The organism is Streptomyces sp. NBC_00704 (assembly GCF_036226605.1).
Classification (GTDB): Bacteria; Actinomycetota; Actinomycetes; order Streptomycetales; family Streptomycetaceae; genus Streptomyces.
This window is the reverse complement of record NZ_CP109000.1, coordinates 6615969-6730958: the sequence shown is the minus strand read 5'-3', so window position 1 is coordinate 6730958 and position 114990 is coordinate 6615969. Positions and strand designations below refer to the sequence as shown.

The 114990-nt window shown below is 73.2% G+C and carries 95 protein-coding genes and 2 pseudogenes (1 of these 97 cut by a window edge); 37 read left to right on the top strand and 60 right to left on the bottom strand.

What is annotated here, in order from left to right; genetic code table 11:
- Nucleotides 1-578 carry the 5' portion of a bile acid:sodium symporter family protein gene (locus OG802_RS29190; protein ID WP_329415223.1) on the bottom strand. It extends 442 nt beyond the left edge of the window, so only the first 578 of its 1020 coding nucleotides appear in the window; it begins with the start codon at nt 576-578; the stop codon falls past the left edge of the window.
- Nucleotides 579-719: 141 nt separating this feature from the next.
- On the opposite strand from OG802_RS29190, the gene OG802_RS29185 reads away from it, so the two are divergent.
- The 4 genes from OG802_RS29185 to OG802_RS29170 all read left to right on the top strand — a co-directional run bounded on the left by OG802_RS29185 (nt 720) and on the right by OG802_RS29170 (nt 5082).
- The gene (locus OG802_RS29185; RefSeq protein WP_329415221.1) at nt 720-1625 is read left to right on the top strand and encodes a LysR substrate-binding domain-containing protein; all 906 of its coding nucleotides are present in this window, start codon (nt 720-722) and stop codon (nt 1623-1625) included.
- Between the two features lie 102 nt (nt 1626-1727).
- The gene (locus tag OG802_RS29180; protein WP_329415220.1) at nt 1728-1877 is read left to right on the top strand and encodes a hypothetical protein; all 150 of its coding nucleotides are present in this window, start codon (nt 1728-1730) and stop codon (nt 1875-1877) included.
- A 382-nt stretch (nt 1878-2259) separates the two neighbouring features.
- Entirely contained in the window at nt 2260-4086 is a 1827-nt protein-coding gene (locus OG802_RS29175; protein WP_329415218.1) for an AMP-dependent synthetase/ligase, read from the top strand.
- A 159-nt stretch (nt 4087-4245) separates the two neighbouring features.
- Nucleotides 4246-5082: an aldo/keto reductase gene (locus tag OG802_RS29170; RefSeq protein ID WP_329415216.1), complete on the top strand. Its 837-nt coding sequence runs from the start codon at nt 4246-4248 to the stop codon at nt 5080-5082.
- Between the two features lie 118 nt (nt 5083-5200).
- On the opposite strand, the gene OG802_RS29165 is transcribed toward OG802_RS29170, so the two are convergent.
- Nucleotides 5201-5983 carry an SDR family oxidoreductase gene (locus OG802_RS29165; protein ID WP_329415213.1) on the bottom strand — a complete coding sequence of 261 codons (783 nt, stop codon included), beginning with the start codon at nt 5981-5983 and terminating at the stop codon, nt 5201-5203.
- A gap of 126 nt (nt 5984-6109) precedes the next feature.
- Nucleotides 6110-7066, bottom strand: coding sequence for a class I SAM-dependent methyltransferase (locus OG802_RS29160; RefSeq protein WP_329415211.1), 957 nt, complete (start codon nt 7064-7066; stop codon nt 6110-6112).
- Between the two features lie 124 nt (nt 7067-7190).
- On the opposite strand from OG802_RS29160, the gene OG802_RS29155 reads away from it, so the two are divergent.
- Nucleotides 7191-7961, top strand: coding sequence for a phytanoyl-CoA dioxygenase family protein (locus tag OG802_RS29155; RefSeq protein WP_329415210.1), 771 nt, complete (start codon nt 7191-7193; stop codon nt 7959-7961).
- 130 nt (nt 7962-8091) lie between these two features.
- Here the strand turns inward: OG802_RS29155 and OG802_RS29150 are convergent, their stop codons facing one another.
- Complete coding sequence (locus OG802_RS29150; protein ID WP_329415208.1) at nt 8092-9825, bottom strand: glycoside hydrolase family 6 protein; 1734 nt, start codon at nt 9823-9825, stop codon at nt 8092-8094.
- Between the two features lie 219 nt (nt 9826-10044).
- The gene (locus tag OG802_RS29145) at nt 10045-11592 is read right to left on the bottom strand and encodes a cellulase family glycosylhydrolase (protein ID WP_329415207.1); all 1548 of its coding nucleotides are present in this window, start codon (nt 11590-11592) and stop codon (nt 10045-10047) included.
- A gap of 261 nt (nt 11593-11853) precedes the next feature.
- Here OG802_RS29145 and OG802_RS29140 point away from each other — a divergent pair, with 261 nt between their 5' ends.
- Nucleotides 11854-14769 carry a glycoside hydrolase family 48 protein gene (locus tag OG802_RS29140; RefSeq protein WP_329415205.1) on the top strand — a complete coding sequence of 972 codons (2916 nt, stop codon included), beginning with the start codon at nt 11854-11856 and terminating at the stop codon, nt 14767-14769.
- 327 nt (nt 14770-15096) lie between these two features.
- The gene (locus OG802_RS29135; protein ID WP_329415203.1) at nt 15097-17772 is read left to right on the top strand and encodes a cellulose binding domain-containing protein; all 2676 of its coding nucleotides are present in this window, start codon (nt 15097-15099) and stop codon (nt 17770-17772) included.
- 85 nt (nt 17773-17857) lie between these two features.
- Here the strand turns inward: OG802_RS29135 and OG802_RS29130 are convergent, their stop codons facing one another.
- Both OG802_RS29130 and OG802_RS29125 read right to left on the bottom strand, forming a co-directional pair.
- A complete protein-coding gene (locus tag OG802_RS29130) occupies nt 17858-18634 on the bottom strand; it encodes a class I SAM-dependent methyltransferase (protein WP_329415202.1) in 777 nt (258 codons plus the stop codon).
- Nucleotides 18635-18722: 88 nt separating this feature from the next.
- Nucleotides 18723-19028, bottom strand: a complete 306-nt coding sequence (locus tag OG802_RS29125) for a 4a-hydroxytetrahydrobiopterin dehydratase (protein WP_329415199.1) — start codon at nt 19026-19028, stop codon at nt 18723-18725.
- Between the two features lie 463 nt (nt 19029-19491).
- Here OG802_RS29125 and OG802_RS29120 point away from each other — a divergent pair, with 463 nt between their 5' ends.
- The 3 genes from OG802_RS29120 (at nt 19492) to OG802_RS29110 (ending at nt 22611) form a co-directional block, all read left to right on the top strand.
- A complete protein-coding gene (locus OG802_RS29120; protein ID WP_329415197.1) occupies nt 19492-20355 on the top strand; it encodes a helix-turn-helix domain-containing protein in 864 nt (287 codons plus the stop codon).
- An 82-nt stretch (nt 20356-20437) separates the two neighbouring features.
- The gene (locus OG802_RS29115) at nt 20438-22207 is read left to right on the top strand and encodes a right-handed parallel beta-helix repeat-containing protein (RefSeq protein ID WP_329415195.1); all 1770 of its coding nucleotides are present in this window, start codon (nt 20438-20440) and stop codon (nt 22205-22207) included.
- The gene (locus OG802_RS29110) at nt 22204-22611 is read left to right on the top strand and encodes a hypothetical protein (RefSeq protein ID WP_329415194.1); all 408 of its coding nucleotides are present in this window, start codon (nt 22204-22206) and stop codon (nt 22609-22611) included. The genes OG802_RS29115 and OG802_RS29110 overlap by 4 nt, the downstream gene beginning before the upstream one ends.
- A gap of 125 nt (nt 22612-22736) precedes the next feature.
- Here the strand turns inward: OG802_RS29110 and OG802_RS29105 are convergent, their stop codons facing one another.
- The 3 genes from OG802_RS29105 to OG802_RS29095 all read right to left on the bottom strand — a co-directional run bounded on the left by OG802_RS29105 (nt 22737) and on the right by OG802_RS29095 (nt 26134).
- Complete coding sequence (locus OG802_RS29105) at nt 22737-23165, bottom strand: OsmC family protein (protein ID WP_329415193.1); 429 nt, start codon at nt 23163-23165, stop codon at nt 22737-22739.
- Nucleotides 23166-23470: 305 nt separating this feature from the next.
- A complete protein-coding gene (locus OG802_RS29100; protein WP_443055395.1) occupies nt 23471-25693 on the bottom strand; it encodes a phage holin family protein in 2223 nt (740 codons plus the stop codon).
- Nucleotides 25694-25723: 30 nt separating this feature from the next.
- On the bottom strand, nt 25724-26134 hold the full coding sequence (locus tag OG802_RS29095; protein ID WP_329415190.1) for a hypothetical protein: 411 nt from the start codon (nt 26132-26134) through the stop codon (nt 25724-25726).
- 83 nt (nt 26135-26217) lie between these two features.
- Here OG802_RS29095 and OG802_RS29090 point away from each other — a divergent pair, with 83 nt between their 5' ends.
- A complete protein-coding gene (locus OG802_RS29090) occupies nt 26218-26991 on the top strand; it encodes an MBL fold metallo-hydrolase (protein WP_329415188.1) in 774 nt (257 codons plus the stop codon).
- Between the two features lie 2 nt (nt 26992-26993).
- A complete protein-coding gene (locus OG802_RS29085) occupies nt 26994-27614 on the top strand; it encodes a DedA family protein (RefSeq protein ID WP_329417497.1) in 621 nt (206 codons plus the stop codon).
- A gap of 136 nt (nt 27615-27750) precedes the next feature.
- On the opposite strand, the gene OG802_RS29080 is transcribed toward OG802_RS29085, so the two are convergent.
- The 3 genes from OG802_RS29080 to OG802_RS29070 form a co-directional block, all read right to left on the bottom strand.
- Entirely contained in the window at nt 27751-28812 is a 1062-nt protein-coding gene (locus tag OG802_RS29080; protein WP_329417495.1) for an MBL fold metallo-hydrolase, read from the bottom strand.
- 185 nt (nt 28813-28997) lie between these two features.
- Nucleotides 28998-30173 carry an aminotransferase class I/II-fold pyridoxal phosphate-dependent enzyme gene (locus OG802_RS29075; protein ID WP_329415187.1) on the bottom strand — a complete coding sequence of 392 codons (1176 nt, stop codon included), beginning with the start codon at nt 30171-30173 and terminating at the stop codon, nt 28998-29000.
- A 798-nt stretch (nt 30174-30971) separates the two neighbouring features.
- Nucleotides 30972-31745: a hypothetical protein gene (locus OG802_RS29070; RefSeq protein ID WP_329415185.1), complete on the bottom strand. Its 774-nt coding sequence runs from the start codon at nt 31743-31745 to the stop codon at nt 30972-30974.
- Between the two features lie 262 nt (nt 31746-32007).
- Here OG802_RS29070 and OG802_RS29065 point away from each other — a divergent pair, with 262 nt between their 5' ends.
- The 3 genes from OG802_RS29065 to OG802_RS29055 all read left to right on the top strand — a co-directional run bounded on the left by OG802_RS29065 (nt 32008) and on the right by OG802_RS29055 (nt 35073).
- Nucleotides 32008-33915, top strand: coding sequence for a thiamine pyrophosphate-binding protein (locus tag OG802_RS29065; protein ID WP_329415183.1), 1908 nt, complete (start codon nt 32008-32010; stop codon nt 33913-33915).
- Nucleotides 33916-34068: 153 nt separating this feature from the next.
- Nucleotides 34069-34449: a DUF2795 domain-containing protein gene (locus tag OG802_RS29060; protein WP_329415182.1), complete on the top strand. Its 381-nt coding sequence runs from the start codon at nt 34069-34071 to the stop codon at nt 34447-34449.
- An 81-nt stretch (nt 34450-34530) separates the two neighbouring features.
- Nucleotides 34531-35073, top strand: a complete 543-nt coding sequence (locus OG802_RS29055; protein ID WP_329415179.1) for a type 1 glutamine amidotransferase domain-containing protein — start codon at nt 34531-34533, stop codon at nt 35071-35073.
- A 127-nt stretch (nt 35074-35200) separates the two neighbouring features.
- On the opposite strand, the gene OG802_RS29050 is transcribed toward OG802_RS29055, so the two are convergent.
- The 3 genes from OG802_RS29050 to OG802_RS29040 all read right to left on the bottom strand — a co-directional run bounded on the left by OG802_RS29050 (nt 35201) and on the right by OG802_RS29040 (nt 38307).
- Nucleotides 35201-35533, bottom strand: a complete 333-nt coding sequence (locus tag OG802_RS29050) for a DUF6158 family protein (protein WP_329415177.1) — start codon at nt 35531-35533, stop codon at nt 35201-35203.
- A gap of 414 nt (nt 35534-35947) precedes the next feature.
- Nucleotides 35948-37567: an ABC-F family ATP-binding cassette domain-containing protein gene (locus OG802_RS29045; protein WP_329415174.1), complete on the bottom strand. Its 1620-nt coding sequence runs from the start codon at nt 37565-37567 to the stop codon at nt 35948-35950.
- 80 nt (nt 37568-37647) lie between these two features.
- Complete coding sequence (locus OG802_RS29040; protein ID WP_329415173.1) at nt 37648-38307, bottom strand: histidine phosphatase family protein; 660 nt, start codon at nt 38305-38307, stop codon at nt 37648-37650.
- Nucleotides 38308-38563: 256 nt separating this feature from the next.
- Between OG802_RS29040 and OG802_RS29035 the strand changes: the two are divergent.
- A pseudogene (locus OG802_RS29035) lies at nt 38564-39376 on the top strand (class I SAM-dependent methyltransferase); the annotation flags it as partial.
- A 193-nt stretch (nt 39377-39569) separates the two neighbouring features.
- On the opposite strand, the gene OG802_RS29030 reads toward OG802_RS29035, so the two are convergent.
- The 14 genes from OG802_RS29030 to OG802_RS28965 all read right to left on the bottom strand — a co-directional run bounded on the left by OG802_RS29030 (nt 39570) and on the right by OG802_RS28965 (nt 50074).
- Nucleotides 39570-39857 (bottom strand): gas vesicle protein K, encoded by a 288-nt coding sequence (locus OG802_RS29030; RefSeq protein WP_329415171.1) that lies wholly within the window; start codon nt 39855-39857, stop codon nt 39570-39572.
- Nucleotides 39854-40042 carry a gas vesicle protein gene (locus OG802_RS29025; protein WP_329415169.1) on the bottom strand — a complete coding sequence of 63 codons (189 nt, stop codon included), beginning with the start codon at nt 40040-40042 and terminating at the stop codon, nt 39854-39856. The genes OG802_RS29030 and OG802_RS29025 overlap by 4 nt, the downstream gene beginning before the upstream one ends.
- Complete coding sequence (locus OG802_RS29020; protein WP_329415167.1) at nt 40039-40872, bottom strand: GvpL/GvpF family gas vesicle protein; 834 nt, start codon at nt 40870-40872, stop codon at nt 40039-40041. Before OG802_RS29020 ends, OG802_RS29025 begins: the two co-directional genes overlap by 4 nt.
- Nucleotides 40869-41237, bottom strand: coding sequence for a gas vesicle protein (locus OG802_RS29015; protein ID WP_329415166.1), 369 nt, complete (start codon nt 41235-41237; stop codon nt 40869-40871). Before OG802_RS29015 ends, OG802_RS29020 begins: the two co-directional genes overlap by 4 nt.
- Nucleotides 41234-42424, bottom strand: coding sequence for an SRPBCC family protein (locus OG802_RS29010; protein WP_329415165.1), 1191 nt, complete (start codon nt 42422-42424; stop codon nt 41234-41236). Before OG802_RS29010 ends, OG802_RS29015 begins: the two co-directional genes overlap by 4 nt.
- Nucleotides 42421-43149 carry a DNA primase gene (locus OG802_RS29005; protein ID WP_329415163.1) on the bottom strand — a complete coding sequence of 243 codons (729 nt, stop codon included), beginning with the start codon at nt 43147-43149 and terminating at the stop codon, nt 42421-42423. Before OG802_RS29005 ends, OG802_RS29010 begins: the two co-directional genes overlap by 4 nt.
- The gene (locus OG802_RS29000; RefSeq protein WP_329415162.1) at nt 43146-43409 is read right to left on the bottom strand and encodes a gas vesicle protein GvpG; all 264 of its coding nucleotides are present in this window, start codon (nt 43407-43409) and stop codon (nt 43146-43148) included. The genes OG802_RS29005 and OG802_RS29000 overlap by 4 nt, the downstream gene beginning before the upstream one ends.
- Nucleotides 43410-43416: 7 nt before the next feature.
- Complete coding sequence (locus OG802_RS28995) at nt 43417-44172, bottom strand: GvpL/GvpF family gas vesicle protein (protein WP_329415160.1); 756 nt, start codon at nt 44170-44172, stop codon at nt 43417-43419.
- A complete protein-coding gene (locus OG802_RS28990) occupies nt 44169-44600 on the bottom strand; it encodes a gas vesicle structural protein GvpA (RefSeq protein WP_329415158.1) in 432 nt (143 codons plus the stop codon). Before OG802_RS28990 ends, OG802_RS28995 begins: the two co-directional genes overlap by 4 nt.
- Before the next feature lie 102 nt (nt 44601-44702).
- On the bottom strand, nt 44703-45008 hold the full coding sequence (locus OG802_RS28985) for a gas vesicle protein GvpO (RefSeq protein ID WP_329417493.1): 306 nt from the start codon (nt 45006-45008) through the stop codon (nt 44703-44705).
- 489 nt (nt 45009-45497) lie between these two features.
- Nucleotides 45498-46451: a non-homologous end-joining DNA ligase gene (gene ligD / locus OG802_RS28980; protein WP_329415156.1), complete on the bottom strand. Its 954-nt coding sequence runs from the start codon at nt 46449-46451 to the stop codon at nt 45498-45500.
- Entirely contained in the window at nt 46448-48295 is a 1848-nt protein-coding gene (locus tag OG802_RS28975; protein ID WP_329415154.1) for a transketolase, read from the bottom strand. Before OG802_RS28975 ends, ligD begins: the two co-directional genes overlap by 4 nt.
- 4 nt (nt 48296-48299) lie before the next feature.
- A complete protein-coding gene (locus OG802_RS28970) occupies nt 48300-48671 on the bottom strand; it encodes a hypothetical protein (protein WP_329415151.1) in 372 nt (123 codons plus the stop codon).
- Nucleotides 48672-48676: 5 nt separating this feature from the next.
- Entirely contained in the window at nt 48677-50074 is a 1398-nt protein-coding gene (locus tag OG802_RS28965) for an NAD(P)/FAD-dependent oxidoreductase (protein ID WP_329415150.1), read from the bottom strand.
- A gap of 165 nt (nt 50075-50239) precedes the next feature.
- On the opposite strand from OG802_RS28965, the gene OG802_RS28960 reads away from it, so the two are divergent.
- Complete coding sequence (locus OG802_RS28960) at nt 50240-51193, top strand: LLM class F420-dependent oxidoreductase (RefSeq protein ID WP_329417491.1); 954 nt, start codon at nt 50240-50242, stop codon at nt 51191-51193.
- A 97-nt stretch (nt 51194-51290) separates the two neighbouring features.
- On the opposite strand, the gene OG802_RS28955 is transcribed toward OG802_RS28960, so the two are convergent.
- Nucleotides 51291-51770, bottom strand: a complete 480-nt coding sequence (locus OG802_RS28955; RefSeq protein ID WP_329415148.1) for a phage holin family protein — start codon at nt 51768-51770, stop codon at nt 51291-51293.
- 121 nt (nt 51771-51891) lie between these two features.
- Between OG802_RS28955 and OG802_RS28950 the strand changes: the two genes are divergently transcribed.
- A complete protein-coding gene (locus tag OG802_RS28950) occupies nt 51892-52242 on the top strand; it encodes a VOC family protein (protein WP_329415146.1) in 351 nt (116 codons plus the stop codon).
- Between the two features lie 89 nt (nt 52243-52331).
- A complete protein-coding gene (locus OG802_RS28945) occupies nt 52332-52679 on the top strand; it encodes a DUF6204 family protein (protein WP_329415144.1) in 348 nt (115 codons plus the stop codon).
- Here the strand turns inward: OG802_RS28945 and OG802_RS28940 are convergent.
- The 9 genes and pseudogenes from OG802_RS28940 to OG802_RS28900 all read right to left on the bottom strand — a co-directional run bounded on the left by OG802_RS28940 (nt 52651) and on the right by OG802_RS28900 (nt 64172).
- Nucleotides 52651-53202 carry a GNAT family N-acetyltransferase gene (locus OG802_RS28940; protein WP_329415143.1) on the bottom strand — a complete coding sequence of 184 codons (552 nt, stop codon included), beginning with the start codon at nt 53200-53202 and terminating at the stop codon, nt 52651-52653. The genes OG802_RS28945 and OG802_RS28940 overlap by 29 nt on opposite strands.
- Before the next feature lie 590 nt (nt 53203-53792).
- Complete coding sequence (locus tag OG802_RS28935; protein WP_329415142.1) at nt 53793-54716, bottom strand: S66 peptidase family protein; 924 nt, start codon at nt 54714-54716, stop codon at nt 53793-53795.
- Nucleotides 54713-56653: a S9 family peptidase gene (locus OG802_RS28930; RefSeq protein ID WP_329415140.1), complete on the bottom strand. Its 1941-nt coding sequence runs from the start codon at nt 56651-56653 to the stop codon at nt 54713-54715. Before OG802_RS28930 ends, OG802_RS28935 begins: the two co-directional genes overlap by 4 nt.
- Before the next feature lie 16 nt (nt 56654-56669).
- Nucleotides 56670-57974, bottom strand: a complete 1305-nt coding sequence (locus OG802_RS28925) for a M20/M25/M40 family metallo-hydrolase (RefSeq protein ID WP_329415138.1) — start codon at nt 57972-57974, stop codon at nt 56670-56672.
- Between the two features lie 65 nt (nt 57975-58039).
- Entirely contained in the window at nt 58040-58873 is an 834-nt protein-coding gene (locus tag OG802_RS28920) for a M55 family metallopeptidase (protein WP_329415135.1), read from the bottom strand.
- 240 nt (nt 58874-59113) lie between these two features.
- Complete coding sequence (locus tag OG802_RS28915) at nt 59114-59839, bottom strand: class I SAM-dependent methyltransferase (RefSeq protein ID WP_329415133.1); 726 nt, start codon at nt 59837-59839, stop codon at nt 59114-59116.
- A gap of 230 nt (nt 59840-60069) precedes the next feature.
- Nucleotides 60070-62619 (bottom strand): SpoIIE family protein phosphatase, encoded by a 2550-nt coding sequence (locus OG802_RS28910; RefSeq protein WP_329415132.1) that lies wholly within the window; start codon nt 62617-62619, stop codon nt 60070-60072.
- A gap of 152 nt (nt 62620-62771) precedes the next feature.
- Nucleotides 62772-63518, bottom strand: a pseudogene (locus OG802_RS28905) (MSCRAMM family protein); the annotation flags it as partial.
- 210 nt (nt 63519-63728) lie between these two features.
- The gene (locus OG802_RS28900; protein WP_329415130.1) at nt 63729-64172 is read right to left on the bottom strand and encodes an SRPBCC family protein; all 444 of its coding nucleotides are present in this window, start codon (nt 64170-64172) and stop codon (nt 63729-63731) included.
- A 222-nt stretch (nt 64173-64394) separates the two neighbouring features.
- On the opposite strand from OG802_RS28900, the gene OG802_RS28895 reads away from it, so the two are divergent.
- From OG802_RS28895 to OG802_RS28880, 4 genes are all read left to right on the top strand, one after another.
- A complete protein-coding gene (locus OG802_RS28895; protein WP_329415127.1) occupies nt 64395-65438 on the top strand; it encodes an Rv2578c family radical SAM protein in 1044 nt (347 codons plus the stop codon).
- A 143-nt stretch (nt 65439-65581) separates the two neighbouring features.
- A complete protein-coding gene (locus tag OG802_RS28890) occupies nt 65582-67183 on the top strand; it encodes an alpha/beta hydrolase (protein ID WP_329415125.1) in 1602 nt (533 codons plus the stop codon).
- Nucleotides 67184-67287: 104 nt separating this feature from the next.
- Nucleotides 67288-67479: a hypothetical protein gene (locus OG802_RS28885; RefSeq protein WP_329415124.1), complete on the top strand. Its 192-nt coding sequence runs from the start codon at nt 67288-67290 to the stop codon at nt 67477-67479.
- Nucleotides 67476-68033 carry a GNAT family N-acetyltransferase gene (locus OG802_RS28880; protein WP_329415122.1) on the top strand — a complete coding sequence of 186 codons (558 nt, stop codon included), beginning with the start codon at nt 67476-67478 and terminating at the stop codon, nt 68031-68033. The genes OG802_RS28885 and OG802_RS28880 overlap by 4 nt, the downstream gene beginning before the upstream one ends.
- Before the next feature lie 7 nt (nt 68034-68040).
- Here OG802_RS28880 and OG802_RS28875 read toward each other — a convergent pair whose 3' ends face one another.
- Both OG802_RS28875 and OG802_RS28870 read right to left on the bottom strand, forming a co-directional pair.
- Entirely contained in the window at nt 68041-68616 is a 576-nt protein-coding gene (locus OG802_RS28875) for an adenylosuccinate lyase (protein ID WP_329415120.1), read from the bottom strand.
- Nucleotides 68617-68790: 174 nt separating this feature from the next.
- Complete coding sequence (locus OG802_RS28870) at nt 68791-69003, bottom strand: hypothetical protein (RefSeq protein ID WP_329415118.1); 213 nt, start codon at nt 69001-69003, stop codon at nt 68791-68793.
- Between the two features lie 464 nt (nt 69004-69467).
- On the opposite strand from OG802_RS28870, the gene OG802_RS28865 reads away from it, so the two are divergent.
- From OG802_RS28865 to pssA, 9 genes are all read left to right on the top strand, one after another.
- On the top strand, nt 69468-71273 hold the full coding sequence (locus tag OG802_RS28865; RefSeq protein ID WP_329415117.1) for a 3-hydroxyacyl-CoA dehydrogenase family protein: 1806 nt from the start codon (nt 69468-69470) through the stop codon (nt 71271-71273).
- A gap of 136 nt (nt 71274-71409) precedes the next feature.
- Nucleotides 71410-72225, top strand: a complete 816-nt coding sequence (locus OG802_RS28860; protein WP_329415115.1) for a TetR family transcriptional regulator — start codon at nt 71410-71412, stop codon at nt 72223-72225.
- Nucleotides 72226-72663: 438 nt separating this feature from the next.
- Nucleotides 72664-74001, top strand: a complete 1338-nt coding sequence (ccrA, locus tag OG802_RS28855; protein ID WP_329417489.1) for a crotonyl-CoA carboxylase/reductase — start codon at nt 72664-72666, stop codon at nt 73999-74001.
- Nucleotides 74002-74018: 17 nt separating this feature from the next.
- Nucleotides 74019-76067 (top strand): protein meaA, encoded by a 2049-nt coding sequence (locus tag OG802_RS28850; protein ID WP_329415114.1) that lies wholly within the window; start codon nt 74019-74021, stop codon nt 76065-76067.
- Nucleotides 76064-77023, top strand: coding sequence for an HpcH/HpaI aldolase/citrate lyase family protein (locus OG802_RS28845; RefSeq protein WP_329415111.1), 960 nt, complete (start codon nt 76064-76066; stop codon nt 77021-77023). The genes OG802_RS28850 and OG802_RS28845 overlap by 4 nt, the downstream gene beginning before the upstream one ends.
- Before the next feature lie 15 nt (nt 77024-77038).
- On the top strand, nt 77039-77545 hold the full coding sequence (locus tag OG802_RS28840; RefSeq protein ID WP_329415109.1) for a MaoC family dehydratase: 507 nt from the start codon (nt 77039-77041) through the stop codon (nt 77543-77545).
- A gap of 3 nt (nt 77546-77548) precedes the next feature.
- A complete protein-coding gene (locus OG802_RS28835) occupies nt 77549-78754 on the top strand; it encodes an acyl-CoA dehydrogenase family protein (RefSeq protein WP_329415107.1) in 1206 nt (401 codons plus the stop codon).
- A gap of 170 nt (nt 78755-78924) precedes the next feature.
- Entirely contained in the window at nt 78925-79581 is a 657-nt protein-coding gene (locus OG802_RS28830) for a phosphatidylserine decarboxylase (protein ID WP_329415105.1), read from the top strand.
- Between the two features lie 22 nt (nt 79582-79603).
- The gene (gene pssA, locus OG802_RS28825) at nt 79604-80422 is read left to right on the top strand and encodes a CDP-diacylglycerol--serine O-phosphatidyltransferase (protein ID WP_329417487.1); all 819 of its coding nucleotides are present in this window, start codon (nt 79604-79606) and stop codon (nt 80420-80422) included.
- Nucleotides 80423-80564: 142 nt separating this feature from the next.
- Here pssA and OG802_RS28820 read toward each other — a convergent pair whose 3' ends face one another.
- The gene (locus tag OG802_RS28820) at nt 80565-81683 is read right to left on the bottom strand and encodes a glycerate kinase (RefSeq protein WP_329417475.1); all 1119 of its coding nucleotides are present in this window, start codon (nt 81681-81683) and stop codon (nt 80565-80567) included.
- A 231-nt stretch (nt 81684-81914) separates the two neighbouring features.
- Between OG802_RS28820 and OG802_RS28815 the strand changes: the two genes are divergently transcribed.
- Genes OG802_RS28815 through OG802_RS28805 form a run of 3 tightly spaced genes read left to right on the top strand, consistent with a single transcriptional unit; the run spans nt 81915 to nt 84342 of the window.
- Entirely contained in the window at nt 81915-83048 is a 1134-nt protein-coding gene (locus tag OG802_RS28815; protein ID WP_329415103.1) for an ADP-ribosylglycohydrolase family protein, read from the top strand.
- The gene (locus tag OG802_RS28810; RefSeq protein WP_329415101.1) at nt 83048-83545 is read left to right on the top strand and encodes an NUDIX hydrolase; all 498 of its coding nucleotides are present in this window, start codon (nt 83048-83050) and stop codon (nt 83543-83545) included. Before OG802_RS28815 ends, OG802_RS28810 begins: the two co-directional genes overlap by 1 nt.
- Nucleotides 83546-83604: 59 nt before the next feature.
- A complete protein-coding gene (locus OG802_RS28805; protein WP_329415099.1) occupies nt 83605-84342 on the top strand; it encodes an SIR2 family NAD-dependent protein deacylase in 738 nt (245 codons plus the stop codon).
- An 87-nt stretch (nt 84343-84429) separates the two neighbouring features.
- Here OG802_RS28805 and OG802_RS28800 read toward each other — a convergent pair whose 3' ends face one another.
- The 6 genes from OG802_RS28800 to OG802_RS28775 form a co-directional block, all read right to left on the bottom strand.
- Nucleotides 84430-84924, bottom strand: coding sequence for a methylated-DNA--[protein]-cysteine S-methyltransferase (locus tag OG802_RS28800; RefSeq protein WP_329415097.1), 495 nt, complete (start codon nt 84922-84924; stop codon nt 84430-84432).
- A gap of 9 nt (nt 84925-84933) precedes the next feature.
- Nucleotides 84934-86424 (bottom strand): AlkA N-terminal domain-containing protein, encoded by a 1491-nt coding sequence (locus OG802_RS28795; protein WP_329415096.1) that lies wholly within the window; start codon nt 86422-86424, stop codon nt 84934-84936.
- Between the two features lie 86 nt (nt 86425-86510).
- Nucleotides 86511-87020 carry a DUF7144 family membrane protein gene (locus OG802_RS28790; RefSeq protein ID WP_329415094.1) on the bottom strand — a complete coding sequence of 170 codons (510 nt, stop codon included), beginning with the start codon at nt 87018-87020 and terminating at the stop codon, nt 86511-86513.
- 121 nt (nt 87021-87141) lie between these two features.
- A complete protein-coding gene (lpdA, locus tag OG802_RS28785) occupies nt 87142-88554 on the bottom strand; it encodes a dihydrolipoyl dehydrogenase (RefSeq protein WP_329415092.1) in 1413 nt (470 codons plus the stop codon).
- Nucleotides 88555-88729: 175 nt separating this feature from the next.
- Nucleotides 88730-92635 carry a glycoside hydrolase family 2 TIM barrel-domain containing protein gene (locus tag OG802_RS28780; RefSeq protein ID WP_329417473.1) on the bottom strand — a complete coding sequence of 1302 codons (3906 nt, stop codon included), beginning with the start codon at nt 92633-92635 and terminating at the stop codon, nt 88730-88732.
- Nucleotides 92636-92839: 204 nt separating this feature from the next.
- Nucleotides 92840-97090 (bottom strand): molybdopterin-dependent oxidoreductase, encoded by a 4251-nt coding sequence (locus OG802_RS28775; protein WP_443055465.1) that lies wholly within the window; start codon nt 97088-97090, stop codon nt 92840-92842.
- Nucleotides 97091-97588: 498 nt separating this feature from the next.
- Between OG802_RS28775 and OG802_RS28770 the strand changes: the two genes are divergently transcribed.
- A complete protein-coding gene (locus tag OG802_RS28770; RefSeq protein WP_329415090.1) occupies nt 97589-99505 on the top strand; it encodes a M1 family metallopeptidase in 1917 nt (638 codons plus the stop codon).
- A 9-nt stretch (nt 99506-99514) separates the two neighbouring features.
- Here OG802_RS28770 and OG802_RS28765 read toward each other — a convergent pair whose 3' ends face one another.
- The 4 genes from OG802_RS28765 to OG802_RS28750 all read right to left on the bottom strand — a co-directional run bounded on the left by OG802_RS28765 (nt 99515) and on the right by OG802_RS28750 (nt 104537).
- Nucleotides 99515-100024: an O-acetyl-ADP-ribose deacetylase gene (locus OG802_RS28765; RefSeq protein WP_329415088.1), complete on the bottom strand. Its 510-nt coding sequence runs from the start codon at nt 100022-100024 to the stop codon at nt 99515-99517.
- A 37-nt stretch (nt 100025-100061) separates the two neighbouring features.
- Complete coding sequence (locus tag OG802_RS28760; protein ID WP_329415086.1) at nt 100062-101471, bottom strand: phytoene desaturase family protein; 1410 nt, start codon at nt 101469-101471, stop codon at nt 100062-100064.
- 255 nt (nt 101472-101726) lie between these two features.
- Entirely contained in the window at nt 101727-102590 is an 864-nt protein-coding gene (locus tag OG802_RS28755) for an inositol monophosphatase family protein (protein ID WP_329415085.1), read from the bottom strand.
- Nucleotides 102591-102707: 117 nt separating this feature from the next.
- A complete protein-coding gene (locus OG802_RS28750) occupies nt 102708-104537 on the bottom strand; it encodes a gamma-glutamyltransferase family protein (protein ID WP_329415083.1) in 1830 nt (609 codons plus the stop codon).
- Nucleotides 104538-104822: 285 nt separating this feature from the next.
- Here OG802_RS28750 and OG802_RS28745 point away from each other — a divergent pair, with 285 nt between their 5' ends.
- The gene (locus tag OG802_RS28745) at nt 104823-105491 is read left to right on the top strand and encodes a hypothetical protein (protein WP_329415082.1); all 669 of its coding nucleotides are present in this window, start codon (nt 104823-104825) and stop codon (nt 105489-105491) included.
- An 85-nt stretch (nt 105492-105576) separates the two neighbouring features.
- Here the strand turns inward: OG802_RS28745 and OG802_RS28740 are convergent, their stop codons facing one another.
- From OG802_RS28740 to OG802_RS28710, 7 genes are all read right to left on the bottom strand, one after another.
- Complete coding sequence (locus OG802_RS28740; RefSeq protein ID WP_329415081.1) at nt 105577-107106, bottom strand: NCS1 family nucleobase:cation symporter-1; 1530 nt, start codon at nt 107104-107106, stop codon at nt 105577-105579.
- A 153-nt stretch (nt 107107-107259) separates the two neighbouring features.
- Nucleotides 107260-108279 carry a TIGR03842 family LLM class F420-dependent oxidoreductase gene (locus OG802_RS28735; RefSeq protein ID WP_329415080.1) on the bottom strand — a complete coding sequence of 340 codons (1020 nt, stop codon included), beginning with the start codon at nt 108277-108279 and terminating at the stop codon, nt 107260-107262.
- An 11-nt stretch (nt 108280-108290) separates the two neighbouring features.
- Complete coding sequence (hydA, locus tag OG802_RS28730) at nt 108291-109694, bottom strand: dihydropyrimidinase (protein WP_329415078.1); 1404 nt, start codon at nt 109692-109694, stop codon at nt 108291-108293.
- 94 nt (nt 109695-109788) lie between these two features.
- Nucleotides 109789-110631, bottom strand: a complete 843-nt coding sequence (locus OG802_RS28725; RefSeq protein WP_329415074.1) for a nitrilase-related carbon-nitrogen hydrolase — start codon at nt 110629-110631, stop codon at nt 109789-109791.
- Between the two features lie 191 nt (nt 110632-110822).
- Nucleotides 110823-112406, bottom strand: coding sequence for a PucR family transcriptional regulator (locus tag OG802_RS28720; protein ID WP_329415070.1), 1584 nt, complete (start codon nt 112404-112406; stop codon nt 110823-110825).
- A 31-nt stretch (nt 112407-112437) separates the two neighbouring features.
- A complete protein-coding gene (locus OG802_RS28715) occupies nt 112438-113721 on the bottom strand; it encodes an aspartate aminotransferase family protein (protein WP_329415067.1) in 1284 nt (427 codons plus the stop codon).
- Nucleotides 113718-114560, bottom strand: a complete 843-nt coding sequence (locus OG802_RS28710; RefSeq protein ID WP_329415066.1) for a nitrilase-related carbon-nitrogen hydrolase — start codon at nt 114558-114560, stop codon at nt 113718-113720. The genes OG802_RS28715 and OG802_RS28710 overlap by 4 nt, the downstream gene beginning before the upstream one ends.
- Nucleotides 114561-114990: the final 430 nt, after the last annotated feature.

Below are 114990 nucleotides of genomic sequence, written 5' to 3'. Positions count from 1 at the left end.
AAGCCGCCGATCCACCGGCGCAGCAACTGCCCCGCGACGAACGGCACGAGCAGTTGCAGCACGATCTCCACCAGCGAGTCCGTGGAGAAACCGCCGCCGCTGCCGCCGAGCACGGCGGCGGCCAGCAGCGGGGTGACGACGATGCCGGCCAGCGAGGAGAAGGACCCCGCGCAGATCGCGGCGGGCACGTTGCCGCGCGCGATGGAGGTGAAGGCGATCGACGACTGGATCGTCGACGGGACGAGGGTGAGGAAGAGCAGCCCCTGGTAGAGCGGGTCGGTGAGAAGGACCGGGACGAGGCCGCGCGCGGCGAGACCGAGCAACGGGAAGATCACGAACGTGCAGACCAGGACGGTCACGTGCAGGCGCCAGTGCCTCAGCCCGTCCATCGCCTCACGGGTGGACAGCCGGGCCCCGTAGAGGAAGAAGAGGAAGGCGATCGCGGCCGTGGAGGCGCCGGAGGCCACGTCGGCGGCGGCGCCGCGCGCCGGGAACAGCGCCGCGATCCCGACGGTGGCGAGCAGCAGCAGGATGTAGGGGTCGACCGGCATCCGACTCGGCCAGTGCAGGCGTTTCACGGGGCTCCACATGCGATTCGACGGGCGTGCGCCGGGCCCGGAGGCCCCCTCCATGGTCCCCCGCGGCCCCGTGATCGGGAATCCGGCACACCGCTCTCACTGTCATCACGCACCGCGATGACGGCGGGTACCGTTGCCGGTGTGTACGACCCCTCCCAGCTGCGGACCTTCCTCGCCGTGGCGCAGACGCTGAGCTTCACCCAGGCCGCGCGGCGGCTGGGGCTGCGCCAGTCCACCGTCAGCCAGCACGTGCGCCGGCTGGAGGACGCGACCGGGCGGACCCTGTTCACCCGGGACACGCACTCCGTGGAGCTGACGGAGGACGGCGAGGCGATGCTCGGCTTCGCGCGCCGGATCCTGGACGTCCACGAGCAGGCGACGGCGTTCTTCACCGGCACCCGGTTGCGGGGGCGGCTGCGCTTCGGCGCGTCGGAGGACTTCGTGCTCACCCGGCTGCCGGAGATCCTGGAAGGCTTCCGCTCCGACCATCCCGAGGTCGACCTGGAGCTGACGGTGGAGCTGTCGGGCACCCTGCACGAGCAACTGGCCGCGGGGAGACTGGATCTCGTGCTGGCCAAGCGGCGCCCGGAGGACCCGCACGGCGAGCTGGTGTGGCACGACGACCTGGTGTGGATCGGCGCCGAGCGGTTCCGTCTGGACGCCGACCGGCCGGTGCCGCTGATCGTCTTCCCCCCGCCCGGCATCACCCGTGCCCGGGCCCTGGAGGCGCTGGAGCGGCAGGGGCGGCCCTGGCGGATCGTGTGCACCAGCGGCAGCCTGAACGGGCTCATCGCCGCGGCTCGGGCGGGGCTCGGCGTGATGGCCCACTCGCGTGGTCTGATTCCGCCCGGCCTGGTGCGGCTCCCGGACCGGGCGGGGCTGCCGGAGCTGGGGCGCGTCGACTTCGTGCTGGCGCACGGCCGTCGGCGGCCCTCCGCCCAGGACGCGGCCGACGCGCTGGCGGCGGCGGTCCTCGCCGGCGGCGACCGCCTGCACCGCCGCCCGACGACGGCCCGCCGCCCCGGGCCGCGCCCTGCTGACGACTGACGGCTGCCGACTGCCGGGTGCCGGCTGCTGGCTGCCGGCTGACGGCTGACGAGTCGCGGCTGACGACCGGACCTGGGTGACCGGTGGCTGGACGCGGCGCCGGTGGTCGTGCGCTGCACGGGCGTGGTCGCCGCCGCGCTCGTCCTCGCCCTCGCCCTCGTCCTCGTCCTGGCCAGGGGGCCGCGCGCCACCGCCCCGCGGACCGGGGAGCAGGCGGCCGTGCCGCACGCTGCCGGGCCGCCGCAACAGTAGGCCGCCCCCGGACCCGAGCCGGCCGGGGCCGGGCCGCACCCCGGCCCCGACGCGGGCGTGGGCGCGTGCGTGCCCCCTTCGGAGGGCAGGGGGCGGGGTTCCGCGCGGCGGAGCGGTCCCGGTGGCAGCGCGGAGGTGTGCGGCGGGGGCCGGGGCGGAGGGCGTGGGGTGCGTAAGCGGTGCGGGCAGATTCCGTGGAGATTACGGAACCGAAACTTACTCAGCGGTCAGCTTTGTGTCCGACCCCTACCCATGTGCGCCCATTTTCCGCCACCGACCGGCGCAGACGAGAGCATCGTTCGCTTTTTGCCCCTCTCCCGCCCTGTCGCCGCGTGAGGTAGCTTTCACGGCGCTGCGGGGCCATGAGAGAAGCGGGGTGCGTTTGCGCGAGTTCACCAACCCTCCGTTGGCGCTGGCGCCGCCGGTGGGCGGTCTGGCCGACGTCGTCTTCCGGCACGCCCAGGAGGACCCGCAGTACATCGCCCTCGGCCGCAAGGACGAGCAGGGCGAATGGCGCGACGTCACCAGCGGTGAGTTCCGCGACGAGGTCCTCGCGCTGGCCAAGGGCCTGCTCGCCCGGGGCATCCGGTTCGGCGACCGCGTCGCCGTCATGGCCCGCACCCGCTACGAGTGGACGCTGTTCGACTTCGCCCTGTGGACCGTCGGCGCGCAGGTGGTGCCGATCTACCCGACGTCCTCCGCCGAGCAGTGCTACTGGATGCTCTACGACGCCGAGTGCACGGCCGCGGTGGTCGAGCACGAGGACCACGCGATGACGATCGCCACCGTCATAGACCGCCTGCCTCAGCTGCGACAGCTGTGGCAGCTGGACTCGGGCTGTGTGCAGGAGCTGTACGACGCCGGGGCCGCCATCGAGGACGAGGTGGTGCACCGGCACCGCGAGGCGGTCACGCCCGACTCGACCGCGACGATCATCTACACCTCGGGCACCACGGGCCGCCCCAAGGGCTGCGTCATCTCGCACGGCAACTTCATGTTCGAGGCGGACACCGTCATCGAGCGCTGGGAGCCGGTGTTCCACTCCAGGAAGGGCGACGAGGCGGCGACCCTGCTGTTCCTGCCGCTCGCGCACGTCTTCGGCCGGATGGTGCAGATCGCCGCGATCCGCGGCAAGGTCCGCTTCGGCCACCAGCCCCAGCTGCACGCGGCGGCCCTCCTGCCGGACCTGGCCGCGTTCAAACCGACGTTCTTCCTGGCCGTGCCGTACATCTTCGAGAAGGTCTTCAACGCGGCCCGCCGCAAGGCGGAGCGCGAGGGCAGGGCCGGGCCGTTCGAGAAGGCCGTCGAGGTGGCCGTGAACTACGCCGAGGCCCTGGAGGCGAAGGCGTGGGGCATCGGCCCCGGCCCGTCGGCCGGGCTGCGCATGCAGCACCAGCTGTTCGACAAGCTCGTCTACTCCAAGGTGCGCGCCGCGATGGGCGGCCGCGTGCGGCACGCCATGTCGGGCGGCTCGGCCATGGACCGCCGGCTCGGCCTGTTCTTCGCGGGCGCGGGCGTGCTGATCTACGAGGGCTACGGCCTCACCGAGACGACGGCCGCGGCGACCGCCAACCCGCCCGGCCGCACCCGCTACGGCACCGTGGGCCAGGCGATCCCCGGCATGACCGTGCACATCGCGGACGACGGCGAGATCTGGCTGCGCGGCGACAACGTCTTCCAGGGGTACCTCAACAACCCCAAGGCCACCGACGAGGCCCTGCACGACGGCTGGCTGGCCACCGGCGACCTGGGCTCCCTCGACGAGGACGGCTTCCTCACCATCACCGGCCGCAAGAAGGAGATCCTGGTCACGTCCGGCGGCAAGAGCGTCTCGCCGGGGCTGCTGGAGGAGCGGGTGCGCGACCATCCGCTGATCAACCAGTGCATCGTCGTCGGCAACGACCGGCCGTTCGTGGCCGCGCTGATCACCCTCGACCAGGAGGCCGTCGAGCACTGGCTGCAGATGCGCGCGAAACCGCAGCTGACGCCCGTCGAGCTGGTGCGCGACCCCGACCTGGAGGCGGAGGTGCGCCGGGCCGTCGTCGCGGCGAACACGCTCGTGTCGCAGGCCGAGGCGATCCGCACCTTCCGCATCCTCGCCCAGCCCTTCACGGAGGAGCACGGTCTGCTCACCCCGTCGCTGAAGCTGAAGCGCAAGGCGATCGAGGGCGCCTACGCGCAGGAAGTCGACGCCCTGTACCGCGCATGATCCGGCGCAGGGAGGTGAAACGGTCATCCGGTGGGCAGGAGACGGGTCTGCGGCAGACTCCCGCGGGAAACCGATCGGCGAGGGCAGGAATGCGACGCCCACCGTGATCGTTGACGATGGGAGTACCACTTTGACGGACAACCGAAGGATCAAGAGCTCGTGAGCAGCAAGGTCCCCCAGATCACCCTCAACAACGGCGTGGAGATGCCCCAGCTGGGCTTCGGTGTCTGGCAGGTGCCGGACGACGAGGCGGAGCAGGCGGTCTCCACCGCGCTGGAGGCCGGGTACCGCAGCATCGACACAGCGGCGATCTACGGCAACGAGGAGGGCACCGGCAAGGCCATCGCCTCCTCCGGCGTGCCCCGCAAGGACATCTTCGTCACCACCAAGCTCTGGAACGGCGACCAGGGGTACGACTCGACGCTCCGCGCGTTCGACGCCTCCCTGGCCAAGCTCGGCCTGGACTACGTCGACCTGTATCTCATTCACTGGCCGCTCCCGGCCCGTGACCGTTACGTCGACACGTACAAGGCGTTCGAGAAGCTCCTCGCGGACGGCCGCGTGCGGGCCGTCGGCGTGTCCAACTTCCTGCCGGAGCATCTGGAGCGGCTGACCGGCGAGACCTCGGTGGTGCCGGCGGTCAACCAGATCGAGCTGCACCCGCACCTCCAGCAGCAGGCGTCCCGCGAGTTCCACGCGGCGCGCGGCATCGCCACCGAGGCCTGGTCTCCGCTGGGCCAGGGCAAGGGCCTCCTGGAGGTTCCGGCGATCGTCGCCATCGCCCGCAAGCACGAGCGCACCGCCGCCCAGGTCGTGCTGCGCTGGCACCTCCAGCTGGGCAACGTCGTGATCCCCAAGTCCGTGACGCCGTCGCGGATCCAGGAGAACATCGACGTGTTCGACTTCAGCCTGGACGACGAGGACCTCGCGGCCATCAGCGCCCTGAACGAGGACCGGCGCATCGGACCCGACCCGGCGACGTTCGACGTCGCCTGAGCCGCGACGGGGGTGAACTCCCCCGCGAACGGTGTCGAGGGCGCCCCCCTTTCCCGGGGGGCGCCCTCGACTCGTCGCGCGGGCAGTTCGTCCGTCGGCGGTTGTCAGTCGCCAGTTGTCAGTTGGGCTGTCCGACCGGCCGGACGACGACGGTGTTGACGTCGACCCCGGCCGGCTGCCGGATCGCCCACACGACGGAGTCGGCGATCTGGTCGGCGGTCAGCAGGGGCCCCAGCGGCAGGCTGCCGTTGCCGTCCCAGAACGGGGTCTCGACCCGGCCGGGCGCGATGAGCGTCACGCCGACGCCCCACTCGGTGACCTGGCGGCGGGTGTTCTCCGCCAGCCCCGTCACCGCCCACTTGGTCGCACCGTAGAGGTTGCCCGGCGTGTGCACGAAGCCGGCGACGCTGCCGACCAGGACGATCCGCCCCTTCGTCCGCCTGAGGGCGTCGATCGACGCGCGGATGAGCAGGGCCGGTCCGAGCACGTTGGTCAGCACCATGTCGGTCCAGCCGGCCGGGTCGCCCTCCGCGACCGAGTCGTGCGTGGCGGTCCCCGCGTTGGCGACGACCGTGTCCAGCCGTCCGAACGTGTCGAGTGCCCGGTCGACCGCCGAGCGTACGCAGTCGTAGTCGGCGGCGTTCCCGGTGACCGTCAACAGCCCTTCGGGCTCGCCCAGTTCCTCGGCGAAGGCGCGCAGCCGCTTCTCCCCGCGGCCGGTGACGACGACCCGGTGCCCCGCCTCCAGCAGCCGGCGGGCGACGGCGGCGCCGATGCCGCTGCCGCCGCCGGTGATCAGCGCGACCGGCGCGTCCGACGCTTCCGGCGTTTCGTGAACCTGCGAAGTGCCCGATGCCTCCGGAGTGGCCGGAGTGCCCGGAGTTGCGGATGTGTTGCTCATGACATACCCCCATGGTGGCGCCCGCACGGTCCGCGGTGCGCTGCGCAGTCCACCACTTGGAGCACTCTCCAAGTCAAGCCCCGACGGAGGGACTTGACCACCCGGGCCGACCTCGGGGTCGGCCCGCTACACCGGCTTCACCGCGGTGTGCACCGTGTGCGCGGCGAGCACGAAGACGTCCGCCCTGCGGTGCACGCCCGCCTCGTCGGCCGGGTCGAGCAGCCGGTCCAGCGTGGCGCGGTCGTCGGGGTCGAGGGAGTCGCCGAAGCCGTCCCGCAGCCGGGCGAGGGTCTCGGCGATGTAGGAGCGGGCCCGCTCGGAGGCGGGTGCGGGCAGGTCGAGCAGGAAGCTGCGGCTGCGGGCGTGGTGCAGACCGGCCGCGCCGAGCAGGGACGCCCAGTCCTCGGTCTCGTGCACGGAACCGGGCAGGTCGGCCCGCATCCGCGCGAACCACTCCTCCTGGAGGGCGTCCAGCCGGGCTTCCAGTCCGGGCCGCCCGAAGCCGAGGTCGCGCGGCAGGAACCGGGACGGCAGACCGCCCTCCATGATCGCCAGTGTGCCGCCGGGAGCGAGCCGCTCCGCGAAGGCGGTCAGGGCGGCGCGCTGGTCGCCGAGGTGATGCAGGCTGCGGCCCGCCCACAGGAGGTCGGCCGGGTAGTCCAACTGCTGGAGCACGCCCGGCAGTTCACCGGCCAGGGTGCCGAAGCGGTCGCCGTGGCCGAGGCGTTCGGCGCGCTGCCGTGCGCGCTCCAGCAGCGGGGCGGAGCCGTCGACGGCCATGACCCGCGCGCCGGGGAACGTCTCGGCGAACAGGGTGGAGACGACGCCCGGACCGCTGCCCGCGTCCACGATCAGCCCTGGTTCCGTCACCTCCTTCCCGAGCCAGGACAGGGCCCGCTCGTACAGCGGGGTGAACAGCTCGGCCTGCGCTTCGAGGTGCGGGGCCATGTCGGCCCAGTCGATCTCGGTGTCGTGACCGTGACCGTGGGCGTGGCCGGGGGCGTGGCCCTGGCCATGGCCCGTGGGGTGGCCGTCGTCGGGGGTGTGCGGGTCGCCGTGGGATGCGTGCGGGGGGTGCGCCATGGTGGTCAGCCTCTCGTCCGTGGTGCCGCCAGGGTGCGCCGACGCACCGGGGCGAGGCCACTCCTGTTGCCGAGCCGGCAAAAAACGGGATGCGGACGGCAAGCCGGTTCACCAGGATGGCCCGATGGACGATGCACAGATCGAGCGGTTCCTGCGGGACGGATTCGTGCGGCTCGGGGGCGCCGTCCCCCGGCGGGTCGCCCAGGACTGCGCACGGCTGCTGTGGCGGGAGACGGGGTACGACGCGGACGACCCCGGCACCTGGAAGGAGCCGGTGATCCGTGTCGGCGACATGGCGCAGGGCCCGTTCGCGGCCGCGGCCAACGCCACGGCGCTGCACGAGGCGTTCGACCTGCTGGTGGGCGAGGGCCGCTGGGCGCCGCGCTACTCGCTGGGCACGTTCCCGCTGAGGTTCCCGCACGAGGCGGAGCCCGACGACGCGGGCTGGCACATCGAGGGCAGCTACCTCCCGGACGGCGCGACCTGGCCCTGGGCGAATGTGCGCTCGCGGGACCGCGCGCTGCTGATGCTGTTCCTGTTCAGCGAGGTGGGCGAGGACGACGCCCCGACGCGGATCCGGGTGGGCTCGCATCTGGACGTGCCCCCGCTGCTCGAACCGTACGGCGAGCAGGGCGTCTCGATCCTGGAGATCGCGCCGCGGCTCGACCGGGCCACGGCGCACCGTCCGGTCGCGTACGCCACCGGTCGCCCCGGGGACGTCTATCTCTGCCACCCGTTCCTGGTGCACGCGGCGCAGCCGCACCACGGGAAGCGTCCCCGTTTCATGGCGCAACCGCCGCTGAGTCCGGCCGCCCCCTTGGAACTGGAGCGGCCGGACGGCGACTACTGCGCGGTCGAGTTCGCGATCCGCCGGGGGCTGGCCCGGGAGGGCTGAGCACCCCGGCGGATCACCGTCGCCGCCCCTCGGACGCGGCCGCTTCGGACGCGGTCGCCTGCGTGGGCCCGGCAGGGCCCCCGGAAGCGGACGGTCGTCGGCGCACCGCGGCCGGGGCCGGCGCGGCGGCCTACAGCGGCGGGTAGGCGTTCTGCATCAGCTGCTGGAACTGGGCGGAGAACCAGTGTCCGGACAGCGGGGCGTTCGGCAGGGCGCCGGACAGGCTGTTGCCGTTGCGCGGGTTGCCGGTGTAGGTCGGGTCGCACATCCGGTCGAAGCCCTTGCCCTCGTCGTTGGCGACGGCGGAGCTGGCGCCGTCCGACTCACCCGGCGGCTTCATCCACACGTAGGCGTCGATCCCGGCGGCCGGCGCCGCCTTGGGACGCTCGCCGAGGCCCGCGCCGGACTGGTTGCACCAGTTGCCGACGTGGATCCGGCGGTCGTAGCGGCCGCCGTCGACATAGGTGTCCACGCTGGTCGAGGCGCCCGGGCCGGCGGGACGGGCGGTGCCGCCCCAGCCGTTGCGGGAGGTGTCGATCAGCATGCCGATGTTGGACCTGAAGCCGGTGGTCACCAGCTGGTTGCGGAAGCCCTGGGCGTACGACAGCTCGTCGACGTAGCGGTTCCAGTCCACCCACTTGGACTCACGGACCGACTTGCCGCCCACCGAGTCGTTGATGGTGAAGTTGTTCTCCTTCAGGGCGCTGTAGTTCGCCGTGTTGGTGATGAAGCCGTGCACGTCGTCGACGGTCGCGCCCTCGGAGGTGGCGGCCTGGTACATGATCTGGGCGGACGGCACGAAGTTGTCGTCCCAGCCGAGCCAGCCGTGGTGTCCGGCGTCGATGTAGTTGTAGACGTTGGGGATCGCGCCGAGCTTCTTCAGTGCGTAGCCCACGCCCTTCACGTAGTTGCCGTTGGCCTTCATGGTGTCGCAGGCCGGGGTGGCGGTGGCCTTGCCGCCGGTGTTGGTGACGAGGTTCGGCAGGGAGTCGATCTCGACGGCGGTGACGATCCGCAGGCCCGCGTACTTGCTGTCCGCGAGGATGGCCGCGATGGGGTCGATGAACTGCGTCTTGTACTTGTCGATCTCCGTCGGGCCCAGCTCGCCATTGGAGGCGAGGGCCGAGCAGTCACGTCCGGGAAGGTCGTAGACCACCAGCTGGACGACTTCCTCGCCGCTGCCCTTCTGGGCGAGGGCCGCGTCCAGGTGGGCGCGCAGACCCATGTGGCCGTTCGCGCCGTTGATGGCGGCGATGCGGTCCAGCCAGATGCCGGTGGGCTGGTTGGAGACCCGGCTGCCGCCCGGCTCCGCGGCGGCCAGCGCCGACCATTCCGGGTTCACGTACACCTTGGCGCCGGCGTAGGGGTTGTCGACCTTGGTGCCCGGGGTGCCGGGGTCGGTCGGGCCGGGGTCGGTCGGGCCGGGATCCGTGGGACCCGTGCCGCCGTCGACGTTGCAGGTCACGCCGTCGAGGGTGAACGTGGCCGGGACGGCGTTGGCGCCGCTGTAGGTGCCCTGGAACCCGAAGCTGACCGAACCGCCGGTCGCCAGCGTCCCGTTGTAGTTCTCGTTGGCTGCGGTGACGCCCGTCCCGGACTGGGTGACCTTGGCGTTCCACGCGTTGGTGACCTTCTGGCTGCCGGCGTACGTCCACTTCACCGCCCAACTCGACTTGGCGGCCGAGTTGTTGGTGACGGTGACGGCTGCGGTGAATCCGGAGCCCCAGTCGTTCTGCACCTTGTAGTCGACGCTGCACGGGATGGCGGCGATGCCCGAGTCGCCGGGGACGACCGCGAGCGCCGTCCCGGAGGCGCCGGCGACCAGTGCCAGCGCGGCGAGTACCGCTGTTCTGCTACGGCTCATGAGTGCGGGTTTCCTTCTTGGTTGCGGGATGCTGTCCGTTTCCTCGGTGGTTCCGTTCGGCGTCGCCGGTCGACGATCCCGGCCGGCGTCTCCGACCCGTGTTCCTGTGCGGTGTTCCTGTGCGGTGTTCACGCGCGGTGATCTTGTTCGGTGCGTGTTCGGTGCGCGTGTCCGGTGTCGCTGCCGGCGCCCCTTGTCCGCGGGTCCGGCCGGTGGCGCCTATCCCTGGAGTTGTCCCTGGAGTGCGCGCAGATGGTCGCGCAGCCCGGTGCCGTACGCCGTGGGCGTACCGTCGTACCCCTTGATCAGGGACGGCCCGGAAGAGCAGTCCCAGGTGTTCCACGTCCAGCCCAGATAGGACAGGCCGTGGTCGTCGAACCACTTCATGACCTGGTCGACGAAACCGTGCGAGCAGGTGTTCTCCCCGATCTCCCCCGCGACGAGCGGCACGCGGGCGGCCACGGGCGCGAGCGTCGAGTTCCAGCAGCCGGCGTCGGCGCAGCTGTTGAAGTTGTAGACGTGGTACGCGGCCCCGAGATTGCCGGCCGGGTCGTCGGGCCGGTGGGCGAGCCACTGGGTGAGGTCGTTGGAGTAGGCGAGGCCGCCGGCCAGGATCACGTTCCGGGCGCCGGTCGCCCGTACCGAGTCGACGAGGTCCTGCATGCCGGCGACCTGGTATCCGATGCCGGGGCAGGCGCCGCCGTCGCGCCAGCACGTCCACGCCTGGGCGGCCGTGGCGGTGGCGCGGTCCGGGTAGGGCTCGTTGAACAGGTCGAACACGACGGCCGCGTCGTTCTTGAAGGTGTTCGCCACCGACGTCCAGAACGACGGTGTGTACTGCATGTCGGGCATCGGCTTCTGGCAGGTGGCGTGCACGTCGGAGCAGCCGGCCGAGTTGCCCGTGTACCGGCCGTAGGTCCAGTGCAGTTCGACGACGGGCGTCATGCCGTGCGCCTCGACGCGGGCCACGAGCTGCTTGACCGCGTCGACGTAGTTCGCTCCGCCGTAGGCGGGGTCGATGTTCGACAGGCCCAGCCAGCACTCCTCGTTGAGGGGAATGCGGACGGTGTTCACCTGCCAGTCCGCGATCGCCGCGACGGCCGCGTCGTCGACCGGACCGTCCCAGATGCCGCGTCCCTGGACGCACATGAACTCGCCGCCGGAGCGGTTCACTCCGAGCAGCCGGCGGTTCCCGCCGCCGGCGTCCACGAGCCTGTTCCCCGAGACGTGCAGCGCGGGCGGACCGTCACCGGGGCCCGGCGGATCGGTCGGGGGAGGAGCGGTGGGCGTGGGGGTGGAGGTGGGTGTCGGTGAGGATGGAGGGGTGGGCGTAGGGGTGGGTGTAGGGGTGGAACCGACGTTGCAGGTCGTTCCGTTGAGCCTGAACGTCGTCGGTACGGGGTTCGCCCCCGACCTGGAGGCGACGAAACCCGCGCTGACACTCGCGCCGGAGCCGAGGGAGCCGTTCCAGCTCTCGTTCGCGGCGGTGACCGTCGTGCCGGACTGGGACCACTCGGCGCTCCAGCCCTGAGTGACCTTCTGTCCGTTCGCGAAGTCGAAGGCGAGGCTCCAACCGCTCACGGCCGCAGCGTTGTTGGTGATCTTCACGGCGCCCTGGAAGCCGGCGTCCCACTGCCCGGTGACGGAGTACTCCACCGTGCAGGCGGGCGCGGCTCCCTGCGCCGTGACGACCGGCAGCAGGGCGCCCGCGACGAGGGCGGCCGTGCCGGCGACGGCTGAAAGTACTGAACGCGGGGGGTGTCGCATGAGCGAGTCCTTGCAGCTCAGCGCGCCGTGACTGGCGCGTCGACTGATGGAATCGCTCCCACTGGTGTTTCGAAGCTAGCGCCAAGTGCTGGCAAAGAACAGAGGTTCAGCTGACTTTCCATCAACTTGACGCGTCGAATCTTTTCGACTCTTCAAGCGTCTTGACCGCGTTCACCCCCATCCCCACTATGGGAGCGCTCCCACTGGTTCAAGGCTTGTTGCTCCTCCCCCACTTCTCCGAGCCGCAAGGAGGACCAGCACATGGATCCCTCACGCAGACGCCGCCGGGCGCGGCGCCTGTGGACCGCCGTCGCGGCGGCCCTCGCGCTCCCCTTCGCCATGCTGAGCACGAGCACGACTCCCGCACAGGCGGCGGGAGTCCAGTGCAACGTGGACTACAAGACCAACGACTGGGGCTCCGGCTTCACCGCGGACCTGACGCTCACCAACCGCGGTACGGACGCCATCAACGGCTGGACGCTCACGTATTCCTATGCGGGCAACCAGAAGCTGTCGAACGGCTGGAACGGCAGCTGGGCGCAGTCCGGTCAGCGGATCACGGTGACCAACGCCTCGTACAACGGGACCATCGCCGCGGGCGCGGCGGTCAGCACGGGCGCGCAGTTCACCTACAGCGGCGCCAACGCCGCTCCCGCCTCGTTCTCGGTCAACGGCACCGCCTGCGTCGGCGCGCACCAGCCGCCGGTCACGGTGCTGACCAGCCCGACCGCGGGCGCCGTCTACACCCAGGGGGACGCGGTGCCGCTCGCGGCGACCGCCGCGGCCGCCGACAACGCGACCATCACCAAGATCGAGTTCTACGACGACACGACCCTGCTGGGCACGGACACGAGCGCGCCGTACGCGCTGTCCGCCTCCGGCTTGTCCGTGGGCAGTCATTCACTGGTGGCGAAGGCCTACGACAGCCTGGGCGCGTCCGCGTCGTCGACCCCGGTCGGCGTCACGGTGGCCTCGGGGCCGGCCGTGGTCGCCTCCTCGAACCAGCTGGCCGTGCAGCAGGGCAAGACGGGCACTTACTCGCTGAAGCTGTCGACCCAGCCGTCGGCGAACGTGACCGTCACGACCGCCCGGACCACGGGCAACACCGGTCTCACGGTGACGGGCGGGGCGAGCCTCACGTTCACGCCGTCGAACTGGAACACGGCCCAGAACGTGACCATCACCGCCAACGCCTCGGGCACGGGCGCGGCGACCTTCGAGTCGACGGCCGCCGGGCACGCCAAGGCGTCGGTCACGGCCACGGAGATCCCGGGCGCCAAGACGTACGACGCCCGGTTCCTGGACCTCTACGGCAAGATCACCAACCCGGCGAACGGCTACTTCTCCCCCGAGGGCATCCCGTACCACTCGGTGGAGACGCTGATCGTCGAGGCCCCGGACCAGGGCCACGAGACGACCTCGGAGGCCTACAGCTACCTGCTGTGGCTCCAGGCGATGTACGGCAAGATCACCGGCGACTGGACCAAGTTCAACGGCGCCTGGGACATCATGGAGAAGTACATGATCCCCACCCACGCCGACCAGCCGACCAACTCGTTCTACAACGCGTCCAAGCCGGCCACCTACGCGCCCGAAATGGACACGCCGAACGAGTACCCCGCGAAACTGGACTCCGGCGTCTCCGTGGGCACGGACCCCATCGCCGGTGAGCTGAAGAGCGCCTACGGCACGGACGACGTCTACGGCATGCACTGGCTCCAGGACGTCGACAACACCTACGGGTACGGCAACGCGCCCGGCAAGTGCGAGGCCGGCCCCGCGGACACCGGGCCGTCCTACATCAACACCTTCCAGCGCGGTGCGCAGGAGTCGGTGTGGGAGACGGTGCCGCAGCCGACCTGCGACGCCTTCAAGTACGGCGGCAGGAACGGCTACCTGGACCTGTTCACCGGCGACTCCTCCTACGCCAAGCAGTGGAAGTTCACCGACGCCCCCGACGCCGACGCGCGCGCCGTGCAGGCCGCCTACTGGGCGGACCTGTGGGCCAAGCAGCAGGGCAAGGGCGGCGAGGTCTCCACGACGGTCGGCAAGGCCGCCAAGATGGGCGACTACCTGCGCTACGCGATGTACGACAAGTACTTCAAGAAGGTCGGCAACTGCACCGGGCCGAGCTCCTGCCCGGCCGGGACCGGCAAGGACGCCTCGCACTACCTGCTCTCCTGGTACTACGCCTGGGGCGGCGCCACCGACACCAGCGCGGGCTGGGCCTGGCGCATCGGCTCCAGCCACACCCACGGCGGCTACCAGAACCCCCTGGCCGCCTACGCCCTGAGCAACAGCGCCGACCTCAAGCCCAAGTCGGCGAACGGGCAGGCCGACTGGGCCAAGTCGCTGGGCCGGCAGCTGGAGTTCTACCGCTGGCTCCAGTCCAGCGAGGGCGCCATCGCGGGCGGGGCCACCAACAGCTGGGCGGGCCGCTACGCGACTCCCCCGGCCGGCACGTCGACCTTCTACGGCATGTACTACGACCAGCAGCCCGTCTACCACGACCCGCCGTCCAACCAGTGGTTCGGCTTCCAGGCGTGGTCGATGGAACGCGTCGCCGAGTACTACCAGCAGACGGGGAACGCGAGCGCCAAGGCGGTCCTCGACAAGTGGGTCGACTGGGCGCTGTCCAAGACCACGATCAACCCGGACGGCACCTTCCGGATCCCCTCCACCCTCCAGTGGTCGGGCCAGCCCGACACCTGGAACGCCTCGAGCCCCGGCGCCAACACGGGACTCCACGTCACCGTCGCCGACTACACCGACGACGTCGGAGTGGCCGCCGCGTACGCCAAGACCCTGTCGTACTACGCCGCCAAGTCCGGTGACACGGAGGCGAAGACGACCGCCAAGGCGCTGCTGGACGGGATGTGGGCCAACAACCAGGACGCCCTCGGCATCGCGGTCCCGGAGACCCGCACCGACTACAACCGCTTCAACGACAGCGTGTACGTCCCGAGCGGCTTCAGCGGCACGATGCCCAACGGCGACGCGGTCAACTCGTCCTCGACCTTCGCCTCGTTGCGCTCCTTCTACAAGAACGACCCCGCCTGGTCGAAGATCCAGGCCTATCTCGCGGGCGGCGCCGCCCCCGTGTTCACGTACCACCGCTTCTGGGCCCAGGCGGACATCGCCCTGGCCATGGGCTCGTACGCGGAGCTTCTCGAATAGCCCCCGCCGAGCACTCCGCGGTGCGGGCGGTGTTCGTCCGCGGACCGGCCCCGGCCGGCCGTCCGGCACCCCGCGCCCCCGGCCCGCCCCGCGGGACCCGGGAGCACGGGGAGACGCCGCCCCACGGCGGAGTCGCTCGAAGGCTCCGCGTACGTGGCTCCGTCACCTGACGACGGGGCCCCAGGCCGGGCGGCCCCCACCCGCACAGGGGGCCGCCCGGCCATCGCACGTCCCGCACCCGCTCCTCCCCCCAGCCGATCTCTCCCCGCACCGATCTCCCCGCATCGATCTCCTCCCCCCATGCGTTCCGCGAGGAAGGACCCCACCGTGCGAAGAACCCGCATCCTCACGGCCGTGCTGGCGCTCGCCGCCGGCCTGATCGCGGGCAGCCCGCCCGCGCTCGCCTCGGACGGCCCCCGGACGACGCTCTCCGCCGAGTCGTACACCTGGAAGAACGCCCGCATCGACGGCGGCGGCTTCGTGCCCGGCATCGTCTTCAACCGCAAGGAGAAGAACCTCGCCTACGCCCGCACCGACATCGGCGGCGCCTACCGCTGGCAGGAGTCGAGCAAGAGCTGGACGCCGCTGCTCGACTCGGTCGGCTGGACGGACTGGGGACACACCGGCGTGGTGAGCCTGGCCTCGGACTCCGCCGACCCGAACAAGGTGTACGCCGCGGTCGGCACGTACACCAACAGCTGGGACCCGGGGAACGGGGCCGTGCTGCGCTCCGCCGACCGGGGCGCCAGCTGGCGGAAGACGGACCTGCCCTTCAAGCTCGGCGGCAACATGCCCGGCCGGGGCATGGGCGAGCGGCTCGCGGTCGACCCGAACAAGAACAGCGTGCTGTACCTGGGCGCCCCCAGCGGCAAGGGCCTGTGGCGGTCGACCGACTCCGGCGTCACCTGGTCGCAGGTGACCGCGTTCCCCAACCCCGGCAACTACCAGCAGGATCCGTCCGACACGAGCGGGTACGCCTCCGACAACCAGGGCGTCGTCTGGGTCACCTTCGACGAGTCCACGGGCACGGCCGGCACCGCCACGAAGACGGTCTACGTCGGCGTGGCGGACAAGGACAACGCCGTGTACCGCTCGACGGACGCGGGCGCGACCTGGACCCGGCTGGCCGGGCAGCCGACGGGATACCTGGCGCACAAGGGCGTGCTGGACGCCGTCAACGGCTACCTGTACCTCGCCTACAGCGACAAGGGCGGCCCCTACGACGGCGGCAAGGGCCGGCTGTGGCGGTACGCGACGGCCACCGGGACGTGGACGGACATCAGCCCGGTGGCGGAGGCCGACACGTACTACGGCTTCAGCGGGCTGACGATCGACCGGCAGAAGCCTGGCACCGTCATGGCCACCGCCTACAGTTCCTGGTGGCCGGACACGCAGATCTTCCGGTCGACCGACAGCGGCGGCACCTGGACGAAGGCGTGGGACTACACGTCGTACCCCGACCGGGCGAACCGCTACACCATGGACGTCTCCGCGACGCCCTGGCTGACCTGGGGAGCGAACCCGGCCCCGCCGGAGCAGACGCCCAAACTGGGCTGGATGACCGAGGCGCTGGAGATCGACCCGTTCGACTCCGGCCGCATGATGTACGGCACGGGCGCGACGATCTACGGCACGGAGAACCTCGGTCAGTGGGACAGCGGGGGCAAGTTCACCCTCAAGCCGATGGTGCGGGGGCTGGAGGAGACCGCCGTCAACGACCTGGCGTCTCCCCCGACCGGCGCCCCGCTGCTCAGCGCGCTCGGCGACATCGGCGGCTTCCGCCACACGGACCTCACGAAGACGCCGTCGATGATGTTCACCTCCCCGAACTTCACGACGACGACGAGTCTGGACTTCGCCGAGAAGAACCCCGCCACGGTGGTGAGGGTCGGCGACCTCGACTCGGGCCCGCACGTGGCGTTCTCGACGGACAACGGCGCCAACTGGTTCGCCGGGACCGACCCGTCGGGCGTCAGCGGCGGCGGAACGGTCGCCGCGGCGGCCGACGGCAGCCGGTTCGTGTGGAGCCCGGCGGGCGCGCCCGTGCAGTACACCACCGGCTTCGGCACCTCGTGGCAGGCCGCGAGCGGCATCCCCGCGGGCGCGGTCGTCGAGTCGGACCGGGTCGACCCCAAGGTGTTCTACGGCTTCAAGTCGGGTCGTTTCTATATGAGTTCGGACGGCGGCGCGACGTTCACCGCGTCCGCGGCGACGGGACTGCCGAGCGGCGACAGCGTGCGCTTCAAGGCACTGCCCGGCGGGCGGGGCGACGTCTGGCTGGCGGGCGGGGCGAGCGACGGCGCCTACGGGCTGTGGCACTCGACCGACGCCGGCGCGACCTTCGCCAAGCTGTCCAACGTCGAGCAGGCGGACACGATCGGGTTCGGCAAGGCGGCGACGGGCGCGTCGTACCAGACCCTCTACACCAGCGCGAAGATCGCCGGAGTCCGGGGCATCTTCCGCTCGACGGACAAGGGGGCGACCTGGACCCGCATCAACGACGACGCCCACCAGTGGGGCTGGACGGGCGGGGCCATCACGGGCGACCCGAGGGTCTACGGGCGCGTCTACGTCTCGACGAACGGCCGGGGCGTGATCTACGGCGACACGTCCGACACCGGCGGCGGGGACGGCGGAGGCGGGGGCACGGACCCCACCGACCCCACCGACCCCACTCCGACGGGGGCCTGCGCGGTGACGTACACGATCACCAACCAGTGGTCGGGCGGCTTCCAGGCGGACGTGAAGCTCACCAACACCGGCACGAGCGCGTGGTCCGGCTGGAGCCTCAACTGGACGTTCCCCGACGGGCAGACGGTCTCCCAGCTGTGGAACGCCGACCACACCCAGTCGGGCGCGGCGGTCACGGCAAGGAACATCGCCTGGAACGGCAATGTGGCGGCCGGTTCGTCGGTCGGCTTCGGCTTCACCGGTAACTGGTCGGGCTCGAACACGAAACCGACCGCGTTCAAACTCGGCGACCGGAGCTGCACGGTGGGCTGACCCGGGGAAGGATTCTCCGCCGGACGGCACACGCCGGACGGTCCTGCCCGGCCCGGCCCGGCCCGGTCGGGTCGGGTCGGGGACGTCAGCCGGCCCGGCGCGCGTCCGGAAGCGGGCCGGGAAGCGGTTTGCGGAACGCCCTGAGCGTGAAGACGGGGTCCGGGCGGGGCCGGTCCTGGTCGGGCAGGGCCGCGAGGCGGGCGGCGAAGCCGTCGGCGAGCGGGTGTCCGGGCGGGAGGGTGACGAACCACCCGCGCCGCAGGTCCGCGATGGCCTGGCGGGGGCTGCGGCCCTGCCCCCGGCCGGGGAAGCGGGCCTCCCCGGCCGGGACCAGGCCGCATTCCCGGGCGTACGACTCCACCACCTCGGGGGCGTCCGGGGCCGGCCGGTACGGACGGGCCGCCAGGACGACATCGATGTCGCTGCCCACGTTGTGCGAGGCGCCCTTGTCGACCGTGGTGACATGGACGCCGCCGGGCCGCAGCACCCGCGCGCACTCGGCGACGATCCGCCGCGCATGCGCGGGGTCCTCGACGAGATGGAGCAGCCACACACTGCTCACGGCGTCGAACCCCTCGTCCCGGAAGGGGAGTCGGCGGGCGTCCGCGAGGACGACGGCGCCGGGCAGCCGGGCGGCCGCGTGTTCGGCCATGGCGGTGACGCGATCCACGCCCGTCACCCGCAGCCCCTCCCGGCCGGACGCGAGCCGCCGGGTCACGCTGCCCGTGCCGCAGGCGACGTCCAGCAGACTGCGCGCCCCGGCCGGCAGGAGGCTCAGCACACCCTCCGCTGCGGCCGCCGCGCGGGGTTCGCCGCCGCGCGAGACGTCGTACCGTTCGGCTTCCTCGTCGTAGTCCAGCATGCCGGTTCCCCGTTCCCCGTTCCGTCGCCGCCGCCGTCCGCCCCGCCGTGCCCCGCCGTGCCGCCCGGCTCCTGCCCCGCCCGCCCGCTCAGCGCGCGCCGTGCGCGGAGGCCGCCGCCTCCACCCGGCGGGCCAGCTCCACGTCCAGGCGGGTGACGGCGCCTCCCGCGCTGTGGGTCTGCACCGCGAGGGACACCGTGTGATAGCCCAGGGTCAGGTCGGAGTGGTGGTCGAGCTCCTCCTGGATCCGTGCGACGTGCACCACCAGGGCCGTCGCGGCGAAGTGGGAGTCCAGCCGGTACGAGCGGGTGAGGCGGTCGCCGTCCAGGGACCAGCCGGGCAGCTCGGACAGCCGCTCCTCGATCTCTTTCCGCGACAGCGGTTCGACGGCCATGTCCCGGCTCCCTTCGTGGATGTCGCGTACCTGTCCAGCGTGCCACAGGAACGCCGCCCCGGCCCTGGTCAGAGCCGCCGCCCGTGGCCGGCGCACCGCGTCCCCGGCGCCGCGCCGCCTCAGCCGCGCACCGCGCCGCCCTCCCGGAAACGGTCGTGACCATGACGACCGCCGCGACCGGTACGAACACCGTCCCCGCCGACCGTGGTGTCGGGCCGCTGCCGCGGGCCTGGCGGGAGCGCCGTCCGTCTCCACCTTCAACACCCCCATGGACGTGACGGTCGCCGGACTCGCCGTCGAGACGTTCCTGTCGACCGACCTTCGTGAAATGCCCGCACATGACGGTCAGTTGACGGTCGATCATATCGACGGGGCAAGGAATGTTCGACTCCGTTCCCGTCGGCCCGCGGCCCGGAACGTGACACACTGGCCGGTGTGCCCGAACGCGTAGGGGAGACGTGGCGTGAGTGAACGGCGGCCCGCGCCCACGGTCGGGCAGGTGGTGCTCGGCAGGCGGCTCCAGGAGCTGCGCGAGGCGGCCGGCCTCAGCCGCGAGGAGGCGGCCCGCTCCCTGCGCGTCGCTCCGGCGACGGTGCGCCGGATGGAGACGGCCGACGTCGCCCTGAAGGTCCCGTACGTGCAGGTGCTGCTGGAGGCGTACGGCGTCCCCGAGGCGGAGACTCAGGCGTTCGTCTCGCTCACCGAGGAGGCCAACCGGCCCGGCTGGTGGCAGCGTTACCACGACGTGCTGCCGGAGTGGTTCAGCCTGTACGTCAGCCTGGAGGGCGCGGCCCGGCTGATCCGCTCGTACGAGCCGCACTTCGTCCCCGGGCTGTTGCAGACGGAGGACTACGCGCGGGCGGTGCTGGAGGCGGGCACGGTCGGGCGGACCACCCCGCGGTCCATCGAGCGTCACGTGTCGCTGCGCATGGCGCGCCAGCGCCTGCTGGAGAGCGCGGACCCGCCCCACCTGTGGGTGGTGATGGACGAGACGGTGCTGCGCCGCCCGGTCGGCGACGACCCCGCCGTGATGACCGGACAGCTCGACAAACTGGTGGAGTTCGCCGAACGCGACCGGATCACCCTCCAGATCTCCGAGTTCGCGACGGGACCGCATCCGGGGACGTCCGCGCCGTTCTCGCTGTTCCGCTTCGCCGAGCCCGAACTGCCCGACCTGGTCGTCGCCGAGTACCTGACCGGCGCCCTGTACCTCGACGACCGCAAGGAGGTCTCCGCCCACCTGGAGGTCCTCGACCACATGACGACGCACGCCGCGTCCGCGCCGCGCACCAAGGAGATCCTGCGCGAGGCCCGCGCCGCCCTCTGAACGCGGCCCGCCCGCCCGGCCGTCGGGGTGTGTGAAGGCCTCGTGCGGCCCGGCCGTGACCGGGCCGGCCCCGGTAGCATCGGTGACCGCGAGTCGACGGCGGTTCACGATCGGTGCGGCGGGGGCAGCGGGCATGGTCAAGAAGTACGTCGTGTCGCCGCACGGGGGACGCGGCGGACACCGGGACATCGGGTCCGCGCTGCGCGCCGCCGCGGCGCGCGGGCGGCCGGCGCGCGTGGAGATCGCGCCCGGCCACTACGAGGAACACCTCGCCGTCCGCGGGGAGACCGAGCTGGTCGCGCTCGGCGAGCCGGGCTCCGTGGTGGTGAGCGGCCCCCGGGGCACCGTGCTCGACGTCCTCGGCCAGGTCGTGGTGCGCGGGCTCGTCCTGGTGGGGCGGGACGCCGCCGCCGGCGTCGTCGACTGCCAGGGCGGCGCCCTCGTGCTGGACCACGTGGAGGTACGGGCCCACGACGGGGTGTGCGTGCAGGTGCGACCGCGCGCCGCGGCCACCCTGACCGACTGCCGGTTCCGGTTCGGCCGGGTCGTGTTCGACGGCTCCGCCGGGCACGTCGAACGGTGCGGTTTCTCGGACTGCGCCGACAACGCGCTCGCCGTGGTCCAGAACGCCCGGGTCACGGTGCGGGCCGCTCGCGTCGACGGCGCCCGCATCCACGGCGTACGGGTCAGCGACGCGTGGGCGCACCTCGCCGGGTGCGAGGTCACCGGGACCGAGAAGGCGGCCCTCATGGCGGACACCCGCGCCGAGATGATCGTGGAGGACTGCCGGGTCGACGCCGTGCACATGGCGGCGCTCGCGTACGTCGAGCAGTCCCGCGGGTCGGTGCGCGGCACCCGTGTCGCCGACGCCGAGAACGGGGTCCTGGTGGCGAGCGGCGCCGACCCCTCGGTGCACGGCTGCGTGTTCGCCGACTGCCGTGACACCGGCGTGCACGTCCAGGAGGCCGGCCGGGGCACCTTCGAGGACTGCGAGATCCTCGGCGCGGGCAACGTCGGGATCCTGTCCACCAGCGGCGGCGCCCCCCGCGTGAGCGGGTGCCGCGTCACGGGCGGCAACGTCGGCATCGCCGTCACCGACAAGGCCCGCGGCCGCTTCACCGGCACCGCCGTCTCGGACCTGACCGGCGTCGCTCTGCGGGTCTGGGACGAGAGCAAGGCCGTCTTCGAGCAGATGCGCGTCGAGCGCTGTCCGTTCGGCCTGGAGACCCGCGGCAACGGCGGGACCGCGGCCGAGCTGACCGACGCGGTGATCCAGGACTTCGACATGGCGGCCGTGGCCGCCGTCGGCCAGTCCCGCACCGTCGTGAGGAAGGTCCGCGCGGAGCGCGGGCTGGTGGGCTTCAGCGTCGGTGAGGAGGCGCAACTGCACGTGCACGACTGCGAGGTGACGGCGATGACCACCGGCGGGGCGCTCGCGCACGGCTCGTCGCGGCTGGTCGCCGTGAACCTCGGCGTCACCGACGCCCAGTCGTTCGGGCTGTGCGCGACGGACTCGGCGTACGTGGACGTCGCGCACAGCCGTTTCGACGGCTGCGGGGCCACCGGCATGCGCTTCGACGGCTCCGGCGGCGGCCGGCTCGTGGAGTGCTCGGTGACGGGCACGGGGGTCACCGCCGTCCAGCACAACGACCGCGTCGACCTGACGACGCTGCGCACCACCCTGCCGGTCGTGCGGATCGCCGAACCCGCCCCGGCGCCGGTGTCCGTCGTCAACAACTACTACGGTCCGGTGTTCCACCAGGCGGTCCACCACGCCCAACTGGCGTGGAACAACAGCACCGTCGTCCAGCGGCAGACCAACCACAGCGACGAGGACGGAGTCGGCGGATGAGCGACCCCCAGCAGGTGAACAACTACGACGGGCCGGTGTTCCACTGCGCCGTGTCGGGCTCCCAGTTCGCCTGGAACAACGAGACGGTCACCCAGAACCAGCAGCTCAACGGCCCCGTGGCACCGGGCCACGAGGCGCTCGCGGCGCTGGTGGGCGAGCTGCTGCGGCAGCTTCCCGGGGCGGGCCTCCCCGACCGCGAGCGTGAGGACGCCGAGGCCGCCGCACAGGACGTGCTGGCGGAGGTCACCACGGGGCAGGATCCCGAGCCGGGCCGGCTGCGCCGTGCCCTGAACGGTCTCAGGGGAGCCCTGGCCCCGGTGGCGACCGGGATCGCGGCGGGCACGGCGGTGGGGGCGCAGGAGTGGGCGCAGGAGGCGATCCGGGGCCTCAGCGGCCTGGTCTGACCCCGGCTCTGACCCCGGCTCGGCCGATCCCCCGCCGCGCTGCCGTCCCGCTTCCCCGATCCGGCCCCGGCCGCCTCCGCTCGGCGTCGGCGGACGCGTCCGGGGCCGGGAGGCTCCGGGGCCGCTCAGGCGAGCTTGGCCGAGAGGGTGATCGGGACGGCCTTGAGGGCCTGGCTGACGGGGCAGCCGACCTTGGCCTGCTCGGCGGCGGCGACGAACGCCTCCTCGTCGAGACCGGGGACCGAGCCCTCGACGGTCAGGTGGATGCCCGTGATGCCCTCGCCCGGCTGGAAGGTGACGTCGGCCGAGGTCGTCAGCCTGGCCGGCGGGGTGCCCGCGCCGGCGAGGGCGTGCGAGAACGCCATGGAGAAGCAGCTGGAGTGGGCGGCCGCGATCAGCTCCTCGGGGCTGGTCTTGCCGTTCGCCTCCTGGGTGCGGGCGGCCCACGTCACGGGCTGCTGGTCGATGGCGCCCGAGGAGTCGAAGGTCACGACCCCGTTGCCCTCGATCAGGTTGCCTTCCCAGACGGTGTGTGCGGAGCGCGTGGTGGCCACGGTTGTTCCTTTCGCGTGGGTGTCCCGTCGGGGGACGGGTTTTCCGTACCCCCATCCGATCACACTCTCGCGCACCGCACCCGGAACACGGACCCCCGTGCCGTGAACGGCAGCCGCCGGCCCAGTGCGGCGGGCCGGCTCCGGGCTGACGGACCGTGCGGGCGGGGCGGGCGTACGTCCGCAGCGGCTCGGGGCGGGGCAGGAACTCGCCGAACGGGTGGGCCGGTTGCGCGTCCCAGGGCAGCGGCGGGCGGGTGAGCGCGCGGATCTCCTCCGGCGGCGCGGCCCGATCCAGGGCAATACGCCTAGGCGACGTGCTCCTCCGGCGCCGCCTCGGACGCCGGCTCCGTGTCCGTCGCCGGTTCGCTCGTGGTTCGCGGCAGCGGCTCCGGGCCGCGCTTGTGCCGCGGCTCCAGGGGCACCTCGGGGCCGTCGGACTCGCGCAGCCAGCGCCGCAGGATCCGGTGGACGTCCTCCGCTCCCGCCGGCTGCGCGCCGTCCTCGCCGGGCGCGGACAGGGCCAGCGGGGAGAGCAGGAAGGGCCTGGCCTGCGCGCCGCCGAGGCCGCCGTGGGAGCCGATCTGCTCCTCGAAGGCGAGGACCTCGCCGTCGGCCGGGTCGTGGAAGGAGTTGACCATGATGTCGGCGGTGTGCGGGAAGGAGTGGGTGCGGCGCACGGCGTCGGCCGCGCCCGGCCCGAACACGGCCAGCGGACCGGGGTCCTCGTCGAGCCGGTCCAGGGGGATCTCCGCGCCGTACGCGCCGAGGACGACCCCGCCGTGCCGCTCGCTGCGCACGAGGAGGAAGCCGATGCCGGGATGGTTGGCCAGCGTGGACAGCAGCGCGGGGTGACGGGCGTCGATCTCCTCCTTGCTCATCCGGTGCGGCACGTCGGGGAACGAGACGAGCCCGAGGTTGCCCGAGGCGAGCACGATCGGCTCGGAACCGCGGCCCGCCGGGCTCCGCCGCCCGCCGCCCTCCTCGACCGGCCGGCGCAGCGCCGCGCGGACGGCCGCGCGGGCCTCCGCACCGCTGTGGGTGCGCTGGGCCCGGCGCGGGACGGGCAGCCCGCAGCCCGCCCGGACCAGGTCGCCGAGGGTGAGGCCGTAGCGGGCGTGGAACGTCTCGCCGGGGCTCTGGCCGTGGTCGGACAGGACGACGATCCGGTAGGGGCGGGGGGCGTGTTCGGCGACGCCCTCGACCAGCGCGAGCGCCCGGTCGAGCCGCCCGAGCACCTGCTCGGTGTCCCGGCCGAGCGGGCCGGAGTGGTGCGCGACCTCGTCGTAGGCCACCAGGTCGGCGTAGACGGCGGTGCGTCCGGCGAGCATGTCGCCGGTGACGGCGGCCACCACGACGTCCCGTTCGACGACGGTCGCGAAGGCGCGGACGAGGGGGTAGAGGCCGCCGCGTGCCACCCGCGGGCGCTCCTTGCGCAGCCGGGCCCGGGTGGACTGGGCGATCTCGCGGACCACCTCGGCGACGAACGACAGGGCCGTGCGCACCGCGTTGGCCGGGTCGGAGAAGTAGGCGAAGTAGCCGGCCCGCGACCGGGTCTCCCGGCTGCGCCGGCGCACGGCGATGGACAGCACGAGCGCCTGCTCGTCGGCGCCGCCGCTGAAGAGGTTGCCGCGGCTCGCGCCGTCGGCGGACAGCAGCCCGCCGTCACCGGTGCGTTCGACCGCCCGGCGCTGGAGTTCGGCGGCGCTGGTGGGGCGGTTGCTGACCATCACCTCCCCGCTGTCCTTCTCGTACCAGCGGAAGGCGGGCACGTCGTGGTTGCTGCCGTGCAGGATGCCCAGTTGGCTCGCGCCGGTCTGGCTCGACCAGTCGGTGCGCCAGGGGGTGAGCCGGTGCGTGGCGGCGCCGTCGGCGTCGGGCGTGCGGCCCAGCCACCTGGCCACGGTCGGCATCAGCCCCTTGCGCACGGCCGCTTCGAGGACGTCGTGGCCGACGCCGTCGAGCTGGAGGAAGACGGTGCCGGGCGTGCCGGGACAGGCGGGGCCGCCTCGTCGACGGCGGTCGGCGAGCCGGTACAGGCGGCGGCGGTAGGCGTCGTCGTCGCGTACCGCGAGGGCGCCGCCGGTGGCGGAGGCCACGGCGGACATCACGGCGGCGACGATGACGGCGGTCTCGGGCGCCGCCTCGCTCTGCCCGGACGGGTTCAGCCGCAGGGCGAGCAGCAGCAGCGAGCCGTTGAGGAAGAACACCAGCAGGCCGAGGACCAGGGCCGGCACCAGCAGCAGCAGGCGCACCAGCAGCGGCCACACCAGGGCGGACAGCACGCCGAACACCCCGGCGCCGACGGCCGCGGTCACGGCGATGGTGGTGGAGCTGTCGCCGTCGGCGGACTGCAGCCGGAAGTCCGGCAGGATCCCGGCCAGCACCAGCATCGTCAGCGTGGAGACGCCCCACACCGCGATGCTGCGCCCGGCCTGGCTGACGGCCCGCCGCCATCGCACCCCACGCACGCCCCGTACACCTCGCGTTCCGGCCCCGACGCCCGTGGAGGCCGCCCTCCACCCTGCCATACGGTCGTACCGGTCAGCTCGGGGCGGCGGCTACCGTCCGTCGTAGCCGGCGGTCGGCATGGACAGCCTGCGGTGCACCCGGGCCTTCATCTGCGCGTCGTAGGCCGGCTCGGCGCTGCCGACGGTCTCCACCCGCACCCCGCGGCGCGCGCACTCCGCGGAGAACTCCTCGACGGACGACAGCGCGCTCTCCAGTACCCGGCGGCTCGGCGCGACGAACAGGTCGTAGCCGGGCCGGACGCCGTCCCACAGCACGCAGTGGTCGGCGCGCACCCCGCGCACCAGCAGTTCCCGGCCGACGACGTAACCGCGTTCCGCGGCCCACCGCGCGCACATCGCGTGCTGGCTGCGGGAATCCACCAGGAAGGGATCGGCGTCCAGTTCCTCGAGCGGCGTCAGACTCGCGATCGCCGTGACCCGCATGACCCGCGACGGTCCCATGGCGTCCCCCTCACCTCCGGGTTTCGCCGCCGACCCTACTCCTGCCCGTAGGCTTCGGGGAGTCGCGCGAAGGAGGCAAAGAGGTGCCGGTGGAGATCACGTGGTGGGGTCACGCCACCTGCACGGTCGAGGATTCGAACGTGCGCGTGCTGACCGACCCCCTGTTCGCCCGGCGGCTCGCCCATCTGCGCCGCCGCCGGGGCGCGCTGCCTCCGCCCGAGGCCTGGCAGGCGGACGTGGCGCTCGTCTCCCATCTGCACGCCGACCATCTGCATCCGCCCTCGCTGGCGCGCCTCGCGCCGGGCACGCGCCTGCTGGTGCCCCGGGGTGCTCCGCGCGCCGTGCCCGCGCTGCGCCGGCTGCGTCATCTGCGGTTGAGCGAGGTGGCGCCGGGTGACGAGACGACCGTCGGCGACCTGCGGGTACGGGTCGTGTCCGCGCGGCACGACGGGCGCCGGCTGCCGGTCGGCAGGCACCGCTCCCCCGCGCTCGGCTATGTGATCGAGGGCCGGGCGCGGACGTACTTCGCCGGGGACACCGGCCTGTTCGAGGAGATGGCCGAGGAAGTCGGGCCGGTTGACGCGGCGTTGCTGCCGGTGGGCGGCTGGGGGCCGTATCTCGGCGAGGGGCACCTGGACGCGGGGCGCGCGGCCGAGGCCGTGCGCCGGCTGGCGCCGGACAGCGCCGTGCCGGTCCACTACGGGACGTACTGGCCGATCGGGATGGACGCCGTGCGCCCCCATGAGTTCCATGCGCCGGGCGAGGAGTTCGTGCGCCTGGCGGCGGAGCGTGCGCCGGGGGTCGCGGTGCACCGGCTCGGGCACGGGGAGAGCGTGCGCCTGAAGGCCGACCGGTGACCGTGTCCGCCGTGGCCGCGGCGGTCATACCCACGCAGGCCACTCAGCAGGCGCTCGGCTGTCCGTCGCTGTTCCTGCTGGTGCTGATCGGGGCGCTGGTGCCGGTGGTGCCGACGGGGGCCCTGGTGAGCACGGCGGCCGTGGTCGCGTTCCACCAGAAGGCGCCGTTCGCGCTGGCGTTGGTGTTCGTGACGGCGTCGCTGGCGGCGTTCTGCGGGGACGCGGCGCTGTACTGGCTGGGGCGGCGCGGGATGCGGTCCAGGAACGGCTCGCGCTGGCTGGAGGCGATCCGCTCGCGTGCGCCCGAGGAACGGCTGGCGCAGGCCCAGGAGAAGCTCGCCGACCACAACGTGGCCGTCCTGGTGCTGTCGCGGCTGGTGCCGGCGGGCCGGATACCGGTGATGCTGGCCTGTCTGATGGCGAAGTGGCCGCTGCGCCGCTTCGTACGGGGCAATCTGCCCGCCTGTCTGGCCTGGGCGGTGACCTACCAGCTGATCGGGATCCTGGGCGGCTCGCTGTTCCCCGAGCCCTGGGAGGGCGTCGTCGCCGCCGTCCTGCTGACCGTGGCCGTCAGCACGGCCCCGAGCCTGTGGCGCCGGATCAGACGGCCCCGCACCGCGTGAGCCCGCACCGCGTGAGCCCGCAGGGACGTCTGGCGCCGGATCAGGCGGCCCCGCACCGCGTGAAGCCTCAGGGACGTCCCCGATGCCCCGCCCTCGCGGGCCGCGGGACCCTTCGACGCGACCGTCCCGGCCCAGGTCACTCCAGCACGCGTGAGCCGCCCACGGGCAGGTCCCACAGGTCTTCCCGCTCCAGTCCCGCCTTCTCCCAGGCCGCCCGTACCCGGGTCAGGGGTTCGAGCACCGGTTCCGCGGACAGCACGAACGTGCCCCAGTGCATCGGGGCCATCCGCCGGGCGCCGAGATCGAGGGCGGCGCGGACCGCCTCCTCCGGATCGCAGTGGACGTCGCTGAGCCACCAGCGCGGGTCGTAGGCGCCGATCGGCAGCAGGGCCAGGTCGATGCCCGGGTGGCGCTCCCCGATGCGGGAGAACCAGTGGCCGTACCCGGTGTCCCCGGCGAAGTAGACGCGCCGTCCGTCGGGCGCGGTCAGCACCCAGCCTCCCCACAGGGTGCGGCAGGTGTCGACGAGGCTGCGCTTGGACCAGTGGTGCGCGGGCACGAAGTCGAAGCGCACACCCGACAGTTCGGCGGCCTCCCACCAGTCCAGCTCGGTGACGCGGGTGAACCGGCGGCGCAGGAACCACCGGCCGAGGCCGGCCGGCACGAACACCGGTGTGTCGCGCGGCAGTCGGCGCAGTGTCGGGGCGTCCAGGTGGTCGTAGTGGTTGTGGCTGATGACGACGGCGTCGATCCGCGGCAGCTCCTCCCAGGGCACGCCGACCGGGGTGATGCGGGCCGGGGTGCCGAGGATGCGGCGGGACCACACCGGGTCGGTCAGGACGGTGAGGCCGCCGATGCCCACCACCCAGCTGGCGTGTCCCGCCCAGGCGACGGCGATCGTGCGGGCGTCGACGCGGGGCGCCGGGGCGGGGGCGACGGGCAGCCGGGGGATGTCGGCGAGCCCCTCCTTGCCGGGCCGCACCGCGCCCTCGCGGGCGAACCGGGCGAGCGCCTTGAGACCGGGCAGCGGGGAGGTCAGCCGGTCGTGGAAGCTCCGCGGCCACACCCGCCGCTCCCCCAGCGGCCGCGGCTCGCCGAGCGGCGGAACGGCCGGCGCGAGCGGCGACGACGACGATGGCGACGACTGCGGAGGCGACGACAGCGATGAGGACGGCGGCTGCTGCTCCTGCTGCGACAGCGCCTGTGCGTGTGCCTGTGCCTGTGATGGTGACGGTGACGACGGAGAGCGGGCGGGCACGGGGGTCGGCGGGGGCAGCGTGGACAAGGGCGTCGGGACGTCGTCGCCGCGGGCGGTGACCGGGACGTCGGCGGTGGCGGCCTCCTGGGCGGTGACCGGGCCGGCGGCGGTCTCGGACTGCTGCGTCATCGAGGAGGCTCCCATCGCTGAGCGTCGTCACGGAGATCGTCGAGGACGGACCTCAAGAGCGCCAACGCGCGTTGCACGTGTGGCAGTTCCCACGGCGTGGGCGAGGTGAGGCATTCCGTGCGCTGCGCGTCCGTCCCGTCCAGGAGCATGCCGGTGGACAGCCGGACCCGCAGTGCGCCGAGGTCGTCCCCGAAGCGGTGGCCGCCCGGCGCGGGCATGCCGAGCCGGGCGGAGAGGAAGTCCTCCAGCTCCTGCGCGTCCGTGACCCCGTGGGCCGCGAGCGCCTCGCGCAGCGGGCTCAGGTCGGCGTACAGATGGCGGCCGGCCCTGGGCGGCCGTGCCATCCCGCCCGCGGCGACCACGGCGGAGTGCAGCGCCTCCGCCACGCGCGCGTGCAGGCGCACGGCGGCCGCGACACGCGCGGTCACGGGCTCCGGCTCGGCCAGGGCGTAGGCGGCGGCCGCAGCCACGGGGGCGGCCACGCGCGCGTCGAGGGCGGTGAGCACGTCGAGCACGCGCGCGTGCAGGTCGTCGCCTGCCGCCGACGCGGGGAACCGGACGACCGCCGCGGGCCAGCCCGCGGGGAGCAGCGCGCCGGCGAGGTCGCTGACGACGGTGACCCGCTCGGGCAGCATCTCCGCCGGACCGACCAGCACCGTCTCGTGCGGGCTGTGCACCGTGTCGCGCCAGGTCTCGTCGCTGACCAGGTGCAGGCCCTCGCCCGCGGCGGCCTCCACGACCTCGTGCAGCACCTCGGGGGGCGCGACGGTGGCGGTGGGGTCGTCGGCGACGGACAGCACCAGCAGCCGCGGGTCGCCGCCCTCGTCGCGGACCCGGCGCACGGTCTCCAGCAGCGCGAAGGGGTCCGGGACGCCGCCGCACTCGGCGGGCGTGGCCACATGGAAGACGGGCCGCCCCAGCAGCCGTGCGTACGGCCCCCACCAGGCCGCGCAGGGCCGGGGCACCAGGACGTCGCCGCCGAGGGCGGCGGTCAGCGCGAGCAGCAGGGACGGGGCGCCGGGGCCGGCCGCGACCCGTCCCGGCCCGGCGGGGACGCCGCGCCGGGACCAGTAGCCGCGGGCCGCGTCGAGGAGGGCGGGGCCGCCGCCGACCGGTTCGCCCTCGGCGCGGCCCGCCGCACGGGCGAGCACCGCGGCCAGTTCGGGCAGCACCGGCAGTGCGTCCGTGGGGGGCGGCGGGCCGTAGCGGACGGGTCCGTGTCCCCGCCCGAAGACGAGGTCCGGGGCGGGACCGCCGTCCGGCGGGCGGACCGGGCCGTCGTGCGGGGCGCGTCCCTGGTCCGAGGCCGGACCGCCGCCCGGCGGGCGGACCGGGCCGTCGTCCGGGACGTGTCCCTGGTCCGAAGCCGGACCGCCGTCCGACGGGCGGACCGGGCCGTCGTCCGGGACGCGCCTTTGGCCCGGAGCCGGACCGCCGCCCGGCGGGCGGACCGGGCCGTCGTGCGGGGCGCGTCCCTGGTCCGAGGCCGGACCGCCGCCCGACGGGCGGACCGCGTCGTCGTCCGGGACGCGCCTTTGGCCCGGAGCCGGACCCTCGCCCGACGGGCGGACCGCGTCGTCGTCCGGAGCGCGTCCCTGCTCCGGAGCCGGACCGCCGTCCGGCGGGGGGACCGGATCGTCGTCCGGCGGGGGGACCGGATCGTCGTCCGGCGGGGGGACGTGGTTCCGGGAGGGTTCGCGGTCCCCCGGTTGCGTCCGTCGCATCGCGTCCTCCGCGCAGTCCGTCCCTGCTGTCGTGCCCGGCGACCGGTGCCGTCCCGGCGGCGGGACGGCGCGCGGGGCGCGTGGTGCGTGACGTCCCGTACGGGGCCCCGCGCTCGCAGGGGGCCGGATCCTCGTACGAGGCGGGTCGTGCCTCTGGGAGGCGAGTACCCGGTGGGGCGGCTCTCCATCACCGCCCGCGCGCGTTGCGCCTGTCACACCGGGGGCGGGCCGGGCCGAGGGCCGCGGTCAGGCGTCACCCGCGCGGTCCCGGCGGCGCAGTCGGTGCACGGCCGCTCCGAACGCGCCCGCGATCAGCAGCGCGCCGGCGACCAGCGCGGGCACGGAGTCGGTGAACGCGCCGCCCTCGCCCGCCTGGACGCCGTGGTCGACGGCGGCGGGGGCGCAGGAGGCGTCCGCGGAGGCGGCCCCGCGCTGCTGCGGCTCGGGCCGGGCGCACGGGCGGGCGGTGGCGCAGGAATCGGGGTGCGGCCGCGCGGCGCCCGTAACTTGCTCACACGGCCGGGCGGTGGCGCATGACCCGGTCGGGGCCGGTGTCGCACACGGCTGTGACCAGCCGTTCGCGATCTCCAGAGTGGCGCTCCAGGGCTTGCCCTGGGCGCCGGGCGCGGCCGGGCAGGTGCCGTCGACGGTCCACCCGGCGGCCGCTCCGGCCGCGCCCGCCGCCACGGTCGCGGCGGCCGGGTCCGGGCCCGCCTCCAGCTCGTCGGCGGGGGCGATCCGGGCGGTGCCTCGGTAGGCGGTCCCGGCCTGCGGGTCGTCGCCGGGGACCTTGCTCAGTTTGACGGCGCCCCCGGCGAAGGCCTGCGAGGTGGCGTCGAGGCTCTCGGGCGCGGGGGCGGCGAGGGGGCCGCAGGCGACCGACACGCTGACGCTGTCGCCGGGGGCGGCGCTGCCCGGGCTGACCTCCGCCGACGGGTCCGCGGAGGCGGCCGGGCCGGCGACGGCCAGGACCGCGCCGGCCAGGGCCAGAGCGGAGAGGAAGTGGGCGGTGCGACCCATGGGACGGCTCCTTCGGCCGGTGGCTGCTGCGGGGCGGGGCGTCACCGCCCCACGGCCATCACAGCCCCGGAGGGCCCGGACCGCGCGCGGCCGGACGCCATTGGCGGGACGGACACGCCCGTGCGGGTGACCCCCGCCCCCGCCCCCGGGCTCACGCCTCCCCACACCGCCGAGGTTTTCGGGCGGGCTTCGCGGTCACCCGTGCCGGTGCACGCCCCGCTCCCGAATTTCCGCCTTTTCCCCCGTCAGGGAGGTCCCGTTCATGGCCGCCACGGTCGCCGAACACCTGGTGAGACGCCTGCGCGAGTGGGGTGTCGAGCACGTCTTCGGCTGCCCCGGCGACGGCGTGCACGCGCTGCTCGACGCCTGCGACGGCGCCGACGAAGCGCCCCGTCTCGTGCGCTCGCCGCACGCCCGCTCCTCCGCGTTCCAGGCAGTGGGCGACGCCCGGTTCGGCGGACGTCCGGGAGTGTGCGCGGCGGCGTCGGGACCGGACGCGGTCCATCTCCTCGACGGCCTGTCCGCGGCGAAGCCGGACCGCGTGCCCGTCCTGGCGGTCGTCGGCCACCGTCGGACGGACCGGAACGGCCCGCAGAGGCCGGAAGCGGACCCGCACACGGACCCGTACACGCTGTTCCGGGACGTCGCCCCGGACTTCCTGGAGACCGTGACGGCCCCTCAGGACCTGGCCGACGTCCTGGACCGGGCGCTGCGCACCGCGTACGCCCGCCGCTGTCCGGTCGTGGTCGTGGTCCCCGAGGACGTGATGGAACTCGACTGCCCCGAACCCCCGGAACCCCCGGAGTTCCCGAGGCCGCCGGCCGGGCTCGGTGCGGCGCCGAACGGTCCCGGCCGGGACGGACGGACGGCGTCCCCCTCCGCGGAGGCGCTGGAACGAGCCGCGGAGATCCTCAACTCCGGTGACAAGGTGGCGATCCTCGTCGGACGGGGCGCCGCCGGCGCGGGCGAGGAGGTGCGCCGGATCGCCGGACTGCTCGGCGCCGGTGTGGCCGAGGAACTGCCCGGCAAGGGCGTCGTGAGCGACGAACTCCCTTATGTCACCGGCCCGGTCGGCCCCCTGGGCACCCGTCCGTCCTACGAGCTGATGCGCGACTGCGACACGGTGCTGGCGATCGGCTCCTCGGTCACGCACCCGCGGTTCCTTCCGGACCTGGGCGGCCACGTGCGCAGCATCCGGATCGACGTCGAACCGACTCCGGACGGAACGGCCTGTCCGCCGGACCCTTCCTCACGGCATGTGTCGCAGACGTCGCAGGCGTCGGGCCACGTGTCGAGCGGTTCTCCGGGAACACCCGACTCGCCGGACGAGCCGGACCAGCCCTGCGAGTCCGGCGAGCCCGAGCCCTACGACGTGGAACTCGTCGCGGACGTGCGGGAGACGCTCAACCGGCTGATCCCGGCGATCCGGAGCGGGGAACGCGGCCGCGAGTGGCTCGACACCGTCTGCGACAACGTCCGGCGCTGGGAGGAGGTGCTGGACCGCCGCGCGCGGCTGTCGGCCGACCCGGTCAACCCGGAGCTGGTGGCCCGCCTCCTGGACCCGCTGCTGCCGCCCGACGCGATGCTGACCTGCGAACCGGGCGCCCTGGCGGCCTGGTACGCCCGCCATCTGACGCTGCGGCCCGGCATGCACGGCGCCCTCTCCACGGGCTCCGGGGCGAAGGGCTGCGCCGTGCCGTACGCGATCGGCGCCAAGTTCGCCCGCCCGGACCGGCCAGCGATCGCGCTGGTGGACGACGCGGCGATGCGGCTCGACGGGCTCGAGGAGCTGTCCGCCGTGGCGAGGCACCGGCACCTGTGGCAGGACCCGCGGCTGGTCGTCGCGGTGTGGAACGACCACGGCCCCGACCGGGGAGCAGGGCCCGGGTACGCGGAGTTCGCGCGCTCCCTGGGGCTGACCGGCGTGCGGGTGGAGACGCCGGAGGAGGTGGAGGCGGGCTGGCGCACGGCCCTGGCGGCGGACGGCCCGGCGGTCGTGGAGTTCCTCACCGATCCGTCCGTGCCGCCGGTGCCTGCGCACGCCACCTGGGAGCAGCTGGGGGCCGCGGCCGCGGCGGTCCTGAAGGGCGAGCCCGACGCGGGCTCGGTGGCCCGGCACGCCTTCAAGGCGAAGATGCAGGAGTTCCTGCCGGGCCCGGAAGCGGGATGACGGGAAGCGCGACACGGCACAGGCGCGATGCGGGACAGCGGAACAGCGGGATGCGCAGGTCAGGACGGTTTTCCGAAGTGCCCAGCGGGAATCCCGTGTCGGCCTCTCCTCCTCGGGTACGCGGTGGCCACCCGAAGATCTGGAGGGCGAATCATGCAGCGAGGCAGTGACCGGCTGAGCGTGCACCGGGACGACGAGATGAAGCACGAACTGCAGGGCCTGCTGAGGTCCGGCCACCCCACCCGCACGGAGGAGTGGCACGACCCGGAGCCGTCCGCCGAGGACGACCCCGAGGTGTGGGGCGGCCCGGTGGTGCCGGGAAGCCCCCGGGCATCGCTGGAGGCGGTCCGTCTGGAGCTCGCCCGCTTCCTGGCACGCGGCTCGTTCCCCGCCGGACCGGGCGCGCTGGTGGTCGTGCTGCGCCGCGAACATGCTCCGGACGCGCTCGTGGACGCGGTCCGGGAACTTCCGCACACGCAGCGATACGGCAATGTGCAGCAGCTGGCCGAGGCACTGGTCGGCGCCCGCCGCTGATGCGGCCCGGCACAGGCCACCCGGCCGTCCCCCCACCCCTGACGACACGGACCTGAAGACACGGAAAGGACGTTGAACCCCATGCGCATCGCGTTTCTGACGGCACCGGAAGGCGTGGAACAGGTCGAGCTGACCGAGCCCTGGCAGGCGGCGGTGGACGCGGGTCACGAACCCGTCCTGGTGTCGACCGACTCGGGCAAGGTGCAGGCCTTCAACCACCTCGACAAGGCCGACACCTTCGCCGTGGACGAGGTGGTCGGCGAGGCCTCCGCGGACTCCTTCGGCGGGCTGGTCCTGCCGGGCGGCGTCGCCAACCCCGACTTCCTGCGCACCGACGACAAGGCCGTCGCGTTCGTCAAGGCGTTCTTCGAGCAGGGCCGCCCGGTCGCCGCGATCTGCCACGCCCCGTGGACGCTGATCGAGGCCGACGTCGTCCGGGGCCGTGTGCTGACCTCGTGGCCGAGCCTGCGGACGGACGTCCGCAACGCCGGCGGCGACTGGGTCGACGAGCAGGTGCAGATCTGCGACCACGGCCCGAACAAGCTCGTCACCAGCCGCAAGCCGGACGATCTGCCGGCGTTCTGCGAGGCCTACCTGCGGGTGTTCGCCGCGGAAGGCGACTGACGGACGAGCAGGGCGAGGCGCCGGCGAGGGCACACCCCTCGCCGGCGCCTCCTCGCTCTCGTCGCGCCCACGCTCGCGTGTCTTCCCGCGTCACGGGAAACCACGCGAGCGCGCCTCGCGGCGGGCGTCACGCGCCGCCGGCGCCCGCTGCCGTTCCCGGTCCCCACTTGCCGACGGGGGCGTCGGCCGGGCCGCGCCCGTTCGCCCCGGCTGTCCGCTCCCGGGCGCCCTCGCGGGTACGGCCCGGTGAGACGAACCGGCTCGGATTGCGGCGCAGGTACTCGCCCTCCAGCCGGGCCATGCGGTCGTTGTGGGCGCGCAGCGCGTCGTTCGAGCCGTACAGCAGCGTGTCGTGGCGCGTGCGGTGGATCGTCTCCAGCTCTCTCATGAGCTGCTGGTCGTCCAGCCGGTCCGGGTCGACTCCGGTCATCGTGGTGCCCCGCTCGTCGTGTTCGTCCATACGCTTCGGGTACCCGCCCTCGGGCCGTCCACCGGCACCGCCCGGGCGGGCAGGAGCCGGGAGGGAGCCATGGGTCTCGCCTTCCGGCCTTGGGCCTTCCGGCCTTTTGGCCTTCTCGAATCCACTGTACGAACATTCCGGCTGCCGGGCCTCGCCGAGGAGTCCGCAAGCCCGCGAGGCCTGGGACGGGCCGCCCCTGACCTGAGCGGGTCCGGGCCTGAGCGGGTCCGGGCCTGAGCGGGTCCGGGCCTGAGCGGGTCCGGGCCTGAGCGGGTCCGGGCCTGAGCGGGTCCGGGCCTGAGCGGGTCCGGGCCTGAGCGGGTCCGGGCCTGAGCGGGTCCGGGCCTGAGCGGGTCCGGGCCTGAGCGGGTCCGGGCCTGAGCGGGTCCGGGCCTGAGCGGGTCCGGGTCGGTTCTAGCGGGCCCGCTCCACGCGCCGCTCGTCCCAGACCGGCTCCGGGGTCTCCCGGACCCGGCCGTCGCTGCCGAAGACCAGGTAGCGGTCGAAGGAGCGGGCGAACCAGCGGTCGTGGGTGACGGCCAGCACCGTCCCGTCGAAGGCCTCCAGCCCTTCCTGGAGCGCTTCGGCCGACTCCAGGTCGAGGTTGTCGGTGGGCTCGTCGAGCAGCAGCGCCGTGACGCCCTGGAGTTCGAGCAGCAGGATCTGGAAACGGGCCTGCTGGCCGCCGGACAGCCGGTCGAAGGTCTGTTCCGCCTGCTGCGTCAGCTCGTAGCGGCGCAGCCGGGACATGGCCGCGCCCCGGTCCTGGGAGTGCTCGCTCCACAGGATGTCCAGCAGGGTGCGGCCCTGTAGCTCGGGGTGGGCGTGGGTCTGGGCGAAGTGGCCGGGCACCACGCGCGCGCCGAGCTTCCACATACCGGTGTGCGCCACGCTCTCGCCGGCCAGCAGCCGCAGGAAGTGGGACTTGCCCGAGCCGTTGGAGCCGAGGACGGCGACCCGCTCGCCGTAGAAGACCTCCAGGTCGAAGGGCTTCATCAGGCCGGTGAGTTCGAGCCCCTCGCAGGTGACGGCGCGCACGCCGGTGCGGCCGCCCTTGAGGCGCATCGTGATGTCCTGCTCGCGCGGCGGCTCCGGCGGCGGACCGGCCTCCTCGAACTTGCGCAGCCTGGTCTGGGCGGCCTGGTAGCGCGAGGCCAGCTCGTGGCTGATGGAGGCCGCCTGGCGCAGGCTCAGCACGAGTTTCTTCAACTGGGCGTGCTTCTCGTCCCAGCGGCGGCGCAGTTCCTCGAAGCGGGCGAAGCGTTCGCGGCGCGCCTCGTGGTAGGTGGCGAAGCCTCCGCCGTGCACCCAGGCGTCGGCGCCGGCCGGGCCGGGCTCGACGGAGACGATCTTCTCGGCGGCGCGGGAGAGGAGTTCGCGGTCGTGGGAGACGAACAGGACCGTCTTGCGGGTCTCCTTCAGCCTCTCCTCCAGCCACCGCTTGCCGGGCACGTCGAGGTAGTTGTCGGGCTCGTCGAGGAGGAGCACCTCGTCGTGGCCGCGCAGCAGCGCCTCCAGCACGAGCCGCTTCTGCTCGCCGCCGGACAGGGTGCGCACGAGGCGGAACTGGGCCTTGTCGTAGGGGACGCCCAGGGCGGCCGTGGTGCACATGTCCCACAGCGTCTCGGCCTCGTAGCCGCGTACCTCGGCCCAGTCGGAAAGGGCCTGCGCGTACTGGAGCTGCGCGGCCTCGTCGTCGACGGTCATGATCGCGTGCTCGGCCTCGTCGACGGCCCGCGCGACCTCGCGGATGCGGGGCTGGGCGACGGACACCAGCAGGTCGCGGACGGTCGTCTCGTCCCGTACCGAGCCCACGAACTGGCGCATCACGCCCAGCCCGCCGCTGACCGTGACGGTCCCGCCGTGCGGTTTCAGCTCACCCGAGATCAGCCGCAGCAGGGTGGTCTTGCCGGCGCCGTTGGGGCCGACCAGGGCCACGACGGCCCCTTCTCCCACCCGGAAGGAGACGTCGCCGAGCAGCGCCCTCCCGTCGGGGAGGTAGTACTCGAGGTGCGCGGCTTCCAGATGTCCCATGAGGAGGCATTCTGCGGGCCGCCCGCCGCCCGCGGCAAACCGATATCGGCGCAGGCCGGGGAAGCGGCCGGCCCCGGCGGTCAGCCGCCGGCGCCCTCCACGGGCTGCCCGGCCGGTCCGCCGTCCCCGGCGGGGGCGACCGTGGCGCCGGCCCAGGACAGCGCCTTCCAGCCGTCCGCGGGCGAGCCCTCCAGCACGACCGTGCCGGTGTTGGCGAGGCGGTGCGCGGCGGCGAAGGGGACGTCGACGTTGTGGGCGCGGGCCGCAGCCCAGGTGCGGATCGCGGCGCCGTGGCTGACCAGTACGGCGGTCCGCGCGCCGCTCGCCGCGACCTCGGCGACCACGGCGTCGTAGCGCGCGAGGAACTCGGTTCCGCTCTCACCGCCCGGCATGCGCAGGTCCGTCTCGCCCGCCGCCCAGGCGAACGCCGTGCGCATGTAGAGGGCGCCCTGCTCCGTGTCTCCGGGCTGCGCTTCCAGGTCCCCGGCGGAGATCTCCCGCAGCCCGTCGCGCACCAGGACGCCGAGGCCGCGGGCGGCGGCCAGCGGGGCGGCCGTGAGCTGGGTGCGGACGAGGGTGGAGGCGTAGAGGGCCTCGACGTCCTCGTCGGCCAGGGCCTCGGGCAGGGCGGCGGCCTGGCGGGCGCCCAGCTCGGTGAGTCCGGGGCCGGGCACGGCGGTGTCGAGGAGGTTGTCCACGTTGGCGGGGGTCTGGCCGTGACGGACGAGCAGCAGGCGCATGCGGGGGAGCCTCCGGTGTCGAGGCCGTCTCCGCCCCGGAAACGGCCGCCTCAGGGTACGGGGCGCCCTCGTGGCGGCTGATCCCGGGCTGCCGCCCGCTGTCGCGAAGCAGGGCCGCACGGTCCGCACGACAACGGGTGACTGACGTACCGTCAGTCCACATTTCAGAATGATCTGTCTCACCATGCGGCCGTCGGCGTAGCGTGGAGCCACCGGGGGCCGGGCCGGACCCGGTCCGTCGAGAAGGGGAGCCGTCATGCCGAAAGCGCAGGAGACCGCCGTCTACACGCACGGGCACCACGAGTCCGTGCTGCGTTCGCACACCTGGCGGACCGCCGCCAACTCCGCGGCGTATCTGCTCGGCTCGCTCAAGCCCCACATGAAGATCCTGGACATCGGCTGCGGCCCCGGCACCATCACCGCCGACCTGGCCGCCCTGGTGCCCGAGGGGCACGTCACCGGCGTCGACCACGCGCCCGGGATTCTGGAGCAGGCCCGCGCCACGGCCGCCGAGCGGGGGCTGACCAACGTCGGCTTCGCGGTCGCGGACGTGCACGCCCTGCCCTACCCCGACGACGCCTTCTGCGTCGTCCACGCCCATCAGGTGCTCCAGCACGTCGGCGATCCCGTGCAGGCGCTGCGGGAGATGCTGCGGGTGACCAAACCCGGCGGCTACGTCGCGGTCCGCGACTCGGACTACGCGGCGATGACCTGGTACCCCGCCGTGGCGGGCATGGACGACTGGCTCGGTCTCTACCGGCGGGTGGCCCGCGCCAACGGCGGCGAACCGGACGCCGGACGGCGGCTGAAGTCCTGGGCGCTGGCCGCCGGGTTCACCGACGTCACGGCCACGTCGTCCACCTGGACCTTCAGCACCCCCGGGGAGCGGGCCTGGTGGAGCGGTCTGTGGGCCGACCGCACCGTGGCCTCGGCCTACGCGGACCTCGCCACCCGCGGCGGGCACGCCACGGCGGAACAGCTGCACGCGGTGGCGGCGGCCTGGCGGGAGTGGGGGCGGCGGGAGGACGGCTGGTTCGCCGTCCTGCACGGGGAGATCCTGGGCCACAAGCCCGGCAGGGCCGAGGCCGGCGAGGCCGAGACCGGGGAGGCTGGGGCCGGGGAGGCCGAGACCGGGGAGGCCGGGGCCGGGGAGGCCGGGGCCGGGGAGGCCGGGGCCGGGGAGGCCGGGGCCGGGGAGGCCGGGGCCGGGGAGGCCGGGGCCGGGAGCGCCGCCTGACCTCGTCCGCTCCCGCCCGACGGGTTCACTCCCGGGGGAGCAGCGGTCCCAGGGGCCCGAGGTCCAGGTTGAGGTCCTCGGGCCGCAGTCCGTAGCGCTCGCGCAGCTCGGTCATGCGGTCGTCCAGCAGCATCAGGGTGAGCCCGATGCGCTCCTCCTGCTCCTCGCTCAGGTCGCCCTGGTCGAAGCGGCGCAGCGCCTGCCGTTCCATCAGCTGGCGCAGCAGCTCCACCACGGTCAGGACCAGTTTGACCAGGTCGCGCTCGACGGTGTCGGGCTCCAGGTCGACGTGGTTGCGTCGGCGGTCCGTCACGGTGACTCCCCCCAGGGCGACGGCACCTGCTCGTTGACCGAGCTGATCAGGGCGTTGAGGTCGATGCGGACGAGGTCGACGTCCGCGATGCGCAGCGTGATGTCGCCCGTGATGACCACTCCCCCGGCGAGCAGCCGGTCGAGCAGGTCCACCAGGGCGATCTCGCGGCGCTCCACGACGGTCATGAGCCCCCCTCGCCGAGGTCGGCGCTCGCCGGCGCCGACGGGGAATCCTGCGCCGTCGACGCGTTCCCGGCGTCGTCCACGAAGGAGTACGCGGCCCAGGGTCCGGTGAGTTCGACGCGCATGCCGGGCTCCTCGCCCTTGGTGCGGTCGACGAGTTCCACGAACTCCTCGGACCGGCCGCGCGGCACCAGGTAGGCGGCGTTCAGGACGTTCTGCCCGGACGCCTTGGACAGCGCCGGGTTCTGCGGGGCGTGCAGCCGGGCCCCGTCGGCGTGCGCGGACAGGTCGGCGTGCAGACGGTCCGCGAACCGCTCCGCGCGCTGCCGGCTGTCCTCGTGCGCCCGGCTCTCCATGCGCCGCCGGCGCAGGTAGTCCCGGCCCGAGGCGGGCTTCTCCGCCGTCTCGGCGGCGGCGGAGGCGGAGGCGGCGGGCTCCCGCTCCACGTAGACCTTCACGCCCCACTCGACGCGGCCCTCCAGCCGGTCCAGGGTGCGCAGGAAGTCCGCCTCGCGCTCCTCCATCATCACGCGGACGCCGCTGTCGTCACGGAACACCGTGGCGAGCCGCAGCGGCAGCGGCGTGGTGACGGCCGTCAGCGCGTCGATCACCTGCTGGTGGGCCCTGGCGGTGTCGGTCAGCCAGTCGAGGTCCTCCAGATGCCGGTGCAGGGGCGCCTCGGCGAAGTCGGCCTCGGGGACATGGCTGACGACCGCGATCAGACCGCGGTGGGCGAGCAGCCGGGGCGGATCGCCCGCCACGCCCTTCAGGGCCGTCTGCAACGGCGCGCCGATGGGCCGGCAGACGGCGTAGACGTACCGCAGTCCCGTCACGGCGACTCCTTCCTGACGTCACGGGAGCCGGACTCCCGGGCCTCCGGGGCGCGGCCCAGCTCCAGTTCCTCCAGCCGGGCCAGCCGTTCACGCAGCTCGGCGTTCTCCCGCGCGAGTTCGTCGCGACGGGCGCCGGAGGACAGCGCCGGGTCGGTCTCCCACCAGTCGATGCCCATCTCCTTCGCCTTGTCGACGGAGGCGACGATGAGGCGGAGTTTGATGGTGAGCAGTTCGATGTCGAGCAGGTTGATCCGGATGTCGCCCGCGATCACGATGCCCTTGTCGAGAACGCGCTCCAGGATGTCGGCGAGGTTGGCCCCGCCGCCCTGGCCGTACGGCTCCGGCAGCCGGCTCGACATGGTCATCGCCGGCTCCCGCCCTTCGCGTCCTCGTACTGGGGCTCGGCCTCCTCCTCGGGCTCACCCTCTTCCTCTTCCTCCTCGTACTCGCCTTCGGGCTCCTCCTCGAACTCTTCCTCGGGCTCGCCCTCCTCGTCTTCCTCCTCGTACGCGCCCTCGGCCTCCTCCTCGGGCTCGTACTCCTCATCGTCCTCCGGGGCGTCGTCCGCGGCATCCCGCGCCTCGGCGTCCTCGCCGTCCTCGCCGTTCTCGCCGTTCTCGTCGGCGTCCTCGGCGTCCTCGGACCGCTGGTTCTCCTCCTCCTCGGCGATCGCGTCGTCGTGGGAGCGGACGACCTCGCCGTCGCGGATCTCGCCGCGCCAGCTGTCCTGCGCCTCACCCTTGATGGTGATGAAGCGGGCGAAGTTCTTCAGGTCGAGGCGGGCACGGCGGCCCTGGGCGCGCCAGATGTTGCCGGTCTTCTCGAACAGGCCCGTCGGGTAGTACTCGATGACCAGCAGGATGCGGGTCAGGTTCTCGCCTAGCTCGTGGAAGGAGACGACGCCCTTCGTGGTGCCCTTGGCGCCCTCCGACGTCCAGGCGATCCGGTCGTCCGGCACCTGTTCGGTGGTCTTCGCCTTCCAGCTGCGGTTGGACCAGAAGACCTTCGCCTGCCAGTCGCTGGTGGTGTCGTCGGCGCGGTTGGCGCTCTTGACGCCCTTGGCGAAGGTGCTGAAGTCCTGGTACTGCGTCCACTGGTCGTAGGCGGTGCGCAGCGGCACGCCGACGTCGATCGTCTCCATGATCACGGTCGGCTTCTTGCCGGCGTTCTTCTTGCCCTTGCCGCCCTTGCCGCCGCCGATGTTCTTCAGGGCACCGGTCACCTTGTCCTTGGCGCGCGAGGCGCCCAGCTCCAGGGCGGAGCGGACCGGCCCCTTGCCCTCGGCGATCTTCTTGCCGCCGTCCAGGGCGAGTTTGGCGAACCCGGGGCTGTTGCCCTCGGCGATGTCGTTGAGCTTGTTCGTGGTCTCGCCGAGCTTGTTGCCGACGCCGGTGAGCAGACGCGTGGCCTGCGCGGCGAGGTACTCCTGCACCTCGCCCTTGAGCCGGTCGGCCGCCTCGCTCTGGGCCAGGCCCGAGAGGGGGTTGCCGTTGCCGGTCGACTTTCCCGCGGCGGAGGTCGCGGACTTCGCGGATCCGAGGGTGTCGGTCATCGGTCACCGCCTCCCTTCGAGCGCCGGGCGCCGGAGCTCCCGCCGGAGGCGGGCCTGGACGCCGTCTTCGCGGCCGTCTTCCCGGCCGACGCGGTCTTCTTGGCGGCCGTCCTGCGGGCCGGGGCCTTCTTGGCCGGCGCCTTCTTCGCGGGGGCCTTCTTCGCGGGCGCCTTCTTGGCCGTCTTCTTCGCCGCCGGCTTCCTCGGCGGTTCCTCGTCCTGCGAGTCCTCCTCGTCCTCCGAGTCCTCCGAGTCCTCCGCCGGCTCCGGCTCGTCCTCGTCGGCGTCCTCGGCGTCCTCGGCGTCGTCGTCCTCGGTGTCCCGGGGCTCGTCGTCCTCCTCGTACTCCTCGTCCGCCTCCAGGTCGTCGTCCTGCTCGTCGTCCTGGCTGCGGCCCTTGCCGGGCACGGCGCCGGCGAGCTGGTCGCGCACCTCGGCGGTACGGCCGTGCAGCCGGTCCGCGAGCGCGTCGATCTGCCGCTCGACCATGGCGCCGGAGGCGGCCTTGCCGACTCCGCGCAGGTCCTGACGCAGCTGGTCGCCGATCTCCTTGAACTGCGGGTTGTCCCGCAGCTGCTGGGAGACCAGATCGGCGATGCCCTTCGGCGTCAGGTTGAGCCGCTTGCCGGCCACCAGGGATCCGACGGCCACCGCCATTTTCAGTTTCTTGGTGCGGCCGAGCAGATATCCGGCCCCGACCGCGAGGCCCAGTCCCATTCGGTTCATCTTGCCGTCCCGTCGTCCGATTGCGTGGTGCCGCGTGCGCTGGTCTCCAGTCGGTCCAGGAGTTCGTCCTCCTGTCGGTCGAACTCCTCCTCCGTGATCTCCCCCGCCTCCAACTGCTGTTCGAGACGGGAGAGTTCGGCCCGGATCGTGGAAGGGTCGTAGTAGATCCGTTCGGCCTCACGGAGCACCTGTCGGATCACCCATCCACTGCCCCGGACCGGAGCCAGCGGCAGCAGGAAAACCTCTCCGAGCAGTCCCACGACGCACCTACTCCCCGGTGATCGTCTCCGCGGGCTCGGACGGTCCGGGCTCGACGAAGCTGTAGGGCGGAAGCGGCCCGTTGAGGCGCACGTCGAGGTGCGGATGAGCCTGGCGCAGCTCGTCCACCGCCTCCGCGAACCGGGCGGCCTCGTCCCTGGCGACCAGGAACGACACGTTGGCCAGCCAGCCCGTGGACTCGGGGCCCTGGGCGACGGCGGCCGCGAGCGGCTCCAGCGCCTGCTGGACGACGCCCGCGTCCTCGGCCTCCTGGGCCTTGACGGCGGCGGCCACCATCTCGCCGAGCTGAATCTTCTGCTCGTAACTGCCGCCGCCCGCCTTGCGGTTGGCCTCGGCGAGCGCACGCAGCTCGGGGCTGCCGGCCATGACGTGGTGCAGCACGGCCTCCTCGACGTGCGTCGCCTTGACGTTGTACTCGACCTTGCCGTCGAGAGCCCGCAGCCGCTCCTGGTAGTGCTCGGCGCGCTCGGCCAGCACACCGGTCACGGCGCTGTCCTCGGGGGCCACGCTGCCGAACCGCATGGGCAGCACGCAGCCGCCGGCGCCCGCCTCGGCGAGCACGTTCTGGTGCGCGAGCAGCTCACGCCGCTTGGGGCGCAGCCCCTCGGGCGCGTCGCTCACGATGGCCGCCAGGTCGCCCTCCTTCAGCACCCGCACGGGCATGGCAGGGTCCCCGACGCCTCCCAGGCCCTCGGGAAGGGCAGGGTGCGAGCCCGCGGTGATGCCGTAGACGTAGGTGCTCACTCCTGCTCCTCCTTCCGGCGCGAAGCCGTGCTCTTGCGGGCGCGCGGCCTGGGCTCACGCTCCGCGGAACCGTCGTCACGCGCCTGCTTGAACGCGTCGGATATGGTCTCCGCGGCGCCGGACAGGGCGCCCTTGGACTTGCCGCGCGCACCGGACTCGGTGACGTCGCCGACGATCTCGGGCAGGCCCGGGCTCTTGTTGGGGCCGGACTCCAGGTCCAGCCGGTTGCACGCCTCGGCGAAGCGCAGATAGGTGTCGACGCTGGCCACGACGACACGTACGTCGATCTTGAGGATCTCGATGCCGACCAGGGAGACCCGCACGAACGCGTCGATCACCAGCCCCCTGTCGAGGACGAGCTCCAGAACGTCGTAAAGACCGCTCGAGCCGCCTCCGCCACCGGACTGCTGTGCCGGGACTACGGTCATGCCGACCGCACCTCCTTGCTTCGTGATGGATGACCCGAGGATCGGAATCGATCTTCGGACAAGTCTTTGGATGGTTCTTCGGGCTGGGGCTTCGGGGGCGGCCTAGCGGCCGCCGGCCCGGTGCGCGTCGGCCCGCCCGCGCTCATAACGGCGAACGCGCCGATAGCCGGTGAGCTGTCCGTCCGGGTCGAGCTCGACCTGGTAGGTCGCCATGAGGCTCATGGTGTCGGGGACCCGTTCCAGTTCGAGCACCTCGACCTCCAGGGACCAGCCGTCCTCCGTCTGCGCGAAGGAGGACACGCTCTCGGCGGTCATGCCGGTGAGCTCCGCCAGCTGGGCACGCGCCTCGCGGAGCACCTCCATGGGGCGCGGCCGGTCGTTCGTCACGATGTGGTCCTCGCCCTTCATGTCGTCGTCCTCGTCGGCCTCGTCGGCTTCCGGCCCGTCGTCCTCGGACTCGTCGTCCTCGAGTTCCTCGTCCTCGGGCTCGTCGGCCGCCTGCCCGCCGGTGTCCGGTTCCTCGCCCTCCGCCTCTTCGGCGTCCTGCTCTTCCCGTTCCTCGCCGTCGAGTTCCTCCGCGTCGGCCTCGGCGTCCGCCTCTTCGGTGTCGGCCTCGACGTCGGCCTCGGCCTCCGCCTCCTCCGCGTCGGCCTCTTCGGCGTCGGCGTCCTCCGCGTCCTGTGCGTCGGTCTCTTCGGCTTCCAGCTCTTCGGCGTCCTGCTCCTCCCGGCGGTGTGCGGGACGGTCGCGCCGGGACGTCTCGCTCGCCGGCCCTTTCTTCCGGGGGTTTCGTGAAGTCCGCGCACCCGATGTGTTCTCTGTGGAGCGCGCTGTGCTTTTTGTGTTCGCCATGGCCACCTCTCCTTCCGTGTGGCCGGAAGCCTCATGGCCAAACCTTCACGAGCCGTCCAGTGCGCGGAGCCGCCGCCGGGCCGGCTTCAGGGAGCGTCCGCGGCCGGTCAGCGCGGCCCAGGGGCGGGAGCGGGCCTGCTCCACGGCGTCGGCGACCGTCCAGCGGCGCGGGCCCAGCTCGGGATCGTCGAGCTGCTCCCAGCTGATCGGGGTGGCGACGGGGGCCCCGGGCAGGGCGCGGACCGTGTAGGGGGCGACGGCGGTCTGCGCGTAGGCGTTGCGCTGAATGTCCAGGTAGAGCCTCTCGCCGCGGTCCTTCTTGCGGGCGGCCGTGGTGAGCCGGTCCGGGTGCTCGGCCACGAGGCGCTCGGCGACGTCCCGGGCGAAGGCGCGCACCTCGTCGAAGCCCTCGCCGCCGTCGACCGGCACGACGACGTGCAGCCCGCGCGAGCCCGTCGTCATCAACCCGGAGGGCAGCCGCAGCTCGTCGAGCAGCTCGCCCAGCCACCGGGCGGCCTCGCGGACGGCGGCGAAGGAGGCGTCGTCGGCCGGGTCGAGGTCAAAGACCAGCAGGTCCGGCCGGTCGACCCGGTCGGCCCGCGACAGCCAGCGGTGCAGGGTGAGACAGGCCTGGTCGGCCAGGTGGACGAGGGTGGCGGTGTCGTCGCAGACGGTGTGGCGGACCGTGCCGTCCTCCTTGGCGACCTCGGCCCGCCTGATCCACTCCGGATAGTGCTCGGGGGTGTTCTTCTGCATGAACCGGGGGCCTTCGATCCCGTCCGGATGCCGTTCCAGCATCAGCGGGCGGCCCTTCAGGTGCGGCAGCATGAACGCGGCGACGGACCGGTAGTAGTCGACGACGTCGGCCTTCGTGTACCGCTGGTACCCCTGGGCCCCCTCGCCGGCCGGGAAGAGCACCTTGTCCGGCCGGTGGACCTCGACGGTGCGGCGGCCGGCACGCACCGTCCGTACGCCGCCGCCGCCCGCCTGCGCGCTCACGGCGCGATCGCCTGCTCCACCAGCAGCCGGACGGACGCGGCGATCGACTCCGCGTCGATCCCGGCGGCGTGCAGCTGCTCGTCGGGGGCGGCCGACCCCGGCATGGTGCGGACGGCGAGACGCACCAGGCGGGGAGTGGGCCGTCCGTCGAGGAAGGCGTCGAGGACCGCGTCGCCCAGGCCGCCCTGCTCGTGGTGGTCCTCCACGCTCAGCAGGCAGCCGGTCTCCTCCGCCGCCCGCCGCAGCGTCTCCCGGTCGACGGGCTTGACCGAGTACAGGTCGATCACCCGGACCGCGATGCCCTCGCCGTCGAGCGCCTCGGCGGCCTTCAGCGCCTCGTGCACGGTGACACCGGCCGCGACGACGGTCATCCGGTCCCGGTCGGAGGAGCGCAGCACCTTGCTGCCGCCGACCGGGAACTCCTCGTCCGGGCCGTACAGGGCCGAGGCCTTGCCGCGCGAGGTGCGCAGATAGCGGACGCCGTCCAGGCCGGCCATCGTGGCGACGAGCCGGGCGGTCTGGTTGGGGTCGCACGGGTACAGCACGGTGGAGCCGTGCACGGCCCGGAACATCGCCAGGTCCTCCAGGCCCATCTGCGAGGGGCCGTCCTGGCCGATGGCGGACCCTGCGTGCGAGCCGACCAGGTTGACGCCGGAGCCGCTGACCGCGGCCATGCGGACGAAGTCGTGGGCCCGGGTCAGGAAGGCGGCGAACGTGGAGGCGTATGGCACCCAGCCGCGCGCGGCGAGGCCCACCGCGGCGGCGACGAGCTGCTGCTCGGCGATGTAGCACTCGAAGAACCGCTCGGGATGCTCCTTGGCGAAGACCTCGGCGCGGGTGGAGTCGCTCACCTCGCCGTCGAGCGCGACGACGTCCTCACGGGCGCCGCCGAGCGCGGCCAGCGCCTGGCCGTAGGCGTCCCGGGTGGCCGCCTCCTCGCCCTTCTCCCAGCGCGGCAGGTCCAGGCGTCCGGTCGGCACGGAGTGCAGCATGCGCGTGTCGGCCGGTTCGCGCACCCGCACGCGCAGGTCGCGCACGCCGCCCAGCTCCTCGATCGCCTCGTCGGCGTCCGGGAGCGGCTTGCCGTGCAGCCCCTCGCGGTCCTGGACGGCGTCCACGCCCCGGCCCTTGAGGGTGCGGGCGAGGATGACGGTGGGCTGGCCCTTCGTGGAGGCCGCCTCGCCGTACGCGCGGTCGATCGCGTCCACGTCGTGGCCGTCGACCTCGACCGTGTGCCAGCCGAACGCCTGGAAGCGGCGGGCGTAGGCGTCGAGGTCGTGGCCGTGCCGGGTCGGGCCGCGCTGGCCGAGCCGGTTGACGTCGACGATGGCCGTCAGGTTGTCGAGATGCTCGTGGCCCGCGTGCTCGGCGGCCTCCCACACCGAGCCCTCGGCGAGTTCGCTGTCCCCGCACAGCACCCAGACGCGGTAGCCGGTGTGCTCCAGCCGCTTGCCGGACAGCGCGATGCCGACGCCCACGGGCAGGCCCTGGCCGAGCGAACCCGTGGCCGTCTCGACCCACGGCAGCCGCCGCGGGGTGGGATGCCCTTCGAGCCGGCTGCCGAGCTTGCGGAAGGTCAGCAGCTCCTCGTCGTCGACGGCCCCGACCGCCTTGTAGGCGGAGTACAGCAGCGGGGAGGCGTGGCCCTTGGACAGGACGAAGCGGTCGTTGCCGGGGTGGGCCGGGCGCTCGAAGTCGTAGCGGAGGTGGTGGGCGAGGAGCACGGCCATCAGGTCCGCGGCGGACATCGACGACGTCGGGTGCCCGGATCCCGCGGCGGCGGAGGCGCGCACGCTGTCCACCCTCAACTGCTGTCCGAGTTCGATGAGTTCGGCGGTGTCCATCGGGTTACCGGTCTCCTTCCGCACGCTCGCCGGGGCTCCCGACGGGTTCGCCGCCGGGCTGGTTCCTCGCGGGTTCGCCGCCCGGCTGCTTCTTCGCGGGCTCGCCGCCGGGCTGGTTCTTCGCGGGCTCGGCCGGCTCGTCGCCGTCCGGGGCCGCCGGTCCGGTGCTGTGCTGCCCGACCTCCGGGGTGGGCGCGGTGATCGACTGGGAGCCGTCCTCGGGCGACGACTGCCCGGTGCGGGGGCCGTCCTTCCCGCTTGTGTGCCGCCCCACCTCGGGGGTCGGCGAAGTGATCGACTGGGAGCCGTCCTCCGGGGAGGGGCGCCGTCCGCCGGACCCGCCGGTCGTCCGGTTCTCGTCGTTCACGTGGTTCACGTCGCTCACCTGATCTCTGTCGTGGTGGATGTTCGGTTCGTCGGCCTCGTCGGCGTCGTCGCGCCGGGCCCGAAGGCCGTCGGTGGACGCCCGCGGGCGTCCGGGAGCGGGGAGGGTCCGGGCGGCACGGTGTCCCGGGGCGCCGGATCCGGCCGCGCGAGGCCCTGCGGCACGGGCCCGCGCGGCGGCATGGCGTCCCGCGTCCGACCGGACGCGTCGCGGATCCGGTCGCCGGGGGTCGCGGCGAGCCGGCGGGCACGTGCGGCCGCCCCCGCCAGGGGGCCGGGCAGACGCACGCCGAGCGGGCCGGCGGCCGTCCGCGTCCCGCCGAGATCGACGGCGCACCCGGGCTCCCGGTGCCGGTACGGCCGCGAACCGCCCCGGCCGCCGAGGGACGCGGCGACGTTGAGTCCGGCCGCCTTCCCCTGCCGCCACGCGTGCCACGCGGTCGCCGGCGTGTACTCCCCCGGCCGGTCGAGGTCGGGCACGGCGGCCGCGTCGCCGCAGGCGAACACCTCGGGACGGCCCGGTGCCTGGAGCGTCGGCTCCACGAGCAGCCGGCCCCGCTCCAGGGGCAGTCCGAGCGACCGCGTCAAGGGACCGGGCCCCGCGCCGACGCACCACACCAGCGTGCGGCTCTCCACGAACTCGCCGTCGCTCAGCAGCACGCCCTCGTACGTGGCCTCCACCACGGAGGTCCCGGTGCGCACCTCGACGCCGCGGGCGCGCAGCACCCGTTCGGCGGCGCGGGAACAGGGTTCGTCCAGTTCGGGAAGGACGCGGTCGGCGTCGTCGAGCAGCAGCCAGCGCGGCCGGACGCCCGTGCGGGCGGGACGGTCCCGCGCCAGCGCGTCGGTGAACGGCTTGCCCCGCGCGGCGACCTGGACGCCGGTGTGCCCCGCGCCGGCGACGACGAACGTGCAACGCGCCACCCGGTCGGCCGCGTCGACGCCGGACGCGGCCGACTCCATGTGGCGTACGAGGTGATCGCGCAGACGGAGCGCCCCGGGCAGATCCCGGCAGCCGTGGACGTGCCCGCCGGGTCCCGGGACGGGCGCCGGCCCGCTGCCGCCGCCCGTGGCCAGCACGAGCCGGTCGTAGCCGACGGCGAACTCCTCGCCCTCGGGGCCGGTGCCGCGCACGGTGCGCGTGTCCAGGTCCACGCGGTCCGCCGCGCCGAGCACCAGCCGGACGCCGCGCAGGCCGCGCGACAGCGGCACGCAGGCCCGGCGCGGTTCCAGCGCGCCGGCCGCCACCCGGGGCAGCAGGGGCGGGTACAGGAAGTGGCCGGCCGGGTTGAGCAGGGTGACGTCGGCCCGCCCGTGAACCGCCCGCACGAGGGTACGGGCCGCCCGGAACCCGGCGGGGCCCGCTCCGGCGATCACGATGCGGGGTCGACTCACACTGGCCTCCGGCGGGATTCGGACGGTTGTCGTACGAGGGCTTCCGCGTCCCCCTCGGGGCTTCCGCGTCCCCCTGGCGGGGTCGGCCAAACGTGCGCCGGTTTCCCGTCCGGGCGTCGGGTACCCGGTGCGGGACCGGAGTCACCCATGTCGGAGGTACCCCCCATGCCCGAGTACGGCTACTTCCTGTCCTGCGAGGAGTTCGGCCCCGCGGACCTGATCGAACAGGCGCGGATGGCCGAGCAGGCGGGCTTCCAGGCGCTGTGGATCTCCGACCACTACCACCCGTGGAACGACGCGCAGGGCCAGAGCCCGTTCGTCTGGTCGGTGATCGGCGCGCTGTCGGAGGCGGTGTCGCTGCCGATCGAGACGGCCGTGACGTGCCCGACCGTGCGGATGCACCCCGCCGTGGTGGCCCAGGCCGCCGCCACCGCCGCCGTGATGACGAACGGTCGCTTCCGGCTCGGCGTCGGCTCGGGCGAGGCGCTGAACGAGCACATCCTGGGCGACGTCTGGCCGCCCGCGAACGTGCGCCTGGAAATGCTGGAGGAAGCCGTGCAGGTCATGCGCCGGCTGTTCACCGGCGAAGAGGTCAGCCACTACGGCACGCACTACAAGGTGGAGAACGCCCGCCTGTACACCGTGCCCGACGAGCCGGTCCCGATCGACATCTCCGGGTTCGGGCCGAAGGCGACGTCGCTGGCGTCCCGGGTGGGCGACGGCTACATCACGATGATGCCCGAGGAGCCGATGGTGGAGCAGTTCCGCAAGGGCGGCGGCGGCGCGAAGCCGGTCAGCGGCGGCACGAAGGTCTGTTACGGCGCCGACCGCGACGAGGCCGTGCGCACGGTCCACCGGCTGTGGTCGAACCAGCTGCTGCCCGGCGAGATGGGCCAGATCCTGCCCACCCCGCGCCACTTCGAGCAGCTGGAGCCGCTGATCAGCGAGGAGATGGTCGGCGAGAACACGGTCTGCGGCGACGACGTGGACGAGCACGTCGCCGCGCTGACCGCCTTCGCCGACGCGGGCTTCGACCGGATCTACGTGAACCAGATCGGGCCGGACCAGCGCGGCTTCTTCGACTTCTACCGGACCAAGGTGCTGCCCCGCCTCCAGTGAGGCCGGGCCCGGCCCGTGCGCGGGCCCCGCGGCAGTGCTGCCGCGGGGCCTCGGTCGTTCCGGGGCGTGTCGTGGTCGCGGGGTTCCGGCCGCCCGGTCAGCCGTGCGGGTGCGGGTCCCGCGGGTCGACGCCGCCCTCGTGCGGGGCCTCGCCCCGCCGCGGCAGCGGGGCGCCCGGCGCGACCGGCGGCATCGGCGGGACCGGCGGGTACTGCCGCGCTGTGCCGGACGTCCCGGACGGTGCGTTCCCGGCGAGGGGCCCGTGCGCCTCGCCCGGCCGGGCGGGGCGCGGCTTGGCCGCGTTGCGCACCAGGTACGCGGCCGCGCCGAGGACCGCGGCCGTGATCAGCGCGGCGGCCCAGTCGGGCAGACCGATGCCGAGGGCCAGGCCGGCCGCGACCGCCACGGCGGCGCCGGCGTAGAGGGCGAGTGCGCCGGAGGCGGCGTAGAGCATCGCGGTGCGGCGCTGCCTGCGCGTCTGCTCCCGCAGCTCCTCCCGGATCGTCTCGCGCGCCGCCCGCGCCAGTTCGTCGACGAGTCGCCTGTCCAGATGCTCCATGTGGTCGATGCGCTCCATGGGCGCCGGGTACCCGCGGTGACGGGGCATCACGCCCGGCAGGCGGGGGGCGCCGTGCGGGCGGCGGAGGGATCGCGTGAAGGATCACCGGCTCACGGGCGCCCCAACTAGGCTCGTGCGCATGGACATTCTGGGAGCCACACTGCGTGTCTGCGTCGACGATCTGGATGCCTCGGTCGCCTTCTACGAGCGGCTGGCCGGCACCGCCGCGCAGCGCTTCGAGCGGGGCGGGGTGCGCGTGGCCGCGGTCGGCTGCTTCCTCCTGATGAGCGGGCCGCCGGCCGAGCTGGAGGTGCTGCGCAAGGTGGCCGCGACGATCGCCGTCACGGACGTCGACGAGGCCCTCAAGACCCTCACCGAGCTGGGCGCGGACATCATCGCGGGTCCGGTGCCGACGCCGGTGGGCCGCAACCTGATCGTCCGGCACCCGGACGGGGCGGTGTACGAGTACGCGGACCGCCGCGGGCGGTGAGCCGTGCGGCGCGCGCCGGAAATTCCGGGCGCGCGCCGGCCGCCCGCACGTACAGTCGCTCCTTCGACGGCCGACGCGAAGGAGCGACAGTGAGTGAGCAGCACACCTACCGGGTGATCGTCCGCGGCGCCTGGGACGGCCTCACCGGGGAGGCCCGTGCCCGTCTGCTCGCCGAGGCCGACGATCACGGCCTGACGAGCATGCGGTTCACCGAGGAGGGCACGCTGTCGTACCAGCGGTCGCCGCTGAAGCACTTCTCGATGCGCTTCGTCGTGGTCTCGGACGCGGCCGACGGCGAGGAGATGGCGGGCGCGCTCGCCGAGGAACGCGCCGAGACGGCGCTGCGCGCGCTGGGCTGCGGCTTCACCGGGCTGAGGTCGACCGTCACCGACCTCGACACGATGAAGATCAACCGGAAGTCCACATCTCGGCGGTGATCGCCCACCGCTCGTGGTCCCGCCACTCCCCGTCGATGTAGATCATCTTCGGGGAGAACCCCTCGTGCCGGAATCCGCAGGAGCGGGCCAGGGCGATGGAGGCCGTGTTGCCGGGCTGGGCGTTGATCTCCAGCCGGTGCAGTCGCATCGGCCCGAAGGCGTGGCCCACCACGAGGTCGAGTGCCTCGCGCATCAGGCCCCGTCCGGCGGCGTGCGCGAAGGCGCCGTAGCCGAGCGCGCCGCACTGGAACCCGCCCTGGACGATGTTGTTGATGTTGACGAACCCGGCGATCGCCCCGTCCTGCCGGGCGCACACGAGGAAGCCGGCCTTCGACGGGTCCTCGATCAACCGGCTCGCGTAGGCGGTGTACGCGTCGGCGGTGGACGGCGGGAACAGCCACGGGCGGTGCAGGTCCACGCTCTCGCGGGCCCGGGCGGTGAACTCGGGCCCGTCGGCGAGGGTGAAGTGGCGCAGCCCCACGCGGGGCCCCTCGGCGAGGTACGCAGATCCGGTGTGCGGCATCCGGCCAGCGTACGACGCGGCCGCCTCGGGCGGGTTCCGGCCCGGAGCCCGCCGGTCCGGATCACCGCGCGGACGCGGAAGCCGGCACCCACAGCGCGCCGATCGGGCGCCGCCGTGACGGGAACGAGCAGCCGGATGCCGGTGACGCGGCAGCGCCGGAGACGAAGACCAGGGCGAAGGCGGCGAGCACCGGCACGGCGACCCGGCCGGGCGTACGACACACGCGCGCCGGGGCGCGGGACCGGCCTCCAGAGACGCGGCGGCGTCAGAGACGAAGACCAGGGCGAAGGCGGCGAGCACCGGCACGGCGACCCGGCCGGGCGGACGACGCACGCGCGCCGGGGCGCGGGACCGGCCTCCGGGTGACGCGGCAGCGCCGAAGACGAAGACCAGGGCGAAGGCGGCAAGCACCGGCACGGCGACCCGGCCGGGCGTACGACACACGCGCGCCGGGGCGCGGGACCGGCCTCCAGAGACGCGGCGGCGTCAGAGACGAAGACCAGGGCGAAGGCGGCGAGCACCGGCACGGCGACCCGGCCGGGCGGACGGCGCACGCGCGCTGCGGCGCGGGGCCCGGTGACGCGGTGGCGTCAGCGCAGCGCGGGGGCGTCGAGGGTGAGCGTGCCCTCGTCGGCGTCGAGTTCCGCGCCCACGCCGAAGGGCACGGTGAGCGCCCCCTCGCAGTGCCCGAAGCCGAGTTCCTCGACGACGGGGACGCCGAGGCCGCCGAGCCGGTCGGCCAGGACGGCGCGCAGCGCCTCGTAGGGGCCGCACCGGTCCCAGGAGCCGAGCGCGACGCCCGCGACGCCGTTCAGCCAGCCGGTGCGCAGGAGTTGGGTCAGGGCGCGGTCGACGCCGTAGGGCGGTTCGCCGACGTCCTCGATCAGCAGCAGTCCGCCGCGGGCGCCGGGCCGGGAGTGCGGGGTTCCGTAGCCGGTGGCGAGCAGTGTCAGACAGCCGCCCAGGGTGACGCCCCGGGCGCGGCCCGGCGCCAGCGGGACGCCGGCGGAGCGCAGGGTGCGGACGGTCTCGGGGGCGAAGAGGGTGGCCCTCAGATGGTCCTGGGCGCGGGCGCTCTTGACGAAGTCGATGCCCGCGGCCACCGGTCCGTAGAGCGTGGTCAGGCCCAGGCGGACGGCGAACGCCTCGTGCAGGGCGGTGCTGTCGCTGAAGCCGACGAACACCTTCGGCCCGGCCGCCGCCATGGCGTCCCAGTCGAGCAGGTCGACCAGGCGCTGGGCGCCGTAGCCGCCGCGGGCGCACAGTACGGCGTCGACGCGGGGATCGCACCAGGCGTGCTGGAGGTCGGCCGCGCGGTCGGCGTCGGCGCCGGCGAGGTGGGGCAGGGTGCGGTGCCGGTCCAGCACATGGGGGGCGACGACCGGGTCGAGGTCCCAGCCGCGCAGCAGGTCGAGACCGGCCTGGAGCCGTTCCTCCGCCACCGGCCCGCTGGGCGCGACGACGGCGATCCGGGCGCCGGGGGCCAGTCGTGACGGCCGTACGAGTTCCTTCACCGCACAAGCTCCAAGCTCGCCGCACCGGGCGGGTTCAGCCCGAAGACCTGAGCGTACAGCGACAGCTCGGCCTCCAGGGCGCGGACCGTCGTCGCCGCACGCCGGAAGCCGTGCCCCTCGCCCTCGAACGCGAGGTAGGCGTGCGGGACCGGCCGCCCGGCGGGCCGGGTGAGGCGTTCGAGGAACCGTTCGCACTGGGCCGGCGGGCAGATCACGTCGTCGAGACCCTGGAGGAGCAGGAACGGGACGGTGATCCGGTGGGCGTGCTCGACGGGCGAGCGCTCCGCGTACCGGGCGGGCACGTCGGCGAGGCGTCCGACGAGGCTGTCGAGGTAGTGCGACTCGAAGTCGTGGGTCCCGCCCGTCGCCCAGCCCACCAGGTCCAGCACGGGGTAGCGGATCGTGCCGCAGGCGTAGACGTCGGTGCCGGCCAGTGAGGCGGCGGCGGTCCAGCCGCCCGCGCTGCCGCCGCGGATCGCCAGCCGGTCGCGGTCGGCCGCGCCCTCGTCGGCGAGGGCCAGGGCGACGGCCGCGCAGTCCTCCACGTCGACGACGCCCCACTGCTCGCGCAACCGCTCCCGGTAGCGCCTGCCGTACCCGGTCGACCCGCCGTAGTCGACCTCCGCCACGCCGATGCCCCGCGAGGTGAAGTAGGCGATCTCCAGGTCCAGGACCAGCGGGGCGCGGTCGGTGGGCCCGCCGTGCGCCCACACGACGTACGGCGGCAGTTCATGGCCGGGGGCGACGACGCCGGGATGGTGGGGCGGATAGACGTGCGCGTGGACCTCGCGGCCGTCGGGCCCGGTGAAGGTGCGGATCCGGGGCCCCGGGTAATGGGCCGGGTCCACCGCGTCGTCGTGCGCGGCGCCGATCACCCGGGCCCGGCCGGTGCGGGCGTCCAGCTCCACCACCTCGTAGGCGCTGCGCGGGCCGGCCGCGACCGCGACGACGGCCTCGCCGCGCACCGCGAGGGTGGGGGCGAACTCGGTCCACGGTCCCGCCGCGTCGACGAGTTCGCCGCTGTGCGGATCGAGGACGCCGAGCGCGGTGGACCCGCGGCCGTGGACGACGGCGACCAGGCCGTCGTCCAGCGGCGCGAACCAGCTCTGCCCGAGCTTCCACAGGGCTCCGCCGAACTCCTCCGCGCGCGGGCACAGGGGTTCGTGGTCGCGGTACAGGTTCCACCAGCCGCTGCGGTCGCTCGTGTAGAGCAGGCCCTCGCCCGCCGTGCGCGCCGCCGTGTCCGCCGGCCACTGGCCGCCGCTCGCCGGCCGGGCCCAGTCGACCTGGGCGATCGACTCCCCGGGGCCGCCCGCCACCACGCGCGCGTCGCTCAGGCGGCCGTCGGCCGTGACGTCGGCGACGACGACGTCCGTCCCCTCCCACGGCATCAGCGGATGGTCCCAGGCCAGCCACGCCGCCCGCCGCCCGTCGGGCGAGAGGCGTGCGCCGGTGACGAAGCGGCGGCGGCGCAGGTCGGTGGGTCCGTCGCCGGTGAACTCCTCCAGCACGCACCAGATCTCGCCCCGCTCGGGCAGCAACCGCGGCTCCGCCCAGCGCAGTCCGCCGCCCACGGCGGACACGGGGGTGAGCGGACGCGGCTCGCCGCCGCGGCCGGGCTCGTACGCGTACAGCCGCTGGTCGTCGAAGTGCGTGAACACCACCAGGGGCCTGCCGGCCGGGGCCGTGCCGGCCCAGGGGTGGCCGCCGTACTCGACGACGCGGCTGCGGACGTTCCAGGGAGCGGGCAGGACCGACTCCTCGACGCCGTCCGCACGCCGCCGCACCAGGGTGCGACGCCCGTTCTCGGCGGGCCGGGGCGCGGTCCACCACACCTCGTCGCCGACGAAGCCCACGTGGTCGGGGCGCCCGTCGTGGGCGGCGGCCAGGGCCGCGTCGATCGGCGACGGCCACGATCCGTAGGGCAGAACCCGCACGTCGTCCCCCTTCCGACTAGGCCGACCGCAGGAACCGGTCGAGGACGCGGACGCCGAAGTGCAGCGCCTCGACCGGGACCCGTTCGTCCACGCCGTGGAAGAGCGCCTGGTAGTCGAAGCCCTCGGGGAGCTTCAGCGGCGCGAAGCCGTAGCCGGTGATCCCGAGCCGCGAGAACTGCTTGGCGTCCGTGCCGCCGGACATGCAGTACGGCACCACATGTCCCTCCGGCGCGAACTCCTCGACGGCGGCCCGCATCCGCGCGTACAGCGGGGCGTCCACCGGCGCCTGGAGGGCGACCTCGCGGTGGTCGAACTCCCAGTCGACGTCGGGGCCGGTGAGTTCGTCGAGGGTGGCGCGGAACTCGTCCTCGGTGCCCGCGAGGAACCGGCCGTCCACGAACGCGCAGGCCTCCCCCGGGATCACGTTCACCTTGTAACCGGCGTCCAGCATCGTGGGGTTGGCGCTGTTGCGCACGGTGGCCTCGACGAGAGCGGCGGCCGGGCCCAGCTTGTCCAGCAGGGCGTCCACGTCGTCCAGGCCGGCGTCGACGCCGTAGAGCGCGGCGAGTTCGGTGAGCGCGGCGGCGACGGTCGGGGTGAGCCGGGGCGGCCAGACGTGCTCGCCGATGCGGGCGACGGCCGCGGCCAGCCGGGTCACCGCGTTCTCCCGGTTGACCTTGGAGCCGTGCCCGGCGCGGCCCCGCGCGGTGAGCCTGAGCCAGCCGGTGCCGCGCTCGCCCGCGGCGACGGGGTAGATCTGGCGTCCGGCGCCGTCGTGGAAGGTGAACCCGCCCGATTCGCCGACAGCTTCGGTGCAGCCGTCGAACAGGTGCGGGTGCCGGTCGGCCAGGAACCCGGCCCCGTCCGCGGCGCTGGCCTCCTCGTCGGCGGTGAGGGCGACGACGAGATCGCGCCGGGGCCGCACGCCCTCGCGGGCCCAGGCCCGCAGCACGGCCAGGATCATCGCGTCCATGTTCTTCATGTCGACCGCGCCGCGCCCCCACACCACCCCGTCGCGCACCTCGCCGGAGAACGGGTGCACGCTCCAGTCGGCGGCCTCGGCGGGGACGACGTCCAGGTGGCCGTGGAGCAGCAGCGCGTCGGCGGACGGGTCGGCGCCCTCGACGCGGGCGACGACGTTGGTACGGCCCGCGGTGCGCTCCAGCAGGACGGGCTCGATGCCCGCCTCGGCCAGCAGCGCGGCGGCGTACTCGGCGGCGGGCCGCTCGCGGCAGTCCCCGCCGCCCCGGTTGGTGGTGTCGATGCGGATGAGGTCCGAGGTGAACCGGACGACCTCGTCCTCCGCCTGTGCGTCAGCCATGCCGCTCCCGCTCTCCTTCCGCTTGCGTCACCGCCGCTGCCGGCGTTGCCGGCGGTCCCGGCCGCTCAGCCATACTGCTCCTCGATCGCGGCCGAGACGATCGTGGTGACCGCCTTGAAGGTGCGGATCGCCTCGTACATGGTGGCGCCGGTGTACGCGGCCTTGCGTTCGCCGACCTGCTCGACGCCGGGCACGACGGTGGCCGCCGACGCGAGATGCTCGGCGTCGAACTCCACCGCCACGGTGAACGGCCCTGCGACTACAGGTTCCTGACGGATCGCCAGCGCGGCCGCCGTCTTCGCCGCGGCCCGGATGTCGGCGGCGGTGCGGGCCGGGGTGCGGCACACGGCGGCGTAGCGCGAGACATGGTCCTTGACGGCGACCTTGGGCGCCTGCGGCGCGTAGCCGAGGGCGTCCTCGCAGGCGACGTCGTCGCCGGTGACCAGGACGACCGGCACGCCGTACTCGGCGACGACGTGCGCGTTGAGCAGCCCCTCGCTGGCGCGCACGCCGTTCAGCCAGACGCCGGTGATCGAGTTGGCGAGGTAGGTGTGGGCGAGGACGCCCTCGGCCCCGGCGCCCGCGTGATAGCCGACGAAGGCGACGCCGTCGACGTCGCCGTGCTGGACGCCCTCCACCATGGAGAGGGCCTTGTGCCGTCCGGTGAGCATCTCGACCCGCTCGTCGAGCCGTTCGAGGAGCAGGTTGCGCATGGTCCAGTGGGCCTCGTTGACCAGGACCTCGTCCGCCCCGCCGTCGAAGAAGCCCTGCGCGGCGGCGTTGACGTCCGAGGTGAACATCGGCCGGCAGCGCTCCCACTGCGGGGTCCCGGGCAGCACGTCGGCGGGCCAGGTGACGCCGGTCGCGCCCTCCATGTCGGCGCTGATGAGGATCTTCACGTCCGCCTCCCGCCCTCTTCGGGCCGCCGTCCTCGGGGGTCCGCCCTCCAGGAGGCCCGAGCCTAACCGCCGCACCGCGCGGGAAGACGTTGGCGCGGCCGGTCCCAGTGGACATCTCGGGCTCCTCATCAGGGGTTCGTGCGTTGCTTCCTCCCCCTGACACGGCACGGTCCGCGGATGTGACAGCCGACGGCGCCCCTTTTGTGTGGCGGCGCTCACACCTTTCGCGGTGAGGGCCGGTCACTCCTCCCGGGCGGTCACGAACCACCGGGACGGCAGCTCGATGCGGCTGCCGTCCGGCGTGAACTCGGTGGTGGACAGGGGCAGTTCGCCGCAAGCAAGCAGGGTGAGACCGGCCGCCCGCAGATAGCCGGGCACCGCCTCGTCGGCGACCTCGCCCGGGGCGATGCCGTGCCGGAGCACCGGCGCCAGCTTGGGCGGCGGTCCCGCCGGGTGCTGCGCCAGCGCGCCCAGGACGGGCCGGGCGGTCTCCGACAGTTCCACCAGCAGGGCCCGGCCGCGCCGACCCAGCAGCGCGGCGATCCCGTCCACCAGCGGCTGCCGGTCGCCGGGTTCGCACTGGTGCAGCACGCCCCGCACATACACGTTGGCGTCCCCCGTTTCGGCGTGCAGCGCCTCGACCTCGGCCTTGTCCGTCGCGTCCAGCAGCCGGTAGGCGGTCCCGCGCCCGGGATCGGCGCGGCGGGCGTGGTCGAGGGCCGCGGCGGACAGGTCGACGCCGATCACCTGGTCGAAGCGGTCCGCGAAGTAGCGGGTCTGCGTGCCGTTGCCGCAGCCGATGTCCACCAACGGCAGGTCGGCGTCGGTCAGATGGGGTTCGAAGAGGGCGAGGTGCAGGGCGGCGGTCACCTTCGCGTCCGCGTCCCAGAACACCCCGCCGGGCTCCTCGGGGGCCTCCCGCCAGAAACCCTCCCACGCCGCCCGGTACCGACTGTCCACGCTCATTCCCAACTCCCCAGGACGCAAAGCCGATCCGTCGTCAGCGACGGGCGGGTACGGTCTACCGCCTTGCGGCCGCCGCTACAAGCGCGGTACCCGTTCCCGCCCGCCGCATCCGGGATCCGCCCGCCGCGTCCCGCGGGGCGGCCGGGCGGGGCCGACGGGGCGGGGCCGACGGGGCGCGCGGGCCGCCGGGCGGACGGTCGCGTCCAGCGGCGAGGGGCGGCGGAGCGGGTTCAGCGGTGCGGCAGCGTCAGTTCGAACCAGACCGACTTCCCGTCCGCCGTGCGGCTCGCGCCCCATTCGCGGGCCAGCGCGCTCACCACGCGCAGCCCGCGTCCGGCCTCGTCGCCGGGTCCGGCGCTCAGCAGGTCGGGCAGCTCGTGGTCGTCGTCCTCGACCTCGCAGAGCAGGGTGTCGCCGCGGACGAGCCGCAGTCCGGCGGGACGTCCGCGGGAGTGCCGCACGGCGTTGGTGACGAGTTCGCTCACCATGAGTGCGGCGGTGTCGGCGAGTGCGTCCAGTCCCCAGCCGTGCAGCCGCTCGCGGACCGCGGCACGGGCCCTCGCGACCTCGGCCGGGTCGGGCGCGAGGACCAGTTCGGCGACGTCTTCGGGCTCGAGGCCGCCGAGCCGGGCCATGAGCAGGGCGACGTCGTCCTTGCGATCGCCGTGACCGGCCCGGGAGAAGGCCGCGGCGAGGGCGCGGACGATCGTGTCGCAGGCGTCGTCCATGGAGGCGGCCGGATGTGCCGCGGACTCGCACAGGGCCGCCAGGCCCACGCCGATGTCCTCGCCGTGCATCTCCACCAGCCCGTCGGTGCACATCACGAGCCGGTCCCCCGACTCCACGCGGACGCGGACGGCCTCGAAGGGCACCCCGCCGACGCCGACGGGCGCGCCGGTGGGCAGGTCGAGCAGCTCGCTGCGGCCGTCGGCGGCCCGCACCAGCACCGGCGGGATGTGTCCCGCGTTGGCGAGGGTGAGTTCGCCCGCGATCGGGTCGTACACGGCGTACAGGCAGGTCGCCAGGTAGGTGTCGCCCAGGCGTTGCGCGAGATCGTCGAGGTTGCGCAGGAGCTGGGCGGGCGGCAGGTCGAGCGCGGCCAGGGTCTGTACGGCCGTCCGTAACTGGCCCATCATGGCGGCGGAGTTGAGGCCGTGCCCCATGACGTCGCCGACGACGAGCGCGGTGCGCGCGCCGGGCAGTTTCACCGAGTCGAACCAGTCCCCGCCGACCCGGCCCAGCTGGGTGCCCGGCAGATAGCGGGTGGCGAGGTCGCAGCCGGTCCTGCGCGGCGGGATGTGCGGCAGCATGCTGTCCTGGAGGGTCTCCGCGACGCTCTCCTGGTGGGTGTACATGCGCGCGTTGTCGAGCACCAGGCCCGCGCGGGCGGCGAGTTCGGCGCCCGTGACGCGGTCCATGTCGTTGAAGACGGCGCGTTCGGGGTGGCGCAGCAGGATCATGAAGCCGAGGACGACGTCACGGGCCTTGAGCGGGACGACGAGCATGGAGCGGCCGGTGATCAGGGGCCGGATGTCCCGCTTCTCGAACTGCGAGGCGACGGCGTGGCCCAGCTGCTCGCTGATCCGGGGCACCAGCACGGGCTCGCCGGTGGTCATGCACTGGAAGAACGGGGTGTGCGCGGGGAACGGCATGGCCTCGCCCACGGGCACGACGTCGTCCCAGCGGCCGGGTTCGTCGGTGTGCTCCAGGGCGACGCGGTGCCACAGGGTGGTGGTGTCCGGCACGCCGCGGGGGAATCCCTCGCCGGCGACGACCTGTTCGCGCAGATACGTGCCGGCGACGTCGGTGAAGCGCGGGACGACGGCCCGGCTGACCTCGACGATGGTGCGGGACAGGTCGAGGGAGGTGCCGATCCTCCCGCTGACCTCGTTGAGGAACTCCAGCCGTTCACGGACGGCGGCGTGTTCGAGATCCTCGCCCTCGTCGGCCGGGTCCTGCGGTATCGGGAGCCCTTCGGCGGCGGCGCGGGCGGCGCGCGCTTGGCGGGCCCGGCGTTCGACGCGCCGGGCCACGCCCCAGTCGGGGGTCACGGGCACCCGGTCGTTCTGACTGAACTCCATGACGGGATAGCCGAGTTCGAGGACCTGCGCGACGATGCGGGCGCTTTCGCCGACGCTCATGCTGGGCAGGATCTCGGGCAGTCTGCGGGCGAGGTCCTCGGCGCCGGGGAAGTCGGTGTGCAGGGCGAAGCCGGGGGCGATGCGTTCGACGGCCGAGGGGTTCGCGGGCTCCTCGGGGCGCAGGGCGGTCGCGTCGGCGGCCAGCACCAGCAGCCGCTCCGTGCCCGGCCCGACCAGCGGGTAGGCCCACCACAGCACGTCGGCGCGCGTGTGGCCGGCGTCGGGGGCGGGCACCGTCAGCCGGGCCCGGCCGGCGGCCGGGTAGCCGAGCCCGCGGCCGAGGGAGGAGTCCAGGCCCGGCCCCACGCCGTCGGCGGCGGTGTACTCGCCGTAGGGGTCGTCGGCGAGGTCGGCGAAGTCGTCGTCGGGGTCGGGGAGCGCGCCGGAGACGGGGAGCAGGTCGATGGCGGGCTGCCCGATCGCCTCGTCCTTGGCTACGCCGAACAGCCGGCGTGCGCCCGCGCTCCAGTGGGAGACCAGGCCCTCGCGGTCCACGACGACCACGGCGAGGGGGACGCGCCCGACGCCGGCGGGTGCGTCCCCGCCCTCGGGACGCGTCGATCCCCGTTCCGGCCCGTCCGTCGCCTCGCTCGCGGTTCCGCGGCGGGGAGGTGCGTCCCTCTCGGTGCCACGGTCCATGGCGCAGGCCCTCTCTCCCCAGAGCTGTGCAAGATCTGTCCCGCCGACCCCACCGTACGGCGCACGCCGCTCGGCGCGGGCGTCAATCCTGGAATTGGTTTCAGCGCGGTGCGCCGGGGTACGCCCTTCGTTTCGCCCGCGCCCGCGCGCCGTCAGTCCTCGTGGCCGAGCCGCAGGTCGCGCTCCGTGCGGCCGCCTCCGGCGACCCGCACGACGGTGGCGGCCGGCGGGTAGCCGGCGGCGATGACGGTGTACTCGCCGCAGGACAGATCGCCGAACCGGAACGTGCCGTCGGCTCCGGTGGTGAGGGTGGCGACGACGTTGCCCGCCGCGTCGAGCAGGGTGACGCGCGCGTCCTCGACCGCCCCTCCGCCGGTGGCCCGAACCGTGCCGCGCAGCAGTGCGCCGCCGGCGAGTTCGACGTCCCGGCGGGTCTCGCGGGCGGCCTGGACGGTGACCGGCACGGCGGCCGGGCGGTGGGCGGGGGCGCCGGCGGCGAGCGTGTAGTCCCCGGCGACGAGCCCGGCGAGGAGGTAGCCGCCGTCGCGGCCGGTGCGGGCGGAGGCGACGACCTCGCCGCGCGCGTCGGTGAGGGCGACGGCGGCGTCCGGCACGGGGTCGCCGCCGGCGGTGACGACGCTGCCCGTGAGCCGGCCGGCCCCGCCGAGGACGATGTCGAGTTCGACGGGGTGCTCGCCGACGGTGACGGACACGGCCCGGGGCTGGTGACCGCCCGCCGCGGCGATCAGGACGTACGTGCCGCGGTCGGGGGCGGGCAGTGCGTAGCGCCCGTTCTCGCCGCTGGCGCCCCGGCCGGTCTGCACGCCGCCCGCGTCGACGAGGGTGAGCGCCGCGCGGGGCACGGCGCTTCCGTCCGGGCGCCGCACCGTGCCGTGGACGAGGTTCGCGGGAGTCGCCGTGACCGGCTCGTCCTTCAGCGGAGTGGTTGCGCCCATCAGCCGTTCCCCTCGTCGCACCCGCCACACGGTCGTCGCGTCAAGCGACAACCACGGGCGAGTGCGACGGGTTACGGCGCCGTCCCGGTCACGAGGGGGAACCACTCGATCCGGTGACGGTGTTCAACGCACCGGGGAACGCGGGGCGTCGGGCTACTTCTCGACCTCGGCGGCGAGGTTGGCGAGGACGGCGTCGTAGATCCGGCCGAGGCCCTTGGGGGCGAAGGTCTTCTCGAAGAAGCCGCCGATGCCGCCGGCGCCGTTCCACGTGGTGGTGACGACGACGCGGGACGCGCCCTCGCCGGCCGGGGTGACACGCCAGACCGTGACCATCGAGGAGTTGCGGTCCTTCTCCACGAGTTCGCCGTCGGCCGGTTCGGAGACCTCCAGGAGGCAGTCGCGCACGCGCTTGCTGGTGGCCTGGAGCTTCCAGTGGACGAGGGTGCCCTCGCCGTCGCCGCCCTCGCGCACCTCGTACTCGCTGAAGTGCTCGGTCAGCAGCTTCCCGCGCGTGCCGCTGTAGTCGGCGATCGTGTCGAACACCTTGTCCGGGTCCGCCGCGACGACCCGCTCGGTGGTGGCCTCGACCTGCGCCATGGGGTTCCTCCAGGTCCGTGTTGCTCAGGGTTGCTCAGGGGTGCTCAGTAGTGCTCAGGGGTGCCTCAGGTTCGGGGCAAGCCAACCACCCCGGTCCTCGGCCGCCCAAATCGGGGCCCGCGAAGCGATCGCGGGCCGATCGCAAACCGGTCGGGAAAGGTCCGCCGCACGATCATGGGAACAGATGTTCTATTGTGGGGGCAGTGCAACCGAGGAGGCGTCATGCGCTGGGAGAACCTCGCCGTGGAGACCCGCCACGACCGGCCGGCGGACGCCGCGCTGTTCGGCGCGGACACGGTCACGACCAGGACGTTCGACACGCCCGAGTTCGCCGGCATCACCTTCCACGAGGTCCGCGCCCGGTCGGTCCTCAACCGGGTGCCGGGCGCCTCCCGGATGCCGTTCGAGTGGACGGTGAACCCCTACCGCGGCTGCACGCACGCGTGCGTCTACTGCTTCGCCCGCCGCACGCACAGCTATCTCGACCTCGACACCGGGATCGGCTTCGACACCCAGATCGTCGTCAAGGTGAACGCGCCGGACGTGCTGCGCCGCCAGCTGGCCTCGCCCCGCTGGACGGGCGAACACGTCGCGATGGGCACGAACGTCGACTGCTACCAGCGCGCGGAGGGCCGCTACCGGCTGATGCCGGGCATCCTGTCGGCCCTGCGCGACCGGGCCAACCCCTTCTCCATCCTCACCAAGGGCACCCTGATCCTGCGCGACCTCGACCTGTTGCGGCAGTCCGCCGAGGTGACCGACGTCGGGGTCTCGGTCTCCGTGGGCTTCACCGACACCGACCTGTGGCGCACCGTGGAGCCGGGCACTCCCGCGCCGCAGCGCCGGCTGGACGTGGTGCGCACCCTCACCGACCACGGCATCGGCTGCGGGGTGCTGATGGCGCCGGTGATCCCGTTCCTGGGCGACGAACCGGCTCAACTGCGCGCCACCGTCCGGGCGATCGCGGCCGCCGGGGCCACCTCGGTCACCCCGCTCGCCCTGCATCTGCGCCCCGGCGCCCGCGAGTGGTTCATGGCCTGGCTCGGACAGCACCACCCCCACCTGGTGCGCCGTTACGAGCGGCTGTACGCGGACGGCGCCTACGCCCCGAAGTGGTACCAGCGCCGGATCACCCGTCAGGTGCACGAGCTGGCCGAGGAGTACGGCATCGGCCCCACGCGCACGGGGACACCGCGCCGGATCCGCCCGCCCGCCCCGGCCGAGGCCCCCGCCGCACCCGGGCCCACCCAGCTCACGCTGCTCTAGGTCGTGTGCGCGCATCCGGGTACTCGAACGGGTCAATAAGCCGCAGAACAGGTATTTCCTGACGATCTTTCCGGGACGATCCGGCAAGGGCCGTGACCTGCGCGGTCCGCCTTCGCCGGCCCCTTTCGTCCCGGGAGCAGTCCATGAACACACGCGCAGCCGTGCTGTGCGCCGCCGCCGCAGTCGTGGCCGGGACGGTCACGGCCGTGCCCGCCGGCGCGAGCCCGTCACACCCCGCCTCCCCCGTCTCCGCCCCCTTCTCCGGTTCCGGCTCCGCCGCGAAGCCCGCCTGGAAGAGCTGCGGCATCGCCGACCGGCCTGCCCTGCAGTGCGCGTCGCTGAAGGTGCCGCTCGACCACACCCGGCCGGACGGGCGGCAGATCACGCTGGCGCTGTCCCGTGTGCCGCACACCGCGAAGACGTACCAGGGCCCGCTGCTGGTCAACCCGGGCGGACCGGGCGGCCAGGGGCTGAGCCTCGCCGGGTTCGTCGCCTCGGCGCTGCCCAAGGCGGTCGCGGCGCAGTACGACGTGATCGGCTTCGACCCGCGCGGGGTCGGCAGGAGCACGCCCGCCCTGAACTGCCGGCCGGGTCACTTCGCCCCCGTCCGCCCGGACTCCGTGCCGCTCACCGAGGCGATCGAGCGGGCCGGCCTCCAGCGCGCCCGCTCCTTCGCCGAGGCCTGCGGCAAGAAGTACGCCGACGTCCTGCCGTACATCGACACGATCGACGCCGTCCGGGACATGGACGCGATCCGCGCCGCGGTCGGCGCCGAGCGGCTCAACTACTTCGGCTACTCGTACGGCACCTACCTCGGTGCGGTGTACGCCAAGCTCTACCCGCAGCGGGTGCGGCGCCTGGTCCTGGACTCGATCGTGGACCCGACCGGCGTCTGGTACGAGGACAACCTCACCCAGGACCTCGCCTTCAACGACCGCCACCGCGCCCTGATGGCGTGGATCGCCCGGCACGACAAGGCCTACAAGCTGGGCGCCGACCCGGAGCGGGTCGAGGCGAAGTGGTACGCGATGCGGGCGGCGCTGGGGAAGGAGCCGGCCGGCGGCAAGGTGGGCGCCTCCGAGCTGGAGGACACGTTCATGCCCGGCGGCTACTACAACGGCTACTGGCCCCACCTCGCCGAGGCGTTCGCGGCCTACGTGAACGCCGCGAACACCGCCCCGCTGGTCGAGGCGTACGAGAACTTCGCCGCGGTCGACGCCGCGGGCGACAACGGCTACAGCGTCTACACCGCGGTGCAGTGCCGGGACTCCTCCTGGCCCGGAGACTGGGACGAGTGGCGCTCCGACAACTGGTCGGTGCACGCCAAGGCGCCCTTCATGACGTGGAACAACGCCTGGTACAACGCGCCGTGCGCGTTCTGGCCGACCCGGCCGCAGACCGCGCCGAACGTCGTCAACGGGGACCTGCCGCCGGTCCTGCTGTTCCAGGCGACGAACGACGCGGCGACCCCGTTCGAGGGCGGTGCGACGGTCCACGCTCTGCTGCGGGGCTCCAGCCTGGTGGTCGAGGAGGGCGGGCAGAACCACGGCATCACGCTCAGCGGGAACGCCTGCCTGGACAAGCACCTGGCGGCATACCTGGCCGACGGCGTGGTGCCGCGCGGGAGCGGTGAGGCGGACGCGGTCTGCCCGGCGCAGCCCGACCCCGAGCCGCTGGACTCGAAGGTCGCCCAGCGCTCGGCCCACGGCACCACGCTGCACGGCCTCCTGGGCTTCCGCGGCTGACCGGCCCCCGGGGGCGCCACCGGAGACACCCGGGTGAGGCGGGGCAGGGGGCGTCGGGCGGGCCGGGGCCGGGGCGTCGTCGGGCCGTGGTCCACCATGGGCGCATGAGCGAACCGACCAGGACGACCGTCCCCGACGGCGCCGTCCCCGCGACCCGGTACCCGCAGGTGGTGACGGCCACGGGCCGACTCGTGGCCGTGGCCGGCCGGTCGGCCGCCTCCGCCGTGCGGGTCGCCGCGCCGGTCCGCCCGGAGTTCCCGAGGGTGACCGGGGCGTTCGCGGTGCAGGGTGCATGACGTCGCCGACGGCCCCGGCGGTGCGCGAGATGACGTTCGCGGACGTCGGGCGGGTCTCGGAGATCCGCGTGCGCGGCTGGCAGCGGGCCTACCGCGGCCTGATGCCGCAGACGTACCTGGACGCGCTGAGCGTCGCCGAGGACGCCGAGCGGCGCCGGGCGGGCTTCGGACAGGGCGGGCCCGGCGTGGTGAACCTGGTCGCCGAGCGTGCCGGGGCGGTGGTGGGCTGGGCGGCCCTCGGCCCCTACCGGGACGGCGAAGTCCTCACACCGGACGCCGAGTTGTACGCCCTCTACGCGGCCGTCGAGCACCTCGGCACCGGTGTCGGACGCGCGCTCCTCGGGGCGGCCGCGCGGCGGGCCGAGGCGCTGGGGCACCCGGCGATGCGGCTGTGGGTGCTCAGGGACAACGTCGCGGCCCGCCGCTTCTACGCACGCGCCGGGCTTCCCGCGGACGGCGCCGAGGAGTCCTTCGTGGTGGCGGGCGTCGCCGTGCCGGAGGTGCGCCACGGGGGCGGTCTGCCCCTGAAGGGGCCCTTGGCGACCGTCGTCTGAGGTGCCGTCAGCGCTGGCGGGGGATCCGCGCGAGGGCGTGCACGGCCGCCTGCGCGAGCACCGGGTGGGCCAGTGCGTCGTTGAGCACCGGGCGGGCCCGGCGGTCGCCCAGCGCGCCCAGCCCGTCGACGCAGGCGAGGGCCACCCGCCGGTAGGGGTCGTGCGGCCGCAGCCGCCGCTGAAGCGTCGTGATCAGCGCGGGCACCGACTCGGGTGCGCGCAGCTCCACGAGCAGCCGGACGGGGTGCAGGGCGTAGGCGACGCGCAGTTCGTTGGTGGCCAGGGCGGCCGCGGCGCGGGCGGTGCGGGGGTCGCCGAGGCGGGCGAGGGCGTGGGCGGCGGAGGCGCAGCGCGCGGGATCGCGGTGATTGAGCAGCAGGACGAGCGTCTCGAACGCCCGCCGGTCCCCCGCGAGTCCGAGCCGGAACGCGGCCAGCTCCCTGGCCCACAGGGGCTGTCCGGGCGCGGTGAGAACGTCTGCCAGTTCGTCGGGGCCCGCGGCGCCCGCCAGCCGCTCGTACGCGGCCGTCGCGCCGGACTCGCGCCGTAAGCGCTCCGTGAGGGATCGCAACTCTTCGTCCATGCGCCGAGCCTAGGACAGGCTCCGGCGGCGCACGCCGCGCGGCGGCGCACGGGAGCACGACCGGGCGCACGGCCCGTGCCGCCCCCGCGCCGGGAAAGACCGCGCGGCAGGCCGGCCCTCCCCCGCGGCACCCGTCTCCCGCCCGAGACCGGAAGACGGCACGACGACGGCGACTCACGGCACCCCCGCGGAGAACGGCCCCGCGCACCGGACATGCGACGCCCGGACGCGACGCCGCCGGCTCCTCGCCCTGCGCACGGTCATCCAGGCCTGGCCGGCGACCGCCTCGTCGCCCCCGGCCGCCTCGCCGCCGTCGGCGCGGCCGTGCGGCGGCTGCCCGCCCGCCCCGCCCGGGCCGGCGTCCACGGCGGACTGGGCTCGGGGCATGGCCGGGATCGGCGTCTGCGTGGCGTCGTATCCGCTCCTGCCCCCGCGGCGGGGCCGAGAGCGGGGCCGCCCCGGCGTCCGAGGGGGGACCGGTGCGGGACACATCACAGAACGGATCGGCGAAAGAGGGCTGGCGCGCTCGTTACCCACCGGTTAAGCTCATACGAGCGAGACACCCACTCGCATCTCCTCGTGGCGGCCTGGTGACGCAGTCGCCGCGAGACGTCGGTTCGGTACCACGTGTACCGCTGTACGACCCGGCCACGGGACAGGGCCGGTCGGATCCGCCGTTCGACCCCGGGCGTGTGCACGCCCTCGGCGACGGCACCGGGCGTGTGCGCTCGCAGCCCGGCGACAACACCCGCATCGCTTTTCCGTGCACCCGGTGCGCCCGGGCCTCGCAGAGGTCCCTCGGGCGTACCGGGGCGCGTTCCTCAGTCGTCACCCTCTTCCTGGAGTCCGCGATGGCCACTCCCCTGTCCGACACCCCTCTGTCCCCGCTCCGGACGATCGCCGTCATCGGCCTCGGCACCATGGGCACCGGCATCGCCGAGGTCCTCGCCAAGGCCGGCCGTGAGGTGATCGGCGTCGACGTCAGCGAGGCCCAGGCCGCGCGGTCCGTCGCCGCGCTGGAGACGTCCACCGCCCGCGCCGTGCAGCGCGGGCGGCTCACCGAGCAGGAGCGCACCGCCGTCCTGGCCCGCGTCCGCGTCTCCACCGACCTGCGCACGGCCGCCGACGCCGACCTCGTGATCGAGGTGGCGCCCGAGTCGTACGAGATCAAGCAGCAGATCTTCCGTGAGCTGGACTCGGTCGTGCGGCCCGAGACCATCCTGGCCACCGGGACCAACGCGCTCTCGGTCACCCGTCTCGCCGCCGAATCCGCCCGCCCGGAGCGGGTGTTGGGCCTGCACTTCTTCAACCCGGCGCCGGCGATGAAGCTGGTCGAGGTGGTCTCCTCGGTGCTGACCGCGCCGGCCGCCGTCACCGCCGTCACCGAGCTGGCCGTCGACCTCGGCAAGGAGCCCGTCGCGGTGGGCGACCGTCCCGGCTTCGTCGCCGACGGCCTGCTGTTCGGCTACCTCAACCAGGCGGCCGCGATGTACGAGGCCCGCTACGCCTCCCGGGAGGACATCGACGCCGCGATGCGGCTGGGCTGCGGACTGCCGATGGGCCCGCTCGCCCTGCTGGACCTGATCGGCGTGGACACCGCCCGCACGGTCCTGGAGGCCATGTACGCCGAGTCCCACGACCGGCTGCACGCGCCCGCCCCCCTCCTCAAGCAGCTCAGCGAGGCCGGCCTGACGGGCCGCAAGTCGGGCCGCGGCTTCTACACCTACGACTCCCCCGGCAGCGCGACGGTCGTCCCGGACGCGCTGACGCCGTCGTCCGGCGGGACCGGCGCCGCGGGCCGCGAGGTCTCCTCGGTCGGGGTCGCGGGCTCGGGCACCATGGCCTCGGGCATCGCCGAGGTCTTCGCCAAGGCCGGCTACGACGTCGTCCTCGCCGCCCGCAGCGAGGAGAAGGCGCAGACCGCCAAGGCCCGGATCGGCAAGTCGCTGTCCCGCTCGGTCGACAAGGGCCGGCTGACCGCCGAGGCCGCCGCGCGGATCCTGGACCGGATCACCCCGGCCGGCTCCTACGACGCCTTCGCCGACGTCGACCTCGCCCTGGAGGCGGTCGCCGAGGACCTGGAGGTCAAGCAGCAGCTGTTCGCGACCCTGGACAAGGTCTGCAAGCCCGGTGCGGTCCTCGCCACGACGACCTCCTCGCTGCCGGTCGTCGCCTGCGCCCGCGCCACCTCGCGCCCGCAGGACGTGATCGGCATGCACTTCTTCAACCCGGCCCCGGCGATGAAGCTGGTCGAGGTGGTCCGCACGGTGCTCACGGCCGAGGACGTCCACGCCACGGTCCGCGAGGTGTGCGCGCGGATCAAGAAGCACGCCGTCGACTGCGGGGACCGCGCGGGCTTCATCGTGAACGCGCTCCTCTTCCCGTACCTGAACAACGCGATCAAGATGGTGCAGGAGCACTACGCGACCCTCGACGACATCGACGCGGCGATGAAGCTGGGCGGCGGCTACCCGATGGGCCCCTTCGAGCTGCTGGACGTCGTCGGACTCGACGTCTCGCTCGCGATCGAGAAGGTCCTGCACCGCGAGTTCCGCGACCCGGGACTGGCTCCGGCCCCGCTCCTGGAGCACCTGGTGGCCGCGGGCTGCCTCGGCCGCAAGACCGGCCGTGGCTTCCGCGAATATGCCCGCCGCTGACGGGCCGGGCGACCGCCGTCCGGCGCGCGGGGACTGGGGCGGGCTGCTCGGGCCCGCCGGCCGGTCCCCGTCCGCCGGGGCCGGGGCAGGACCCGGACCTGCGCACCGAGCTGCGCACATGCAGTACGTTCAGGTCATGTCCCAGCCCGCCAGGTCCTCACGCACACCCGTCACGCCCGACGCGCCCGAGAGCGCCGCGGGCAGCCGCGCGGCCGCCCAGCGGCTCAAGATGCGCCGAGAGCTGGCGGCCGCGGCCATGGAACTGTTCTCCACCAAGGGCTACGAGGCGACCACGGTCGACGAGATCGCGGCCGCGGCCGGGGTCGCGAGGCGCACCTTCTTCCGGCACTTCCGCTCCAAGGAAGAGGCGATCTTCCCCGACCACGACGACACCCTGATCCGGGCGGAGGCCGTCCTCAACGCGGCCCCCGCGCACGAGCACCCGCTCGACACGGTGTGCCGTGGGATCAAGGAGGTCATGAAGATGTACGCGGCCCGGCCGGAGATCTCGGTCGCCCGCTACCGGCTGACGCGCGAGGTGCCCACCCTGCGCGAGGCGGAGATCGCGTCGGTGGCCCGCTACGAGCGCCTGTTCACCCGCTACCTGCTCGGCCACTTCGACGAGCACGCGCACGACGACGACGCCAACGACGACCCGCTGCTGGCCCGGGTCGCCGCGTCCGCCGTGGTCACCGCCCACAACCACGTGCTGCGGCGCTGGCTCAGGGCCGACGGGCAGGGCGACGTCGAGGCCCAGCTCGACCACGCCTTCGCGATCGTGCGCCGCACGTTCGGCACGGGCATCGGGGCCGGGCGCAGCGGCGGGGGCGCCGCGCAGCCGGCTGCGGCGTCGGTCTCCGCGCACGGCGAGGTGTTGGTGACGGTCGCCCGGACCGACGCCCCGCTGGACGAGGTCATGCGCACCATCGAGCAGGCGCTCAAGGAGCGCTGAGCCCGCGCGGGTCCCGCTCGGGTCCGCTTCCCGCTGTGATGACGGCCACCCCTCGGGGTGGCCGTTTTGGCATGTCAGAGGGCCTTTTGGCGCGGAATTCCGAGGCCGTTCGATCGATCATCGCTCATATGTTGCGTAAAGATTTCATCTGAGTGGAACTTCTGGCACTCAGTGCCTTGCGAGGTGACACGCGGTGTCATACGTTGAAGGTGTCCGGGCGGCCGGCGTGCAGCGATCACACGTACGCCGGCTGTCCCCGCAACCTCATGGGTCGCGCGCCCGGACGCCTGCGTCACAGGCAACCTCCCGCGCCACAAAGCGCTGCCGAACAGCACACCGCCGAACCGACGGCACCTTCCACCACACCCTCAGCAGCACCGCCGTAACCCTCAGCGCCCCTCCCTCAGGGCGTTCACCGCCGGAGGCAACACCGTGACCATGCAGAAGATCCTGGACGCGATCCAGTCGCCGGAATCGACGCCGGCCGACTTCGCCGCCCTGCCGCTCCCCGAGTCCTACCGCGCGATCACCGTGCACAAGGACGAGGCGGAGATGTTCGCGGGCCTGGAGACCCGGGACAAGGACCCGCGCAAGTCGATCCACCTGGACGAGGTGGCCCTGCCCGAGCTCGGCCCCGGCGAGGCCCTGGTGGCCGTCATGGCCTCCTCGGTCAACTACAACTCCGTGTGGACCTCGATCTTCGAGCCCGTCTCGACGTTCTCCTTCCTGGAGCGCTACGGCAGGCTCAGCGAGCTCACCAAGCGGCACGACCTGCCGTACCACGTCATCGGCTCCGACCTCGCGGGCGTCGTGCTGCGCACCGGCCCCGGCGTCAACGCCTGGCACCCCGGCGACGAGGTCGTCGCGCACTGCCTCTCCGTCGAGCTGGAGTCCTCGGACGGCCACAACGACACGATGCTCGACCCCGAGCAGCGCATCTGGGGCTTCGAGACCAACTTCGGCGGGCTCGCGGAGATCGCGCTCGTCAAGTCCAACCAGCTGATGCCCAAGCCGGACCACCTGAGCTGGGAGGAGGCGGCCGCCCCCGGCCTCGTCAACTCCACCGCCTACCGGCAGCTGGTCTCCCGCAACGGCGCCGGCATGAAGCAGGGCGACAACGTGCTGATCTGGGGCGCCAGCGGCGGCCTCGGCAGCTACGCCACCCAGTTCGCGCTGGCCGGCGGCGCCAACCCGATCTGCGTCGTCTCCTCGCCGCAGAAGGCGGACATCTGCCGGTCCATGGGCGCCGAGGCGATCATCGACCGCACCGCCGAGGACTACCGGTTCTGGAAGGACGAGAACACCCAGGACCCCAAGGAGTGGAAGCGCTTCGGCAAGCGCATCCGCGAACTCACCGGCGGCGAGGACATCGACATCGTCTTCGAGCACCCCGGCCGCGAGACGTTCGGCGCCTCCGTGTACGTCACCCGCAAGGGCGGCACCATCACGACCTGCGCCTCGACCTCGGGCTACATGCACCAGTACGACAACCGCTACCTGTGGATGTCCCTGAAGCGGATCATCGGCTCGCACTTCGCCAACTACCGCGAGGCCTGGGAGGCCAACCGGCTGATCGCGAAGGGGAAGATCCACCCGACGCTGTCGAAGGTGTACTCGCTGGAGGACACCGGCCAGGCCGCCTACGACGTGCACCGCAACCTCCACCAGGGCAAGGTCGGCGTCCTCGCGCTGGCCCCCGAGGAGGGTCTGGGCGTGCGCGACGAGGCCAAGCGCGCCCAGCACATCGACGCCATCAACCGCTTCCGCAACATCTGAGACACCCGGGGTCATAGATGACTGAGCGTCAGTCCGCCGAAGGAAAGCGGGAGAAGGATCGGCCGTGGCTCATGCGCACGTACGCCGGCCACTCCACGGCCAAGGCGTCCAACGAGCTGTACCGGCGCAACCTCGCCAAGGGGCAGACGGGTCTGTCGGTCGCGTTCGACCTGCCCACCCAGACCGGGTACGACTCCGACCACGTCCTCGCCCGCGGCGAGGTCGGCCGGGTCGGCGTGCCGGTGGCCCATCTCGGCGACATGCGCAGGCTGTTCCAGGACATCCCCCTGGAGCAGATGAACACCTCGATGACGATCAACGCCACCGCCATGTGGCTGCTGGCGCTCTACCAGGTCGTCGCCGAGGAGCAGGGCGCCGACGTCACCCTGCTCCAGGGCACGACCCAGAACGACATCGTCAAGGAGTACCTGTCCCGCGGCACGCACGTCTTCCCGCCGGGACCGAGCCTGCGCCTGACGACGGACATGATCGCGTACACGGTCTCCCACATGCCGAAGTGGAACCCGATCAACATCTGCAGCTACCACCTGCAGGAGGCCGGGGCCACGCCGGTGCAGGAGATCTCGTACGCGATGTCCACGGCGATCGCCGTGCTGGACGCCGTCCGGGACTCCGGGCAGGTGCCGGCCGAGAAGTTCGGCGACGTCGTCGCCCGCATCTCCTTCTTCGTGAACGCGGGCGTCCGCTTCGTCGAGGAGATGTGCAAGATGCGCGCCTTCGGCCGCATCTGGGACCAGGTCACCCGTGAGCGCTACGGCATCGAGAACCCCAAGCAGCGCCGCTTCCGCTACGGCGTCCAGGTCAACTCGCTGGGGCTGACCGAGGCGCAGCCGGAGAACAACGTCCAGCGGATCGTGCTGGAGATGCTCGCCGTGACGCTGTCGAAGGACGCCCGCGCGCGTGCCGTGCAGCTGCCGGCCTGGAACGAGGCGCTCGGGCTGCCCCGGCCCTGGGACCAGCAGTGGAGCCTGCGCATCCAGCAGGTCCTCGCCCACGAGAGCGACCTGCTGGAGTACGAGGACATCTTCGACGGTTCGCACGTGATCGAGGCCAAGGTGGCCGAGCTGGTCGAGGCCTCCCTCGCGGAGATCGGGCGGATCCAGGAGATGGGCGGCGCGATGGCCGCCGTCGAGTCCGGCTACCTCAAGTCGCAGCTGGTCTCCTCGCACGCCGAGCGCCGGGCCCGGATCGAGTCCGGGCAGGAGAAGATCATCGGCGTCAACATCTTCGAGACGACCGAGCCCAACCCGCTGACCGCCGACCTCGACACCGCGATCCAGACGGTCGACCCGGCGGTCGAGGCACGGGTCGTCGCCTCCCTGCAGCACTGGCGCGACACGCGCTACCAGCCGCCCTTCAACCACCCGCGCCCCTGCAAGGCGCTGGAGAAGCTGAAGGAGGCCGCGAAGGGCACCGCCAACCTCATGGAGGCCACCCTGGAGTGCGCCCGCGCCGGGGTCACGACCGGCGAGTGGGCCGGGGCGCTGCGCGAGGTGTTCGGCGAGTTCCGCGCACCGACGGGCGTGTCGTCCGCGCCGGTGGCGGTCCCCGCGGAGGAGGGTTCGGCCATGTCCGACGTCCGCCGCAGGGTCGACCTGACCGCGAAGGACATGGGCGTCGGCAAACTGCGCTTCCTGGTCGGCAAGCCGGGCCTGGACGGTCACTCCAACGGCGCCGAGCAGATCGCCGTGCGCGCCCGCGACGCCGGGTTCGAGGTCGTCTACCAGGGCATCCGGCTGACGCCCGAGCAGATCGTGGACGCCGCGCTGGAGGAGGACGTCCACGCCGTGGGCCTGTCCATCCTCTCCGGATCGCACGCCCAGCTGGTGCCGGACGTCCTCGAACGGCTCCGTGTGGCCGGTGCCACAGACATCCCGGTGATCGCCGGTGGCATCATCCCGAACGGGGACGCCGAGCAGCTCAGGGCCGCGGGCGTCGCCGCGGTCTTCACCCCGAAGGACTTCGACATCACCGGAATCATCGGCCGCATCGTCGACGAGATCCGCAAAGCGAACAAGCTCGACCCCCTGGAGGTCCCCGCATGACTGTCAACCGTCTTCGTCCGCGGCGCTCCTGTCTCGCCGTTCCGGGCAGCAACCCCCGCTTCCTGGAGAAGGCGCAGGGTCTGCCGGCCGACCAGGTCTTCCTGGACCTCGAGGACGCGTGCGCGCCGCTCGCCAAGCCCGAGGCGCGGCACACCATCGTCAAGTTCCTCAACGAGGGCGACTGGACGGGCAAGACGAGGGTCGTGCGCGTCAACGACTGGACGACCGAATGGACGTACCGCGACGTCGTCACGGTCGTCGAGGGCGCCGGCCCCAACCTCGACTGCATCATGCTGCCGAAGGTGCAGAACGCCCAGCAGATCGTCGCCCTGGACCTGCTCCTGACGCAGATCGAGAAGACCATGGGCTTCGAGGTCGGCCGCATCGGCATCGAGGCGCAGATCGAGAACGCGCAGGGCCTGAACAACGTCAACGAGATCGCGCAGGCCTCGCCGCGCATCGAGACGATCATCTTCGGCCCGGCCGACTTCATGGCCTCCATCAACATGAAGTCGCTGGTCGTGGGCGAGCAGCCGCCCGGTTACCCGGCGGACGCCTACCACTACATCCTGATGAAGATCCTGATGGCGGCCCGCGCCAACGACCTCCAGGCGATCGACGGCCCCTACCTGCAGATCCGCAACGTGGACGGCTACCGCGCGGTCGCGCAGCGCGCCGCCGCGCTGGGCTTCGACGGCAAGTGGGTGCTGCACCCGGGCCAGGTCGAGGCGTCCAACGAGATCTTCTCGCCGTCGCAGGAGGACTACGACCACGCCGAGCTGATCCTGGACGCCTACGACTACTACACGTCCGAGGCGGGCGGGAAGAAGGGCTCGGCGATGCTCGGCGACGAGATGATCGACGAGGCCAGCCGCAAGATGGCGCTGGTCATCTCCGGCAAGGGACGGGCGGCCGGCATGCGGCGCACGTCGAAGTTCGAGACCCCCGACAACTAAGGAGCGCTGGGCGCGATGCAGTTCGGACGCACCTACGAGGAGTTCGAGGTCGGGGCGACGTACAAGCACTGGCCGGGCAAGACGGTCACCGAGTACGACGACCACCTGTTCTGTCTCCTCACCATGAACCACCACCCCCTCCACATGGACGCGAACTATGCGGAGAAGACGACCGATTTCGGCAAGAACGTCGTCGTGGGCAACTACATCTACTCGCTCCTGCTCGGCATGTCCGTGCCGGACGTGTCCGGCAAGGCGATCGCCAACCTGGAGATCGAGTCGCTCAAGCACGTCGCGCCGACGTTCCACGGCGACACGGTCTACGGCCAGACGACCGTGCTGGACAAGTGGCCGTCCAAGTCGAAGAACGACCGCGGCATCGTGTACGTCGAGACCAGGGGCTACAAGCAGGACGGCACCATGGTCTGCGTGTTCCGCCGCAAGGTGATGGTGCCGACCGAGACGTACATCAAGGAGCGCGGCGGAGAGCAGCCCGGCCGCCCGGAACTTCAGGAAGGCTGATCGATGGCCCGCCTCGCCCAGACCGCCGGTCTGACAGACGTCCAGCAGGAGATCCTCTCCACCGTCCGCGACTTCGTGGACAAGGAGATCATCCCGGTCGCCACCGAGCTGGAGCACCGCGACGAGTACCCGCAGCAGATCGTCGACGGCCTCAAGGAGTTGGGCCTGTTCGGCCTGATGATCCCCGAGGAGTACGGCGGCCTGGGCGAGTCGCTCCTCACCTACGCCCTGTGCGTGGAGGAGATCGCCCGTGGCTGGATGTCCGTCTCGGGCATCATCAACACCCACTTCATCGTGGCGTACATGCTCAAGCAGCACGGCACGCAGGAGCAGAAGGACCACTACCTGCCGAGGATGGCGGCCGGCGACATCCGCGGCGCGTTCTCCATGTCGGAGCCGGCCCTCGGCTCGGACGTGTCCGCGATCACGTCGAAGGCGGTGAAGGACGGCGACGAGTACGTCCTCAACGGCCAGAAGATGTGGCTGACGAACGGCGGAACCTCATCCCTGGTGGCCGTTCTGGTCCGAAGTGACGAAGGACACCCCGAGGGCACGGCGCCCCACAAGTCGATGACGACCTTCCTCATCGAGAAGGAGCCCGGCTTCGGCGAGGTCCGCCCCGGCCTGACCATCCCGGGCAAGATCGACAAGATGGGCTACAAGGGCGTCGACACGACCGAGCTGATCATGGACGGCCTGCGGCTTTCCGCCGATCGGGTGCTCGGCGGGGCCACCGGCCGAGGTTTTTACCAAATGATGGACGGGGTCGAGGTTGGCCGCGTGAACGTCGCGGCGCGTGGCTGCGGCGTCGCTCAGCGTGCCTTCGAACTCGGCGTCCGGTACGCCCAGCAGCGGCACACGTTCGGCAAGCCGATCGCCCAGCACCAGGCCATCCAGTTCAAGCTGGCCGAGATGGCTACCAAGGTCGAGGCCGCCCATGCGATGATGGTGAACGCCGCACGCAAAAAGGACTCGGGAGAACGAAACGACCTCGAAGCAGGGATGGCGAAGTACCTCGCCTCCGAGTACTGCAAGGAGGTCGTGGAGGACTCCTTCCGGATCCACGGCGGGTACGGCTTCTCCAAGGAGTACGAGATCGAGCGCCTCTACCGCGAGGCCCCGATGTTGCTGATCGGTGAAGGCACCGCCGAAATCCAGAAAATGATCATCGGGCGCAGATTGCTCGAGGAGTATCGGTTCCAGGGCTGATCGTCCCGGTTGGAGGTGTTTTCTTCGAGAAGAAGATCACACCCCGTCAACTTTCCCCGGCCGTCGACTCCGCTTCCTGACTTACCCAGTTGTGGTCCCGAACCGCTACGATCGCGGAAAGCCGCCGTCCCCCCGTCGAAGCGCGGCATCATCCGCTACGAAGGTCATCCATGCCCCACAGCCAAACCTCTGCACACCGCGACAGCCTGGTAGGCGCACGCCTCGCGCGCGGAGCATCGCCGTGGCTCCTGCCGACCGTCGCCACCGCAGCCGTCAGCCTGCTGCGCGCCCGCCGCTCGGGCGCCGCCAAGGCCGTCGCCGTGCCCGCCACCGCTCTCGCGGCGGGCATGCTGTGGTTCTTCCGCGACCCCGAGCGCGAGATCGCCCCGGGCCGGGTCATCTCGCCCGCCGACGGTGTGGTGCAGAGCATCATGCCGTGGAAGGACGGACGCACCCGGGTCGCGATCTTCATGAGCCCGCTCAACGTCCACGTCAACCGCGCGCCGCTGGCCGGCACCGTGACGTCGGTCGAGCACATCCCCGGCGGGTTCGTGCCGGCGTTCAACAAGGAGAGCGAGAACAACGAGCGCGTCGTCTGGCACTTCGACACCGAACTCGGTGACATCGAGATGATCCAGATCGCCGGAGCCGTCGCGCGCCGCATCGTCCCCTACATCCCCGAGGGCACGAAGGTCGAGCAGGGCGAGCGGATCGGCCTGATCCGTTTCGGCTCCCGCGTCGACGTCTACCTGCCCGAGGGCGTGGAGGTCGCGGTCGAGGTGGGGCAGAAGACCGTGGCAGGGGTGACTCGCATTGACCGTGATTGACCCGGAGACCCAGGCGGGCTGGGTGCCCGAGGCCGACGACGTGGACGACGACGAGGAGATGCCCCTCTCGCTGCGCCTGTCGATAGCGGACACCCTCACCCTCGGCAACGCCACGTGCGGCTTCATGGCGGTGTACTTCACCACCACGGGCATCCTGATCCCGCACCTCACCGGCAGCCAGGAGTCGGGCATGGCCCGGCACAGCGCCGCCACGGCGGTCATCCTGATGCTCTGCGCGGCCGTCTTCGACCTCTTCGACGGCCTGGTCGCGCGCAAGCTCCGCTCCTCGCCGATGGGCGCCGAGCTGGACAACCTGTCGGACCTGATCAGCTTCGGCCTGGCCCCGGCGTACTTCGTCCTGGTCTACGGCATGGTCGCCGACGACGCGCACCAGCGGGTCGCGGCGGTCGGCGCGATCGTGGTGCTGCTGGCGGTGGTGCTCAGGCTCGCGAGATTCTCGTGCGTCACCGTCAAGGACGGCACCTTCCAGGGCATGCCGTCGCCGTTCGGCGCGCTCACGGTCGTGTCCATCGTGCTTCTCGAGCTGCCGTTCGCGGCGACGCTCATGGCCATCCTGGGCACCGCCTGGCTGATGGTGAGCCGGGTCGAGTACCCGAAGCCGCGGGGCCGCCTCGCCGGCGCGATGCTCGCCTGGATCGTGCTGTCGATGGGCCTGCTGGCGGCCTGGGCGTTCGACGCCCCGAGCGGTCAGCTCCTGCTCCAGACGGGCTGCGCGCTCCAGCTGGTCATGGGCGCGGTCATCCCGCTGTTCGCCACGGCCCGCCGGGTGAACAACTTCCGCGGCAACCGCCGCGAGGCCCGGGCGGCGCAGCTGCCGTAGCGGTGAACGCGGTCGTGAGACGCGGGAGGGGGCCCGAACCATCTGGTTCGGGCCCCCTCCCGCGTCTTGGGTCGTCTTCCGTCGCGTCCGTCGCTTCCGTCGTCTTCAGCCTTTCCCGCCGTCCCCCGTCCGCCGTGCGGGCTCAGGTCAGGAAGTCCCGCCCGATCCGTTCGGCGACGCGCTCCAGGAGGGGGCCCGCCTCCGTGATGCAGACGGCGACGTCCGGCTCCTCGTCGGTCAGGGGGTACGCCCGGCGGATCCCGGCCCGCCCCAGCGCCTCGGGCGGGAGCTGGAGGCGGCCGCACACCGCGACGACGTCCTTGCCGGCCGCGCGGGCGGCCGCGGCCACGCCCGCGGGAGCCTTGCCGTGCAGGGTCTGCTCGTCGAGGGAGCCCTCCCCCGTGATGACCAGCTCGGCCGGCTCCAGCGCCGCCGCGAAGCCCAGCACGTCGAGCATGACCTCGATGCCGGCGCGGAAGCGGGCGCCCACCAGCAGCGCCCCGTAGCCGATGCCGCCCGCGGCCCCCGCGCCCGGCGCCGCCGCGTACTCCGCGGCCCTCGGGCCCACCTCGGTCTCCAGGACCTTCGCGAAGTGGACGAGCGCCGCGTCCAGCGTGCCGACGTCGTCCGGCGAGGCGCCCTTCTGCGGCCCGTAGACGGCGGGCGCGCCCTTCGGACCGGTCAGCGGGTTGTCGACGTCGCTCGCCAGGACCAGCTCCACGGCCGCCAGCCGGGGGTCCAGCCCCGACAGGTCGGCCCGCGCCAGGTCCGCGAGACCGCCGCCGCCCGGCGCCACAGGCTCGCCGTCCGCGTCGAGGAACCGCGCGCCGAGCGCCGACAGCATGCCCGCGCCGCCGTCCGTCGTCGCGCTGCCGCCCACGCCGAACACGATCGTCCGCACGCCTTCGTCCAGCGCGGCGCGCAGCAGCTGCCCCGAGCCGTACGTGGACGCCGTGAGCGGGGCGAGGACGCCGGCGGGGAGCCGTTGCAGCCCGCTCGCCTCGGCCATCTCCACGACCGCCGTGTCGCCGCGCACCGCGAACGCCGCGGTCACCTCGTCCCCGAGGGGCCCGGCGACCCGCACCTCCCGGCGCTCGAAGCCGGCCGCGACCGCCGCGGCCACGGTGCCGTCACCGCCGTCGGCGACGGGCAGGGCCGTCACCTCGACGTCCGGTACGGCCCGGCGCAGCCCCGCCGTCACCCGCTCGGCGACCTGCACGGCCGTCAGCGAGCCCTTGAACTTGTCCGCGGCCACGAGCACCCGTCGGGTGCCCTGCGTTGCAGCGTCCGCCACCTTGCCATCCCCTTGCTCTCCGGGCCCCGCGCACGTCAGGGCCAGTCGCGCCGCTGTGACCTTAACCGCACTGCGCCCCCGCCGTCATGCGGCGCCCGCACCCTGGACGCGCCCGCCGGACCGGAGCGGACCGGCGCGGACCGGCTCCTGGCCGGGGAAGACCGGGCGGGTTCCGCCGCGATCGGGTAGACCGGAGGGATGACCGCTGTGGACGACGGACCGCAGCTCGCCGACCGCGTCCTCGGAGGCTGGCTGGGCCGGATCGCGGGCAACATGCTCGGCAAGCCGGTCGAGCACGGCGAGGTGTGGACCCGCGAGCGCATCGACGGCTGGCTGCGGCGGGCCGGCGCCCTGCCGCTGACCGACTACCTCCCCGAGCCCGCCGACGACGAGGACGCCCGGCTGCTGCGCCCGGAGTGGCGCGACTGCGTACGCGGCCGTGTCCACGGCAGCTGCCGCGACGACGACGTCGACTACGCGATCCTCGGACTCGACCTGCTGGAGAGGCACGGCTTCGGCTTCACCACCGAGCAGGTCGGCGAGCTGTGGCTGCTGCGGCTGCCGTACCTCCAGACGTTCACCGCCGAGCGGGCCGCCTACCGCAACCTCACCGCCGGTCTGAAGCCGCCGCTCACCGCGACGTACGACAACCCGTACCAGGAGTGGATCGGCGCTCTGATCCGCGCCGACATCCACGGCTGGACCTGTCCGGGGCTCCCCCGCCGCGCCGCCGCCCGGGCCCGACGCGACGCGGTCCTCTCGCACACCGGAAACGGCGTGTACGGCGCGATGTTCGCGGCGGCGCTGGTCTCCGCGGCGTTCACCGCGCCGACGGTGCGCCACGCGCTGGACGAGGCGCTCGCCGTCGTCCCCGCGGGCAGCCGCCTGGCGCGTACGGTGCGCCGGGTCGCCTCCCTGCACGCCGCCGGTCTGAGCTGGGAGGACACCCTCGCGACGATGACACGGGAGACCGCGGGCGCGCACTGGATCCACGTCGTCCCGAACGTCGCCGTCCTCACCGCGGGACTGCTCTACGGCGGCGGGGACTTCACCGCGACGATCGCGCTCACCGTGCGCGGCGGCCTGGACACCGACTCCAACGGGGCGACGGCCGGTTCGGTGGCCGGGGTCCTCGCGGGGGCCTCGGCCATCCCGTCCCGGTGGACGGAGCCGCTCCAGGACACCGTGCGCAGCGCGGTGTCCGGTTACGACGGCGCCCGCATCAGCGATCTGGCGCGCCGGACGATGCGGCTGGCCGAGGCGCAGGGCGCTCACGGGGAGGACCCGCGGGAGGCCGGACCGGCCGGGGCGCCGCCGTCTACCCTTCCCTGATGAGCACTTCCAGCAGCGACTTCGCCGCCTACGTCGCCTCCCTGCCCCGTGTCCTGGCCGGCGCGGCCACGATCTTCCGTGACGCCGGGGGGCGGGTCCTCCTCGTCGAGCCCGACTACCGGGCGGGCTGGGCCCTGCCGGGCGGCACGATCGAGTCCGACGAGGGCGAGAGCCCGCGCGCCGGGGCACGCCGCGAGACGCTGGAGGAGATCGGCCTGGACCGGGAGCCCGGACGGCTCCTCGCGGTGGACTGGGTGCTCGGGCCGCACCGTCCGCCGCAGGTGGCGTACGTGTACGACGGCGGCGTCCTGGGCGAGGACGACCTCGGGGCGATCCGGCTCCAGGAGTCGGAGCTGCTGTCCTGGCGGCTGGTTCCGCGCGAGGAGCTGACCGCATACCTGCTGGGCCCGCTGGGCCACCGGGTGCTGGCGGCGCTGGACGCCCTCGCCGACGGCTCGCTGACCGCCGAGCTGGAGAACGGCCGCCCGGCGCGCTGAGCGCCGCCCCGCCGATATCCGCTCGCGACGCCCCCGCGCCGCGCCCTACGCTCCCCTTCATGAGCAAGCCCCTCGTCGCCCTCCTCAGCGGGGCCGGGATTTCCACGGACTCCGGCATCCCCGACTACCGCGGTCCCGACGGGCTGTGGCGGCGCGATCCCGAGGCCGAGAAGCTCGTCACGTACGCGTCCTACATGGGCGATCCCGAGATCCGCCGGCGGTCGTGGCAGATGCGCCTGCGGGTCGGGGCCCTGTCGGCCGGGCCCAACGCGGCGCACCGCGCGGTGGCCGAACTGGAGCGTTCGGGGACGCCGGTGCGGGTGATCACCCAGAACGTGGACGGGCTGCACCAGCTCGCGGGCATGCCGGCGCGCAAGGTGTTCGAACTGCATGGGACGGCGCGCCGCGTGGTGTGCACCGCGTGTCATGAGCAGGGCCCGATGCGGGACGCGCTGGCGCGGGTCGAGGCCGGGGAGGCGGATCCGCCGTGCGTGCGGTGCGGGGGCGTGCTGAAGCCGGCGACCGTGATGTTCGGGGAGCGCCTCGACCCGGTGGTGCTGGGCCGGGCCGCCGCCGTCGCCAAGGCGTGCCAGGTCTTCCTCGCGGTCGGCAGCAGCCTCCAGGTGCATCCCGCCGCCGGGCTGGTCGGCGTCGCCGCCGACCACGGGGCCCGGCTGGTCGTCGTCAACGCCGAGCCGACGCCGTACGACGAGATCGCCGACGAGGTCGTACGGGAGCCGATCGGGACGTCGCTGCCCAGGCTGCTGCGCGAGCTGGCCGGTTCCGGCACGGTCTGAGCCCTCGGGGCCCTTCGGACGCTGTTGGCGAATGCGACAGCGTCCCCTCCGCTCCGAGGGCCCCGCGCCCTCCCCCGCCGGCCCCCTTCAGAACAGCGTGCTCCCGGACGGTGCGCCTCGTTCGAAGTCCAGCAGGCGCTGTTTGCGGTCCAGGCCGCCGCCGTAGCCGGTGAGGCCGCCGCCCGCGCCGATCACGCGGTGGCAGGGGACGATGATGCCGACGGGGTTCCTGCCGTTGGCCAGGCCCACCGCGCGGGAGGCGGCGGGGCTGCCGAGGGCTCTGGCGAGTTCGCCGTAGCTGCGGGTCTCGCCGTACGGGATCGACCGCAGCCGGTCCCAGACGCTCCGCTGGAACGGGGTGCCGTGCAGGCGCAGTTCGAGGGTGAACTCCTTCGACTCGCCGGCGAAGTAGGCGGCCAGCTGTTCCTCGGCCTCGCCGAAGAGGCTGTCGTCGCGGGGGCCGAAGTCCTCCTGCGGCGGGCGGTGGCGCTGTCCGGTCATGTAGAGGCCGCACAGGACGCCGTCGTCCGCGACGAGGGTGAGGTCTCCGTAGGGACTGCCGACGACGGTGTGCTGTTTCACGGAACGTCCTTACGCGGGGAGGAAGTTGACGGGGTGGCTGCCGGTCGCCCACAGGTACTGGACGGCGTACGCCCGCCAGGGCCGCCAGGCGGCCGCGCGGGCGGTGAGCGCCGCCGGGGTGGCGGGCAGGCCCGACTCGCGTGCGGCGCGCCGGATTCCGAGGTCGGTGGGCAGGAAGGCGTCGGGGTCGCCGAGGGCGCGCATCGCGATGACGTCGACCGTCCAGGGGCCGAAGCCGGGCAGCGCGAGCAGCTGTTCACGCGCCTTCGCCCAGTCGCTCTCCACTCCCAACTGAAGCGTGCCGTCGGCCAGTCGGCCGACCAGGCCGGTGATGGTGGCGCGCCGGGTGCGGGGCATCGCCAGGGAGTCGGGGTCGACGGCGGCGAGCGCCTCGGGCGTGGGGAACAGGTGGGTGAGGCCGCCTTCGGGGTCGTCGACCGGATCGCCGTGGGCGGCGACCAGCCGGGCCGCGTGGGTGCGGGCCGCGGCGGTGGAGACCTGCTGGCCCAGCACGGCGCGGACCGCGAACTCGGCCTCGTCGACCGTGCGCGGCACGCGGCGGCCGGGGGCCTTGTCCACGAGGGGCGCGAGCAGCGGGTCCGTGCGCAACTGGTCGTCGACGGCGACCGGATCGGCGTCCAGGTCGAGCATGCGCCGGCACCGGCTGATGGCGACGGTGAGATCGCGCAGGTCGCTGAGGGTGAGACGGCAGCCGATGTGGTCGGGGTTCGGGGTGAGCGCCACGACGCCGTGCCCGTACGGCAGCCGGAGCGTGCGGCGGAACGCGCCGTCGCGCCATTCCTCCACCCCGGGGACGCCGGTCGCGGCCAGATGCCCGAAGAGGTTGTCCGGATTGAGGGGGGCGCGGAACGGCAGGCGCAGGGCCAGTGTGCCCGCGCCGGCCGCGGGACGCTCCGGTGTGCGGTGCGGGACACGGGCGCGCAGCTCGGTCGGGGTGAGGGCGAAGACCTCGCGCACGGTGTCGTTGAAGGTGCGCACCGAGGAGAAGCCGGCGGCGAACGCGACGTCCGCCATGGGCAGTTCGGTCGTCTCGACGAGGAGCCGGGCGGTCCGGGCGCGCTGCGCCCTGGCCAGCGCCAGGGGGCCGGCGCCGACTTCGGCGAGGAGCTGGCGTTCCACCTGGCGGCTGCTGTAGCCGAGCCGGGCGGCCAGGCCGGGCACGCCCTCGCGGTCGACGACGCCGTCGGCGATCAGCCGCATGGCGCGGGCGACGAGGTCGGCGCGCTGGTTCCACTCCGGTGAGCCGGGGCTGGTGTCGGGGCGGCAGCGCTTGCACGCGCGGAAGCCGGCCTGCTGGCAGGCGGCGGCGCTCGGGTGGAAGACCATGTTCCGCGCTCTGGGCGGCACGGCCGGGCAGCTGGGCCGGCAGTAGATGCCGGTGGTCAGCACCGCCGTGTAGAACCAGCCGTCGAAGCGCGCGTCCTTGGACCGGACGGCGCGCACACAGCGCTCCCTGTCGGTGTACATCCCGTTCCGCATGCGTCCAGGATCGCCCCGCGGCCGCCCCGCCGCTGGCGGGAATCCGACATCGACGCCGGGCGTCCCGCACCGGCGCGACGGTCACGTCACGTCGAGCGGGGCGGGTCGGGCCGGGGGCGGGTGGCGCCGGACGACCAGATCGTCAGGGAGTGGATCACGAACACGTCGATCGCCATGAGGGTGACCGACCTGAGCGGAGCGTGGGGCAGGAACAGGAACTGGGCGACGAGGCTCAGGGCGGCGAGGAGGACGCCCGGGCGGCGGGCTCCGCTCACGCCCTTGAGCAGGGCCGCGCCGGTGACGGCCGCGAGGGCGCCGAGCACGATGTGGACCCAGCCCCAGCCGGTGAGGCCGAGATCGTAGACGGAGGAGCCGACGCGGGCGTACACGTCGTCGTCGGCGAGGGCCGCGACGCCCTGGAGGACGGCGAGGACGCCGCCGCACAGCAGGAGGACCCCGGCGAAGACATCGCCGTCGGGCCGGCCGGCGGGAGGAGCGGGCCGGGGCGGGCCGCCGCGCGGGACGGACCAGGCGGTGCCGATCTCGCCCTGCGGGCCGTCGGCGGCCGGGCGGCCGTGCGGGGAGGTCGGGCTCATCGGGCAGGCTCCTCTCGGCGGCGCCGGAACGCGAGGAGGTCAGCACATCGCGGACGCGCGGCGACGGCGAGCGCGGCGGGCCCGTCCGGGTGAACGGTCCCGCCGTGCGCGGGCGCGGGAGCTACATGTTGATCATGTGGCCGGCCAGGCCGTGGACGGCCTCCTTGACCGCCTCGCCCAGGGTGGGGTGGGCGTGCACGTTGCGCGCCACCTCGTGGACGGTGAGGTCCCACTGCTGGGCCAGGGTCAGTTCGGGGAGCAGTTCGGTGACGTCGGGGCCGATGAGGTGGCCGCCGAGGAGTTCGCCGTAGCGGGCGTCGCTGATCAGCTTGACGAAGCCGGTGGCGTCGCCGAGGCCGTGCGCCTTGCCGTTCGCGGTGAACGGGAACTTGGCGACCTTGACGTCGTGGCCGAGCTCGCGGGCCTGGGCCTCGGTGTAGCCGAAGCTGGCGATCTGGGGCTGGCAGTAGGTCGCCCGCGGGATCATGACGTAGTCCAGCTCCATGGTCTCCGCGTCCGCGAGGGTCTCCGCGGCGATCACGCCCATCGCCTCGGCGGTGTGCGCGAGCATGAGCTTGGCGGTGACGTCGCCGATGGCGTAGATGTGCGGCACGGAGGTACGGCAGCGGCCGTCGACGTCGATCGCGCCGCGGTCGGTGAGCTCGACGCCGGTGTTCTCCAGCCCGTAGCCGGTCACGTTCGGGGCGAAGCCGATCGCCTGGAGGACCTTGTCGGCCTCCAGGACCTGCTGGGCGCCGTCCTTGCCGGTGACCGTGACGCGCACCTGCGGACCCGACTCGTCGATGGACTCGACCCGGGTGGAGGTGAGCACGTCGATGCCCAGCTTGCGGTACTGCTTGGCGAGTTCGGCGGAGACCTCGGCGTCCTCCAGGGGCGCGACCCGGTCCAGGAACTCGACGATCGTGACCTTCACGCCGTAGTTGTGCAGGACGTAGGCGAACTCGATGCCGATGGCGCCCGCACCCGCGATCACGATCGACCGCGGGAGGTCGTCGGCGAGGATCTGCTCCTCGTACGTCACCACGCGGGCACTGCGCTTGGTGCCGGGGAGCAGCTTGGGGGTGGCGCCGGTGGCGATGACGCAGTGGTCGAACCCGAGGGTGCGGGTCTCCCCGTCGTAGCCGGTCACCCGGAGGGTGTGGTCGTCGAGGAAGTCGCCCCGGCCGTCGAACTCGGTGATCTTGTTCTTCTTCATCAGGTAGTGGACGCCCTTGACCCGGCCGTCGGCGACCTTGCGGCTGCGCCGGTAGGCCTCCCCGTAGTCGAAGGAGACCTGCCCGTCGACCCTGATGCCGAAGGTCTTCGCCTCACGGGTGACGATGTGGGCGAGTTCGGCGTTGCGCAGCAGTGCCTTGGTGGGGATGCAGCCCACGTTGAGGCAGACGCCGCCCCAGTACTTCTCCTCGACGACGGCGACGCGCTTGCCCAGCTGGGCGGCGCGGACCGCGGCGACGTATCCGCCGGGCCCGGCGCCGAGCACCACGACGTCGAAGCGTTCGTCCTGCTCGGGCATGAAGTCTTCCTTTTCCGTGAAGTCCGCGGGGTCCTCGGAGTGGCTGTCGTACATCCCGACCCTACGAGATCCCGCCGCGGTCCGGGCGCCCGGGCCGCGGGCCGCGGGCCCCCTGCGCCCGCGGCCCGTGCCCCCGTGCGGCCCGGCCCCTTCGGCCGCTCGCCGGACGGGGCCGTTACGACGTCGCCGTGGGCCGCCGGGAGGCTCTGGTCGCCCCGGCGACGTCGGTCAGCGGCCGCAGCCGGTAGGTGTACGCGTAGTCGCGGTCGGCGAACAGCTTGTACTCGTCGTGGGTGTGCGCGCCCCAGCTGTTGTCGCCGCCCACGCCCATCTGACGGTGGTTCAGGCGCAGGACGACCTCCTTGCGCGGGGTGAGCTGGTAGTCGTGCCGCGCCCCGACGGACAGGTCCTCCGGGGTGAAGTGCGAGGCGTTGACCTCCAGGAGGGGTTCGCCGCTGACGAGCAGGCCGGCGCCATGGGCGTCGGTGAGGGCGGCCCAGCGGACGTCGGTCTTGTTGCCGCTCTCCTGCGGGCGCAGGTAGGGGGTCCGCTGGGCGGTGACGGCGCCGGAGTACAGGCCGACGTCGGTGGCGTCGTTGCGGTCCCAGTGGTTCTCCTCGGGGCCGCGGCCGTAGTAGTGCAGGTGCTCCAGACGGGCGGGCAGGAAGAGCAGGGTGCCGACTTCCGGGAGGTAGGGCAGGTTCGGGGCGCCGGGGTGGAGCGTGTTGTCGACCTTGATCTCGCCGTTGCCGAAGACGGTGTAGGCGGTGGTGTACGCCGACGGCGTCGTCGTGGGCAGGGTGCCGGTCACCGTGATCTCCACGGCCCGGTCGCGCAGCGCGCGGACGCGCACCCCGGTCACCCTGCGGCGGGCGCCGGCGTCGCGCCAGGTCTGGTTGCGGGTGTGCTGGCCGTTGCCGCGGTCGTTGTCGGTGGGGGCGCGCCAGAAGTTCGGCGCGGGCCCGGAGACCAGGAGGGGGACCCCGCCGGACCGGTAGGAGGTGATGAGGCCGCTGCGCTTGTCGACGGTGACGGCGAAGTCCCGGCCCGTGACGGTGACCGTCGTGGCGCCGTCCCGGTGGCGCAGGGCCGGGACGGCGCCCAGCGGCACGGGGGTGACGGCGGGTGCGCCGGCGTCGACGGGGAGCTGCCCGCGGGCCACCTCGTGGCCGGCCTTCGCCCACTTGGCGTTCTCCCTGGTGGTGAACGACAAGTTGAGGAAGTACTCCGTGCCCGGCGCGGGGTCGCGCGGCAGTCTGAACGGCACGATGACGTCCCCGGTCGACAGCGGCGCGACGTCCAGCTGGGCGCGGCTCAGCCGGCCGTGCTGCACCGCCTTGCCGTCGGCGACGAGTTCCCAGTGCCCGTCGAAGTCGCGGACGTCGGTGAAGAGGTACTCGTTGGTGAGGGTGACGGCCGCTCCGGGCACGAGGGGGCGGCCGTCGGCGGGCGCCGCCTGGATCGCCTGGTAGACGCGCTTCACCTCGGCGGACTTGCCCGTCGATGCGCGGTCGGCGGTGACGATGCCGTCGCCGGAGAACGCCCCGTCGTTGGGGTTGTCGCCCCAGTCGCCGCCGTAGGCGCGGAAGGTCCGCTCGCGGGGCCGCTTCTCGCTGAAGGCGACGGTGGCGGCGTCGAACCAGAACCGCACGCCGTCGTCGCCGGGACCGCGTCCGGCGTCGGCCAGTTCGGCTGCGGTCAGCGCCCGGGCGTACACCCGCGCCCGCCGCACGGTGCCGCTGAACTCGCGGGTCGGGTTGTCGACGTCGGTGGCCAGGGACAGGGGCGCGGTGTTCACGGCGGGGCGCACGGTGGTGGTCCGGGTGGCCCGGCGCACGCCGTCGGCGTACAGGGTCACGGTGCCCGCCGTCGCGTCGAAGACGCCCGCCACATGGTGCTCGGCGCCGGTCCAGCCGTCCGGCAGCGGCCAGTCGGCGGCCGCCCACTGGCCGCTGCCGTAGATGAAGAACTCCAGTCTCCCGTCGGACTGCTTGAGGGCGTAGTGGGTGTCGCCCTTGGCGAGGACGGGCTGGTGGTAGCCGGTCACCCCCGGTGTGATCCAGGCCTCCAGGGTGAGGGATCCGGTGAGGTCGAGGCGCTCGTCCCGGGCGAAGACGGTGCCGCCGCGGACCCCCTTGTCGCGGGTGAAGGCGCCGCTGGGGGCGACGATCTCCCCTCGCAGCGCGGCCGGTCCGGCCTCGGTGAACAGCTTGCGGGTCGGGGTGGGCCAGTCGAGGGCCTGGTCGGCGAAGTCCCAGATCCAGCCGCCCTGGAGCACGTCGTGGCGGCGCACGAGGTCCCAGTACTTCGTGAAGTTGCCGCTGGAGTTCCCCATGGCGTGCGAGTACTCGATCATGACGTACGGCCGGGTGTCGCTCGTGTCTTCGGCCCGTGCCTCGACGCGGGCGGGGCTGTCGTACATCTCGGAGCGGATGTCGCTGATCCCGGGGCGGTCGTCGCCCTCGTACTGGATGACGCGGGTGGTGTCGTAGGAGCGGATCCAGTCGTGCATGGCGGTGAAGGTGCTGCCGCCGCCGGCCTCGTTGCCGAGGGACCAGATGACGACCGACGCGTGGTTCTTGTCGCGGTGGACCATGCTCTGGGCGCGGGCCACGCAGGCGGCCGTCCACTCGGGGTGGTCGCCGGGGTACTCGCCCCGGATGCCGTGGGTCTCCAGGTTGGTCTCGTCGACGAGGTACAGGCCGTACTCGTCGGCGAGCTCGAGCCACTGGGGGTTGTTGGGGTAGTGCGAGGTGCGGACGGTGTTGATGTTGAGCCGCTTGATGACGCCGATGTCCTCGACCATGTCCGCGCGGGTGAGGGCGGAGCCGTGCCGGGGGTGCATCTCGTGGCGGTTGGTGCCCCGCAGCGACACCGGCTTGCCGTTGATGCGCATCAGGCCGTCCTTGAGGGCGAACTCGCGCAGGCCGACCCGGTGGGAGAGCGTCTCGATCACCGTGCCGGCGGGGTCGCGCAGGCGCAGGACGGCGGTGTACAGCTCGGGGTGCTCGGCCGACCACAGGCGTGGCGAGGGCACGGCCCTGGCGGCCCGGACGGTCCTCTCCTCGCCCGCGCCGAGGGCGACGGCCTGCTCGAGGGGCCGCGGCCAGACCGGGTGCCCGCCCGCGTCGTAGAGCTGCGTCTCGACGGAGTAGCGGCCGGCGCCCCGGCCGCCGTAGTCCCGCACGCTCGCGGTGACCGCCAGCTCGGCGGCCCGGTGGTCGTCGCTGAGGGGGGTCTCCAGCCGGAAGTCGCGCAGGTGCACGGACGGCGTCGACCAGAGGTAGACCGAGCGGAAGATGCCGCTCAGCCGGATCATGTCCTGGTCCTCCAGCCAGTCGCCGTCGGAGTAGCGGTAGACCTCGACGGCGATCCGGTTGACGCCCGGCCGGAGGTGCTCGGTGATGTCGTACTCGGCGGGGTCGTAGGAGTCCTCGTGGTAGCCGACCATCGTGCCGTTGATCCACACGTAGTGCGCCGACTTGACCCCCTCGAAGTGGAGGAACGTCCGGCGTCCCGCCCAGCCGCGCGGGACGGTGAAGGTGCGCCGGTACTGGCCGACCGGGTTGCGGCGGGTGGGTGCGGCGGGCGGCCGGGCGTCCTCGCCGAGGCCGTTGGGGCCCCACCAGGGGTAGGTGATGTTGACGTAGATGGGGCGGTCGTAGCCGTGCAGCTGCCAGGCGGAGGGGACGGGGATCGTGTCCCAGCCGCTGTCGTCGAGGTCGGTGCGGTGGAAGTCGGCGTCCCGGTCGGCGGGGCGGTCGGAGTAGGCGAATCTCCAGGTCCCGTCCAGGCTCAGGCGGTACGGGGAGCGGGTACGGTCGGCGGCCAGGGCCTGGGCGAGGTCCGCGTACGGCATGAGCGTGGTGTGCGGGGCCTCGGCGCCGAGGCGGAAGACGTCGATCCTGCCGTTCCACTCGGGCGGGGCGTCGGCCGCGACGGCCCGGTGGGCGGTGGCAGGGGCGGACAGGGCGAGCGCGCCGAGAACGGCGGCCGACCCTTCCAGCAGACGGCGGCGGCTGACCGTCGGCCTCGGCGTGCGGTGCGGCTCCGCCGGGCGGGGGCGGTCCGTTCGGTCCATGGACGACTCGTGCGGGTGGGTCATGACCACGACCTTCCTCAGGGCGAACCGTGCGGCTCCGCACGGACGGGAGGGTGCGTCAGATCTTGTCCACTCCTGTTGGATAAACGAACACAGACGCGCCGCGATGGCTGAATATCAACTCTCTTCGGCGGAACGCCACTTGGTGCACCCGCGTATCCCGGTCACTTCTGGTGACTGTCGTCAGTACACGTCACGCACGTACCGCTTGTCCGAGGCGAGTTGCTTCACATGGGCCGCGGCCTCCGCCTCGCCCAGACCGCCGTGGACGACGGCGACGTCGCGCAGGGCCCGGTCCACGTCCTTCGCCATGCGGGAGGCGTCGCCGCAGACGTAGAGGTGGGCTCCGTCCTGGAGCCACGACCACAGGTGGGACCCGTGCTCGCGGATGCGGTCCTGGACGTACACCTTGGCCCGCTGGTCGCGCGAGAAGGCGGTGTCGAGACGGGAAAGGGAGCCGTCGGCGAGCAGACCGGTCAGCTCCTCCTCGTAGTAGAAGTCCGTCGCCCGGCGCTGCTCGCCGAAGAACAGCCAGTTGGGGCCCCGGTGCCCGCGCGCCCGGCGTTCCTGGAGGAAGCCGATGAAGGGCGCGACGCCGGTGCCCGGCCCGACCATCACCATCGGGGCGGCCGGGTCGACGGGCGGGCGGAAGTGCGGGGAGCGCTGGACGTGGACGGGGACCTCGGCGCCGGGAGGCGCGTCGGCGAGGAAGGGCGAGCAGACGCCCTGGCGGGGCGTCCCGGCCAGGTTCTCGTAGCGCACGACGGACACCGTGAGCGAGACGAGGTGGGGGTCGGTCAGCGGGCTGGACGATATGGAGTACAGCCGCGGCTGTAGCCGCCCCAGCAGTTCCGCCCACTCCTGGGCGTCGGCCCGGACCCCGGATTCCGTGACGACGTCGACGGCCTGGCGGCCCCACGACCACTTGGCCAGCTCGTCCCTGTTGTCGGGGCGCAGCAGCTTGCGCAGTTCGCGCGGGTCGCGGGTGCGGTCGGCGGTGAAGCGGAGCAGGGCCGGGGTGATCCGGGTGATGTCGAGGTGGCGCAGCAGCGCCTCGCCGAACGGGGCCTCGCCGACGCCGTTGAGCCGCACGGGCGTGTGCGCCTCCAGCCCGGTCACGGCCAGCCACTCCGCCACCAGGCCGGGCGAGTTGAGGGGCCGTACGCCGAGTGCGTCCCCGGCCTCGTAGAGGAGCGGGGTCTCGCTGTCGCGGGTGTCGAAGGTGAAGCGCCGGACCTCCTTGCCGGAGCCGGGGCGGCTCAGCAGCCGGTTGCCGGTGAGGCGGGCGACGACGGGGGCGGGACGCCGGGACCGGGGCGCGGCCGCGGGGGCAGGGCTGGCGGCCGTCGGGACGGCGGCGGCGGCGGGGAGAACGGCCGTGGGGGCGGCGCCGGTGGGGCGGGACAGGGCGGCGGCGGCCGGGGTGAGCGCGGCGGACGGGTGCCCGGCTGTGGCGGCCGGTCGCGCGGCGGAGGGGCCGACGAGGGCCTCGGGCCGCAGCTCCGTGGCCTCCTTCAGCGCGGTGAGCACCTGGTCAAGCCAGGCCTCCGCCTCCGTCTCGTAGTCGGGTTCGCAGTCGGTGCGCGGGGCCAGCCGGAGCGCACCCAGCTCGTCCATCCGGCGGTCCAGCCGTCTGCCGTGCCCGCAGAAGTCGTCGTAGGAGGAGTCCCCGAAGGCGAGGACGGAGTAGCGGCGGCCCGCCAGCCGTCCGGTGCCCAGTGCGGCGAGGCCGTCCCAGAAGCCGGCGCCGTTGTCGGGCGCGTCGCCGTCGCCGAAGGTGCTGGTGATCAGCAGCAGGTCGGCGTCGGAGGGCAGGGCCGCGGGATCGGCCTCGTCCATGGCGAGGAGGGAGGCCGCGTGCCCGCCCTCGGTGATCCGGGTGGCGGTGGCGGCGGCGAAGTCCTCCGCGGTGCCGGTCTGCGAGGCCCAGAGGATCACGATCTGCCGCGCCGGGGCGGCCGCGGGGACGGCGGCGGTGCGGGAGTACATGCCGGCCAGGGCGCCGTTGACCCAGTCGGCGTGTTCGGGGCTGAACGGCGCGTCCGGCGGCAGGACCGGCACTCCCGGAGCGCCGGCCGGGACGCCCGCGAGGAAGCCCACCAGATAGCGGCGTTCCGGTTCGGTCAGGACCGGCGGCGGGGCCGGCTCCAGGCCGAACACGGCGGCCGCCGGGGCCGGGACCGCGGTGGGGAGGAGCGCCCCGCCGAATCCCGCGCCTGCGCCCGTGCCGGGACCGGGACCCGTGCCGGGGCCGTGAGCCGAGTCCGCGGCCGGCACGAGGGCCCCCGCGGCGAGGGTGGCGGCCGGTGTGCCGGAGGCCGGCGCCCCCTGCGGCGGGAGCTGCACGGACACCGGTGTCGACACCTTCGTCAGGGACACCGCGCACACCTTGAGTTCGGGCTGGAAGGACAGCGGGTCGACGGCGTCGCCGGTGACCGCGTTGACGCTGAGGTACTCGCCGAACAGGTCGTTCCAGTGGAAGGGCGCGAAGCAGGAGCCGGGCAGCACCCGGTCGGTGACGACGGCGGGCAGGACGGCCCGCCCGCGCCGCGAGGCGACCTCGACGGAGTCGCCGTCGGCCAGGCCCAGCGCGGCCGCGTCCTCGGGGTGCACCTCGACGAACGGACCGGGGTCGAGCTTGTTCAGCTTGGCCACCCGGGCGGTCTTGGTCAGGGTGTGCCACTGGTGCTGGAGACGGCCGGTGTTCAGCACGAACGGGTAGTCGTCGTCGGGCATCTCGGCCGGCGGGACGTGCGGACGCGGATGGAAGACGGCGCGGCCGGAGGGGGTCGGGAAGCTGAGCGAACCGTCGTCGTTCACGTACCGGACGGGGTTGCGGTCGGGTCCGTCGGCGGCCGGGGCGGGCCACTGCACGGAGCCGGAGCGCAGCCGGTCGTAGGTGACGCCGCGCAGGTCGTACCCGGTCGCGGGGTTGTACGCCTGCTTGATCTCCTCGAAGATCTGCTCCGCGCTGTCGTAGGAGAAGCCGCTCTCGTACCCCATGGCGCGGGCGACGGCCGCGATGAGCCGCCAGTCGGCCATGGCCTCTCCCGGCGCGTCGGCGGCGGGCCGGGCGAGGGTGAGGTTGCGTTCGCTGTTGACGAGGACGCCCTCGGTCTCGGTCCACAGGGCGCCGGGCAGGACGACGTCGGCGTAGGCGTTGGTCTCGGTGTCGGCGAAGACGTCCTGGGTGACGACGAACTCGGCGGCCTCCAGCCCCTCGATGACCGTCCTGCGGTTGGCGACGGAGGCGACCGGGTTGGTGCAGATGATCCAGCAGGCCCGGATCTCCCCGTCGGCCAGCTTGCGGAACATCTCCACGGTGCCCTTGCCGACGCCGTCGGCCCTGATCGTGCCCGGTGCGAGTCCCCACATCCGCTCGACGAAGGCGCGGTCGGCGTCCACGAGGACGGAGCGCTGGCCGGGCAGCCCCGGCCCCATGTACCCCATCTCCCGGCCGCCCATGGCGTTGGGCTGACCGGTCAGGGAGAAGGGGCCGCTGCCGGGACGGCAGATGGCGCCCGTGGCGAGGTGGAGGTTGACGAGCGCGTTGGTGTTCCAGGTGCCGTGCGTGGACTGGTTGAGGCCCATGGTCCAGCAGCTGGTCCACTCCCCCGCCTCGCCGATCAGCCGGGCGGCCTCGCGCAGGTCGGCCTCGGGGATGCCGGTGAGCCCGGCGACGGTGGCGGGCGGGTAGTCGGCGAGGAAGTCCGGCATCGCCTCCCAGCCCTCGGTGTGCGCGGCGACGAAGCCGGGGTCGGTGTGGCCGCTCTCGTGCAGCAGGTGCAGCAGACCGTTGAGCAGGGCCAGGTCGGCGCCGGGCCTGATCTGGAGGAACAGGTCCGCCTTGGCGGCGGTGGCGGTGCGGCGCGGGTCGACGACGATCAGTTTCGCGCCCGCTTTCACCCGGTCCATCATGCGCAGGAAGAGGACGGGGTGGCAGTCGGCCATGTTGGAGCCGATGACGAGGAAGACGTCCGCCCGGTCGAGGTCGTCGTAGGAGCCGGGCGGGCCGTCGGCGCCCAGGGACAGCTTGTAGCCGGTCGCCGCACTGGCCATGCACAGCCGGGAGTTCGACTCGATCTGGTTGGTGCGCAGGTATCCCTTGGCGAGCTTGTTGGCCAGGTACTGCGCTTCCAGGCTCATCTGACCGGACACGTAGAGGGCGACGGCGTCGGGGCCGTGCTCGTCGACGATCCTCCGCAGCCGTCGCGCCGTCTCCGCGATCGCCGCCTCGACGGGGGCGGGCTCCGGTTGCTCGCCGCGGTCCGCGCGCACCAGGGCGGTGCTCAGGCGGCCGGGCGCGGCGAGCATGTCGGCGGTGGTCGCGCCCTTGGTGCACAGCCGGCCGAGGTTCGCCGGATGCCGCTTGTCGCCGGACGCCTTGAGCACCGTGCGGCGGCCGTCCGGTCCGGAGCCGATGTCGAGGACCATGCCGCAGCCGACACCGCAGTACGAGCAGACCGTGCGCACGCTCGTCTGGGTCGCGCTGTCGGTCCGCGGGTCCGGCGCGGCCACGGGCGCCCCTTTCTGTCTGACGATCAGCCTGGTGAGAGTCTCTGCAAGCCTCTGCGACGGTACGAACCGTGCATTACACAGGTGTCTCCCGGACCGGCGGCCGGGGGTTAAGCCCGGCGCACAGCGCACGCCGGCCGGTTGTGAGCGCCGCCCGCCCGTACCGAGGGGCGGCGGCGTCCCTCATGCGCCCCTTCTCCGTGCCTGCTTCGCGCCTCCTACGCGCCTTCTCCGTGCGGGCGGCGGACGCGGCGGGCCCGTGAGCGCGGGACGACCCTTTGCCGACCCCTTATGGCATGGTCGCGTCAAATCTGTCACGCTTCCGGCAGCCGTCGCGCACCGCCCTCCGGCACACCCACACCGTGAGGGACAGCAACCGAGCAGGCCGGAAAACCGGCCGCCGCAAAGGAGCCATGTGTGAGACCCACGCCCCGCAAGGCCCTCGCCGCGAGCGCACTCACGCTCGCCGCGCTGGCCGCCCTGTCGCTCCCCGCCACTCCCGCGACAGCCGCGTCCGCCGCCGCTGCCGCTTCGACCGCACGGGCCGCGACCGCGCCGGCCGCAGCGTCCCCGGACACCGGCCCGGCCGCGGCCGCCTGCACACCCGCCCAGGTCGTCGTCGACGGAGGCTTCGAGAGCGGCGTCCCGCCGTGGACGCAGTCCTCCACCCGCGTGATCACCAGCCGCACCGGTCAGAGCGCCCACGGCGGCGCCGCCTTCGCCTGGCTGGGCGGGGTCGGCAGCGCCCACACCGACACGCTCTCCCAGAGCGTCACGATCCCCTCCGGGTGCGCGGCCGCCACCCTCACCTTCTGGCTGCACATCGACACCGCCGAGACGACGTCGTCCACCGCGTACGACAAGCTGACGGCCAAGATCGACGCGACGACGCTGGCCACCTACTCGAACCTGGACAAGAACACCGGCTACGTGCGCAAGTCGTTCGACGTGTCGGCCTTCGCGGGCCGGACCGTCACGCTCGCCTTCACCGGCACCGAGGACTCCAGCCTTCAGTCGAGCTTCGTCCTCGACGACGTCGCGCTCGACACCTCCGGCGACACCGTGCCGCCCGCCGACTCCACCCGCACCCCGGCCGCGCCGTCCTACACCGTCAGCCTCGCCTCCGACACCGCCGGCACGGTCTGGACGGGCCACGAGAGCGCGACCTTCACCAACGCCTCCGCCACCCCGCTGACCGAGGTGTACCTGCGGCTGTGGGACAACTACCACGGCACCTGCTCGGCGATGCCGGTCACGGTCTCCGCCGTCACGGGCGGGACCGCGGGCGCCCTCTCGGTGGGCTGCACGGCCCTCCGGATCACCCTCGCCTCCCCCCTCGCCCAGGGGCAGAGCGCCGCGATCGGCTTCGACCTCGGCATCACGGTGCCCAGCGGCGCCGACCGGTTCGGCCACGACGGGGCGTTCAGCTTCATCGGCAACGCGCTGCCGGTGCTGGCGGTCAAGGACGGGGCGGGCTGGCACCTGGACCCGTACACGAACAACGGCGAGTCCTTCTACTCGTCGGCCGCCGACTTCAAGGTCACCCTCGACCACCCGACGAGCCTGCTGGTGCCGGCCACCGGGACCTCGGTCGACACGCCCGGCTCCAGCGGACGCACCGTCACCACGGCGACCGCCTCCCAGGTGCGCGACTTCGCGTGGGCGGCCGGCCCGTTCAGCAAGATCTCCGGGACCTCGGCCGCGGGCACGGCGGTCAACGTCTACTCCGTCTCCGGCATCAGTTCGGCGAGCGCCCAGTCGATGCTCACCACCGCCAAGTCGGCCGTGGACGCCCACGCGGCCCGCTTCGGCGCGTATCCGTACGGTGAGCTGGACGCCGTCATCGACAACAACTACTGGTTCGGCGGCATGGAGTACCCGGGATTCGTCCTGGACCTCGTCAGCACCACGGCGCTGACCCACGAGATCGCCCACCAGTGGTGGTACGGGATCGTCGGCGACGACGAGTACACCAGCCCCTGGCTGGACGAGTCCTTCACCGACTACGCCACCGACCTGGCGCAGGGCAAGACGGGCAGCGGCTGCTGGAGCGGCGTCTCGTGGGCCTCGTCGGCGGAGAAGATCACCAATTCGATGGCCTACTGGGACGCCCACTCCTCCCGCTATTCGACGGTCGTCTACGGCTACGGCAAGTGCGCGCTGCACGACCTGCGGCGGCTCGTCGGCGACACGGCGATGGCCCGCCTGCTGAAGGACTACGCCACCTCGCACTGGTACGGCGTCTCGACCACGGCCGAGTTCAAGGCCGCCGCCCAGGCCGCCACGACCACCGACCTGACGTCGTTCTGGACGACCCACCGCATCGAAGGGTGACCCCGGAGGTCAGCCGACCTGCCGGGCGAACGCCTCGTAGGCCCGCTCGTCGAAGAGGACGAACCTGACCTCCTCGACCTCCGTCCGCGCGGCCCGGACCGCCTCCACGGCGATCCGGGCCGCATCGTCCATCGGCCAGCGGTACACGCCGGTCGAGACCGCCGGGAAGGCGACGGTCCGGGCGCCTTTCTCGTCCGCGACCCGCAACGACTCGCGGTAGCAGGAGGCCAGCAGTTCCGACCGGTCCTCGGTGGCGCTGTACACCGGGCCCACCGTGTGGATCACCCAGCGCGCGTCCAGTTCCCCGGCGGTCGTGGCGACCGCCCGGCCGGTGGCGAGCCCCCTGCCGTACGAGGAGGCGCGCAGACGGCGGCAGTCGGCGAGGATCTCGGGGCCGCCCCGGCGGTGGATCGCGCCGTCGACGCCACCGCCGCCCAGCAACGAGGAGTTGGCCGCGTTGACGATGGCGTCGGCGGACTGGCGGGTGATGTCGCCCCGGACCAGGGTGATCGTGGTCATGACCGTGTGTATACCCCACCGGAGCCGCCGCCCGCCCTCATGGCCGCCGCAGCCTGCGCCACACGGCCTTCGCCGCGTTGTGGCCCGACATGCCGTGCACGCCCGGTCCGGGCGGAGTGGCCGAGGAGCAGATGAACACGGCCGGATGCGGAGTCCCGTAGGGGAACGCGGTCAGCCGGGGGCGCAGCAGGGCCTGGAGCCCGGAGACCGCGCCGGTGGCGATGTCCCCGCCGACGTAGTTGGCGTTGCGGGCGGCGAGTTCGGCTGGGCCCGCCGTGGCACGGGCGAGGATCCGGTCGCGGAACCCCGGCGCGAAGCGCTCCAGTTGGCGTTCCATGACGTCGGTGAGGTCGCCGGTCCAGCCGTTGGGCACATGGCCGTACGCCCAGAAGACGTGTTTGCCGGCCGGCGCGCGGGTGGGGTCGACGACGCTGGGCTGCACCGTGATCATGAAGGGCCGGTCGGGCGCCCGGCCCTCGCGTGAGACGGCCCGCAGGGCGGCGCCGATCTCCGCGCTGTCCGCGCCGATCTGCACGGTGCCGGCGTTCCTGGCCTCCTCGGCCGTCCACGGGACCGGCCCGTCGAGCGCATAGTCGATCTTGAAGACGCCGGGTCCGTACGTGTACCGCTCGTAGTGGTTGCCGAAGCCCGCGATGCGGGCGAGGGCGGTGGGCGAGGTGTCGAAGACGTAGGCGCGGGCCGGCGGCAGGTCGTCCAGGCGCTTGACCTCGTAGTCGGTGTGGACGCTGCCGCCGAGGTCCTCGAAGTAGGCCGCGAGCGCGTCGGAGAGGGACTGGGAGCCGCCGCGGGCCACCGGCCAGCCGCGCGCGTGCGCGGCGAGGGCGAAGACCAGGCCGACGGCGCCGGTGGCGAGCCCGGTCAGCGGGGCCATGACATGAGCGACGAGTCCGGCGAAGAGGGTCTTGGCCGGCTCGTCGGCGAAGCGCCGCACGAGCCAGCTGGACGGGGGCAGACCGGCCAGGCCGAAGCGGGCCAGGGTGACCGGGTCACGCGGCAGCGCGGTCAGCGGCAGCGACATGAAGTCGCGCACCAGGGTGTCCCACTTGGGCAGGAACGGCCCGACGAGACGGCGGTAGGCGCCCGCGTCGCGCGGACCGAAGGAGGCGGCCGTCTCGGCGACCGACCTCGACAGCACCGCGGCGCTGCCGTCGGGGAAGGGGTGGGCCATGGGCAGTTCGGCGTGCAGCCACTCCAGCCCGTAGCGTTCCAGCGGCATGGCGCGGAAGGCGGGCGAGTTCACGGCCAGGGGGTGTGCCGCGGAGCACGGGTCGTGCCGGAACCCGGGCAGGGTGAGCTCCTCCGTGCGGGCTCCCCCGCCCACGGCGTCCCGCGCCTCGAACAGCGCCACGGAGAAGCCGCGTCTGGCCAGCTCCACCGCTGCGGTCAGCCCGTTGGGCCCCGCTCCCACCACGACCGCATCGAGCATCGACGGCACTTCGACCCCTTCGTCAGCCGGTGACCCCCGTAGACCGGCGGCCCCCGCGCTCAGGATATGCCGGGGGTACGACGGCACCGGCGGCGCGGTGGCCGAACCGGCCGGGGAGGAGCCGCGGCCGGTCATCCGCCACGGCGGTCCGTCCCCTCCGCGGATCACGGTCTCGCGCAAGGCACCGGCGCCCGCGCGGGGCCGGTGCCCCCGGGCACGGCGGACGGCCCCGCGCGGCAGGGCTGACGGCCCCGCTCAGGAGGCCTCTCGGAGGGACTCGGTGTCCGAGAGGAGTCGCATCACGCGTCGGGCCGTCGCCGCGTCCCGGGCCGCGGTGAAGGGCAGGGAGTTGCCGCCGGTGATGCGGAACGGCTCACCGTCGAGGGTGAGATGGGCGCCGCCCGCCTCCTCCACCAGCAGCAGTCCGGCCGCGTGGTCCCAGGCCGCCTCCCAGGAGAACGCGGTGGCGTCCACCTCGCCCCGGGCGACGGCGAGATACTCCAGCCCGGCCGATCCGCAGGGGCGCGGGGCCACGCCGTCGCTCCACAGCGGCAGCAGGGCGCGCTTTTGTTCGTCGGTCGTGTACAGGGGGTGCGAGGTGGCCACCGTCAGGGCGCGGCCGGGCTCGGGCGGTCCGGCGAACAGCCGCTCGCCGTCGAGGAAGGCGCCGCCGCCGCGCACCGCCGTGGCCAGTTGGCCGCGGGCCGGGGCGTAGGTCCAGGAGGCGAGCAGCACTCCGTGCCGGACGAGGGCGACCAGGGTGCAGAAGCCGTCGTCGCCGTGCACGAACTGACGGGTCCCGTCGACCGGGTCGACGATCCAGACCGGCGTGTCGCCCTGTATCGCCCGGTACGTGGCCGGGTCGGCGTGCACGGCTTCCTCGCCGACGACGACCGATCCGGGCAGCAGGGCGCCGAGGGCCGAGGTGAGGAACAGTTCGGCGTTGCGGTCGGCGTCCGTCACCAGGTCGTGCGGGCCGGCCTTCTGGTCGATCTCGTGCTCCGCGAGCTGCCGGAAGCGGGGCATGATCTCGGCCGCGGCGGCCTCGCGGACCGCTTCCTCCACGTCGGCGTGGTGGCGGGCGAGAAACTCGTCGATGGTTTCCTTGTCTTCGATCATGCCTCCATGAGAGCACGCCCCACTGACAATCCCCGCCCGCCCGGTGCATCCCGGGTGGAATCGGGATGAAGAGCGGGGGGCGGGGGCGACCCGCGGGTGGCCGGCGGCCGACCGCGGTCAGCGGCCGACCGCGTATCCCTGCATCCCGCGCGGGTTGGCGGCCGCCGACAGCACGCCGGTCGCCGGGTCGCGGGCGACCGCGCACAGCCGGCCCTCGGACCAGGGGTCGCCGAGGGTGACGTCATGGCCGCGCCGCCGCAGCTCCCGGACCACCTCCGCGGGCATGCGGGACTCCACCGTGACGCTGCCCGGCCGCATCCCGCGCGGGTGGAACGAGCCGGGGAAGGCGTCGTTGTGCCAGTTCGGGGCGTCGATCGCGCCCTGGAGGTCGAGACCGCCGCGGACGGGCGGGCGGAGCGCGACGGCGAGCAGGAAGTGCAGCTGCCACTGGTCCTGCTGGTCTCCGCCGGGGGTGCCGAAGGCCAGCACGGGCGTCCCGTCGCGCAGGGCGATCGAGGGAGTGAGGGTGGTGCGCGGGCGGCGGCCGGGCGTCAGCGAGTTCGGCAGCCCCTCCTCCAGCCAGGTCATCTGCAACCGGGTGCCGAGCGGGAAGCCCAGCTCGGGCACGACCGGGTTGGACTGGAGCCAGCCGCCGCTGGGCGTGGCGGCGACCATGTTGCCCCAGCGGTCGACGACGTCCAGGTGGCAGGTGTCCCCGCGGGTCTCTCCCGAGGCGGTGACCTGCGGTTCGCCCGGCACGGGGGACGTGGGGGGCTTGGCGACCGTCGGCTCGCCGGCGCCCATGGGGCTGAAGCCGGGGTCGTCGTCGGCCACCACGTGCGCGTGCCCGCTCAGCCGGGGGGTGCGTCCGCCGGGGCTGCCGGGCCGCAGCTCGTACGACGCCCGGTCGCCGATCAGCCGCCGCCGGCGGGCGTTGTAGTCGGCGTCGAGCAGGTCGGCCAGCGGGACTTCGGCCGCGTCGCCGTACCAGGCCTCGCGGTCGGCCATGGCGAGTTTGCAGCCCTCGATCAGGAGGTGGACGTAGTCGGCGGATCCCTGGGCGGGCAACTCGGACGGCAGCAGGGCGAGTTGCTGGAGCAGGACCGGTCCCTGGCTCCAGGGTCCGGCCTTGCAGACGGTCCAGCCGTTCCAGTCGTGGGTCGCCGGCGCCTCGTACGTCGCGGACCAGCCGGCGAGGTCGGCGGCCGTGAGGGTTCCGGTGTGGCGTTCGCCGCTGGTGTCCAGGGTGGGCCGGGCGGCCTGCCGGACGAGCGCCTCGGCGACGAATCCGGTCCGCCACACCTCCCGGGCGGCGTCGATCCGCGCCTCCCGGCCGCCCGCGCCGGCGGTCTCGGCGAGCAGCCGCTTCCAGGTGGCGGCGAGGGCGGGGTTGCGCAGCAGTTCCCCCGGCCGCGGCGGCCTTCCGTGCGGCAGATAGACCTGTGCCGACGAGGTCCACTCCGTCTCGAAGAGCCGCCGCACGGTCTCGACGGTCGCGCCGACGTTGTCCACGGGCGGGTGTCCGTGCTCGGCGTAGCCGATGGCGTACTTCAGCACGCCGTCGAGGGACTTGGTGCCGTGGTCGCGCAGCAGGAGCATCCAGGCGTCGAACGCGCCGGGCACCGCGGCGGCGAGGGGTCCCGTGCCGGGCACGAGGTCGAGGCCCAGTCCCCGGTAGTGCGCGACGGTCGCGCCCGCCGGCGCCACGCCCTGCCCGCACAGCACCCGCACCTCGCCGCCGGCCGGGGCGAGGAGGATCGGCGCCTCGCCGGCGGGCCCGTTGAGGTGCGGTTCGACGACGTGCAGGACGAAGGCCGCGGCGACGGCCGCGTCGAAGGCGTTGCCGTCGTCCTCCAGGACCGCCGTCGCCGACTGCGCGGCCAGCCAGTGGGTGGCGGAGACCATGCCGAAGGTTCCCTGGAGCGTGGGCCGGGTGGTGAACCGCATTCCTCGCCGTCTCCCCGTGGTGCGTCGTCGGTGCCGCGTCACCGTCTCGCCGTGGCGCGTCGTCGGAAACGCGTCACAGTATGCATGAGCGCGAAAACGCCCTCTCCTCCCGTTTTGCCCGCTTGCGTACCGATGGACCGTCAATGCCGGGGACCTGACACGCCCTTCGTCACCGCCCGTGCACGCAGCGAGTTTTCGCTTCCGCCCCACAGGGAGTCGTGTGACACTGGCGTCCACCGTCCGCACTGCGGACCCTGTCCGCACCGTCCCCCACGAAAGTGCGCCGTGCGCTCTCTCCCGCTGCCGCTCGCCCTCACCGCGCGCCTGTCCCCCGTGGCCGTGCTCGCCTGCGCGGGCTGGGCGCTGACGTCCGGACCGCTCACCGCCACCCAGGACACCGCGGCCAAGGACACGCAGAAGACCCGGTCCGAGAAGGCGTCCGAACCGGCCACGACGGCCGTGTCCAAGACGTACGGGACCGCGCCCGCCCCCTGCACGAGTCTGGCGGCGAAGACGATCACCACGTTGGTGCCGGGCGTCAAGCCGGCCGGCAAGGAGATCCCGTCCACGGACACCGGGCTGCGCCGCACCTGCTCGTGGAACGCGCTCAAGGGGTACGACTACCGCTGGCTCGACGTCTCCTTCGAGATCACGGACTCGGACGAGGAGGCGCAGCGGTCGTACAAGGAGCGCATCAAGGAGAAGAGCGGCGGCGGGGCCGTTCCGGGGCTCGGGAACACGGCCTACTCCGTGGTCAATCTGACGACGGAGGACAAGCAGCAGACCCGGGAGGGCGTCGTCATCGCCCAGGTGGCCAACGCGCTGGTCGTCGTCAACTACAACGGCAGCGACTTCGAGTCGAAGAAGGCGCCCTCCACCGACGAGATCAACAAGGGCGCGATCAGGGCGGCGAAGGAAGCGGCGGCCGCCCTCCAGAACGGGCCGAAGGCCTGATACCCCGTCCGCCGCGCGTGCCACGACGGCCGCAGGAGCGTGCGCGCTCCTGCGGCCGTTCTCCGTGCGCGGGCCGTCCCGCCGGTCAGCCGGCGGTCTCCTCCCGGCGGCCGCGCAGCAGCATCAGGGCCAGGTAGACGACGGTGGAGGTGCCCAGGCCGACCGCCCAGCCGTAGTCGGCGAGGGGCTCCAGCGCCGGGACGGGCCGGCCGTCGATCAGCGGCTTGAGACTGGCGCCGCCGACGGCGAGGACGCCGCCGGCGACGAAGGCGGCCACGGCCCGCCAGTTCCAGCCGGCCTCGTACCAGTAGCGGCCGCCCGCGCGGTACAGGTCGGCCAGGTCGAGCCTGCCGCGGCGCAGGATCCAGTAGTCGGCGATGAGGATGCCGGCGACCGTGCCGAGCAGACCGCCCACCAGGCCGAGCCAGGTGAAGATGTAGCCCTGCGGGTCGGAGTACAGCTTCCACGGGAAGATCAGCACGCCCAGGACGCAGGTCGCCAGGGCGCCGGTGCGGAAACTGATCCTGCGGGGCGCGATGTTGGAGAAGTCGAAGGCGGGCGAGACGAGGTTGGCGGCGACGTTCACCGACAGGGTCGCCACCAGCACGGTCACCAGCGCGAACAGCAGCCCGAAGACGTTGTCCGTCTTGGCGGCGAGCTGTACCGGGTCCCAGACGGCCTTGCCGTACACGGCCTGCGAGCCGGAGGTGACCAGCACCGACAGCAGCGCGAACAGCGTCATCGTCGTGGGAAGGCCGAGCGCCTGTCCCCAGGTCTGCGCCTTCTGCGACCGGCCGTAGCGGGTGAAGTCGGGGATGTTCAGCGACAGCGTCGACCAGAAGCCGATCATGCCCATCAGCGACGGCCAGAACAGCTTCCAGAAGTCGCCGCCCCAGCCCAGCTCGGAGGGCTGGTCCAGCAGCGGGCCGAACCCGCCCGCCTTGTCGCTCATCCAGATCAGCATCACGAGCGCGCCGACGAGGACGAAGGGCGCGGCCCAGTTCTCGAAGCGGCGGATGGTCTCCATGCCCCGGTAGATGATCGCGACCTGGATCGCCCAGAAGATCGCGAACGACAGCCACATGGTCCAGGGGTGGCCGCCGATCGTCCCGGCGTCGGCCCAGCCGTTGCCGATCAGCTTCCCGGCGAGGAAGAAGATCGCCTCGCCGCCGATCCAGGTCTGGATGCCGAACCAGCCGCACGCCACCAACGCCCGTACGACGGCGGGCAGGTTGGCGCCGCGCACGCCGAAGGAGGCGCGGGCGAAGACCGGGAAGGGGATGCCGTACTTCGGCCCCGCGTGCCCGGTGAGCAGCATCGGGACCAGCACGATGAGGTTGGCCAGGCCGATGGTGAACACCGCCTGCTTCCAGTCCATGCCGACGGCGATCAGACCGGAGGCCAGGGTCCACGACGCCGTGTTGTGGGCCATGCCGACCCACAGCGCGGAGAAGTTGTACGTGGTCCAGGTGCGCTTCTCCACGGGGACCGGGAGCAGGTCCTCGTTGGCGTAGGGGCCGCTGGGCGGCGGTGAGCCCGGGGCGAGCTCCACGCGTCCGTCGGGACGGGTGACTTGGCCGGCCAGGGGTATGGCCGTGGGAGCGGTGTCGGTCATGAGCAGGCCAATCAAACGAGGGGCGGATCCGGAAAGGCCGTGCGGGGTCTCCGGGTCCCCTCCTCCGGGGAGGTGGAGGAGGGGAGAACAGGAGTGGGGGGTTGGGGAGTTGCGCCTGAAGGCGGGTGGGCGGGCCCCTGGGGACGGGCCGGGTCAGCCGCTGACGGCGGGGATGACGGTCGCGCCGTAGGCGTCGATGGTGGCCTCCTGGGCGTCGTGCATGTCGTAGAGGGCGAACTGGTCGACGCCCAGCTCGCGCAGCGCCGTCAGCTTCTCGATGTGCTTGGCGACCGGTCCGATGACGCAGAACCGGTCGACGATCTCGTCGGGCACGAACGCGGTGTCGGGGTTGTCGGCCCGCCCGTGGTGCGAGTAGTCGTACCCCTCACGGGACTTGATGTAGTCGGTGAGTTCGTCGGGGACGGCGGCGGAGTGCGCGCCGTACTTGGACACGAGGTCGGCGACGTGGTTGCCGACCATGCCGCCGAACCAGCGGCACTGCTCCCGCGCGTGGGCGAGCGCCCCCGGCGAGTCGTCCTCGGTGACGTAGGCCGGGGCGGCGACGCAGATCTTCACCTCGGACGGGTCGCGTCCGGCGGCGACGGCGGCGTCCTTGACGGCCTTCACCATGTACTCGGTGAGGTAGAGGTCGGAGAGCTGGAGGATGAAGCCGTCGGCCTCCTCGCCGGTCATCTTCAGCGCCTTGGGGCCGTAGGCGGCCATCCACACGGGCAGGTGCGCGTCTTCCCTGATCCAGGGGAACCGGACGACCGTGCCGCCGAGGTCGGCCTCCCGGCCCGAGCCGAGCGCCCGGATGACCTTCATGGCCTCGCTGATCCGGGCCAGCGTGTTCGGGGCGCGGCCGGCGACGCGCATCGCGGAGTCGCCGCGGCCGATGCCGCACACCGTGCGGTTGCCGAACATGTCGTTGAGGGTGGCGAAGGTGGAGGCGGTGACCTCCCAGGTGCGGGTGCCGGGGTTCGTCACCATCGGGCCGACCGTCAGCCTGCTCGTGTTGGCCAGGATCTGGCTGTAGATCACGAACGGCTCCTGCCAGAGCACGGCGGAGTCGAAGGTCCAGCCGTGGGTGAAGCCGTTGTGCTCGGCGCGCTGCATCAGCTCGACGACGCGTGAGGCCGGCGGGTCGGTCTGCAGGACGAGTCCGAAGTCCATGTGCGCTGCTCCTAGTCGAGGTACTGGCAGGTGGAGCGCGGGGTGTAGACGCCGTGACCGGCGCGTCCGGTGTACTCCCGCTCGGTGATGACGAGTTCGCCGCGCGACAGGACCGTCTCGACGCGGCCGGTGAGCCGTTTGCCCTCGTACGCCGAGTAGTCGACGTTCATGTGGTGGGTCTCGGCGGAGACGACCTGTTCGGCGTGCGGGTCGTAGATGACGACGTCGGCGTCGGCACCCGGGGCGAGGGTGCCCTTCTTGGGGTACATGCCGAACATGCGGGCCGGGGTGGCGCAGGCGATCTCGATCCAGCGGCGGCGGCTGATGTGCCCGTCGACGACGGCCTGGTGGAGCAGGTCCATGCGGTTCTCGACGCCCGGCAGACCGTTGGGGATCTTCGAGAAGTCGCCCCGGCCGAGTTCCTTCTGGCCCACGAAGCAGAAGGGGCAGTGGTCGGTGGAGACGACCTGGAGGTCGTTGGTGCGCAGGCCCCGCCACAGTGCGGCCTGGTGCTCCCTGGGCCGCAGGGGTGTGGAGCACACGTACTTGGAGCCCTCGAAGCCGGGCTCGGCGAGGTTGTCCGTGGACAGGAACAGGTACTGCGGACAGGTCTCGCCGAAGACGGGCAGCCCTTCGTCGCGCGCGCGGGCCAATTCCGCGACGGCCTCCGTCGCCGACACGTGCACCACGTACAGCGGGGCCCCGGCGACCTGCGCGAGCCTGATGGCGCGGTGGGTGGCCTCGGCCTCCAGGAGGGCCTTGCGGACCTCGCCGTGGTACCTCGGGTCGGTCTCGCCGCGGGCCAGCGCCTGCTCGACGAGGACGTCGATGGCGATGCCGTTCTCCGCGTGCATCATGATCAGCCCGCCGTTCTCGGCGGAGCGCTGCATGGCGCGCAGGATCTGGCCGTCGTCGCTGTAGAAGACGCCGGGGTAGGCCATGAACTGCTTGAAGGAGGTGACGCCTTCCTGCACCAGCAGGTCCATCTCCTTGAGCGTGTCCTGGTTCACGTCGGAGACGATCATGTGGAAGCCGTAGTCGATCGCGCAGTTGCCCTCCGCCTTGGCGTGCCAGGCGTCGAGGCCCTCGCGCAGGCCGCGCCCGACGCTCTGCACCGCGAAGTCCACGATGGTCGTCGTGCCGCCCCAGGCGGCCGCCCGGGTGCCGGTCTCGAAGGTGTCGGAGGCGGAGGTGCCGCCGAACGGCAGCTCCATGTGGGTGTGGACGTCGACCCCGCCCGGGATGACGTACTTCCCGGTGGCGTCGACGACCCGCTCGGCGGTCCAGGCCGCGGCGGCCGGGGTGCCGGAGGCGGCGAGGGCGGCGATCCGGCCGTCCTCGATCAGGACGTCGGCGTGGATCTCGTCGGACGCGGTGATGACGAGACCACCCCGGATGACGGTTCGGCTGCTCATACTCCCTCTCCTGCCGTGTTCAACACTGGTGTCGTGCCCGGAGGGCGCCGCCGGCCCGGCCCCCGCGCACCGGACCGGCGGCGGCTGCGGCCGGTTACGGCGCGGTGAGCGGGGGGTAGGCGTCGGGGCGGCGGTCCCGGTAGAACTGCCAGCGGTCGCGCACCTCGCGCAGCTTGGCCATGTCCAGGTCGCGGACGACGAGTTCGCTCTCCTTGTCGCTCGCCACCTCCCCGACGAACTGGGCCTCCGGGTCCACGAAGTACGACGTCCCGTAGAAGTCGTTGTCGCCGAGCTCCTCCACGCCGACCCGGTTGATCGCGGCGACGAAGTACTCGTTGGCGACCGCTGCCGCCGGCTGCTCCAGCTGCCACAGGTAGGCGGACAGGCCGCGCGAGGTCGCCGACGGGTTGAAGACGATCTCCGCGCCCTCCAGCCCCAGCGCCCGCCACCCCTCGGGGAAGTGGCGGTCGTAGCAGATGTAGACGCCGACCTTGCCGACCGCCGTCTCGAAGACCGGCCAGCCCGCGTTCCCGGGCCGGAAGTAGAACTTCTCCCAGAAGCCCTTCACCTGCGGGATGTGGTGCTTGCGGTACTTGCCCAGGTAGGAGCCGTCCGCGTCGATCACGGCGGCGGTGTTGTAGAGGACGCCCGGCTGCTCCTCCTCGTACATCGGCAGCACCAGCACGATGCCGTACTCCTCGGCGAGCGCCTGGAACCTCCGCACGATCGGCCCGTCCGGGATCCGCTCGGCGTACTCGTAGAACTGCGGGTCCTGGACCTGGCAGAAGTACGGCCCGTAGAACAGCTCCTGGAAGCACAGGATGCGAGCGCCCTGCGCGGCCGCGTCGCGGACCGCCTGCTCGTGGACCTGGATCATCGATTCCTTGTCGCCGGTCCAGGCCGTCTGGAAGACGGCGGCACGGATCACTTGGCTCATCGGGACCTCCGGTCGCTCGGTGTACGAGGAGCCTAGGAAGCCCGCCGGTCCGCTCTGAGTGGCACGTTGTCACGCCTGAGGGCGTCCGGCGTGCCACCGTGTCACGTCTTCGACGCCCCATGCATCATCACCGTTTTCCCAGGTCGTTCCATGTTTCCGGGTCGTTTCCGGGTCGCTTTCCCGGGCGAGGGTCAGCTTTGCTGCGCGTCGTGCGCGAGGAGCGCGATGTGCACCGAGGCGGCCTGTTCGAAGTCGTCGAGGTCCACGCCGAGCCGGCCCTCTATGGCCTCCAGCCGCCGGTACAGCGCGGGCCGCGACACGTGGTGGAGCTGTGCGGTGCGGGACTTGTTGCGGCCGGTGGCCAGATAGGTCCGCAGGACGGCGAGCAGGTCGTCGCCGGCCGCGCACAGCAGCCCGTCCAGCTCGCGCTCGGCGAACGACTGCACATGCGGGTCGTCCCGCAACAGCCGTACCAGGCCCCGCAGATGGACGTCCCTGAGCCGGACGACGGCCGGGAGGTCGAGCGCGGCCGCGGAGTCGGCCACGGCGTCGGCGACGTGCTGGGCCTCGCGCAGCCCGGCCGGCACCTCGTCCCACGCGGTGCGCGGGCCGGCCGCCGCGACGACGGTGCGGGGCTTGCCCGACTCGGTGCGCAGCCGGGCCGCGAAGCGGACGGCGAGCGCCTCGGCGTCCTGGTCGCGGGCGAGGCTGAGCAGGACGGCGGTGGCCCCGTCGGCGAGTTCGGCGACCAGCCCCGGCAGGCCCAGCAGCCGCAGCGTGCGCTCGATGCGGGCCGGGTCGCGGTCGCGCACGACGAGCGGCACGAAGGTGCGCCGGTTGACGGGCAGGCCGGCCGCCCGGGCCCGGGGCAGCAGATGGCGGGCCGGCACGACGCCGGAGACCAGGTCGGTGAGCAGACTCTGCGCGGACTGCTCCTCCCACGAGTGGGCGGCGGCCCCGCCGAGCATGCGGTGCAGGACGAGGGCCTCGGCCGCCCGGTCCGCGAGCAGCCGTCCGCCCGCGGTGTCGCCGCGGTGGCCGCAGAGCATGATCTGCCCCCACCGTTCGCCGCGTCCGCCCAGCTCGGCGCGGATCCAGCCGTCGCCCTCGCTGCCTCCGGCCTGGCGGGCGATGCGCTCCCAGTCCCGCAGCACGTCGTCGACCGCCGAGCGCTCCCCCGCCGTGGCCAGCACCCGGTGGGCGAGGTTGGTGACGACGACGGGGCAGGCGGCGTGCTGGGCGATCTCGTCGAGCAGCCGTTGCAGCGGGGCGCCCGCGGTGATCAGGGCCGTCAGCGCGGTCCGCACGGCCTCCGAGAGGCTGACGGCGGCGAACTTGCGCCGCACCAGCCGGGACTGGACCTCCTCGGTCAGCTCGGCGAAGGGGAACGGGCGGTGCAGGACCACCATCGGCAGTCCGCACCGCTCGGCGGCGCGCCGCATCACGTCCGGCGCGGTGGGGAAGGCCCGGCCGAGGCCCAGCACGACGGCCGCGGCCTCCGCGCGGTGCAGGGAGCGGATGTACTCGGTCTGCGCGGTGTCGTCGCCGGCGAGCAGCACTCCGGTGGTCAGGACCATCTCCCCGCCGCTGAGCATCACGCCGACGTCGGCCGCCTCGGCGACGTGCACCCAGCGCACCGGCCGGTCGAGCTGCGACGCGCCGGCCACCACCTCGGGCTCCCCCGCCAGCACCCTTTCCAGGGCCAGGACCTGACGGACCGACAGTGCGGGCTCCAGCGGCTCCACGGGACCCCAGGGATCCAGGGCGATGGTCATTGGCGTGTGTTCCCTTGGCTCAGGCCGTGCGCTACTGCGTGCTCCTCAGCGCGCCTTCGAGGACGGCGGCGCCCTCCTCGGCCTCCGCCACGGTCAGGGACAGCGGCGGGGCGATGCGCAGCGCGCTCGTGTCGTGGCCGCCGCCCTTGCCGATCAGCAGGCCCCCTTCACGTGCGGCCTCCAGCACGGCGGACGCGCGGTCGGGGTCGGCCAGGCCGGTGCCGGGACGGGTCAGCTCGACGCCGATCATCAGCCCGCGCCCGCGCACCTCCCGCACGCCCGGATCCTGGGCGGCGACGGCCCGCAGCCGCTCGATGAGCAGTCCGCCGACCCGGCGCGCGTTGCCCTGGAGGTCGTGCTCCAGCAGGTAGGAGAGGTTGGCGAGGGCGGCGGCCATGGTGACCTGGGTGCCGCCGAAGGTGGAGATGCTGTTGGCGTCCAGGCAGTTCATGATCTCGGAGCGGGCGACGACCCCGCCGACGGACATGCCGTTGCCGATGCCCTTGGCGAAGGTGACGATGTCCGGCGGACCGTTGCGGGCGTGCGCCTGCCAGCCCCAGAAGTGGTCGCCGGTGCGGCCCCAGCCGGTCTGCACCTCGTCGGCGATCCACAGGATGCCGTGCGCGTCCAGCACCTCGCGGAAGGCCGCGTACAGACCGTCCGGCGGCGACGTGAAGCCGCCGACCCCCTGGACGGGCTCGGCGATCAGGGCCGCGGGCGCGCGGGTGTGCCCCAGCAGGTCCTTCAGGTCCGCGACGCAGGCGTCGATGAACGCCGCGTCGTCGAGGTGCGCGAACGGGCCGCGGCCGCGCACCCCGCCGTGCACGTACAGCGTCTGGAGCGGGGACAGCGAGGTCGGCGACCAGCCGCGGTTGCCGGTGATGCCGACCGCGCTGAAGGAACGCCCGTGGTAGCTGTTGCGCATGGCCAGGACGGTGTTGCTGCGCCGGAAGGCCGTGGCGAGCAGCAGCGCCGTGTCGTTGGCCTCGGTGCCGGACGTGGTGAAGAAGACGCGGGCGTCGGGGATGCCGCTGACGTGCGCGATCCGCTCGGCCAGCTCGACCATGGGCCGGTTGAGGTAGAGCGTGGAGGAGTGGACGATGCGCCCGGCCTGCTCGCCGACCGCCTTGGTGACCTCGGGCAGCGCGTGCGCGGTCATCGTGGTGAGGATGCCGCCGAAGAAGTCGAGGTACTTGTTCCCCTCGGCGTCCCAGACGTGCCGGCCCTCCCCGTGGGTGATCTCCAGCGGGTTCTCGTAGTAGAGGGCGAGCCAGTCGGGCAGGACGAGGCGGTGGCGGTCGTGGAGTTCGCTCACGGCTGCACCAGCCCGTCGTAGGCGTCGGGGCGGCGGTCCCGGTAGAAGGCCCACTGCTGACGGACCTCCTCGACGAGGTCGAAGTCGAGGTCGCGGACGACGAGTTCCTCGTCCTTGTCGCTCGCGACGTCGCCGACGAACTTGCCGCGCGGGTCGACGAAGTACGAGGTCCCGTAGAAGTCGTTGTCGCCGTACTCCTCGACGCCGACGCGGTTGATCGCGGCGACGAAGTACTCGTTGGCGACGGCGGCCGCCGGCTGCTCCAGCTGCCACAGGTGGGCGGACAGACCGCGGTGGGTGGCGGACGGGTTGTACACCAACTGCGCGCCCTGGAGGCCGAGTTGCCGCCAGCCCTCGGGGAAGTGGCGGTCGTAGCAGATGTAGACGCCGACCTTGCCGACGGCGGTGTCGAAGACGGGCCAGCCGGCGTTGCCCGGCCGGAAGTAGTACTTCTCCCAGAAGCCCTTCACCTGCGGGATGTGGTGCTTGCGGTACTTGCCGAGGTAGGAGCCGTCCGCGTCGATCACGGCGGCGGTGTTGTAGTAGAAACCGGACTGCTCGACCTCGAAGACCGGGACGACGACGACCATGCCCGTCTCACGAGCCAGCTCCTGCATCCGGCGCACGGTCGGCCCGTCGGGGACCGGCTCGGCCCAGCGGTAGTGCTCCGGCTCCTGGACCTGACAGAAGTACGGAGCGTTGAAGACCTCCTGGAACCCGATGATCTTCGCGCCCCGGCGGGCCGCCTCGCGGGCGTGCTCCTCGTGTTTCGCCACCATGGACTCGGTGTCGCCGGTCCAGGTGGCCTGGACCAGTGCGGCACGTACGACGTTGGCCATGAGCTGCTCCTTCGACAGGACGTCAGAGCCTCTACGCCCGTAGACGAAGGTCGTAGAGGGACGAACGTAAGCCTCCTGGACGGGCTTGCCAAGACCATCGTCGTCAACCCGCGGAGACGATCGCGTTTCACACTCCTGTGGGTGAGTCGCGCGGCGTCCGGCCCAGCGCGGACCGCGTCGGCGGCACGGGCGGACCACGGGACCGGGCGCGGGCGGACCGCGCGGCCGCTCCCCTGACCGGACATCTCACGCAGGCGCGGCACCCCGCACGGGCGGCTCAGGCGGTGAACCCGGCGACCCTGAGCGCGTGCACCAGATCCCACCGGCGCTCCTCGGAAACGGCGCGAGCGGCCTCCAACAGCAGCGGGACAAGGGCCCGCGGGTCCGGGGCCGCTCCCCTGACCGGACATCTCACGCAGGCGCGGCACCC

What these genes read in the sequence shown, in the direction of transcription:
- OG802_RS28815 (WP_329415103.1), top strand. Translation starts at nt 81,915, where the DNA reads ATGACCGCTGTGGACGACGGACCGCAGCTCGCCGACCGCGTCCTCGGA.
- OG802_RS28950 (WP_329415146.1), top strand. Translation starts at nt 51,892, where the DNA reads ATGGACATTCTGGGAGCCACACTGCGTGTCTGCGTCGACGATCTGGAT.
- OG802_RS28850 (WP_329415114.1), top strand. Translation starts at nt 74,019, where the DNA reads ATGACTGAGCGTCAGTCCGCCGAAGGAAAGCGGGAGAAGGATCGGCCG.
- OG802_RS28740 (WP_329415081.1), bottom strand. Translation starts at nt 107,106, where the DNA reads ATGACCGACACCGCTCCCACGGCCATACCCCTGGCCGGCCAAGTCACC.
- hydA (WP_329415078.1), bottom strand. Translation starts at nt 109,694, where the DNA reads ATGAGCAGCCGAACCGTCATCCGGGGTGGTCTCGTCATCACCGCGTCC.
- OG802_RS28865 (WP_329415117.1), top strand. Translation starts at nt 69,468, where the DNA reads ATGGCCACTCCCCTGTCCGACACCCCTCTGTCCCCGCTCCGGACGATC.
- OG802_RS28940 (WP_329415143.1), bottom strand. Translation starts at nt 53,202, where the DNA reads ATGCCGCACACCGGATCTGCGTACCTCGCCGAGGGGCCCCGCGTGGGG.
- OG802_RS29130 (WP_329415202.1), bottom strand. Translation starts at nt 18,634, where the DNA reads ATGCTGGACTACGACGAGGAAGCCGAACGGTACGACGTCTCGCGCGGC.
- OG802_RS28755 (WP_329415085.1), bottom strand. Translation starts at nt 102,590, where the DNA reads ATGATCGAAGACAAGGAAACCATCGACGAGTTTCTCGCCCGCCACCAC.
- OG802_RS28955 (WP_329415148.1), bottom strand. Translation starts at nt 51,770, where the DNA reads ATGGAGCGCATCGACCACATGGAGCATCTGGACAGGCGACTCGTCGAC.
- OG802_RS28990 (WP_329415158.1), bottom strand. Translation starts at nt 44,600, where the DNA reads ATGACCGTAGTCCCGGCACAGCAGTCCGGTGGCGGAGGCGGCTCGAGC.
- OG802_RS28780 (WP_329417473.1), bottom strand. Translation starts at nt 92,635, where the DNA reads ATGGACCGAACGGACCGCCCCCGCCCGGCGGAGCCGCACCGCACGCCG.
- OG802_RS28775 (WP_443055465.1), bottom strand. Translation starts at nt 97,090, where the DNA reads ATGGTCCTCGACATCGGCTCCGGACCGGACGGCCGCCGCACGGTGCTC.
- OG802_RS29045 (WP_329415174.1), bottom strand. Translation starts at nt 37,567, where the DNA reads ATGGGACATCTGGAAGCCGCGCACCTCGAGTACTACCTCCCCGACGGG.
- OG802_RS29040 (WP_329415173.1), bottom strand. Translation starts at nt 38,307, where the DNA reads ATGCGCCTGCTGCTCGTCCGTCACGGCCAGACCCCCGCCAACGTGGAC.
- OG802_RS29165 (WP_329415213.1), bottom strand. Translation starts at nt 5,983, where the DNA reads ATGAGCAACACATCCGCAACTCCGGGCACTCCGGCCACTCCGGAGGCA.
- OG802_RS28725 (WP_329415074.1), bottom strand. Translation starts at nt 110,631, where the DNA reads ATGAGCCAAGTGATCCGTGCCGCCGTCTTCCAGACGGCCTGGACCGGC.
- OG802_RS28925 (WP_329415138.1), bottom strand. Translation starts at nt 57,974, where the DNA reads ATGGCTGACGCACAGGCGGAGGACGAGGTCGTCCGGTTCACCTCGGAC.
- OG802_RS29160 (WP_329415211.1), bottom strand. Translation starts at nt 7,066, where the DNA reads ATGGCGCACCCCCCGCACGCATCCCACGGCGACCCGCACACCCCCGAC.
- ccrA (WP_329417489.1), top strand. Translation starts at nt 72,664, where the DNA reads ATGCAGAAGATCCTGGACGCGATCCAGTCGCCGGAATCGACGCCGGCC.
- OG802_RS29010 (WP_329415165.1), bottom strand. Translation starts at nt 42,424, where the DNA reads ATGACCGACACCCTCGGATCCGCGAAGTCCGCGACCTCCGCCGCGGGA.
- OG802_RS29070 (WP_329415185.1), bottom strand. Translation starts at nt 31,745, where the DNA reads ATGGGTCGCACCGCCCACTTCCTCTCCGCTCTGGCCCTGGCCGGCGCG.
- OG802_RS28880 (WP_329415122.1), top strand. Translation starts at nt 67,476, where the DNA reads ATGACGTCGCCGACGGCCCCGGCGGTGCGCGAGATGACGTTCGCGGAC.
- OG802_RS28860 (WP_329415115.1), top strand. Translation starts at nt 71,410, where the DNA reads ATGTCCCAGCCCGCCAGGTCCTCACGCACACCCGTCACGCCCGACGCG.
- OG802_RS28890 (WP_329415125.1), top strand. Translation starts at nt 65,582, where the DNA reads ATGAACACACGCGCAGCCGTGCTGTGCGCCGCCGCCGCAGTCGTGGCC.
- OG802_RS28835 (WP_329415107.1), top strand. Translation starts at nt 77,549, where the DNA reads ATGGCCCGCCTCGCCCAGACCGCCGGTCTGACAGACGTCCAGCAGGAG.
- OG802_RS28720 (WP_329415070.1), bottom strand. Translation starts at nt 112,406, where the DNA reads ATGACCATCGCCCTGGATCCCTGGGGTCCCGTGGAGCCGCTGGAGCCC.
- OG802_RS29150 (WP_329415208.1), bottom strand. Translation starts at nt 9,825, where the DNA reads ATGAGCCGTAGCAGAACAGCGGTACTCGCCGCGCTGGCACTGGTCGCC.
- OG802_RS28805 (WP_329415099.1), top strand. Translation starts at nt 83,605, where the DNA reads ATGAGCAAGCCCCTCGTCGCCCTCCTCAGCGGGGCCGGGATTTCCACG.
- OG802_RS28760 (WP_329415086.1), bottom strand. Translation starts at nt 101,471, where the DNA reads ATGCTCGATGCGGTCGTGGTGGGAGCGGGGCCCAACGGGCTGACCGCA.
- OG802_RS29095 (WP_329415190.1), bottom strand. Translation starts at nt 26,134, where the DNA reads ATGGGACCGTCGCGGGTCATGCGGGTCACGGCGATCGCGAGTCTGACG.
- OG802_RS28960 (WP_329417491.1), top strand. Translation starts at nt 50,240, where the DNA reads ATGCCCGAGTACGGCTACTTCCTGTCCTGCGAGGAGTTCGGCCCCGCG.
- lpdA (WP_329415092.1), bottom strand. Translation starts at nt 88,554, where the DNA reads ATGCCCGAGCAGGACGAACGCTTCGACGTCGTGGTGCTCGGCGCCGGG.
- OG802_RS28710 (WP_329415066.1), bottom strand. Translation starts at nt 114,560, where the DNA reads ATGGCCAACGTCGTACGTGCCGCACTGGTCCAGGCCACCTGGACCGGC.
- OG802_RS28840 (WP_329415109.1), top strand. Translation starts at nt 77,039, where the DNA reads ATGCAGTTCGGACGCACCTACGAGGAGTTCGAGGTCGGGGCGACGTAC.
- OG802_RS28750 (WP_329415083.1), bottom strand. Translation starts at nt 104,537, where the DNA reads ATGCGGTTCACCACCCGGCCCACGCTCCAGGGAACCTTCGGCATGGTC.
- OG802_RS28915 (WP_329415133.1), bottom strand. Translation starts at nt 59,839, where the DNA reads ATGAGCGTGGACAGTCGGTACCGGGCGGCGTGGGAGGGTTTCTGGCGG.
- OG802_RS28985 (WP_329417493.1), bottom strand. Translation starts at nt 45,008, where the DNA reads ATGAAGGGCGAGGACCACATCGTGACGAACGACCGGCCGCGCCCCATG.
- OG802_RS29065 (WP_329415183.1), top strand. Translation starts at nt 32,008, where the DNA reads ATGGCCGCCACGGTCGCCGAACACCTGGTGAGACGCCTGCGCGAGTGG.
- OG802_RS28895 (WP_329415127.1), top strand. Translation starts at nt 64,395, where the DNA reads ATGCGCTGGGAGAACCTCGCCGTGGAGACCCGCCACGACCGGCCGGCG.
- OG802_RS29110 (WP_329415194.1), top strand. Translation starts at nt 22,204, where the DNA reads ATGAGCGACCCCCAGCAGGTGAACAACTACGACGGGCCGGTGTTCCAC.
- OG802_RS28885 (WP_329415124.1), top strand. Translation starts at nt 67,288, where the DNA reads ATGAGCGAACCGACCAGGACGACCGTCCCCGACGGCGCCGTCCCCGCG.
- OG802_RS29125 (WP_329415199.1), bottom strand. Translation starts at nt 19,028, where the DNA reads ATGGCCGTCGAACCGCTGTCGCGGAAAGAGATCGAGGAGCGGCTGTCC.
- OG802_RS28765 (WP_329415088.1), bottom strand. Translation starts at nt 100,024, where the DNA reads ATGACCACGATCACCCTGGTCCGGGGCGACATCACCCGCCAGTCCGCC.
- OG802_RS29100 (WP_443055395.1), bottom strand. Translation starts at nt 25,693, where the DNA reads ATGGCAGGGTGGAGGGCGGCCTCCACGGGCGTCGGGGCCGGAACGCGA.
- OG802_RS28975 (WP_329415154.1), bottom strand. Translation starts at nt 48,295, where the DNA reads ATGGACACCGCCGAACTCATCGAACTCGGACAGCAGTTGAGGGTGGAC.
- OG802_RS29015 (WP_329415166.1), bottom strand. Translation starts at nt 41,237, where the DNA reads ATGACCATGTCGAGCCGGCTGCCGGAGCCGTACGGCCAGGGCGGCGGG.
- OG802_RS29060 (WP_329415182.1), top strand. Translation starts at nt 34,069, where the DNA reads ATGCAGCGAGGCAGTGACCGGCTGAGCGTGCACCGGGACGACGAGATG.
- OG802_RS28830 (WP_329415105.1), top strand. Translation starts at nt 78,925, where the DNA reads ATGCCCCACAGCCAAACCTCTGCACACCGCGACAGCCTGGTAGGCGCA.
- OG802_RS28870 (WP_329415118.1), bottom strand. Translation starts at nt 69,003, where the DNA reads ATGCCCCGAGCCCAGTCCGCCGTGGACGCCGGCCCGGGCGGGGCGGGC.
- OG802_RS29050 (WP_329415177.1), bottom strand. Translation starts at nt 35,533, where the DNA reads ATGGACGAACACGACGAGCGGGGCACCACGATGACCGGAGTCGACCCG.
- OG802_RS28810 (WP_329415101.1), top strand. Translation starts at nt 83,048, where the DNA reads ATGAGCACTTCCAGCAGCGACTTCGCCGCCTACGTCGCCTCCCTGCCC.
- OG802_RS29005 (WP_329415163.1), bottom strand. Translation starts at nt 43,149, where the DNA reads ATGAACCGAATGGGACTGGGCCTCGCGGTCGGGGCCGGATATCTGCTC.
- OG802_RS28900 (WP_329415130.1), bottom strand. Translation starts at nt 64,172, where the DNA reads ATGGCGCAGGTCGAGGCCACCACCGAGCGGGTCGTCGCGGCGGACCCG.
- OG802_RS28790 (WP_329415094.1), bottom strand. Translation starts at nt 87,020, where the DNA reads ATGAGCCCGACCTCCCCGCACGGCCGCCCGGCCGCCGACGGCCCGCAG.
- OG802_RS28875 (WP_329415120.1), bottom strand. Translation starts at nt 68,616, where the DNA reads ATGGACGAAGAGTTGCGATCCCTCACGGAGCGCTTACGGCGCGAGTCC.
- OG802_RS29140 (WP_329415205.1), top strand. Translation starts at nt 11,854, where the DNA reads ATGGATCCCTCACGCAGACGCCGCCGGGCGCGGCGCCTGTGGACCGCC.
- OG802_RS29145 (WP_329415207.1), bottom strand. Translation starts at nt 11,592, where the DNA reads ATGCGACACCCCCCGCGTTCAGTACTTTCAGCCGTCGCCGGCACGGCC.
- OG802_RS28735 (WP_329415080.1), bottom strand. Translation starts at nt 108,279, where the DNA reads ATGGACTTCGGACTCGTCCTGCAGACCGACCCGCCGGCCTCACGCGTC.
- OG802_RS29025 (WP_329415169.1), bottom strand. Translation starts at nt 40,042, where the DNA reads ATGACCGTCGTGGAGCGCCGCGAGATCGCCCTGGTGGACCTGCTCGAC.
- OG802_RS29055 (WP_329415179.1), top strand. Translation starts at nt 34,531, where the DNA reads ATGCGCATCGCGTTTCTGACGGCACCGGAAGGCGTGGAACAGGTCGAG.
- OG802_RS28845 (WP_329415111.1), top strand. Translation starts at nt 76,064, where the DNA reads ATGACTGTCAACCGTCTTCGTCCGCGGCGCTCCTGTCTCGCCGTTCCG.
- OG802_RS28910 (WP_329415132.1), bottom strand. Translation starts at nt 62,619, where the DNA reads ATGGACCGTGGCACCGAGAGGGACGCACCTCCCCGCCGCGGAACCGCG.
- OG802_RS29155 (WP_329415210.1), top strand. Translation starts at nt 7,191, where the DNA reads ATGGACGATGCACAGATCGAGCGGTTCCTGCGGGACGGATTCGTGCGG.
- OG802_RS28795 (WP_329415096.1), bottom strand. Translation starts at nt 86,424, where the DNA reads ATGCGGAACGGGATGTACACCGACAGGGAGCGCTGTGTGCGCGCCGTC.